This is a genomic window from Halomonas sp. 111 (assembly GCF_052379685.1).
GTDB lineage: Bacteria > Pseudomonadota > Gammaproteobacteria > Pseudomonadales > Halomonadaceae > Vreelandella > Vreelandella citrativorans.
In genome coordinates this window covers 1-103,614 of the sequence record NZ_JBQSYV010000017.1, presented here as the reverse complement: position 1 = coordinate 103,614, position 103,614 = coordinate 1, and the positions used below count along the sequence as shown (strand labels likewise).

At 53.5% G+C, this 103,614-nt stretch carries 99 protein-coding genes; 40 read left to right on the top strand and 59 right to left on the bottom strand.

Annotation, left to right across the window (positions count from 1 at the left end; genetic code table 11):
- The first annotated feature begins 92 nt into the window (after positions 1–92).
- The 10 genes from ACT3T7_RS13705 to ACT3T7_RS13660 all read left to right on the top strand — a co-directional run bounded on the left by ACT3T7_RS13705 (position 93) and on the right by ACT3T7_RS13660 (position 12,971).
- Positions 93–1,151 (top strand): efflux RND transporter periplasmic adaptor subunit, encoded by a 1,059-nt coding sequence (locus tag ACT3T7_RS13705; RefSeq protein WP_444631316.1) that lies wholly within the window; start codon positions 93–95, stop codon positions 1,149–1,151.
- Positions 1,152–1,162: 11 nt separating this feature from the next.
- Positions 1,163–4,240: an efflux RND transporter permease subunit gene (locus ACT3T7_RS13700; RefSeq protein ID WP_444631315.1), complete on the top strand. Its 3,078-nt coding sequence runs from the start codon at positions 1,163–1,165 to the stop codon at positions 4,238–4,240.
- A 251-nt stretch (positions 4,241–4,491) separates the two neighbouring features.
- Complete coding sequence (gene edd, locus ACT3T7_RS13695; RefSeq protein ID WP_441679281.1) at positions 4,492–6,384, top strand: phosphogluconate dehydratase; 1,893 nt, start codon at positions 4,492–4,494, stop codon at positions 6,382–6,384.
- On the top strand, positions 6,381–7,349 hold the full coding sequence (glk, locus tag ACT3T7_RS13690; protein ID WP_444628305.1) for a glucokinase: 969 nt from the start codon (positions 6,381–6,383) through the stop codon (positions 7,347–7,349). Before edd ends, glk begins: the two co-directional genes overlap by 4 nt.
- A 42-nt stretch (positions 7,350–7,391) precedes the next feature.
- Complete coding sequence (locus ACT3T7_RS13685) at positions 7,392–8,354, top strand: carbohydrate kinase family protein (protein ID WP_444631314.1); 963 nt, start codon at positions 7,392–7,394, stop codon at positions 8,352–8,354.
- 149 nt (positions 8,355–8,503) lie between these two features.
- Positions 8,504–9,220: a FadR/GntR family transcriptional regulator gene (locus ACT3T7_RS13680; RefSeq protein WP_444631313.1), complete on the top strand. Its 717-nt coding sequence runs from the start codon at positions 8,504–8,506 to the stop codon at positions 9,218–9,220.
- Positions 9,221–9,289: 69 nt separating this feature from the next.
- Positions 9,290–10,438 (top strand): galactonate dehydratase, encoded by a 1,149-nt coding sequence (dgoD, locus tag ACT3T7_RS13675; RefSeq protein ID WP_193055084.1) that lies wholly within the window; start codon positions 9,290–9,292, stop codon positions 10,436–10,438.
- Positions 10,439–10,489: 51 nt separating this feature from the next.
- Complete coding sequence (locus ACT3T7_RS13670) at positions 10,490–11,482, top strand: 2-dehydro-3-deoxygalactonokinase (protein WP_444631312.1); 993 nt, start codon at positions 10,490–10,492, stop codon at positions 11,480–11,482.
- Positions 11,479–12,087: a 2-dehydro-3-deoxy-6-phosphogalactonate aldolase gene (locus ACT3T7_RS13665; protein ID WP_444631311.1), complete on the top strand. Its 609-nt coding sequence runs from the start codon at positions 11,479–11,481 to the stop codon at positions 12,085–12,087. The genes ACT3T7_RS13670 and ACT3T7_RS13665 overlap by 4 nt, the downstream gene beginning before the upstream one ends.
- The gene (locus ACT3T7_RS13660; RefSeq protein ID WP_444631310.1) at positions 12,087–12,971 is read left to right on the top strand and encodes an SMP-30/gluconolactonase/LRE family protein; all 885 of its coding nucleotides are present in this window, start codon (positions 12,087–12,089) and stop codon (positions 12,969–12,971) included. The genes ACT3T7_RS13665 and ACT3T7_RS13660 overlap by 1 nt, the downstream gene beginning before the upstream one ends.
- A 124-nt stretch (positions 12,972–13,095) precedes the next feature.
- Here the strand turns inward: ACT3T7_RS13660 and ACT3T7_RS13655 are convergent, their stop codons facing one another.
- The 6 genes from ACT3T7_RS13655 to gap form a co-directional block, all read right to left on the bottom strand.
- Positions 13,096–14,691, bottom strand: coding sequence for a solute:sodium symporter family transporter (locus ACT3T7_RS13655; RefSeq protein ID WP_444631309.1), 1,596 nt, complete (start codon positions 14,689–14,691; stop codon positions 13,096–13,098).
- Positions 14,692–14,972: 281 nt separating this feature from the next.
- On the bottom strand, positions 14,973–15,635 hold the full coding sequence (locus ACT3T7_RS13650) for a bifunctional 4-hydroxy-2-oxoglutarate aldolase/2-dehydro-3-deoxy-phosphogluconate aldolase (RefSeq protein WP_444631308.1): 663 nt from the start codon (positions 15,633–15,635) through the stop codon (positions 14,973–14,975).
- Between the two features lie 34 nt (positions 15,636–15,669).
- Positions 15,670–16,335, bottom strand: coding sequence for a 6-phosphogluconolactonase (gene pgl, locus ACT3T7_RS13645; RefSeq protein ID WP_444631307.1), 666 nt, complete (start codon positions 16,333–16,335; stop codon positions 15,670–15,672).
- 1 nt (position 16,336) lies between these two features.
- Positions 16,337–17,842 carry a glucose-6-phosphate dehydrogenase gene (zwf, locus tag ACT3T7_RS13640; protein ID WP_172118283.1) on the bottom strand — a complete coding sequence of 502 codons (1,506 nt, stop codon included), beginning with the start codon at positions 17,840–17,842 and terminating at the stop codon, positions 16,337–16,339.
- A gap of 179 nt (positions 17,843–18,021) precedes the next feature.
- On the bottom strand, positions 18,022–18,192 hold the full coding sequence (locus ACT3T7_RS13635; RefSeq protein ID WP_172118284.1) for a hypothetical protein: 171 nt from the start codon (positions 18,190–18,192) through the stop codon (positions 18,022–18,024).
- A 178-nt stretch (positions 18,193–18,370) separates the two neighbouring features.
- Complete coding sequence (gene gap / locus ACT3T7_RS13630) at positions 18,371–19,375, bottom strand: type I glyceraldehyde-3-phosphate dehydrogenase (RefSeq protein ID WP_172118285.1); 1,005 nt, start codon at positions 19,373–19,375, stop codon at positions 18,371–18,373.
- Between the two features lie 253 nt (positions 19,376–19,628).
- Here gap and pyk point away from each other — a divergent pair, with 253 nt between their 5' ends.
- Both pyk and ACT3T7_RS13620 read left to right on the top strand, forming a co-directional pair.
- Positions 19,629–21,107, top strand: coding sequence for a pyruvate kinase (pyk, locus tag ACT3T7_RS13625; protein WP_172118286.1), 1,479 nt, complete (start codon positions 19,629–19,631; stop codon positions 21,105–21,107).
- A gap of 3 nt (positions 21,108–21,110) precedes the next feature.
- Positions 21,111–21,584, top strand: a complete 474-nt coding sequence (locus ACT3T7_RS13620) for a methylglyoxal synthase (protein ID WP_172118287.1) — start codon at positions 21,111–21,113, stop codon at positions 21,582–21,584.
- Between the two features lie 18 nt (positions 21,585–21,602).
- Here ACT3T7_RS13620 and cra read toward each other — a convergent pair whose 3' ends face one another.
- Positions 21,603–22,583, bottom strand: coding sequence for a catabolite repressor/activator (gene cra, locus ACT3T7_RS13615; RefSeq protein ID WP_172118288.1), 981 nt, complete (start codon positions 22,581–22,583; stop codon positions 21,603–21,605).
- A 208-nt stretch (positions 22,584–22,791) separates the two neighbouring features.
- Between cra and ptsP the strand changes: the two genes are divergently transcribed.
- The 4 genes from ptsP to pgi all read left to right on the top strand — a co-directional run bounded on the left by ptsP (position 22,792) and on the right by pgi (position 30,268).
- Positions 22,792–25,686 carry a phosphoenolpyruvate--protein phosphotransferase gene (gene ptsP, locus ACT3T7_RS13610; protein ID WP_444631306.1) on the top strand — a complete coding sequence of 965 codons (2,895 nt, stop codon included), beginning with the start codon at positions 22,792–22,794 and terminating at the stop codon, positions 25,684–25,686.
- Entirely contained in the window at positions 25,686–26,654 is a 969-nt protein-coding gene (gene pfkB, locus ACT3T7_RS13605; RefSeq protein WP_444631305.1) for a 1-phosphofructokinase, read from the top strand. The genes ptsP and pfkB overlap by 1 nt, the downstream gene beginning before the upstream one ends.
- Positions 26,651–28,390, top strand: coding sequence for a PTS fructose-like transporter subunit IIB (locus ACT3T7_RS13600; RefSeq protein WP_444631304.1), 1,740 nt, complete (start codon positions 26,651–26,653; stop codon positions 28,388–28,390). The genes pfkB and ACT3T7_RS13600 overlap by 4 nt, the downstream gene beginning before the upstream one ends.
- Before the next feature lie 213 nt (positions 28,391–28,603).
- A complete protein-coding gene (gene pgi, locus ACT3T7_RS13595; RefSeq protein ID WP_444631303.1) occupies positions 28,604–30,268 on the top strand; it encodes a glucose-6-phosphate isomerase in 1,665 nt (554 codons plus the stop codon).
- Positions 30,269–30,372: 104 nt separating this feature from the next.
- On the opposite strand, the gene ACT3T7_RS13590 is transcribed toward pgi, so the two are convergent.
- Together ACT3T7_RS13590 and ACT3T7_RS13585 are read right to left on the bottom strand one after the other, a co-directional pair.
- Positions 30,373–30,807: a GNAT family N-acetyltransferase gene (locus tag ACT3T7_RS13590; protein ID WP_444631302.1), complete on the bottom strand. Its 435-nt coding sequence runs from the start codon at positions 30,805–30,807 to the stop codon at positions 30,373–30,375.
- An 89-nt stretch (positions 30,808–30,896) separates the two neighbouring features.
- Positions 30,897–31,478, bottom strand: a complete 582-nt coding sequence (locus ACT3T7_RS13585) for a class I SAM-dependent methyltransferase (protein ID WP_444631301.1) — start codon at positions 31,476–31,478, stop codon at positions 30,897–30,899.
- A 124-nt stretch (positions 31,479–31,602) separates the two neighbouring features.
- Here ACT3T7_RS13585 and ACT3T7_RS13580 point away from each other — a divergent pair, with 124 nt between their 5' ends.
- Positions 31,603–31,839, top strand: a complete 237-nt coding sequence (locus ACT3T7_RS13580) for a hypothetical protein (RefSeq protein WP_444631300.1) — start codon at positions 31,603–31,605, stop codon at positions 31,837–31,839.
- 237 nt (positions 31,840–32,076) lie between these two features.
- Here the strand turns inward: ACT3T7_RS13580 and ACT3T7_RS13575 are convergent, their stop codons facing one another.
- A complete protein-coding gene (locus tag ACT3T7_RS13575; RefSeq protein WP_444631299.1) occupies positions 32,077–32,646 on the bottom strand; it encodes a putative glycolipid-binding domain-containing protein in 570 nt (189 codons plus the stop codon).
- Positions 32,647–32,769: 123 nt separating this feature from the next.
- On the opposite strand from ACT3T7_RS13575, the gene ACT3T7_RS13570 reads away from it, so the two are divergent.
- Positions 32,770–33,690, top strand: coding sequence for a hypothetical protein (locus ACT3T7_RS13570; RefSeq protein WP_444631298.1), 921 nt, complete (start codon positions 32,770–32,772; stop codon positions 33,688–33,690).
- 144 nt (positions 33,691–33,834) lie between these two features.
- Here the strand turns inward: ACT3T7_RS13570 and ACT3T7_RS13565 are convergent, their stop codons facing one another.
- From ACT3T7_RS13565 to ACT3T7_RS13515, 11 genes are all read right to left on the bottom strand, one after another.
- The gene (locus ACT3T7_RS13565) at positions 33,835–34,581 is read right to left on the bottom strand and encodes a GntR family transcriptional regulator (RefSeq protein WP_444631297.1); all 747 of its coding nucleotides are present in this window, start codon (positions 34,579–34,581) and stop codon (positions 33,835–33,837) included.
- Positions 34,582–34,740: 159 nt separating this feature from the next.
- A complete protein-coding gene (locus tag ACT3T7_RS13560) occupies positions 34,741–36,021 on the bottom strand; it encodes a TRAP transporter large permease (protein WP_193055101.1) in 1,281 nt (426 codons plus the stop codon).
- On the bottom strand, positions 36,018–36,518 hold the full coding sequence (locus ACT3T7_RS13555) for a TRAP transporter small permease (protein WP_444631296.1): 501 nt from the start codon (positions 36,516–36,518) through the stop codon (positions 36,018–36,020). Before ACT3T7_RS13555 ends, ACT3T7_RS13560 begins: the two co-directional genes overlap by 4 nt.
- A gap of 145 nt (positions 36,519–36,663) precedes the next feature.
- Complete coding sequence (locus ACT3T7_RS13550) at positions 36,664–37,650, bottom strand: DctP family TRAP transporter solute-binding subunit (protein ID WP_226912139.1); 987 nt, start codon at positions 37,648–37,650, stop codon at positions 36,664–36,666.
- 100 nt (positions 37,651–37,750) lie between these two features.
- On the bottom strand, positions 37,751–38,794 hold the full coding sequence (locus ACT3T7_RS13545) for an L-idonate 5-dehydrogenase (protein WP_444631295.1): 1,044 nt from the start codon (positions 38,792–38,794) through the stop codon (positions 37,751–37,753).
- 22 nt (positions 38,795–38,816) lie between these two features.
- Positions 38,817–39,584: an SDR family oxidoreductase gene (locus ACT3T7_RS13540; protein WP_193055104.1), complete on the bottom strand. Its 768-nt coding sequence runs from the start codon at positions 39,582–39,584 to the stop codon at positions 38,817–38,819.
- A 24-nt stretch (positions 39,585–39,608) separates the two neighbouring features.
- A complete protein-coding gene (locus tag ACT3T7_RS13535) occupies positions 39,609–40,808 on the bottom strand; it encodes a mandelate racemase/muconate lactonizing enzyme family protein (protein ID WP_193055105.1) in 1,200 nt (399 codons plus the stop codon).
- A gap of 606 nt (positions 40,809–41,414) precedes the next feature.
- Positions 41,415–41,987, bottom strand: coding sequence for a cysteine hydrolase family protein (locus ACT3T7_RS13530; RefSeq protein ID WP_444631294.1), 573 nt, complete (start codon positions 41,985–41,987; stop codon positions 41,415–41,417).
- Between the two features lie 92 nt (positions 41,988–42,079).
- Positions 42,080–42,517 carry a hypothetical protein gene (locus tag ACT3T7_RS13525; protein WP_444631293.1) on the bottom strand — a complete coding sequence of 146 codons (438 nt, stop codon included), beginning with the start codon at positions 42,515–42,517 and terminating at the stop codon, positions 42,080–42,082.
- 149 nt (positions 42,518–42,666) lie between these two features.
- Complete coding sequence (locus tag ACT3T7_RS13520; RefSeq protein WP_444631292.1) at positions 42,667–43,128, bottom strand: hypothetical protein; 462 nt, start codon at positions 43,126–43,128, stop codon at positions 42,667–42,669.
- 120 nt (positions 43,129–43,248) lie between these two features.
- Positions 43,249–44,688, bottom strand: coding sequence for an alkaline phosphatase (locus tag ACT3T7_RS13515; protein ID WP_444631291.1), 1,440 nt, complete (start codon positions 44,686–44,688; stop codon positions 43,249–43,251).
- 235 nt (positions 44,689–44,923) lie between these two features.
- Between ACT3T7_RS13515 and ACT3T7_RS13510 the strand changes: the two genes are divergently transcribed.
- Positions 44,924–46,009: a PA0069 family radical SAM protein gene (locus ACT3T7_RS13510; RefSeq protein ID WP_444631290.1), complete on the top strand. Its 1,086-nt coding sequence runs from the start codon at positions 44,924–44,926 to the stop codon at positions 46,007–46,009.
- A gap of 153 nt (positions 46,010–46,162) precedes the next feature.
- Here ACT3T7_RS13510 and gadC read toward each other — a convergent pair whose 3' ends face one another.
- The 6 genes from gadC to ACT3T7_RS13480 form a co-directional block, all read right to left on the bottom strand.
- Entirely contained in the window at positions 46,163–47,701 is a 1,539-nt protein-coding gene (gene gadC / locus ACT3T7_RS13505) for a glutamate:gamma-aminobutyrate antiporter (RefSeq protein ID WP_444631289.1), read from the bottom strand.
- Between the two features lie 98 nt (positions 47,702–47,799).
- Positions 47,800–49,197, bottom strand: a complete 1,398-nt coding sequence (locus ACT3T7_RS13500) for a glutamate decarboxylase (protein ID WP_193055110.1) — start codon at positions 49,195–49,197, stop codon at positions 47,800–47,802.
- A 479-nt stretch (positions 49,198–49,676) separates the two neighbouring features.
- Positions 49,677–49,907 carry a hypothetical protein gene (locus ACT3T7_RS13495; protein ID WP_444631288.1) on the bottom strand — a complete coding sequence of 77 codons (231 nt, stop codon included), beginning with the start codon at positions 49,905–49,907 and terminating at the stop codon, positions 49,677–49,679.
- Positions 49,908–49,917: 10 nt separating this feature from the next.
- On the bottom strand, positions 49,918–51,102 hold the full coding sequence (locus ACT3T7_RS13490) for a Na/Pi symporter (protein WP_444631287.1): 1,185 nt from the start codon (positions 51,100–51,102) through the stop codon (positions 49,918–49,920).
- A 199-nt stretch (positions 51,103–51,301) separates the two neighbouring features.
- Complete coding sequence (gene tyrS / locus ACT3T7_RS13485; RefSeq protein ID WP_172118349.1) at positions 51,302–52,564, bottom strand: tyrosine--tRNA ligase; 1,263 nt, start codon at positions 52,562–52,564, stop codon at positions 51,302–51,304.
- A gap of 86 nt (positions 52,565–52,650) precedes the next feature.
- On the bottom strand, positions 52,651–53,463 hold the full coding sequence (locus ACT3T7_RS13480) for a helix-turn-helix domain-containing protein (protein ID WP_253927049.1): 813 nt from the start codon (positions 53,461–53,463) through the stop codon (positions 52,651–52,653).
- An 84-nt stretch (positions 53,464–53,547) separates the two neighbouring features.
- Here ACT3T7_RS13480 and ACT3T7_RS13475 point away from each other — a divergent pair, with 84 nt between their 5' ends.
- On the top strand, positions 53,548–53,859 hold the full coding sequence (locus ACT3T7_RS13475) for a winged helix-turn-helix domain-containing protein (RefSeq protein WP_172118301.1): 312 nt from the start codon (positions 53,548–53,550) through the stop codon (positions 53,857–53,859).
- A 20-nt stretch (positions 53,860–53,879) separates the two neighbouring features.
- Here the strand turns inward: ACT3T7_RS13475 and ACT3T7_RS13470 are convergent, their stop codons facing one another.
- Genes ACT3T7_RS13470 through coxB form a run of 4 tightly spaced genes read right to left on the bottom strand, consistent with a single transcriptional unit; the run spans position 53,880 to position 60,030 of the window.
- Entirely contained in the window at positions 53,880–56,150 is a 2,271-nt protein-coding gene (locus ACT3T7_RS13470; protein ID WP_444631286.1) for a heavy metal translocating P-type ATPase, read from the bottom strand.
- Positions 56,075–56,431: a hypothetical protein gene (locus tag ACT3T7_RS13465; RefSeq protein WP_444631285.1), complete on the bottom strand. Its 357-nt coding sequence runs from the start codon at positions 56,429–56,431 to the stop codon at positions 56,075–56,077. The genes ACT3T7_RS13470 and ACT3T7_RS13465 overlap by 76 nt, the downstream gene beginning before the upstream one ends.
- Before the next feature lie 3 nt (positions 56,432–56,434).
- Positions 56,435–58,963, bottom strand: coding sequence for a cytochrome c oxidase subunit I (ctaD, locus tag ACT3T7_RS13460; protein WP_444631284.1), 2,529 nt, complete (start codon positions 58,961–58,963; stop codon positions 56,435–56,437).
- Complete coding sequence (coxB, locus tag ACT3T7_RS13455) at positions 58,960–60,030, bottom strand: cytochrome c oxidase subunit II (protein ID WP_444631283.1); 1,071 nt, start codon at positions 60,028–60,030, stop codon at positions 58,960–58,962. The genes ctaD and coxB overlap by 4 nt, the downstream gene beginning before the upstream one ends.
- A gap of 35 nt (positions 60,031–60,065) precedes the next feature.
- Here coxB and ACT3T7_RS13450 point away from each other — a divergent pair, with 35 nt between their 5' ends.
- On the top strand, positions 60,066–60,527 hold the full coding sequence (locus tag ACT3T7_RS13450) for a DUF2231 domain-containing protein (protein ID WP_087111585.1): 462 nt from the start codon (positions 60,066–60,068) through the stop codon (positions 60,525–60,527).
- A 21-nt stretch (positions 60,528–60,548) separates the two neighbouring features.
- Here the strand turns inward: ACT3T7_RS13450 and ACT3T7_RS13445 are convergent, their stop codons facing one another.
- The 8 genes from ACT3T7_RS13445 to ACT3T7_RS13410 all read right to left on the bottom strand — a co-directional run bounded on the left by ACT3T7_RS13445 (position 60,549) and on the right by ACT3T7_RS13410 (position 66,817).
- Entirely contained in the window at positions 60,549–60,974 is a 426-nt protein-coding gene (locus ACT3T7_RS13445; RefSeq protein WP_193055117.1) for a CopD family protein, read from the bottom strand.
- A gap of 83 nt (positions 60,975–61,057) precedes the next feature.
- On the bottom strand, positions 61,058–61,903 hold the full coding sequence (locus ACT3T7_RS13440) for a DUF2797 domain-containing protein (RefSeq protein ID WP_444631282.1): 846 nt from the start codon (positions 61,901–61,903) through the stop codon (positions 61,058–61,060).
- Positions 61,887–62,171, bottom strand: a complete 285-nt coding sequence (locus tag ACT3T7_RS13435; RefSeq protein WP_087111591.1) for a YeaC family protein — start codon at positions 62,169–62,171, stop codon at positions 61,887–61,889. Before ACT3T7_RS13435 ends, ACT3T7_RS13440 begins: the two co-directional genes overlap by 17 nt.
- 10 nt (positions 62,172–62,181) lie before the next feature.
- Positions 62,182–63,033, bottom strand: coding sequence for a rhomboid family intramembrane serine protease (locus tag ACT3T7_RS13430; protein WP_444631281.1), 852 nt, complete (start codon positions 63,031–63,033; stop codon positions 62,182–62,184).
- Between the two features lie 233 nt (positions 63,034–63,266).
- A complete protein-coding gene (locus ACT3T7_RS13425; protein ID WP_444631280.1) occupies positions 63,267–64,253 on the bottom strand; it encodes a metallophosphoesterase in 987 nt (328 codons plus the stop codon).
- Positions 64,254–64,255: 2 nt separating this feature from the next.
- A complete protein-coding gene (locus tag ACT3T7_RS13420; RefSeq protein WP_172118309.1) occupies positions 64,256–65,188 on the bottom strand; it encodes an NAD(+) kinase in 933 nt (310 codons plus the stop codon).
- 85 nt (positions 65,189–65,273) lie between these two features.
- Positions 65,274–66,143 carry a carboxylate/amino acid/amine transporter gene (locus ACT3T7_RS13415; protein ID WP_444622482.1) on the bottom strand — a complete coding sequence of 290 codons (870 nt, stop codon included), beginning with the start codon at positions 66,141–66,143 and terminating at the stop codon, positions 65,274–65,276.
- An 89-nt stretch (positions 66,144–66,232) separates the two neighbouring features.
- A complete protein-coding gene (locus tag ACT3T7_RS13410) occupies positions 66,233–66,817 on the bottom strand; it encodes a YqaE/Pmp3 family membrane protein (RefSeq protein ID WP_193055120.1) in 585 nt (194 codons plus the stop codon).
- 218 nt (positions 66,818–67,035) lie between these two features.
- Here ACT3T7_RS13410 and ACT3T7_RS13405 point away from each other — a divergent pair, with 218 nt between their 5' ends.
- The 5 genes from ACT3T7_RS13405 (at position 67,036) to putP (ending at position 74,050) form a co-directional block, all read left to right on the top strand.
- Positions 67,036–67,443 carry a CBS domain-containing protein gene (locus ACT3T7_RS13405; protein ID WP_441679222.1) on the top strand — a complete coding sequence of 136 codons (408 nt, stop codon included), beginning with the start codon at positions 67,036–67,038 and terminating at the stop codon, positions 67,441–67,443.
- A 241-nt stretch (positions 67,444–67,684) separates the two neighbouring features.
- Positions 67,685–68,044: a hypothetical protein gene (locus ACT3T7_RS13400; protein ID WP_192527717.1), complete on the top strand. Its 360-nt coding sequence runs from the start codon at positions 67,685–67,687 to the stop codon at positions 68,042–68,044.
- Positions 68,045–68,075: 31 nt separating this feature from the next.
- Entirely contained in the window at positions 68,076–68,909 is an 834-nt protein-coding gene (locus ACT3T7_RS13395; protein WP_193055121.1) for an AraC family transcriptional regulator, read from the top strand.
- 149 nt (positions 68,910–69,058) lie between these two features.
- Positions 69,059–72,250, top strand: coding sequence for a bifunctional proline dehydrogenase/L-glutamate gamma-semialdehyde dehydrogenase PutA (gene putA, locus ACT3T7_RS13390; RefSeq protein WP_444631279.1), 3,192 nt, complete (start codon positions 69,059–69,061; stop codon positions 72,248–72,250).
- A 309-nt stretch (positions 72,251–72,559) separates the two neighbouring features.
- The gene (gene putP / locus ACT3T7_RS13385) at positions 72,560–74,050 is read left to right on the top strand and encodes a sodium/proline symporter PutP (protein ID WP_193055123.1); all 1,491 of its coding nucleotides are present in this window, start codon (positions 72,560–72,562) and stop codon (positions 74,048–74,050) included.
- A gap of 165 nt (positions 74,051–74,215) precedes the next feature.
- Here the strand turns inward: putP and ACT3T7_RS13380 are convergent, their stop codons facing one another.
- The gene (locus ACT3T7_RS13380) at positions 74,216–74,548 is read right to left on the bottom strand and encodes a YqcC family protein (RefSeq protein WP_172118353.1); all 333 of its coding nucleotides are present in this window, start codon (positions 74,546–74,548) and stop codon (positions 74,216–74,218) included.
- A gap of 287 nt (positions 74,549–74,835) precedes the next feature.
- On the opposite strand from ACT3T7_RS13380, the gene ACT3T7_RS13375 reads away from it, so the two are divergent.
- The 4 genes from ACT3T7_RS13375 (at position 74,836) to ACT3T7_RS13360 (ending at position 77,835) form a co-directional block, all read left to right on the top strand.
- Positions 74,836–75,873, top strand: a complete 1,038-nt coding sequence (locus ACT3T7_RS13375) for a DUF3549 family protein (protein ID WP_444631278.1) — start codon at positions 74,836–74,838, stop codon at positions 75,871–75,873.
- 37 nt (positions 75,874–75,910) lie between these two features.
- Positions 75,911–76,351 (top strand): ATP-dependent zinc protease family protein, encoded by a 441-nt coding sequence (locus tag ACT3T7_RS13370; RefSeq protein WP_444631277.1) that lies wholly within the window; start codon positions 75,911–75,913, stop codon positions 76,349–76,351.
- 40 nt (positions 76,352–76,391) lie between these two features.
- Positions 76,392–77,300: a 30S ribosomal protein S6--L-glutamate ligase gene (gene rimK, locus ACT3T7_RS13365; RefSeq protein WP_087111618.1), complete on the top strand. Its 909-nt coding sequence runs from the start codon at positions 76,392–76,394 to the stop codon at positions 77,298–77,300.
- Between the two features lie 88 nt (positions 77,301–77,388).
- Positions 77,389–77,835 (top strand): hypothetical protein, encoded by a 447-nt coding sequence (locus tag ACT3T7_RS13360; RefSeq protein ID WP_172118319.1) that lies wholly within the window; start codon positions 77,389–77,391, stop codon positions 77,833–77,835.
- 3 nt (positions 77,836–77,838) lie between these two features.
- On the opposite strand, the gene ACT3T7_RS13355 is transcribed toward ACT3T7_RS13360, so the two are convergent.
- The 12 genes from ACT3T7_RS13355 to ACT3T7_RS13300 all read right to left on the bottom strand — a co-directional run bounded on the left by ACT3T7_RS13355 (position 77,839) and on the right by ACT3T7_RS13300 (position 87,097).
- The gene (locus tag ACT3T7_RS13355; protein ID WP_444631276.1) at positions 77,839–78,561 is read right to left on the bottom strand and encodes a SanA/YdcF family protein; all 723 of its coding nucleotides are present in this window, start codon (positions 78,559–78,561) and stop codon (positions 77,839–77,841) included.
- 18 nt (positions 78,562–78,579) lie between these two features.
- Positions 78,580–79,149: a putative Fe-S cluster assembly protein SufT gene (gene sufT / locus ACT3T7_RS13350; RefSeq protein ID WP_172118354.1), complete on the bottom strand. Its 570-nt coding sequence runs from the start codon at positions 79,147–79,149 to the stop codon at positions 78,580–78,582.
- Between the two features lie 26 nt (positions 79,150–79,175).
- A complete protein-coding gene (locus tag ACT3T7_RS13345) occupies positions 79,176–80,441 on the bottom strand; it encodes a SufS family cysteine desulfurase (RefSeq protein WP_441679219.1) in 1,266 nt (421 codons plus the stop codon).
- Between the two features lie 27 nt (positions 80,442–80,468).
- A complete protein-coding gene (gene sufD, locus ACT3T7_RS13340) occupies positions 80,469–81,812 on the bottom strand; it encodes a Fe-S cluster assembly protein SufD (protein WP_172118322.1) in 1,344 nt (447 codons plus the stop codon).
- Positions 81,809–82,558 carry a Fe-S cluster assembly ATPase SufC gene (gene sufC / locus ACT3T7_RS13335; protein ID WP_172118323.1) on the bottom strand — a complete coding sequence of 250 codons (750 nt, stop codon included), beginning with the start codon at positions 82,556–82,558 and terminating at the stop codon, positions 81,809–81,811. The genes sufD and sufC overlap by 4 nt, the downstream gene beginning before the upstream one ends.
- A gap of 79 nt (positions 82,559–82,637) precedes the next feature.
- Positions 82,638–84,080 carry a Fe-S cluster assembly protein SufB gene (sufB, locus tag ACT3T7_RS13330; RefSeq protein WP_172118324.1) on the bottom strand — a complete coding sequence of 481 codons (1,443 nt, stop codon included), beginning with the start codon at positions 84,078–84,080 and terminating at the stop codon, positions 82,638–82,640.
- Positions 84,081–84,192: 112 nt separating this feature from the next.
- The gene (locus ACT3T7_RS13325; protein WP_172118325.1) at positions 84,193–84,657 is read right to left on the bottom strand and encodes an SUF system Fe-S cluster assembly regulator; all 465 of its coding nucleotides are present in this window, start codon (positions 84,655–84,657) and stop codon (positions 84,193–84,195) included.
- 253 nt (positions 84,658–84,910) lie between these two features.
- Positions 84,911–85,252 (bottom strand): zinc ribbon domain-containing protein YjdM, encoded by a 342-nt coding sequence (locus ACT3T7_RS13320; RefSeq protein ID WP_172118326.1) that lies wholly within the window; start codon positions 85,250–85,252, stop codon positions 84,911–84,913.
- A 77-nt stretch (positions 85,253–85,329) separates the two neighbouring features.
- Positions 85,330–85,806 carry a YbhB/YbcL family Raf kinase inhibitor-like protein gene (locus ACT3T7_RS13315; protein WP_444622490.1) on the bottom strand — a complete coding sequence of 159 codons (477 nt, stop codon included), beginning with the start codon at positions 85,804–85,806 and terminating at the stop codon, positions 85,330–85,332.
- 66 nt (positions 85,807–85,872) lie between these two features.
- Positions 85,873–86,409 (bottom strand): hypothetical protein, encoded by a 537-nt coding sequence (locus ACT3T7_RS13310; protein ID WP_444631275.1) that lies wholly within the window; start codon positions 86,407–86,409, stop codon positions 85,873–85,875.
- A 40-nt stretch (positions 86,410–86,449) separates the two neighbouring features.
- Positions 86,450–86,821, bottom strand: a complete 372-nt coding sequence (locus ACT3T7_RS13305) for a thiol-disulfide oxidoreductase DCC family protein (protein WP_444631274.1) — start codon at positions 86,819–86,821, stop codon at positions 86,450–86,452.
- 60 nt (positions 86,822–86,881) lie between these two features.
- Positions 86,882–87,097, bottom strand: a complete 216-nt coding sequence (locus tag ACT3T7_RS13300) for a DUF2945 domain-containing protein (RefSeq protein WP_444631273.1) — start codon at positions 87,095–87,097, stop codon at positions 86,882–86,884.
- Between the two features lie 208 nt (positions 87,098–87,305).
- On the opposite strand from ACT3T7_RS13300, the gene ACT3T7_RS13295 reads away from it, so the two are divergent.
- On the top strand, positions 87,306–87,776 hold the full coding sequence (locus ACT3T7_RS13295) for a flavodoxin family protein (protein ID WP_172118330.1): 471 nt from the start codon (positions 87,306–87,308) through the stop codon (positions 87,774–87,776).
- A 53-nt stretch (positions 87,777–87,829) separates the two neighbouring features.
- Here ACT3T7_RS13295 and fadA read toward each other — a convergent pair whose 3' ends face one another.
- Positions 87,830–89,008, bottom strand: coding sequence for an acetyl-CoA C-acyltransferase FadA (fadA, locus tag ACT3T7_RS13290; protein ID WP_444631272.1), 1,179 nt, complete (start codon positions 89,006–89,008; stop codon positions 87,830–87,832).
- A 24-nt stretch (positions 89,009–89,032) separates the two neighbouring features.
- Positions 89,033–91,210, bottom strand: coding sequence for a fatty acid oxidation complex subunit alpha FadB (gene fadB, locus ACT3T7_RS13285; RefSeq protein ID WP_444631271.1), 2,178 nt, complete (start codon positions 91,208–91,210; stop codon positions 89,033–89,035).
- 299 nt (positions 91,211–91,509) lie between these two features.
- Here fadB and ACT3T7_RS13280 point away from each other — a divergent pair, with 299 nt between their 5' ends.
- Positions 91,510–92,664 (top strand): DUF5924 family protein, encoded by a 1,155-nt coding sequence (locus tag ACT3T7_RS13280; protein WP_172118355.1) that lies wholly within the window; start codon positions 91,510–91,512, stop codon positions 92,662–92,664.
- A 74-nt stretch (positions 92,665–92,738) separates the two neighbouring features.
- Complete coding sequence (gene slyA, locus ACT3T7_RS13275; RefSeq protein ID WP_172118333.1) at positions 92,739–93,191, top strand: transcriptional regulator SlyA; 453 nt, start codon at positions 92,739–92,741, stop codon at positions 93,189–93,191.
- 8 nt (positions 93,192–93,199) lie between these two features.
- On the opposite strand, the gene ACT3T7_RS13270 is transcribed toward slyA, so the two are convergent.
- A complete protein-coding gene (locus tag ACT3T7_RS13270; protein WP_172118334.1) occupies positions 93,200–93,739 on the bottom strand; it encodes a preprotein translocase subunit YajC in 540 nt (179 codons plus the stop codon).
- Positions 93,740–93,887: 148 nt separating this feature from the next.
- Here ACT3T7_RS13270 and ACT3T7_RS13265 point away from each other — a divergent pair, with 148 nt between their 5' ends.
- Positions 93,888–94,340 carry a universal stress protein gene (locus ACT3T7_RS13265; protein ID WP_172118335.1) on the top strand — a complete coding sequence of 151 codons (453 nt, stop codon included), beginning with the start codon at positions 93,888–93,890 and terminating at the stop codon, positions 94,338–94,340.
- Between the two features lie 114 nt (positions 94,341–94,454).
- On the opposite strand, the gene ACT3T7_RS13260 is transcribed toward ACT3T7_RS13265, so the two are convergent.
- A complete protein-coding gene (locus ACT3T7_RS13260; RefSeq protein ID WP_172118336.1) occupies positions 94,455–96,374 on the bottom strand; it encodes an ATP-binding cassette domain-containing protein in 1,920 nt (639 codons plus the stop codon).
- Between the two features lie 133 nt (positions 96,375–96,507).
- Between ACT3T7_RS13260 and ACT3T7_RS13255 the strand changes: the two genes are divergently transcribed.
- Complete coding sequence (locus ACT3T7_RS13255; RefSeq protein ID WP_444631270.1) at positions 96,508–97,359, top strand: TatD family hydrolase; 852 nt, start codon at positions 96,508–96,510, stop codon at positions 97,357–97,359.
- Between the two features lie 13 nt (positions 97,360–97,372).
- On the top strand, positions 97,373–97,852 hold the full coding sequence (locus ACT3T7_RS13250; RefSeq protein WP_172118338.1) for a hypothetical protein: 480 nt from the start codon (positions 97,373–97,375) through the stop codon (positions 97,850–97,852).
- On the opposite strand, the gene ACT3T7_RS13245 is transcribed toward ACT3T7_RS13250, so the two are convergent.
- Complete coding sequence (locus ACT3T7_RS13245; RefSeq protein ID WP_193055139.1) at positions 97,849–98,433, bottom strand: elongation factor P hydroxylase; 585 nt, start codon at positions 98,431–98,433, stop codon at positions 97,849–97,851. The two genes, ACT3T7_RS13250 and ACT3T7_RS13245, sit on opposite strands and share 4 nt — an antisense overlap.
- Positions 98,434–98,572: 139 nt before the next feature.
- Here ACT3T7_RS13245 and ACT3T7_RS13240 point away from each other — a divergent pair, with 139 nt between their 5' ends.
- The 3 genes from ACT3T7_RS13240 (at position 98,573) to ACT3T7_RS13230 (ending at position 101,792) form a co-directional block, all read left to right on the top strand.
- Positions 98,573–99,991: an MATE family efflux transporter gene (locus tag ACT3T7_RS13240; protein WP_444631269.1), complete on the top strand. Its 1,419-nt coding sequence runs from the start codon at positions 98,573–98,575 to the stop codon at positions 99,989–99,991.
- A gap of 3 nt (positions 99,992–99,994) precedes the next feature.
- A complete protein-coding gene (locus tag ACT3T7_RS13235) occupies positions 99,995–100,987 on the top strand; it encodes a DUF3080 family protein (RefSeq protein ID WP_444631268.1) in 993 nt (330 codons plus the stop codon).
- A gap of 109 nt (positions 100,988–101,096) precedes the next feature.
- Entirely contained in the window at positions 101,097–101,792 is a 696-nt protein-coding gene (locus tag ACT3T7_RS13230) for a hypothetical protein (protein WP_193056956.1), read from the top strand.
- Between the two features lie 89 nt (positions 101,793–101,881).
- Here the strand turns inward: ACT3T7_RS13230 and tusA are convergent, their stop codons facing one another.
- Positions 101,882–102,133 (bottom strand): sulfurtransferase TusA, encoded by a 252-nt coding sequence (gene tusA / locus ACT3T7_RS13225; RefSeq protein ID WP_087111670.1) that lies wholly within the window; start codon positions 102,131–102,133, stop codon positions 101,882–101,884.
- Positions 102,134–102,162: 29 nt separating this feature from the next.
- On the opposite strand from tusA, the gene ACT3T7_RS13220 reads away from it, so the two are divergent.
- Entirely contained in the window at positions 102,163–102,450 is a 288-nt protein-coding gene (locus tag ACT3T7_RS13220; RefSeq protein ID WP_087111672.1) for an antibiotic biosynthesis monooxygenase family protein, read from the top strand.
- Between the two features lie 4 nt (positions 102,451–102,454).
- Here ACT3T7_RS13220 and rlmM read toward each other — a convergent pair whose 3' ends face one another.
- Complete coding sequence (rlmM, locus tag ACT3T7_RS13215; RefSeq protein WP_444631267.1) at positions 102,455–103,525, bottom strand: 23S rRNA (cytidine(2498)-2'-O)-methyltransferase RlmM; 1,071 nt, start codon at positions 103,523–103,525, stop codon at positions 102,455–102,457.
- Between the last annotated feature and the right edge of the window lie 89 nt (positions 103,526–103,614).

Genomic DNA, 103,614 nt, shown 5'->3' with positions numbered 1-103,614 from the left:
GCTTGCATAACGACACCTTGGTTATAAAGATACCCTGGTGATAATAATACGTTAGTTAAAAATGGATTTGACCGCTTGCATGGAGGCAGCTAATGAGGCCGGGCTTTTTATGGATTTTGTTGGTGCTCACCCCCTTATTAACCGTGGGTTGTGGCAACGATGATGAAACGCAACCTAACCCGACCCAAGTTGTGAAGCTCTATGAAACAAGCCAGCAAGAGGTCTACCCAAGCCGCCGATTTGTAGGCCGCGTGGATGCACTGAGCACGGTGAACCTGGCCTTTCAGGTAGGCGGGCGCATTGAGGCGCTTCCCGCCGTTCAAGGTGCAACGATTCCACGCGGCGAGTTAATCGCCCGGCTCGACCAGACCGACTATGCCTTACAGGTTCGCAGCGCCGAAGCCGAGTACGAGCAAGCTCGCCGCCACCTGGTAAGACAGCGCAACCTGCGGGCCCATGACGCCGTTTCCCAATCCGCATTGGATAGCGCCCAAACGGAGGCCGAGCTTGCCGAAACCCAGCTTGAGAGCGCGCGTCAGGAACTTGCCTACACCACCCTTAATGCGCCGTTCGATGCGCTCGTATCCCGGCGTTTAGTCGAGAATCATACAACGGTCCCACCCAATACAGAGGTGGTGCGCATTCAGGATATCTCCGAGCTGCGGATACGCTTTAACGTGCCCCAAGCGTTAATGCAGCACCTTGAAAGAGGCCATCACTTTAAGGTCGAGGCCGAGATTGCCACCCTACCGGGGCAGCGCTTCCCGCTTGAGTATCGGGAACATGCCACCGAACCTGACGAAATCGCCCAGACCTATGAAGTAGAGTATGCCCCAACCCCGGACGTCCCGTTGATCGCCCTCCCCGGCACGACCGCCAGCGTTTTTATCGCGTTTAAAAACACCCTTGAGACACCGCTGATCATGGTGCCCAGCAGCGCCTTGGACAACGATGAACAGGGCGAATTTCAGGTGTGGATTTACGACGGCGATGAAGGCACGGTATCGCCGCAACGCGTTACCCCCGGCGACATCGTCGGTGACCAGGTGATTATTACAGCGGGCCTTGAAGACGGTGCGTCTATTGTTGCAGCGGGTGTTCATTTGCTACGTGATGGCATGCAGGTCAAACCGCTTGAAGCATCGCTATAAGGGGCGTGGTCATGAATATTGCGAAGCTTTCAATCGAGCGGCCCATCAACACCTGGCTGATTGTTGTACTTTGTCTGTTTGGGGGTATTTGGGGGTTTAATGCGGTGGGCAAGTTGGAGGATCCATCGTTCACCATTCCCTACGCGATCATCAACACTCCCTACCCTGGCGCCACTGCTGAAGAGGTTGAGGAAGAGGTTACCGAGCGCTTGGAACGCGCCATTCAGGAAATGCCGCAAATAGACGTGCTTGATTCCAAATCGGTGCCCAACCGCTCAGAAATCCAGGTAGAAGTACGCTCTACTTATGGTAGTGACGAACTGCCACAAATCTGGGATGAGTTGCGCCGCAAGGTTAATGATACCCAAGCCGACCTACCGCAAGGCGCCCAGCCTTCTCAGGTCAACGACGACTTCGGTGAAGTATATGGGCTGTTTTATGCCGTCACCGCCGACGGTTTTTCTACCCGTGAGATTCGCGATATTTCAACCTTTCTTCAGCGCGAACTACTGGCGGTACCGGGTGTTGCCCGCGTCACTAGCGCAGGCGAACGCGAAGAGACGATTTATCTCGATATTTCCAATGAGCGGCTAACCACGCTCGGCATTCCCATCGAGCAGGTGATCAATACCATTCAAACCGAAAACGCCGTCGAAGACGCCGGAGTACTGCGGGTGGGTGATCGACAGGTACGCCTTGTCGCGCGCTCGAACATCGACAGTACCGCGCTACTGGAATCGATCCGCATTGGTGCGCCAGGCACAACCGACCAGGTACCGCTGGCCGATATCGCAACGATTTATCGACAGCCCACTGAAATCCCCGACCAGGTCATCCGTTATAACGGTCAAACCGCGTTTACGCTGGGTATCTCGGGCATCGAAACCGAGAATATCATTGAGGTCGGTGACGCTGTTGAAGCGCGTATGGAGCAGCTGCAAAGCCGTATTCCGCTCGGTGTTGAACTTCACCCGCTTTATGAACAGCACGATGTCGTTAACGACGCCATCAATGACTTTCTGATTAATTTGCTGATGTCGGTGAGTATCGTTATCGGCGTACTGTGCCTGGTCATGGGCTGGCGGATTGGCGTGGTCGTCGGCAGCACGTTGCTGCTGACCGTACTCGGCACGCTGATGTTTATGGCCATTTTCAATATCGAGATGGAGCGCATTTCACTCGGCGCGCTGATTATCGCCATGGGCATGCTGGTGGATAACTCCATCGTGGTGGCAGAAGGCATGGTCACCAATATAAAGCGCGGCATGAAGGCCAAGGAGGCGGCCAGCGCATCCGCACAACGCACTCAGATACCGCTATTAGGTGCCACTATTATCGGCATTATGGCGTTTGCCGGGATTGGCCTTTCCGATGATGTAACCGGTGAGTTCATGTTCTCGCTGTTTATCGTCATTCTGGTGTCGTTAATGTTGAGCTGGCTGCTGGCCCTCACCGTTACCCCGCTGTTCGGCTTCTACCTGCTGCGCAAGAAAGGTGAAGAGGATGAAGAAGAGAATAATCAGGATGACGAAAAGGATTTATACGGCGGCCTGATGTATCGCAGCTACCACAAGGTGCTCTTGATGGCGCTTAAGCTGCGCATTATTACCATCGCGGCGCTGGTGGTGATTACTGGAGCCTGCATGTGGGCTTTTACGCTGGTGCCCCAATCCTTCTTCCCTGATTCGAATACACCTATATTCTTTATCAACTACGAGCTCCCTCAAGGCACCGACATTCGCGCCACGCTACGCGATGTCGAAGAGATAGAAGCTTACCTTCTCGAACAGGACGATGTGGTTTCGGTGGCAAGTTTTGTGGGCAGTGGGGCAACGCGCTTTATGCTGACCTACTCACCCGAGCAGCCCAATACCGCTTACGCACAATTCATCGTGCGTACGGCAGAGCTCGACGCTATTCCCGCGCTGGACCGACAGTTTTACCGCGATTTAAATGAACACTTCCCTAATGCCCAAATACGTACCCAGCGCCTGCAGTTTGGGCCCGGCGACGGCGCTGATATAGAGGCACGTTTTCAGGGCGCCTCCGCCAGCGTGCTGCGTGGGTTAGCCGCTGAAGCCGAAGCACGTATGGCGACCAATCCCTTTCTCATTGACGAGCGCACCGACTGGCGCCAACAGGAGCTGATCGTCGCACCAGTGATTAATGAGGAGCGCGCGCGTATTGCCGGCGTCACACGCGATGATATTACTCAGGCACTTCAGTTTGCCACGTCAGGCATTCAAGCGGGCACCTATCGTGAAGGCGAGCATTTGGTGCCTATTGTGGCTCGAGCTCCTCAAGCGGAGCGAGATGACGTGGCGCTGCTGCCTGATCGGCAGGTATGGAGTGAAGCGCAAGAGCAGTTCATCCCTATTACGCAGGTGGTGGATGCCTTTGAGACGCGCAGTGAAGAGGCCTTGATTCAGCGGCGTAACCGCGTGCGTACACTCACCGTGGGCGCCGAGCCAGGAGCTGGCTACACGGCGGCCCAGGCCTTCGAGGAGATCCGCGCTGAGATTGAAGCCATTCCGCTACCGCCCGGCTATACGTTGGAATGGGGCGGCGAGCACGAAGACTCCGGCGACGCTCAAGCATCACTGGCGCAGCAGCTGCCTATCAGTTTCTTAATCATGGTACTGACGACCATTCTGCTTTTCGGAAAACTCAGACAACCGTTAATTATCTGGCTGGTAGTCCCCATGTCGGTATGCGGTGTTGTTATAGGCCTGCTGGCGACCGGCTTGGCCTTCTCGTTTACTGCCCTGCTCGGCATGTTAAGCCTTTCTGGCATGCTGATGAAAAATGCCATTGTGTTGGTCGATGAAATTGATGAGCAGATTCGTCAGGGCACGGCACGTTTCCAGGCACTGCTTGAGGCCAGCATTAGCCGCCTGCGCCCGGTGCTCTTGGCGGCAGGCACCACCATTCTGGGCATGATCCCGCTGCTGACCGATGCGTTCTTCAACAGCATGGCGGTCACTATTATGGGCGGGCTAGCATTTGCTTCGCTTCTCACTCTGGTCGCGGTACCCACGCTTTATGCGCTGTTCTTCAGTATTAAACGGGACGAGGTTGAAAACGAGTAATTATCGAGCGCCCCATCCGCTACGACAGGCGACGTTCGGTACGGGCCAATTGAATTATACTAGGCTTGTGTCTATGAGCCTCTGAGCGGCTTTAGCGCTGCATGGAGGCAAGGAAACAAAAGACGCAAGACCTTGGATATAGTAATAAAACCAAATGAATAACCTGTTTTATTATTTATTTACTTTAAATAGTATAAAAATATGTAAAATAACTACACAAACCGTGCCGTTTCTATCATGCAGAGGTCATTATGCCGAGCCCAACACCTGCTACGTTAAATCCTACCGTTGCCAAGGTTACTCAACGTATCCGTGAACGTTCTCGGCAGCGGCGTGCGCTCTACGAAGCGCATATGGCGGACCAACATAAGCAAGGCGTTCATCGTGGCGAGCTTTCCTGCGGGAACCTGGCGCACGGCTTTGCCGGCTGCGATGTGCCTGTCGACAAGGGACGACTCAAGTTAACCAATAGCGCCAACGTGGGCATCGTATCGTCCTATAACGATATGCTTTCTGCTCACCGGCCTTTCGAAGACTACCCTGCGGTTATTAAAGAAGCCGCGCGGGGCATGGGTTCAACCGCACAGTTCGCAGGTGGCGTACCCGCCATGTGCGACGGCGTGACCCAGGGGCAGCCCGGCATGGAGCTGTCGCTGTTCTCCCGCGATGTGATTGCCATGGCGACGGCGGTCGCACTTTCTCACAACATGTTTGATGCAACGCTGTACCTGGGTATCTGCGATAAAATTGTGCCGGGGCTATTTATTGGCGCTGCACGCTTTGGCCATCTACCGGCCATGTTTGTGCCTGGTGGCCCCATGACCACCGGCCTCCCGAATGACGAAAAAGCCCGCGTTCGCCAGCTTTATGCTGAAGGCAAGGTTGGCCGAGACGAGCTGTTGGAATCCGAATCCCAGTCCTATCATAGCCCCGGCACCTGCACGTTTTACGGTACCGCCAATTCCAACCAGCTAATGATGGAAATGATGGGCCTCCATCTGCCCGGTGCCTCGTTTGTTAACCCTGGCACCCCACTGCGTGAAGCGCTCACCCGCTATGCCACGGAACAGGCCATTCGCAATACCGAACAAAGCGGAAACTACCGCCCGTTCTATAAGCAAATTGATGAGCGAGCGATTGTTAACGCAATTGTCGGCCTACTGGCCTCCGGCGGCTCAACCAACCACACGCTGCACCTGGTGGCCATGGCAGCCGCGGCGGGCATTACCATTAACTGGGATGATTTCACCGAGCTTTCCGCTGTGGTGCCCAGCATGACCCGCATTTACCCCAACGGCCAGGCGGATGTTAACCACTTCCAGGCGGCGGGCGGTATGAGCCTGCTGATTCGTGAATTACTCCAAGCGGGTCTTATGCATGGCGACATTCCTACCGTTTTTGGTACGGACATGACCGCCTACACGCAAGAGCCTTTCCTTGAAGATGGCAAGCTCACTTGGCGCGAAGGCCCTGAATCCAGCCTCGATTCAGAGGTACTCCGTCCGGTCAGCAATCCTTTCTCGCCAACTGGCGGACTTACCGTACTCGACGGCAACCTGGGCCGTGGCGTGATTAAAATTTCCGCAGTGAAGCAGGCACACCGCATCGTTGAGGCGCCTGTTCAGCTATTTGATGATCAAAACCAGGTAAAAGCGGCGTTTGAATCGGGTCGGTTGGACCGCGATGTCATCGTGGTGGTGCGCTTCCAGGGCCCTAAAGCCAATGGCATGCCCGAACTGCACAAGCTCACGCCGTTTTTAGGCGTGCTACAAGACCGTGGCTTTAAAGTGGCCCTGGTGACCGATGGCCGCATGTCGGGCGCTTCAGGCAAAGTGCCTGCCGCTATCCATGTCACGCCTGAAGCCATTGACCGTGGCCCTCTATCCAAACTGCAGGATGGTGACATTGTGCGCCTGGATGCCGAAACCGGCGAACTTAACGTACTGATGGATGCCGCCACGTTTGATGCCAGACCTTGCGCGCAGGCCAATCTTGAGCAGAACCACTTTGGCATGGGTCGCGAGCTATTTGGCGGCTTCCGCCATTTGGCCACTAAAGCCGAAGAAGGCGCAGGCGTGTTTGGCGGCTTTGAAGCTGACGTTCTTTCCCGAGAGCTGGAAAAAATCGAGCAGGAGGACCAATGAGCCGACCTGCTCTCATTGGCGACATCGGGGGAACCAACGCCCGCTTTGCGTTGGTCACCCCGGGGGAGAAAACGCCCCAACACATTCTCAACCTACCCTGCGCCGACTACCCGGGGGTGGTGGAAGCCGCCCAGGACTATTTGAGCCAAGTGGGCGCGACCGGCAGTAACGCGCCCACCGAGGCCTGCTTAGCGTTTGCCTGCCCGGTGCATGCCGAGCAGGTCAAAATGACCAACAACCACTGGCAGTTTTTAAAAAGCGAGGTTCAGCAGACGCTGAACCTTTCGCTGTTTAAAGTTATTAATGATTTCACCGCTCAGGCACTGGGCATCCCCCACGTGCCAGATCACGACCTGGTGGAAGTGAAGCCCGGCACGCCTCAAGCACATGCAGCGCGCCTGGTAATTGGCCCTGGCACGGGGCTGGGTGTGGCGGGCGTTTTCCCTGGCCTGCACGCATGGATTCCGCTGCCCACCGAAGGCGGCCATGTTACGTTTGCCCCCACCGATATTCGAGAGCGCGAACTGCTGGATGAGCTACACAAGCACTACCCGCGCGTCAGCGTAGAGCGCCTATTGTGTGGCCAGGGCATTGTTGACCTGTATACGGCTGACTGCGCCCTTGAAGGCATAGCGCCAGCGTTTACCACTGCTGCCGAGGTGACTCAGGCTGCGCAGCAGGGTGATGAAATAGCCAGCCGCACGCTGCTGCGGTTTCTAAAAATCCTGGGGGATGTGTGTGGCGATGCAACACTGACGATGGGCGCTCGTGGGGGCGTTTATCTATGTGGCGGTATTGTTCCGCGCCTGCTGGACTGGCTGCCCAACAGCGAGCTACATACGGCCTTTATCAATAAAGGGCGTATGCACACCTATAATGCGGATATTCCTATCTGGGTCGTCACTCACCCATGGACAGGCCTGCTAGGCGCTGCCGAAGCGCTACATAACGAAGAAGTGTTTTAACGCGCAGGGCGGCAGCAACCTCAAAAACAACAAGGACAACCCATGATTTCTGTTATTGCGTTTGGCGAAGCGCTGGTGGATATGCTTTCAAGCCACTTAGGCGATGCTAACGACCGCCAGGAAACCTTTACTCCTTACGCTGGCGGTGCGCCCGCGAATGTTGCCGTCGCTTGTGCTCGACTTGGGGTGCCTAGTCACTTTTTAGGTATGGTCGGCGATGACACATTCGGCCATTTTTTGATTCGGGAACTGAATAGCCACGGTGTTAATACCGATGGCGTTATGCGGACTAAAATGGCCCGTACGGCACTCGCGTTTGTCTCCCGAGATGCCCTCGGCGAACGCACCTTTGACTTCTACCGCCCACCGGCCGCTGACCTGCTCTATCGCATTCACCATTTGCCCCAAGGAGTATTTGAAACGCCAGCCATCGTGCATCTGTGCAGCAATAGCCTAACCGACCCTGACATTGCCGAAACCACCCTCGCCTTGGCAAACATGGCCAAGCAGTCTGGCTGTCTGGTGAGCGTTGACGCCAATCTGCGACATAATTTATGGGCAGATGCCGCCGCCGATATTGGCCTGGTGATGCAGCTTTTAGATACTGCCGAGCTGCTCAAGATATCGCTTGAGGAGCTGGATTACCTGCGCGGCGAGCAGTCTCAGGACACCTGGCTTAACCAGCGTTTGGCCGCAGGCGTCAACGTCATTTTGATTACTGACGGCCCTAACGATGTGGTGCTTAAAAGCGCTGCCATGGCACAGCACATTGCGCCGCCCAGTGTACAAGCGGTGGACACGACAGCGGGTGGCGATGCGTTTATTGGTGGCCTGCTGGCAGAGCTTTCTCGCCACGGCATTGCCCCAGGTTGGCACGAGGATAACGCCTTCTTAAGCGCTGCCGTGGAGACTGCCTGCCGCTGCGGGGCTCATGCCGTTACTCGGCCTGGCGCGTACGCCGCGCTACCCACTCAGGATGATATTGCCGCACTACGGGCGCGTTAAAAGCGATTTCCAAGACTCGTCCTTTTAAAACGGTACTTTACAAACAGTCCTTTTAAAAAAGGCCCCCCTAAAACCAACTTTCGTCTGGTTGTTAAAATGTCTGACATTTAATATGCTCACGCTATTACCGTCATTCATAGAGACATCCCATGACGCTGGATACCCTGCCCGCCCACCACGGTGGCGCTGAACACTTGGCACGCTTACTGGCCAGGGCGCTATTAACCGGCCACTGGCAGCCCGGTGACGTCTTTCCCAAGGAGCTGGATATCGGCAAACACTTTGCCGTCAGCCGCAATCAGGTACGCAACGCATTAGCAAGCCTAACGGCCGCCGGGCTTATAGAGCGCACGGCGGGCCGAGGCACGCTGGTTCGTGAAATGAGTGAATGGCACCTGCTTGACCCATTGATGAGCGAATGGATGACAGGGCTCGTCAACCTGGACCCTCAGCTCGTGCGCGCAATTTACGCTTTTCGATTCTCAGCAGAGCCCACGGTTGCGAGATTAGCGGCCCAAGCGGCCACCGGTGATGACATTACACGTCTGGAAGCGGCGTTTGAAGGTATGCGCTGTTCGGCAGGCAATCCTGACGCGCGCGCCCAGCACATTGAGTTCGATGTTGCCTTTCACGATGTGATCTACCAAGCGACGCATAACCTGTTGTGGCGGCAAATGGGCCATTTATTACGCCCTTCAATCATGGCGCTGGTATATCGCTCGCAACACGATATTAAAACACTCGATGACAGTTTAACCCGGCACCGCCACGTACTGGATGCGATTAAAGCCGGCGACGTTAACGCGGCTGACACCGCTGCGCGCGAGGTATTGCGGCGCACCGCTATCGACCTAGGCATCGTCTAGCTGGGCTAAAACAAACTTCTGCAGTAACGCTTGCCGTACCCACTCGGCTAACCGTGAGGATTATATCGTATGAAAATTACGCGTCTTAAAACATGGCAAGTCCCTCCCCGCTGGCTGTTTCTTAAAATCGAAACCGATGAAGGCTGTTATGGCTGGGGCGAGCCGGTCATCGAAGGCCGTGCCGCAACGGTAGAAGCGGCTGTTCATGAACTTTCCGACTACCTGATTGGCCAGGACCCTCATCGGATCGAACACCTTTGGAACACGCTCTATCGTGCCGGGTTTTATCGCGGCGGCCCCATTTTGATGAGCGCTATTGCGGGTATTGACCAGGCACTGTGGGACCTTAAAGGGCGTGATTTGGGTGTTCCCGTTCACCAACTCTTGGGGGGAGCAGTGCGCGATAAAATGCGCATGTATGCCTGGACCGGGGGCGACCGCCCAAGCGATGTGGGCGCCGGTGCCAAGGCGCTGGTCGAAAAAGGCTTTACCGCGTTCAAGATGAATGGCACGCCCGAAATGCAAATCGTCGACTCTCATCGCAAGGTCGATGAAGCCGTGGCCCGAGTGCGTGAGGCGCGCGAGGCCGTTGGGCCGGATGTGGGTATCGGTATCGACTTTCATGGCCGCGTCCATCGCCCCATGGCCAAAGCATTACTGCGTGAGCTTGAGCCTTACCATCCCATGTTTGTTGAAGAGCCCGTTGCACCGGAACACTTGCCTTGCTTGAAAGATATTGCGGGCGGGTTGAGCTACCCCTTGGCGACCGGCGAACGCTTACATACCCGCTTTCAGTTCCGCGATCTGCTGGCCGATGGCATGATCGACATTATCCAGCCGGATATTTCCCACTGTGGCGGCATTAGCGAAGGGCTGAAAATCGCCACCCTCGCCTCTGCCTACGATGTGGCGCTGGCGCCCCACTGCCCGCTTGGGCCGTTAACCCTGGCCGCTTCACTTCAACTGGATGCTGTCTGCCATAACGCCTTCATTCAAGAACAAAGCATGGGGATTCACTACAACCAGGGCAATGACGTGCTGGACTACCTGGTAGACAAAACAGCCCTAAGTATCACCGACGGTTTTTGCGCTATCCCCCAAGGCCCCGGCCTGGGTGTAGAAATTGATGAAGCCTATGTTGAAGAGCGCGCAAAAACAGGCCACCGCTGGCGCAACCCGGTATGGACGCACGACGACGGTTCTATCGCTGAGTGGTAAGCCCTGCTTTCTTAATCGTGGAGAACCTTATTCGTGGGGAGATATCGTCACATGCGTACCGATTCTGATGCGTTACCGCAAACGCTCGCCTGGATCGCGGTGGACTGGGGCTCCAGCAACCTGCGTGCCTGGGGGCTCGATAAGCAACACCAGGTGATCGCCAACGCCAGCAGCGATAAGGGCATGCTTTCGCTCACGCCGGATGAATACGAGGCTGAACTGTTGCGCCTGGTGGGCGATTGGCTACCTGCCAACGGCCACATAGCGGTAATGGTGTGCGGCATGGCAGGCGCTCGACAAGGCTGGCTGGAAGCCGCTTACCTGCCGGTGCCTATCTCGCTTGACCAGCTTAGCCATGGAGCGGTGATGCCTCGGCTGGTAGGTGGTCAGCTGCGTGTGCATCTGCTGCCCGGTCTGAGCCAAACCCACAGCGCGGCTCAGCATTTTGATGTCATGCGCGGAGAAGAGACCCAGCTTGCTGGCCTGGCGGCCGAAGCGCCCGATTTTTCAGGCCGGGTCTGCCTGCCGGGCACCCATTCCAAATGGGCGAGCATTGAGTCAGGCGCGGTAACACAGTTCACCACCTATCTAACAGGCGAGCTTTATCAGCTGCTGGCGAATCAGTCGGTCCTAAAGCACTCCATTGGCAGCGATGCGCTAAACGAGCCCGCCTGCCGCGATGCGTTCATCGCCGCCGTCAGCGAGATAAGAGCAGCCCCAGAGACATTTAGCAGCCGCCTGTTCGGCCTGCGGGCGCAGGATTTACTGGATAGCCGCCTGCCCATGGGTAACACCCGGGCAAGCGTGCTCTCGGCACGGCTTTCTGGCCTTGCGATTGGCCTTGAGCTAGCAGGCGCCTGCCAATCATTATCCACCGATGAAACGGTTACCTTGATTGGTAATCCAGCGCTTTGTCATCGTTACCATTTGGCCCTTAACGCGCTCGGCTTTCAGACCCATCACGTTGAGGGCGACACCGCCGTACTGGCAGGTCTTCGACTCGCCCACCAGGCGCTAACAAATAATGCAGAGAGAGCTCTATGACGTTACCCCTGATCGGAATTTTGCGAGGCGTAACGCCCGATGACGTTATCGACGTTGCTGATGCGGTGCTTAATGCAGGCATCACCCAGATTGAAGTGCCGCTTAACTCGCCGGAGCCGCTAGAGAGCATTCGCCGCTTAGTCAACGCCTTTGGTGAGCAGGCGGTCGTTGGCGCGGGCACCGTGCTTACCCCCGCGCAAGTGCGAGACGTTCATGCCGCTGGTGGGCGTTTAATTGTCTCGCCTAATTGTCGTCCCAGGGTGATTGAAGAAACACATCGTCTTGAGATGGCGAGCTGGCCAGGCATTGTTACCCCTTCCGAAGCATTCGATGCACTTGACGCTGGCGCGACAGGGCTTAAGCTTTTTCCTGCCGTCCAGGTCGGGCTGGAAGGTGTGAAAGCCGTACGCGCCGTACTGCCTGAAGGCACTCGTTTGTACGCCGTAGGCGGTGTTGGCATCGATAATTTCGCCGCTTGGCGAGCAGCCGGTGTAGATGGTGCTGGCCTGGGCAGCGCACTTTATAAACCCGGGCAAAGCGCCAAGGCGGTTGCCCAACAGGCGATTGCGTTAGTTAACGCCTGGAAAAAAGCCGGAGAAGAATAATGTCATTACCCACATGGCAGGCAACTGTCGCAGTAGATAGTGGCTGCCTGCTTGGAGAAGGCCCGCAGTGGCAAGCCAGCAGCGGACGGCTTTACTGGTGCGATATTATTGGCAAGCGCTTGCACTGGCTCTCTCACACCAGCCAGCAGCATGATCATGTAGCGCTAGACGATATGGTTTCTCTGGCCGCGCCGCTTGAGGATGGCCGCCTGCTATTAGTGGGTGAGCGCTCATTGAGCTACTTCGCCCCTGAAAGCGGCAACATTACCCACTTTGCCGATGCTGAAGCCGATAACCCTGTTACGCGCAGCAATGACGCACGTGTGGACAGGCATGGCAGCCTGTGGTTTTCAAGCATGGGAAAACAGGCTGAGCACCAAGCGGGCAGCCTCTACCGACTGCATCGCGGCAAGCTAAGCCAGCTGCGTACCGGGCTTAGCATTCCTAATGCGCTGTGCTTTTCACCCGATGGCACCACCGCTTACTTTACGGATACACCAACCGGCGTTGTGATGCGCTGGGCGCTGGATGACCAAGGCTGGCCGCTCGGAGAACCCGAGCCTTTTGCGGATTTTTCCGGTCATATTGGCAGCCCCGACGGCGCCGTGATGGATAGCCAAGGCTGCCTATGGCTAGCGCTTTGGGGTGCTGGCGAGGTTGTGCGCTTAAACGCTGACGGTGAGACTATTGGCCGAGTGCACCTATCAGCCAGCCAACCCTCTTGCCCGGTGTTTGCAGGCCCAGAGCTTAAAACGCTGTATATCACGACGGCTCAAGAGGGTTTCACTTCAGAGCAGCTTGCCAAAGAGCCGAACGCTGGCGCGCTATTTTCCGTGCAAATCGACATAGCCGGGCTCGCCGAACCGCCGCTACGGCTTGCATAAATTCAACAACAGCCGCTAAAACGATAAGGCCCCGCTAGTTGATACTAACGGGGCCTTTCTGTTACTGGGCTATTGATGACAGCGCTATTGCTAACAGGGCTAGCTTTCAGCGCCTAATCGACAATTATCCAGCAAAGCTTATATAAATAATGATCACTAAAATGATCAGCGCGACACCTGAGGGTAGTGCACCTTTCCAGGGCGTTAGATCAACACCGCCGACATGCTCCTGTACCCAGTCCGTTTCGCGCGGGCGTAGCTTGCCAACCACCAGCATCATCACCACTAACAAGGCAAACACCAATGCGACGAAGTGGAACTCATTCATAATCTCAGGCAAGAGATTAAATGGCGGCACAAAGTAACCAGCAGCGATCAATAAACAGCCACCCACCAGCGCTATTTTGGCGGCCATGGGAGGTACCCGTTTGGTCAGTAGACCCACCAACACAACAGCCAGAATAGGAATAAAGTAAATGGCGTTCATCTTCTGCAGGTAGCCGAATAGACTATCCTGCCCGGCCAGAAGTGGCGCGATAATCATGGTAATAATCGCCATGATCCAACCAAAGATCTTGCCCGATTTAACAACCTCCTGCTCAGTAGCGTCTTTATTCAGCACGCCTTTATAAATACCCAAGCTGAAAATGGTGGTGGTACTGTTAAGCGCGGAGTTAAACGAGGACAGAATCGCCCCGACCATAACCGCCGCAAAGAAACCCGTTAAATAAGGCGGTAGAACGTTAAACACCAAGTGCCCATAGGCTTCATCAGCCTGCACACCCTGATCAGCATACAGGTTATAGGCAATAATACCTGGTAGCACGAGATACAGCGGGCCAAGCAGTTTAAAAAGCCCTGTCAGCAGCACGCCCTTTTGGCCTTCGGCCAGGTTTTTGGCGGCAAGCGTTCGCTGGATAATCTGCTGATTCGTGCTCCAATAAAACAAGTTAATCAGAAAGACCCCGGTAAACAGCGTGAAGAACGGCACCTGCTGCTCTGAGCCACCAATCGAGTTGAGCTTATCCGGGTCGCTCTGCTTAAGAATGCTCCAGCCTTCCATGATGCCCGTACCGCCACTCACCGCTTGAAGGCCAAAATAGACGACCACAAAACCGCCCACTAACAGCCCAATACCGTTCAGCGTGTCGGAAACGGCAACCGTACGTAGCCCGCCAAACAGGGCATAGATCGCACCAATAATGCCCACGATCCATACGGTTAGCCAAAGCAGTGTGCTTGATGACTGAATACCGGTTAGTCCTTGCAGGTCCAGCATCCCCTGCAAGCCAATCGCACCAGAATAGAGAATGATCGGCAGCAAAATAACGGCATAGGCAATAAGGAAAATAACGTTGGTGATCAGCTGGGTGCCTTTATCAAAGCGGATTTCCAGCAATTGCGGCAGTGTAGTAATACCGCTTTTTAAAAAGCGCGGCAGGAAAAACAGCGCCAGCGCGACCAACGCGATAACTGCAACGACTTCCCATGCCATAACGCTTAGCCCATCGGCAAACGCAGCCCCGTTTAGGCCTACCATCTGCTCAGTGGAGAGGTTGGTCATTAGCAACGAACCCGCAATCAGCGGGAAGGTCAGCGAGCGCCCTGCCAGGAAATAACCAGTGGTACTGGAGTGATCATCCCGGCGTGTGATACGCCACGTAATAAAAGCGACCAGCCCTGTAAAAAACAGGAAAGACGCCAGGGTCAGCATATGCATGTTGGCTTGCTCCATTATTTAGTCATCGTGTTGTACATGCGCAGTGCGAATAAATGTCTGACATATCTCCGCAGAGATTCTAACGGAGCGGTGGATTAACGTTTATCCCCCTTTGGTCTTACCTAACGTGTTATTTTGCATAAAAAAACCGGGCAACATGACGTTGCCCGGTGATAGAACAGGAAGACCTTTAGAAATCGCCTAGACCTGTGGATAGCCCTTGAAATAGTCTTTGCAATAGCCCTTGAAATAGCTTTGGGCGTACCAATCCAGGCGCTCCATTAATGATGAAAACGTTCGGCGGCTTCCTGAGCTAATTTGCGAATGCCTTCCCAATCTTCGACTTCAACCAACCTGGCGGGCGTGAGCCAGGAGCCACCTACGCACATGACGTTGGGCAGTGACAGGTAGGATGCCGCATTCTCGACCGTGATGCCGCCCGTGGGGCAAAATTTCGCGCCAGGGATCGGAGCACCAAAGGCCTTGAGTGCTTTAACGCCACCGCTGGACTCCGCCGGGAAGAACTTGAAGCGGCGATAACCGAACTGCCAGCCGGTCATCAGCTCTGATATGGTCGAAACACCCGGCAGCATGGGTACTGAGCTTTCGATACCGTAACGATAAAGTGCCTCGGTCGTGCCCGGCGTTACGACAAAATCAGCACCTACTTCTTCGGCCTGGCGATATTGAGCAGGGGTGAGTACGGTACCCACACCAATGCTTGCTCCGGGTAACGCTTCACGCATGCGCTTAATGGCTTCCAACGCACAGTCGGTACGCAGGGTGACTTCGAGAACTGTTAAACCACCCTCTACCAGGGCCTTTCCAAGCGGCACGGCATCTTCAAGGCGATCAATGGTGATCACCGGAATCACTTCCGCTTTAAGGCAAATGCTGTCAAGTTCAGCGGTGCGCGTTGAAGGTAACTGTTTATCTATCGACATCGTAAGTCTCCGGAAATCTATTATTAATTGGTTATTAAGGTGCCCAGTAAATAGCCAAGGGGCATGACAAAAAGGCACGTATTGGCAGTTGCCGCACATCATCACCGTTCAAGGCATTGGCCAGTACGGCACGCTTATCGTCACCGGTAATATGTAAAATATGCCGATGTGCCTGGTGTAGCCGGGACGCTGAAAAGGTGATCCGCGGCTGTGGCTGGCTGGGGGTTCTTACCGCCACCAACGGCTCATCAGTAGAAAGCGCTAACCCCAGTTCCTGGCTATCCGGAAACAGCGAGGCTGTATGGCCATCCCCCCCCATACCAAGTATCACCACGCTGGCTGGCCAGCTAAGCGATGCGGTCTGTTCGGCTACCGCCGCGACGCCCTCTTCCGGCGTTGAAGCTTCTGCGGTTAGCGGCACAAAACGCGCCGCGGCGGCATTGCCTTGCAGCAGGTTTTCACGCACCAGCCTGGCGTTGCTGTCGCTGCTTTTTTCATCCACCCAGCGCTCATCCGCCAAGGTGATATCGATACGCGACCAGGCTAGCGGCTTGGCGGCCAAGGCTTTAAAAAAAGGTACCGGGGTCGAGCCACCGGACACGACCAGAAGCACGCGCTCCTGACGGTCTAGATCTTCACTCAAGGCCTGCGCGACCGCTTCGGCTAGCTGTTCCGCCAGCTTTTGACGTTGTTGGCTCATGTTAATAATCCTCGTACCAGCTGCGGCCATCCTGAGTAATCATCGCAATGGAGGCAACCGGCCCCCAAGAGCCCGCCGGATAACGCCTCGGTGGGGTTTCACGACTCTGCCAACCAGCAATTAACTGATCGCACCAGCGCCAAGCGTGTTCCACCTCATCACGGCGTACAAACAGATACTGCTGGCCTTTCATAACTTCAAGCAAGAGGCGCTCATAAGCATCGGGAATACGTGATTTAGGGAAGGCACTATTAAAATCAAGATGTAAGGGCCCTGGGCGCAAACGCATGCCTTTATCCAGGCCACTGTCTTTGGTAAGTACTTGTAGGGCAATTCCCTCTTCCGGCTGAAGGCGAATAATTAACTTGTTGGAAGCAATATCGCGCTGGTCCGGATCAAAGATATAGTGCGGCTGCTGGCGGAAATGGATCACAATTTGCGAAAGCTTTTCGGGCATCCGTTTACCGGTGCGAAGATAAAAAGGCACGCCTGCCCAACGCCAGTTAGACACCTCGGTTTTCATCGCAACAAAGGTTTCCGTCTGGCTCTGGGTATTAGCGCCCTCTTCCTCCAGGTAACCAGGCACCGCTTGGCCATCGCTGGTGCCGGCAATATATTGCCCGCGTACCACATCGCGCCCTAGCGCCTCCCCTGTAAAAGGTTTCAGCGCTTTCAACACTTTTACCTTTTCATCACGAATGGCATCCGCATCCAGGTTAGAGGGCGGGTCCATGGCGATCAGACATAACAGCTGCAGCAGGTGGTTCTGCACCATGTCACGCAGTTGGCCTGCATCATCAAAATAGCCCCAGCGCCCCTCAATACCGACCTTTTCGGCCACGGTAATCTCAACGTGGGAAATATGATTCTGGTTCCACTGAGTGCCGAAGAGCGGATTGGCAAAGCGCAGCGCAATCAGGTTCTGAACCGTTTCTTTACCCAAGTAGTGGTCAATGCGGTATACCCGTGACTCAGGAAATACGGCACCAATGGCATTGTTGATCTGTTCAGATGATGCCAGATCGTAGCCAATCGGTTTTTCAACAACAACGCGGGAGTCTTCGTCCAGACTTCCACTGGCTTGAAGATGGTGGCAAATATCGCCATAAATACGCGCGGCAACAGAAAGGTACACCACCATCGGTTGTTTTGAGCCTTCTCGCCATTCGCGAATGGCTTCAAAGCCCTCTGCTGTTGAAAAGTCGAGCTGACGATAATCCAGACGATTTAGAAAGCGCTCAAAGCTTGAGTCCTCTAGTTCGCTGCTTTTGAGCCGTTTACGCAATGCGCCGCCAACCAGTTGCCTGAACGACGCCACATCATGTTCCTGACGCGCCAGCCCCATAATGCGGGTGCTTTCGGGCATCAGACCTTCACGGTCAAGATGATATAAAGCAGGAAACAGCTTGCGCATGGCGAGGTCACCCAACGCCCCGAAAAGCGCTAGATCAATGGCATGGTCACGTTCACCTAATGGGGCGCCTGGGGAGGCATATGACTGGCTCATCTCTGCTCCTATTTATTATCCACGACCATCTACGTGGTTAGATTACCTAAAATCTATCTAAAAAAAGGCATCATGCGCAATATTTAATGTAATTTTACTACAATAAAATATTTTTGGAGCGGTTCGACGCGCTTTTATTTCGCTATAAACACACTCTACGTGCTTGATAGCACCTGCCGCTACCACTGGATACCCCCACTGATGCCGCCACCATAGGAAGAATGACCTCCATAGCTGGGGCACTTATGCGCTGGCTCGCTTGCCAGCCATAGGCCTCTTAGTGCGGCATGACTGAAGGATGCAATCAGCGCTGCGCCTAGTGCGGTACGCGTGAAATGATGAGTGGTCATTTTCAGTCTCCTTGAGGATTATTATCAACCGCCGTAAATAGTGGCTGTATAGGGGATACACGCGAGGAGACGTTTTGAATGCAGTCCTGTTAAAAAAAGATTCTTTTTATTAAAAATAAAGGCCGAAAATAAATTTTCGGCCTTTAAATCAAACATTAACAGCGCACTTCAAAAATAACTATTTTGCGGTTGCCTGCATCGCAATGGCGGTATCCAGCATACGGTTGGAGAAACCCCACTCGTTGTCGTACCACGCCATTACTTTCACCAAACGGCCATTCACACGAGTGTGATTGGCATCAAACGTTGATGAATGCGCGTCATGGTTAAAGTCAATGGATACCAGCGGTTGAGCATTGACAGCCAGTACGCTCGAATTGGCAGCGGCCTTTTCGAGGATCTGGTTGATCTCTTCCTTGCTGGTATCGCGCCCTGCGTTAAAGGTTAGATCCACCAACGACACGTTAATCACCGGTACGCGCACGGCCAGCCCATCCAGCTTACCTTCCAGCTCAGGCAGCACCAAACCCACCGCAGCGGCGGCTCCGGTTTTGGTCGGGATCATGGAGTGAGTGGCGCTGCGTGCGCGGTACGGGTCGGTATGATAAACATCCGAAAGATTCTGGTCATTGGTATAAGCGTGAACGGTCGTCATCAGGCCGTTTTCGATACCTATGGTGTCGTTCAGCGCTTTGGCGACAGGTGCCAGGCAGTTAGTCGTGCAAGATGCATTAGAGACAACCTTATGCTCAGCAGTCAGCACGTCATCATTAACACCGAAAACAATCGTTGCATCCGCATCCGGGCTGGGTGCCGAAATCAGTACTCGTTTAGCGCCCGCTTCCAAATGCTTGGCAGCAGCTTCTCGCTTGGTAAATAGCCCCGTGCACTCCATGACCAAATCGATATTCATGGATGCCCAAGGGAGGCTGGCAGGATCGCGCTCGGAAGAGATCGCAATGCGGTCGCCGTCAACGCTGATACTTTCTGCGTCGTGCTCTACAGTGAAGGGGAAATGCCCATGCACCGTATCGTGGCGTAGTAAATGCGAATTTAGCGAAGGATCGCCAAGGTCATTAATCGCCACTACCTGAATTTTGTCACGGTAATCGTTTTCATACAGGGCGCGTAAGACGTTACGGCCGATCCGTCCAAACCCATTAATAGCAACTCTGATCGTCATGCTGACACCTCATGCTCGGTGGTGGATGGCTTCATTCAAGTAAAAAAATTACCAAAAAGACACGTAAAAGCGTTTTAAAAAGAACAAAATCGCTTACAACGCTGCTTTGCTGGCTATCGAATAACCTATTTGTAGTAAAATTACTATATTATCACTATGGTCGTCTACACTTCACGCCGACAATTAAGCAGTCACCTTGCAGTCTGACAACACTGGTTTTTTGCTTTTTTTAATATTTAAGGAGAGCCTGCTCATGAGCCTATCGAATTCACCTTTGCCGCTTCGCCGTACCAAAATTGTTGCCACACTAGGCCCTGCCAGCGACCAGCCAGGTATTCTTGAGGCGATGATCACGGCAGGCGTCGATGTCGTTCGACTTAACTTCTCCCACGGTTCTGCCGATGATCATCGCCGACGCCTACAGGATGTTCGCGATATCGCCCAGCGCTTAGGTAAATGTGTTGCTGCACTAGGCGATTTACAAGGTCCTAAAATTCGCATCGCGCGTTTTGCTGAAGGCCCTATTCATTTATCAGTAGGCGAAGCGTTTATTCTAGACATGGCGCTGGATACCAATGCGGGCAACAGTGAACGCGTTGGTTGTGACTACCCATCACTTATTGATGATGTAGCCCCCGGCGACCGGCTGCTGCTGGATGACGGCCGCGTTGTCCTGGATGTGACCTCCATTGCGGGCCAGGAAATACACACGAGTGTTCATGTGGGTGGCAAGCTCTCCAACAACAAGGGCATCAACAAACAGGGCGGTGGCCTTTCTGCTCCCGCCTTAACCGACAAAGACAAGGCCGATTTAAAAACGGCAGTGGAAATCGGCGTGGATTATCTGGCGGTCTCCTTTCCGCGTTCAGCAGACGATATGCGGGAAGCACGCGCACTGCTGGGCGAAGAAGGCAAAGAGATTGGCCTAGTCGCCAAGCTGGAGCGTGCCGAGGCAGTGGCAGATGATGAAACGCTGGACGGCATCATTATTGCCTCTGAAGCCGTTATGGTGGCGCGTGGCGACCTGGGTGTAGAAATTGGCGATGAAGCACTCATAGGCACCCAAAAGCGCATCATCAAACATGCCCGCTCGCTTAACCGCGCCGTGATTACCGCCACCCAAATGATGGAGTCGATGATCGAATCCCCGCTGCCCACACGCGCTGAGGTGTTCGACGTGGCCAATGCGGTGCTGGATGCGACCGACGCCGTTATGCTTTCAGCAGAAACGGCAGCCGGTGAATTTCCGGTAGAAACCGTTGAAGCCATGGACCGCGTTTGCTTAGGTGCCGAGCGCGAGCGGCTGGCACAGTCGTCTGGCCACCGCATGCATGAAGGCTTTGAGCGCATGGATGAAACCATCGCCCTTTCGGCCATGTACGCCGCGAACCATTTAACCGGCGTTAGCGCGATTGCCTGCATGACATCGACCGGTTACACACCGCTGATTGCCTCGCGCATTCGTTCTGGCCTGCCAATTGTTGGCTTGGCGCATAGTCCCGTTGCCCAGCGCCGCATGGCACTTTACCGTGGCGTGGTATCGCTCCCCTTCAACACCACCGAAATGGAGCCCACTGAAGTAAACCAGCAGGCGCTGAAATTGCTTAAAGCCTATGGTCTGGCACGCCCGGGTGGGCATATTATTCTGACTCGCGGCGATCATATGAACGCTCATGGCGGCACCAACACCATGAAGATTATCGCTATTGAGCAGGAAACATCAGGAGAATAAACAATGAACGATGCCCGACCACCTCGCCAAGCGCTACGTACCTTACCCGCTCAAAAGCGTATTGCGCTTATCGCCCACGATGGCAAAAAGAGTGAACTACTGGAGTGGGCGGAACGCTGGCAGGAGACGCTGCGCCAGCATCACTTAATGGGTACGGGCACCACCGCAGGCCGGTTAACTCAGCAACTGGGCTTGAGCGTTGAAGGGTTAATGAGCGGGCCGCTAGGCGGCGACCAGCAGATAGGCGCACGCATCGCCGAGCAAAAGCTCGATATATTGGTGTTCTTCTGGGACCCGTTTGCTCCACAGCCCCACGACCCCGATGTTAAAGCACTGCTACGCCTTGCCACGCTGTGGAATGTACCTGTCGCCAACAACGCAGCCAGCGCGGACTTCCTGCTCTCATCGCCCTATCTAAGTGAGCGCTACGATATGTCGATACCCGATGCTAACGCCTGGGCCAGCGCCAGGGTTTAACTTAAGGATTTAGCGCCCTTACCCACGCTGAAAAAGATGCCGCTTAACGACCTGCTGCCCGACGCCCCCCTGGCCTCGGGCAGCTTTTAGCGCACTGTTAAGCGTCAATTCTGCTATCCGATCATAATCCTGGTGCACCGAATTAATCGGCTGAGGCAAAAAATCCAGCAGGCGGTGATCACCAAAAGTGGCAAGCCGGATATGCCTGGAAAGCCCTCCACGTTCTAAAAACGCATCTAAAACGCCCTCCATCAAGGTATACGATGCGGTCACCAGTGCATCCAGCCCCTTGGGCTCGCTAAGCAGCTGTTGGGCAAGTTCCATCGCCTCACTACGCTCGTAGCGCTCAGCGCTCAAATACACTTCCTCGATATCGCGATCTTTTAACGCGGCCTCAAAACCGGCCCGGCGCTCACGACTAATAGACAACTCAGGCATGGCATCAAGCCAGGCAACTCGCCGCGTATCCTGGTTAAGTACCGAGAGCGTTAAACGCTCAGCGGCATCGTGATCATCACTAACAACACTGGAAAAGTAGTGGCTATCCAGCCCTCGGTCCATGCCCACCACGGCCCAGCCGTCGTTAACCAATTCCCTATAAAATGGGTCAACGTCGGCCAGGCAGCTGGCAGTAATCAGTACTTCACAGCGCTGAGCACGCAGGGCAAGCGCCAGGGCGCGCTCACTTTCGGCACAGTCATCCGAGCTTACAATCAGCAGCCGATATCCTTGCTCGCGCGCACCACGCTCCAAGCGCTTCGCCAAGCGTGCATAGCTGATATTTTCAAGGTCAGGCACGATTAAACCAATCAGCCGACTGGCACCTCGGCGCAGCGCCGCCGCCTGTGGATCAATCTGATATTGATGCTCACGAACAACGCTCATGACCTTTTCAATCGTGGCGGTACTGATACGACGCTGTTCAGCCTGTCCATTAATGACATAACTGGCCGTGGTGCGTGAAACACCTGCAAGCCGCGCAATATCGGCTAATGTCATGTTTTTTCTCCTTATAAGCCTGCAAAGTGTAACAGCGCCTTGACGAGACCCCCACCAAAGTCTAAAAACACATCCCTTGCGCCTTTAGCTGAATCGTTTCAGCATTATCATCATAGACGGTAGGCATCGATCAATACCGTTACTCGGCATTTGTGTCCTTTACGTCGCCGTCGAGCCGTTACCGGACTCGTCCTTACAGGAGAATTGCATGCTCACACTCGGTCCTAATGACATCTTGCTTGACCGCCACGCCAACAATTGGCAAGCGGCGCTGGATGAGGCCGCCCGGGTACTGGCTGACGCGGGGCTGGTTGATCCTGCCTATCGCGAGGGCCTGCATGCCCGTGAGGCGCAGTCATCTACCTATCTGGGTAATGCTATCGCCATTCCCCACGGCACGCCCGAAAGCCGCCAGCATGTTAAGCGGACTGGCGTTCGAGTACTGCAATTTCCAGAAGGCATCGAATGGCACGATGGCAACCGCGTCTATGTACTGGTGACGATTGCCGCACAAAATGATGAACATTTGGATATTTTGCGCGCCCTAACGCACGTACTGGACCGTGACGGCGTTGCTGAAGCGCTTGCCGCAGCCCGCTCCACCGAGGACGTCGCTCGCCTGCTGTCTAAATCTGCACCCGCGCCCAGACTGGATAGCGACACGCTTTGCCTGCAGTTTCCCGCACAAAGTGTTCAGGAACTGGCCCTGGCAGCGGCCGCCCGCTTACGCCAAAGTGGCTGCGTAGATAACCACTTTATTGCCGATATTGCGGCGAAACCGCCGGTTTGGCTGGGCGACGGTTTTTGGCTTGCCAGCAGCGCCAGCGGCGTCCAACAGCCTGCGCTGGGCGTGGCGACACCGGTCGAAGCACACATGGAAGAGAACGGCCATGCTGTTCACGGCCTGTTTTGCCTGGCAGCACAGGGAAGCGCGCACACCTCCCTGTTGGAGCAACTTCAGAAGGTGCTCGAAAACACCCCAAGCCGCGCGTTACTAAAGGCAGATGCCGCCCAAGTGCTGGCTCAGCTTGCAGGTGAAACAGCCAATACGCATACCCAGCGCGTGCGGGTATTAAATCCCCACGGCCTGCACGCCCGTCCGGCTAAACAGTTGGTGCAGGTAGCTCGAGCACAGGCCGTTGCGATTAACGTTCGCCTGGAAGAAGGCAGCCCCGCCAGCGTTTCCGCAGCGAGCCTGACCAAAGTCATCGGCTTAGGCGCACGCCGTGGCCAGTGGCTGGTACTTTCTGGCGAAGGCAATGAAGCGCCACAGGCACTGGCCAACGTCGCGGATGCAATTGAAGGCGGCTTGGGTGAAAAGGTAGCGCCTTTTGACAGCGGCCGAGAGCAGCTGGCGACCCACCCTGCTCACGAGGAAACCGTTACGCCTTTGACAGCCGATACACCGCATACGGCGATTGCGGCCTCCCCCGGGCTTGCGATTGCGCCGGTGTTTGTTATTCGCCCTCAGCACTTTGATTACCCGGAACAGGCTGACAATCCCGACCGCGAACTGACCCGGCTGCACAATGCCATCCAGGAGGGCATTGCCCAGCTGGAAGCCCTGGTGCGCAATGCGCCGGGTGGCGAAGTGGCCGATATCCTCTCCATGCATGAAGAGATGCTGGATGACCCCGAGCTGCACCGCGCCGCCGAAGATGCCATTCGTGAAGGCCGTTCAGCAGAGGCGGCCTGGTGGGAAGCGATTGAAACCGCCGCCCACGCGCAAGAAATGCTTGCCGACCGCCTGCTTGCTGAGCGTGCCGCCGACCTGCGTGATGTGGGTCGCCGCGTACTGAGCGTTTTGTGCGATACCCAACTTCCCGAGCCACCCAACCACCCCTACATTCTGGTAATGGACGATATCGGTCCTTCCGACGTAGCGCGCCTGGATACCTCCCGCGTGCGCGGTCTTTTGACCGAACGTGGCGGCGCCACCGCCCACAGCGCTATTTTGGCCCGTGCGCTGGGCATACCCGCGGTGGTGGGCGCGGGCAAAGCGGTAATGGCCTTAGCCAATGCCAGTATGATGATTCTGGACGGCGAGCGAGGCCGCGTCACTCCTGCGCCTTCCGAGCAGCGCTTACGCCGCGCCGAGCAGCAGTTGCTTGATTTACAGGCCCGCGAAGCCGATGCCTGGGAGCGGCGTTATGAACGCGCCCAAACCCGCGACGGCCACTGCGTGGAGGTGGCTGCTAACCTGGGCAACACCGCTCATGCAGAAGATGCGGTTGAACGTGGTGCTGAGGGCGTTGGCCTGCTGCGCACTGAGTTCCTGTTTATGGCCCACTCAAGCGCACCCGACCTTGCCACGCAAACCGCCGAGTATCGGCAGGCCATCGTCGCCCTGAATGGCCGCCCATTAGTGGCACGTACCCTGGATGTGGGTGGCGACAAGCCCCTGCCCTACTGGCCAGTCCCCCAGGAAGACAACCCGTTTTTGGGTCTGCGTGGCATTCGCCTAGCGTTAACCGAGCCCGACGTACTCGAAACCCAACTGCGCGCGCTTCTAATGGCAGCCGCCCCGGTAGCGGGTTCAGAAGAGACGCCCAGGCCGCTGCGGATTATGCTGCCAATGGTCAAGGACGTGGCTGAATTTCGCGCCGCCAAAGCCATTTTTGACCGTTTGCTTGCGGAAATTCCCGCGGATGAGCGCGCAAGCGACGTGCAGCTAGGCGTGATGATCGAGATCCCTTCCAGCGCATTGCTGGCGCCAACGCTTGCCGCCGAGGTGGACTTCTTCTCGGTTGGCACCAACGATTTAACCCAGTACACACTGGCGATTGACCGCGGTCATCCCGAGCTCTCTGCCCAGGCGGATGGCCTGCACCCGGCGGTTCTGCGTTTGATCCAGATGACCGTTGACGCCGCTCATGCCCAAGGTAAATGGGTCGGCGTTTGCGGTGAGCTGGCCTCGGATACGGCGGCTATTCCCGTGTTAGTGGGGTTAGGCGTTGATGAGCTTTCAGTTAGCGCCCGGCAAATTCCGCTGGTGAAAGCTCGCCTGCGTGAGTTCGATCTGGCCGATGCCCAAGCCAGTGCGCAACTGGCCCTAATCCAGGCGACCAGCGCCGCTGTGCGCGACGCGCTGGAGGCACACTAATGGCCCGGATTATTACCGTTACGCTCAACCCAGCGCTGGATTTGGCGTTTGACCTTGAAGAGTTAACGCTGGGCGCGGTTAACCGCCCCTGGAACGCACAGCTGGAAGCCGCGGGCAAAGGCGTTAACGTTGCACGAGTGCTGGCCTCGCTGGGCCATCACGTGGTGGTGAGCGGATTTCTCGGGCGCGATAACAATGGCCCCTTCCAACGGGCGTTTACGCAGTTGGGCGTTACGGATGCCTTTGTCCGCGTGCCAGGGGAAACCCGTATTAATGCCAAGCTGGCGGAAAAAAGCGGCCGGGTGACCGACATTAACGGCCCCGGTATCGGCGTAGACGCCACGCAAGTCGCCGCGCTTCTGAACAGCATTAAACAGCAGCTAAACGCTGAGCCTGTCGATGCCATTCTTGTGGCAGGTAGCCTGCCCCCTGGCTTAAGCCTGACAAGCTTTGCCACGTTGCTGACTGAACTAAAAGCTACCGGCGTGCCGTTATGGGTGGATACCAGTGGCGAAGCCCTGCTGTGCGCGATTGAGGTAGCCCCCGAAGCCGTTAAACCCAATGAATTGGAACTTGCCCACTGGGCCGGTGAGGCACTGGATGATCACACCAAGCGAGTAAGCGCCACCTGCCGCCTTTATCAGGCAGGTATTGGCCAAGCGCTACTTTCTGCCGGGGCCGACGGCGTTATTTGGGTAAACGCCAAGGGCATCTGGCAGTCAACGCCACCCCGCGTTCAGGCAGCCAATACCGTGGGTGCCGGCGATACCTTTGTGGCTGGCATGCTTCACGGCGTGCTCAGCCAGCAAAGTGACGAAGAAACACTGCGTTTTGCCACGGCACTTTCCGCCGAATCTGTTCGCCATGTTGGCGTGGGCCATGCCCACGCGGACGACTTTGCCGTACTCCTACAACATACTCAGGTCCAGCGTCTGCACGCCAGCCGCACCGAGGGAACGTCACAATGAATATTATTCTAATTACCGCCTGCCCCAGCGGCATGGCAACGACTTTTTTGGCCGCCCGACGCCTTGAACAAGCCGCTCAGCGCTTGGGTTGGAAAGTGCATGTAGAAATGCACGGAGAACTGGCACCGGTCGAGGCCGCCACTGCCGAACAAATTGCCCATGCCGATTTAATTGTCGTGGCCGCCGAGCACGTACCCGCACCGGAGCGATTTGAAGGCAAACGCCTTTACCAGGCACCGATTGCTCAAGCGCTGCCTGACCCGGACGCGTTTTTAACCACCGCTAAACGCGAAGCGCCATTATATAGCGCCCCGGTTGCTACCCCTCAAACAAAAGCGCCAGCCGCTGCAGGCGGCCAAACCATTGTGGCCGTTACCGCCTGCCCCACCGGTGTTGCTCACACCTTTATGGCCGCAGAAGCGCTGGCTGAGGCGGGCAACGCCATGGGCCACTCAATTCGAGTGGAAACCCAAGGCTCAGTCGGCGCCCAGGACAAGCTAACGGAAGACGAAATCGCCGCCGCCGACGTTGTCATTCTGGCCTGCGATATTGAAGTTGATCCAACGCGTTTTTCCGGTAAACGCGTGTACCGCACCTCGACCGGTACGGCGCTTAAAAAACCTCAGGCAACGATCGAAAACGCCTTGGCCCAAGCCTGCGTGGAAAGCGCAGGCACGGCTAGTACGGCTTCAAATGAAAGCAAAAGCCTGAAAGAGAAAGGTGTGTATAAACACCTGCTCACCGGCGTGTCGTTTATGCTGCCCATGGTGGTGGCGGGCGGGCTACTAATCGCCCTGTCGTTTATGTTCGGCATTGAGGCATTCGAGCAGGAAGGCACCCTGGCCGCTGCGCTGATGCAGATTGGCGGCGGCACTGCCTTTGCGTTGATGATTCCGGTATTAGCAGGCTATATCGCTTACTCAATTGCCGACCGCCCAGGTATTGCGCCGGGTATGATTGGCGGCATGCTGGCGGCGGACATTGGCTCGGGGTTTATTGGCGGTATTCTGGCAGGCTTTCTAGCCGGTTACGTAGCCCTTGCAGTCACTCGCCATGTGAAGCTGCCTTCGAGCATCGAGTCACTTAAGCCCATCCTGATTATTCCGCTGATCGCGAGCCTTGTGACAGGCCTGGTCATGATTTACATCGTAGGCGAACCGGTTGCCGCGCTGCTTAACGCGTTAACCAACTTCCTGGCGTCGATGGACTCCACCAATGCCATATTGCTGGGTATTTTGCTGGGCACCATGATGTGCTTTGACTTGGGCGGCCCGGTTAACAAGGCGGCCTACACCTTTGGTGTGGGCCTCTTGGCCTCAGGCACCTACGGCCCCATGGCCGCGATTATGGCGGCAGGCATGGTACCGGCCATCGGCATGGGTATCGCAAGCTTCGTGGCACGCAACAAATTCTCCGAGCCGGAACGTGAAGCCGGCAAGGCTTCGTTCGTACTGGGGTTGTGCTTTATTAGTGAAGGCGCGATTCCGTTCGCGGCCAAAGATCCGCTGCGGGTTATTCCCGCTTGTATCGCTGGGGGCGCCGTTACGGGTGCGCTTTCGATGCTGGTGGGTGCCCAATTAATGGCCCCGCACGGGGGTATTTTCGTCCTGCTGATTCCTAATGCAATCACCCCGCCACTGCTCTACCTGGGCGCCATTGTGGCAGGCTCACTCATCACTGGCCTGAGCTACGCCTTTATTAAACGCGGCGCCGCTCAAGTGGCCGTCGCCAGCTAAGTGTTAGCTCAACACGAGCAGGCGCAATGCCTGCTCGTGGTTAGCCCTGTATAAAAGCTGCTGACGTCATTGCTGTTTTATTACCTGTTTTATCGCCACGCTCAACGGATAGTTGCCCTTATCGCTTTTTTATGTAGTATTTTTACATAATCGATATCACCGCCATTTACCCCAGTTAATATTTGCCACTCAACAACAACGGATACGCGCTCTATGTTTCAACTCACCCGTAGCGTTACGTGGCAGGCGCTTGAACGCCTGCGCGACAACACCCATAACGACCGCATCCGGGACTACTTCACTAACGACCCAAAGCGTTTTGAGAAGATGAACCTCAAGGTAGGCGGTCTGTTTCTGGACTATTCAAAGCACCATGTTTCCGACGCAGTGCTCGCCAAACTGATAGAGCTTGCTGACCACTCCGCGCTGGTGCAGCGCCGGGCACAAATGTTTTCTGGCGATATTATCAACGTTACCGAAAACCGCCCGGTACTGCATACCGCGCTGCGTAACCTGAGTGACGAACCGGTGTATGTCGACGGCGAAGACGTCATGCCGGAAATTACCCGCACCCGCGAACAGATCAAACAGTTTTCTGAAACGGTACGCAGCGGAGAATGGAAAGGTTACAGCGACCAGTCGATCAAGGATGTCGTTAATATCGGGATTGGCGGCTCGGACCTTGGTCCCAACATGGCGGTGCGCGCGCTACTTAAATATCGTCATCCGGAGATGCACTTTCACTTTGTATCCAACGTGGACGGCACACATATCCAGAAGGTGCTTTCGCGCTTGGACCCGGCCACCACGCTGTTTATCGTCTCGACCAAGACATTTTCCACCCAGGAAACGCTGCTCAATGCAAAAACAGCGCGGCGCTGGTTCCTGGAGAACGCCGGAAGCGACGCGGATGTAGGTGCCCACTTTGTCGCCGCTTCTACCAACCGCAAAGCGGCTATGGAATTCGGCATTCGTGAAGAGAACGTGTTCGAGTTCTGGGCGTGGGTGGGTGGGCGCTACTCCATGTGGTCCTCAATCGGCTTACCGATTGCGTTATCTATCGGTTTTGAAGGGTTTATTGAGCTGCTGGAAGGTGCCCACGAAATGGACCGCCACTTTATTGAGGCGCCTTTTTCCGAGAACATGCCGGTACTCATGGCACTTATCGGCATCTGGTATATCAATTTTATTGGCGCAGAAACCCAAGCCATCGTGCCTTACGACCAGGCGCTTAACCAGCTGCCCTCCTTCCTGCAACAGCTGGATATGGAGTCCAACGGCAAATCGGTGGATATTTTCGGCCACCCGGTCAACTATAAAACCGGCCCGATTGTATGGGGGCAAACCGGCTCCAATGGTCAACACGCCTTCTTCCAACTGCTGCACCAGGGCACGCGCTACGTACCTATCGACTTTATCGCCTCGCTCAAACCCGAATCAGGCATGGAAGACCACCACTTTGCGCTATTAACCAACATGCTAGCCCAGGCCAACGCTTTTATGGAAGGTAGCCAAGGCGACGGTAAAGAGTTAAGCCAGCACGACCCCTACAGCTGCCCCGGCAACCGGCCATCCAGCACATTACTGTTGGATGAACTCACTCCCCGCAATCTCGGCGCGCTAATCGCACTCTACGAGCACAAGGTCTTTGTTCAAGGCGTGATCTGGAACATCAACTCGTTCGATCAATGGGGTGTTCAGCTAGGCAAACGTATCGCCGGTGAAATCAGCGAACGCATCGACACTAACGCAGCCGACTTTGATGCCTCGACCCAAGGGTTGTTAGAGTTGGTGCGGGCGCATTTTCCGGGTGACGGCGCCAGCACCAACAGTCAACAAGCTGAAAACGCCAAAAAAGCGACCAGGAAAAAGAGTTAGCGGATTTTAGACATAGAGAAAAGCGTTTATTCAAAGCCCTTGCGTAATAGCCGGGGCTTTATATACGTAATCTGTATTGATGCTGTATCGACGAAAACAGCGTGTTAGTTCGCTTCCATCCAGTACTGCGTTGATGTCTCACCGCATATTGTAAAACCCAACCGCTCGTACAAGGCGATGGCTTGGCTCTGCTTTAAAACACGAAGCCGTAAAGGCACGCCCAGCACTCTGGCCTTTTCAAGCTCCTGGCGCACAATGTGTGCACCAACTCCCCGCCCTTGATATTCCGCTAAAAGAAACAGATCCCGAAGCTGAAGAAATTCCCCTTCATTTGTAACCCATACTGCACCGACAGACTTGCCGTTTAACACTAGGACTTCAAAACCACCCTTACGCCATTTTTCATCAAAGGCTGGCATTTGAAGCTCGACCTCCCAAGTGTCGAATTGACGCTCGACAACATTCTGGTAGGCGCTTTCATAAGCACGCCAAATAAAATCACGATCACTCTGTGCTGCTATTAACCTGGCAATATGCATTGCTTTATACCGCCCAAACCGATTAATGGAAGTTTACTGACATACAAAGCTGATTATCGTATCAAGTACCTTAGTGGGGCAGATACTCACTATGTGCCCTCTTTCTCCAATACGACTTCCCATAGCGCCTTCGACTTAACATATTTGCCGGTAAAATAGTGTTCCATTGAAATCCTTTTCCAGCCATCAGCGAACAGTGATTCAATAGAAGTTTCGTCAAAAAAGCGCTTGGGCGCACCATCCACAAGAAAGAAGTTTGATTCGAGTTGCGGATGACCGCTGGCTCCAAAGTTGCGATCCTGAGTGGAATTAAGACGGCAAAGCAGAATGCCACCTGGGCGTAACGTAGATCGTATTTTTCGGATAAGCGCTTGCGTTTCATCCCAAGCGAAGTAGTGCAGCGATAAGCTCGCCACCACAACACCTGGCTCGCAACACTGCTCAGGGAAAGGATCACGTACATCTCTACATTCCACTATGGCCTTGGGCACTCTGATTTTGGCGAGCCCTGCCGCCGTACGAGACAAATCGAAAGCGTAAACGCTCAAGCCGGCATTTGAGAGGACGGCCGTGTCATCGCCGTGGCCACACCCAATTTCAAGAACAATATCTTTACCTGCGCGCTTGCGCACCAACGGTAACCATCGATTAAGCCAAGGATCTGTAAGCATAGTATTTGAAACCCTCCTGTGAGTGACAACGGCGCTTGTTATGTAGAGTGCGAAGTCGAGATACCGCACCATGCTCCCCAGGCTGGATGTTAGTGGCCGGCACAGAGCGCGTGTATGCGCTATTGTGCTGGGCGATGATCCCAGCGTTTTACCTACCCAGATCCAGGAGCGCTTTCCTAGCGCGCATCCCAAAAATGCGGGCGTGGATTTCTCTGCCATCATTGAACAAGTGATTACGCTCATTGAAGTATCTGAAAATAAAATTAAACTGCCTCAGGATACTCAAAGTGCTGTCTTTCAGGAACGCGTTTGGAAAGCGCTTAGCCCAATCTCTACCGATAAATACTGTAAGCAAAGATAGGGCCAGCTCTTTGCTAACCCTATTAACTCATTGTTTTAATTTAACAAGATAACGCCCTCGAAATGCTATTTTCACTTTACAAGCACAACGTATTCACGCAAGCCACGTCCTGAAATATCAACCCTTTTAACACATGGAACAAATAACCCGGCAAGCGCATTACCGTTGAAGTTAGCGAGCGTATCGACACTATTACTATCAACTTCACTTATATCGAGTGGTAACGACAACAAATGGTTATTCAACACGCTCTTCTCGCCACAACAGCGGATAGTTAGATACAAAACCTGATGACGTTACCGTTAACTCCGTTTCGAAATCACCGCCGCTCGATACGTAGTGAAATATTGACTCTGATTGCCGGGTGTAACGTTGAGGGAGCTTTTCCAACGTCAGCTCTGGAAATGTTAACCAAGCAGCGACTGCCTGCTCGGAGTCTCCTATAGCCATATTACATCGTCTGATAGGCAGCAAATTCGTCGCTGGTGAAAAGGCGAGATCAACGTCAATACACCCTTCAACCTGAGGTTGCTCAACCCCGTTCAACGTCCACACATTGCCTGGCTCGACCATAAGTACCACATTAATCGGCTCATCATTAATGTTACCGACCACATGCACTTCTTGCGTTTTCCAAGCCGCATCGCACACGACTCTGTAGGAGAGCAAGCACTTGTGTCCCTTGGCTACGAAGATGGAAGATCCTGTCAGCAGGTGGCCTTTTTCACCGCTGCTCACGCTACATAACTCATGTCCTGGCAGGTCCAACCGCTGCCAGACAATCGTATCGTTGGTTGGCATCGTCATAAATTCCGAACCTTACTCCTATCAATCATCCTAAGCGGCGGTATCCCTCAAGCCAGTTCAACCTTACTAAAGTTAGCTTATAAATGGCCGATAACGTCTATTAATAACAACGAAGGATCGACCATGAAGATCGGATTTTCCAATTTTATGTTGATAGGTACCCGTCACGAATCGTCTTCCGCTTTGAAGGTGTCTCGGGTCGCGAGCCAAAAGAGCCCGATGGTGGCAGCATCGGATGCTGACGATGCACTGACTAAACGCCTTAAAAAGCAGAAAGAGGCGTTTGAGCAACTGGCGGCCCTGCCCAGCCCGAAAGAGTCAGCGATGCAAAATGCTTCGCAGAAAGTCGGCTTTTTAAAGCAGCGGCTGGAAACGCTTAAAGCGATGATGCGCTTTGCATCACCAGAACAGCTCAAATCCATGGCTAAAGAGCTTAAAAGCATCGCCCGCGAGCTAGGTGTGGCAGCGCGGCAATTAAATGATAGCGGCGGTGGTAGCGCTGGCCCTTCTGTCACGCCTACGGTAACGAGCGCCCAGCCAACAAGTGTCACCCCTACCGCTTCTCCTGACAGTGCTGAAAACGGCAGCGCCGATGCACAAGCTGACGCTCAAGCCGCCAACGCGACGCTCGCCAGTGCGGAGGCGGCCATGGCGAACCAGGAGGATGAGCAGAGCGAGCATGCCCAAGATGCAGCCACCACGACCAATAACGCGCCAAACGAGCCGGCCGTAATCATCACTTCGCAACCGCAGGATGATCGCCGTTCTCAAGGAATTAGTGCCAGCGAACACGCTCTACGCAGTATTTTGATCGACACAAAAAAAGAGCTTCAGGAAGCGATGAACGAGCTAAAGATTCGCCTACGTCAAGAGGATAAAGAAGCCCGCCGAGAACTAAAAAAGGCGGAAGAAGATATGAGCAAACTTGACCGTACACTGGCCCAGTCAACCTCCAATGCTCTCTACTCTTCGCTAGGCCAAATGCTACCTACTACCGTAAACAGTGCCAGCGTAGTCACTGGCAGTATTAGTGTGGAAGTTTAATATCATACTTGCGCTGCACTCGTTGGTTGGTACGTCCGCTGTCGGTCGATGGACGGATAAAGGTTTACTTGAATATTGTCGACCCGTAGGCTCTCCTAATTCACTATTCGCTGGCGCTTTCTAGCTGCTTACTCACATACTGCATCAAAGCTTCTCACTTGGTATCAAGGTTTTTTTCTGAATATCGAACGTGCTGGGCGTAAGCGAGGTCGTGAGCACAGAAAACATTTTTTCGACAAAATCCATGAGATGATCAGAAGCTTTCTCGGCGGCGGCGGCATCAGCATTGACCACCGCGTTCAACACGTCCAGATGCCCGTCGATAGTGCTATTCAGTGGGGCGCCTTCCGGCGTAAGCGAGTGATATAGCCAACCAATGCGGCGGAAAATGGTATGAAGCGGCCGTAATGTCGATTCGAGAAAAGGCTCACCGCAGGCCTGTAAAATGATCGCGTCGATTTCCCGATCGATGGTATTGAATTCAGAAATCGATATGACCGAACGCCTCGTATTCAATACCTCCACCAGATACGTCATATGCTGGCGGTCGTTGTTGCTTGAGCGCTGGCTCGCCAGCGCCACGACGAACCGCTCGATATCCCGGCGTAGTTTGAGAAGTGTTTGTGCTCGGTGCAGATCGATCGGCGATACCTGAATGCCCTGCCTTGGCTGAATGGTCAGCAAGGTATCCGTCGAAAGGCGAGTCACCGCCTGATAAACGGGCATTCTGTTGAATCCGGTCAGTTCCTGTAAATCCTGAATGCGCATGAAAGTACCCGGCTTTAGCTCGCAGGTGACGATCAGCTCCTCGATACTTTGATAGGCGAGTTCGAGCAGATTTTTCCCGCTTCGACCGTGATGCGAAGCCCCGTGGCTATTTTCTTTAGTCATGAAAGCCCATTCTTGTTCATTTATATGCCTGCCTCACCAAGTGATAAGGCTGAATGATTTCTTGACGTCAACCAAACTTGCAGCGGTATAAAGCCTGATACCTTGGCACCCAACACTTGGACTCGGATAGCTCGCCCCTTATGGGGCGGCTTTCATAATCTAGTTGAAAAGAGATATGGGCAGCAGTGAAAGCGATGGTACGAACGTAATGATGATCAAGGCAAGGATCATGATGATAACGAAGGGTAAAACGCCGTGAATCACCGTGCCCAGCGAGGTGCTGCCGATTCGTGCGGCGACGAATAGATTGATACCGAGCGGCGGCGTAATGAAGCCGATAGCAAGACTGACGACCATGATGACCCCGAAATGGATCGGATCTATCCCCACGGCCGTGACGACCGGATAGAGAATAGGTGCCAGTACCAGAATGGCTGGGGTAGTATCCATGACACAGCCTACCAACAGCAGTAGCACCAAAATGAGCAGCAAAAGCGCCACGGGTTCCAAGGATAACTGTAACATCAAATCTGCGATCGTCGAAGGAATGCGCTCGATAGTGAGGATGCGTGCGAAAGTGGAGGCGCAGCCCAGAATCACCATGACGGTCCCAGTTGTCGCGCAGGAACGGGCGATTGTCTTGAAGATATCGCGTGCCTTGAGTTCCCGGTGGATGACGACACCGCAAATGAACGCATACACAGCCGCCACCGCCGCTGCCTCTGTCGGCGTGAAGACACCGGCATAAATGCCCCCCAGAATGATGACCGGATTGAGCAGCGCCCACTTTGCTTCCCACATTAGTATTAGTGTTTTGCGCCCATCGAATTTGGCTGCATTGCCCTTCCAACCCATTTTTCGAGAATAAACATAGGCGTAGATGATCAACATGAAACCGATCAGCAGACCCGGTAGAATACCGCCCAAAAACATATTCGTGATGGAAGTGCCCGTGGTTACCCCGTACAGCACCATGGGAATGGACGGGGGAATGATGACCCCGATACTACCCGCCGCCGCGACTAGCCCCAAAATGAACGATTTGGAGTAACCCGCCTGAAGCATGGCGGGAATGACCATCGACCCCACCGCCGCTACTGTGGCCGGCCCAGAGCCAGAAACCGCGGCGAAAAACATGCATACGATTACCGTTACGATGGCCAAACCGCCGGTGATACGGCCAAAAAAAGCATTAGCGACCTCTAGAATCCGCCGCGACACACCTCCGGCCCCCATCAAATCCCCCGCCAAAATAAATAAAGGAATCGCCATAATGGGAAAGCTATCCGTGGCTGTAACCAAGGTTTGCGCGACATAAAGATCAGACAACATCCCAAAGGATAGAATCGTGACCACGCACGCCAAACCGATGGCGATACCCACCGGTACGTTGAGAATTAAAAGCACCACGAGACTTAGAAAAAGGACGCTGGCCGTCATGTGATATCTCCCCCACTCTGTGCCACGCTGGGGTGCTTAAGACGCCAGATAATAGTCTGAATTTGGCGTACCCCAGTAATGGCAAACCCCACAAATGGGGCGGCATAAACGATCCACATCGGAAGGCCGACCGCGGGAGAAGTTTGACCCAGCATCATCTGACGCTCAATCACTGACCAGCTGGTCCATACGATGTAAAGAGCAAATGCCAGAAACAGAAGATCGCCCAGAATCACGATGGCCGGGCGTATTCGGCGAGGAAACAGATCAAGCGCGGCATCGATTTTGATATGACGCATTTCTCGCGCGCCATAGCTGATCCCCAAGTAGATAAGCCAGATAAACAGATACCGGGCAATCTCCTCGGACCAGGACAGAGAGGCACCCATAACATACCGCATGAATACCTGCACTGCGAGTAGTACGGTCATGGTAGACATCAATACGACGCAGACGGATATTTCCGCGTACTCATCAAACCATTTCATGACTTTCATTGGCTCTCTCCGGCTTAAAGACAGGCCGAAATAACGTGTAAAACCGGGTAACCTAAAACCGATTTCGCCTTGGGGCAGACCGAGCTACCGTAACAACGCACCAAAATGACATGGCGCCATTACGGTCGTAATGGCGCCATGTCGATCAATCGTTCAGCAACTGTTCGAGGTATTCCGGATGATCCATCATGGAACCAACCAGCGAATAGATATCGGCATCAATCATCGTCTGCTGCCATAGCGCTTTTTGCTCTGGCGTAAGCTCAGTAACGGTCACGCCGGACTGCTCAGAAAAACGTTCAACGACCTCGGCTTCCAGCGCCTGTGAACGCTCACGCTGAAACACTGTGGCCTCTTCAATAGCTTCGTCGATTGCTTGCCGCTGAGCCTCGTCCAAGGCGTTGTAGCGCTCCAGGTTCATGAAAACGACAAACGGAGTGTAAACGTGCTGAGTCAGCGAAACGTAGTCCTGCACCTCCAAAAACCGATTACTGTCGATCACCGAAAGTGGATTCTCTTGGGCATCGACTGTGCCCTGCTGCAAGGCAGTGAAAAGTTCGGAAAACGCCATAGGCGTGGGGTTAGCGCCCAACGCTCGCCAAGCGGCCAGATGCACCTGATTTTCCATGGTGCGTACTTTCATGCCGGCAAGATCCGAGGGCTCGGTCACTTCATGATTGTTGCCGGTGTAGTTACGAAAGCCGTTTTCCCAAAATGCCAGCCCTTTTAATCCTTTTCCTTCAAGGGAGTCGAGGATCTGCTGACCAACCTCTCCATCCAAGGTCGAATAGGCTTCTTCGGAAGAGAGGAACAAAAAGGGCGCATCGAACAGATAAAAATCAGGCACCAAATTGGCCAGAGGACTGGTAGAGGCAATGCCAATATCGATATCTCCAAAGATCGTGCTTTCGAGCACTACGCGATCGTCGCCTAACTGGTTATCGGGAAAGAGGCTAATCTCCAGTTCGTCACCAGTTTTCTCCTCGACCATACGTTTGAACTCGATGCCAGCTTCTTTTGCGGATTCGGCCACGACGTTAGCAAGACGCAAAGTATCGGCCTGGGCCAATGCAGGAGTGGTCAGCAGTGCCGCAGCCGCGAGGATATTTTTGAGTTTGGCGCGCTTAATCATACTTGTTTTCCTTATTTATGATGCTTGGCTGATGCAAAGCGCCCGTAAGGGTGCCTTGTTCTGACGTTCACGACTAAACCTTCACAGTTGGCCAGCGTGTTCATGCGTTTTCGAAATCGATTTGAACCTTCATGGCGCGATCACGCCGAGCGGCCAATTCAAATGCTTGCTCTGCATTGGCCATGGGAAGCACAGACGTGATCAACGGGGCGACATTAATACGCTTGCTGCCTATGAGCTCTACCGCCTGTTTGAATTCCTTGTCGAAGCGGAAAGTCCCTTTTATGTTTATCTCTTTCGCCACAACAAGATTCATTTCGAGATTCACTGCGCCGCCAAGCCCCACCGTCACGATAGTGCCCCGCGGGCGTACCACTTCTAACGCAGCACCCAGCGCTTGCGGGCTGCCCGAACACTCAATAATAACGTCCAGCGCCCCTTTTCCCTTCGCCAACGACTGAAGCTCTTCCGGCGACGAGCTGACGTTAATGGTGCGCATCGCCCCCATCTGCCGAGCAATTTTCAAGGGTGCTTCGTGCATATCGGTCACGATCACTTCTTTCGCGCCGGCGTGGGCGGCCAACATGGCCGTCAAACAGCCGATGGGCCCGCATCCGGAAATCAGCACGCGCTTGCCCTCGAGCGCACCCGCCTGGCCCACGGCATGTAGGCAAACGGCTAAGGGCTCGGCACATGCGGCGTGGGTCAAGTCGATATCGCCGGGCAGTGCGACGAGCTGTTGACGATCAATCGTGATCGTTTGACGAAACAGCCCCTGCTGATGCGGAAAGCGCATGGCGCTTCCAAAAAACCGCATGTCGTCACACTGATTGAAAAGCCCCTGATGGCAATAAGTGCATTTTTCGCACGGTATGGAAGGGTTGATAGCCACCTTGTCATCAACGCGAAGATCCGTCACGCCATCGCCGACCGCGCTTACCATGCCGGACACCTCGTGACCCAACGTCATCGGCTCGCGCAACCTGACTTGGCCGAAACCACCCTGGTGGTAATAGTGCAGGTCGGAGCCACAAATGCCGCCCCTACTGATCGTGACCGTCACTTCATGCTGCCCTGGAGGCGTGGCATCAGGCTCCTCTTCGACTCGAAGATCATGGGCCTTGTGTATTTTAATCGTCAGCATCACTTACCCCACTCGATGAGTGTTACAGCACGGAAATCATGCCGCCATCGACATAAACGATGTGGCCGTTGACGTAGTTGGAGGCGGCCGAGGCGAGATAGATCGCCGTGCCTGCCAGCTCGTCTGGTCGGCCCCAGCGCCCTGCCGGCGTGCGCCCTTTAACCCAGCTGTCGAACTCAGGATTGCTCGTCAGGGCTTCGTTCATATCGGTCAGCATATAGCCCGGGCCGATAGCGTTGGCCTGGATACCGTACTGCCCCCACTCCGCCGCCATCGATTTGGTCAGCATCTTGATGCCGCCCTTAGCCACCGTATAAGGAGTGACGGTCGCTCGGGCCAGGTCGCTGGTCAAAGAGCCGATATTGATGATCTTGCCTGCCCCTTTCTCTACCATCCGTTTGGCTACTTCACGGCTCACGATGAAAGCCGAGGTCAGGTTGGTATCGATTACTCGCTGCCAATCGCGAGTATCCAGTTCAAGCATCGGCTTTCTAAACTGAATCCCCGCGTTATTGACCAGTATGTCGATTTCGATACCGCCCTGGTCCAATTGCGCCAGGGCCTGACAGACCGCAGTTTCATCGGTAACGTCGAAGGCCGAGACGTTAACCTCGTAGCCTTCGCCCTGCATCCTTGCGGCGCTGGCTTCAAGACGCTCGGTGTTCATACCGTTGAGTATGATCCGGGCTCCGGCCGCGGCCATGCCTTCGGCAATGGCCAGCCCAAGTCCGCGCGATGAGCCCGTTATCAGCGCGGTCTTTCCGGTTAAATCAAACAGCTTGATGGACATGACGTCTCCTTCGCGTGATCTCGTTTATACCGTCGACGTACGTACGGATAAATCCGGCCTTTCGAAAACGCTGGGCAGTAATTCGACCCCTAGGCCTGGCCCCTCCATGGGGTAGACATAGCCATTTTCGATTTTGGGCACCTGGGTGACAAGCTCGTTGTACCACCCTTTATAAAATGCTCGGACGCTTTCCTGAATAAGCGTATTGGGCTGGCTGAACGACATGTGTATCGCTGCTGCAAAGCCGACCGGCCCGATGCAATCGTGGGGTGCAAACGGGCGGTGCCAAGTTTCCGCCAGCGCCGCGATCTTGCGCCCTTCCGTCAATCCGCCGGTCCAGCAAAGATCCACCATGACCACGTGCGCGGCGTCCCGGTCCAGCATATCCTTGTAGGGCCAGCGCGAACCCAGCGTTTCACTGGCGCATGTCCACACGCTGGTCGACGCTGCGAATTCGGCAAGCGCTTGGGGCGAGTTCATGCGAATAGGGTCTTCATACCAGGTGGGCGCGAACTGCTCGAGCTCGCGGGCGATGTTCTTGGCGGTCGGCAGGTTCCACTGCGAGTGGAATTCGACCATGATCTCCATTTGATCGCCTACCGCCTTACGGATCTCTTCGAAGGGCTTGACCGCCTGCTTCATCTGAGCAGCCGTAATATACTGGCCCCGTGTTTCGGCCGCGGCAGGATCAAACGGCCAGATTTTCATGGCCGTGATACCCGATTCGAGCAGGTTTTCCGCCAGCTGTGCAGGGCGTCTCATAAAACCTTCAAGATCCTCGTATGGACCTTCCGGCTTATCCAGATTCCAGTTAGAAACCGGCTTGATTTCATTAGTTCTAACGTACTTATAACCGGCGCATGTGTTATAGATGCGAATCTTGTCCCAGCACAGCCCGCCCAGCATTTGATGTACAGGCAAGTCGCACACCTTGCCAAAGATATCCCAAAGCGCGATATCGATGGCCGAGGCGGCTCGATATTCAGCCCCTGTAGAAGACTGCGCCATGGGCAGCGATACCATCTCCTTATGCAGTGCCTCAATATGCAGGGGGTTTTTACCCAACAAGCGGCCTGCCAGCGTGTCATGAATGTGCGCCTCAACGGCCCCCGCTCCATAGAACGTCTCGCCCAAGCCCACGATGCCGCTATCCGTTTCAACATGCACCCAGAGAACGTTAGCGAACTCCTTAAGCCTAAAGGTTTTAATTGAGGTGATTTTCATTATTTCATGCACTCCTACTGCCCATCCGGGTATTGGAATCAGCCATTACTTGCATCGGGGTTTTATTGGTAGCGCGAGACGCCGTATCGGATTATTGAAGCAGTGAGTACCGCTTTCTTTAAATAAGTATCGAACTCGAACGACATCTCTTTAAAGCGTTAGGTTCTGTTCAAAGTGCGTATCAACCCAGTACAATCCAGACTGCCTCCCACTCGTGATATATCACGAAATATTAATAACACACGCTCGTATAACCGGCAATTAGCCCACTATGAGAGGACAAAAAAATCGTCGTAAGAAGTGAAATAAACATATGATTAAAAAAAGAAAAAAATAATAAAATACTTTAGAATATTAACCCAAAGTATAGGATCTCAAGAGACTTACCAAACGACGTGTTGTGTTTTTAAGATAAATGGCAATGAACACTCGTGCCTTTGGAGAAGCCGAGGAAGCACGCCGTTATAAATGCCGTTTTGTTAAGCCCGCTGAAGTCAAGGCAACAAAAGTCAGAGGAACTTACGCATGTGATACAACGCCAAGACGCTAAAAAAGCGCTTGAAAAGACTGTCTGAAGGTTCAGCCATTGCAACGCCCCCCCATAGGCTACTGGATTGAAATCAACGCCTCCAATATGTCTGCCGCCTGCGTAATAGCCGCATACTCCCCTTCCAGATTCGCCAGTGACATAGCATGCACTTCATCCGCCGTGCGATAAGTGCCTGCGTAATCCTGCTTGGCAAAGGTAAAAGTGGCATCGGCGACGACGTGGGTATCAAAGCCAAGATTACCGGCCGTGCGAGCGGTGGCTTCAACCGAATTGCTGGTACTTACACCGACGATAACCAGCCGCTTGATCTCGCGAGCGTGAAGCCAGCGCTCTAAGCCGGAGTGGGTAAACGCACAGGGTATGTTCTTTTCCACTACGTGCTCTTTAGGTTGCGGGACTAGTGCGGGCTGGAACTCTGCGCCTGACTGTCCCGGCCAGAACGGCGAGCCGGGGGCCCGAGAGATATGCCGTACATGCACCACCGGCCAGCATGTACTACGCCACTTTGTAAGCAGGCGCTGGATATTTTCTTCCGCATTAGGGTTATTGCGCTCGCCTGCGGCAGGATCGCTCATACCCCGCTGCATATCGATGATCATCAGGGCGACAGGTTGATTACTCGTTACCAATCCAACATCCTCTTTTATAGGCTTCTTGGATCAGGCGTAAATCCAAGCACTTACGTGAAAGCTATGCGTTACTAGCCAGCCCCTTCCCAAAATTACTCGAAATACTTTAACCGCCTATACAGCTTGGCTAGAAAGCGAGCGCCAACTATTAGGCCAATGCTGAGCACCACCGCTGCTAGCGAGCCGTAGGCCACTATGCCTCCCCACGCCCATTGGCCAATCGCTGTGCTCAAATGCTGAACGAAAAGATACACACCGATCAAGAAGCTGCCTGCGCGTACCAGGCCCTCCTCGGCAATCGTTAAAGCAGGCTCTTCTCCAAAAAATTTATTGGCCAGCGTTACCGCAGAAAACCACAGTACGATACCCGCGATGATAGGAATAACAGCAGTGGCTGCGAGCCATGGCAGCCACTGGGCTAGCTCCGCATCGTAGCCGGGGCTAAACAGCAGCGGCGATACGCTTAGCAAAGGCGTAATGGCGAGGTAAATAGCGAGTAATCGAATCAAAAGAATGGAGAAAGGTTTCATAGGCTTACCTTACATTTAAACCTCCAGCATAAGCCAAATTTGGCCCAAAAACCTGGTACCCGATACAACATTGCCTTGGTAATTTCTTACCAAGGCAATGAAGCAGTACGGCTACACTCTGTATAACGGACGAATGTAGAACCGGTTGTTTAACGATCCCGAATGACAATCGGACCAATGGGCGCAACATTAGGCATGAACAGCATGACTTCGTTAACGTCGTGCATGGGGGCGACAAAATCGGCTTTCCAGGTACCTACGCGTGGGTTCTTGTCTGGTTCGTCGTTAAAGCTCAGGCGCAAGTTGTCTGGCGCGACCACACCTCCATCCTCACGCAGCAGCGAGAACGACTGGTCGCCGAACTCGGCGTAGATCTGCCCGTCAATTCGATCTAGCGGGATATCGTCATAAATGATCTCGCCAGAGTAACCTGGGTAGTCCGTCACGAAACGTACTTCAATATGTAAAACGCCCTCTTTGCGAACGGCTTTATAAGGCTCAGCGTAGGCGTGACCACTGGCGGTGGGCGCGCGTTCAGCATTAAGTGCAAATGCTGGCGTGCTGGCTAGTGTTGTCATTAATAGCAGTGAAAGCGTGTTACGAAGCTTCATATCTGACTCTTTTCGGGGTAGTGAGTGGAGTGGTCGTTGGCGAAGTGATATCAGTCAGTGATTACCAACGGAACAGAGCCGCCCGAAGGCGGCTCTGTTGTACTTGCTATACTTGTCTATTTAATCAGCTTCGATACCGAAAGCGTTTAGGCCCGCGCGGAATACGTCGGTGTTGTCGATCCAGTAGTGGCTGTCTTCGTCTACTTCATAGCGGGCAAGACCGTCTTCTGCCTGAGCGATGTCAAAGAAGAACTCAGCGCCCGCGCCGTGGGCATACAACGGTACCAGCTCACGCGTGTGGGTATCGGAATGCCAACGTACCAAGGGTAGCGCGCCAGCACCCTGATTAACGATTGGGCTATAGGCATTCACATCAGAGTCAGGACCTTGAAGCAAACCGTTACCGTGATCAGTCGTTACAATGATCAAGGTATCGTCCCAGGAACTGTTGTTTTCTACCCACTCAACGGCCGCCTCCACAGCTTCGTTGAAGTCGATTTGCTCTTCGATAATACGCGGCAGGTTGTTAGCGTGAGCAGCCCAATCCACAGCGCCACCTTCAACCATCAGGAAAAAGCCATTTTCGTTGCCGTTTTCACTGGCGTTGAGCACGTTCAAAGCGCCGCCCGTCAGTGTAGCAAGGCTTGGTGACGTATCCAGCAGATTACCGCCGGTTACGCCGGGGCGGCTGTATTGCAGCGTCTGAATGTTCTGCACCAGGCCCAGTACTTTGTCCTTGGGAAGATCCAACTCACCAGCAGCCAGAGCTTCAAAATCGTCCTTGCTTTCGATAAAGGCGTAATCCGTTTCGCCGCCTACCAAGCGCTGGTAGGTCTCTTCGCCACCGATAAAGCGGAAATCGCTCTCATCGGGGTTATCGACATGCTCGCCGGCTGCATCGTAATAGGGGTGCCCGGTACCGATGGCGACAGTGGCAAGGCCAGAATCGACAATTTCGCGGCCAATGGCTCTATAGTCGTTGCGGCTTACGTTATGGGCCATGAAACCGGCAGGCGTCGCGTGGGAGACCTGCACCGATGAGACAACACCCAGAGCGCGGCCGCTATCAACAGTGTATTCGCCAATATGCTTAAGCGGCTCATCATCGTTGGACCAGTTGATGGCGCTGTTATAGGACTTATGGCCTGAAGCCAGCGCCGTTGCCGCTGCAGCGCTGTCGGTGTAATCAGCCCGGGCGTAGTCGTAACCGGCAAAGTAGCCCTTGTAGTTACCCAGGCTACCTTCGTAAACGGTATCTACCGCCTCGTCGTTCCAGAGCTCGGCTGGTTCAAACGTAACCGTACCGTCGTCACTCTTGGTGGGTGTGGTAGAGGTGTTTAACGGATGCGTTGCCATGAAAAGCTGTGTGTCAAACTCATCATAAACTTCATGGCCCAGCGCGCCATGACGGAAGTAACTTGCCGCACGGAACGTCTCGATACCGGTTCCGTCGGTGATCATCAAAATAACGTTCTTAGCTGTATTTTCCTGCGCTAATACCGGCGTAACCATGACCGATGCCAGTGCCAACGTGAGTGCGTTGCGCGTAAAGTTCTTCATTTTCATCCCTAAAATAAATTTAGCTAATTTGATATCCAACAAATCGTAGCGCCTAAAAATGTCATTTTCATGACTGCTAATGAAGGTAAGTCAATTATTTCTAATAAACATGAATCGCACTCAGTAGCCGATCCGTAAAACTGTTCATTGTGGGTTTCGCCTGAGTAACACTTGCACGCTTGGTCACAACGCATATACTGTATATAAATACACCAATATAGGCAGAGGCAGGCGTATGGCGTCTCTCGGCAAATCACCAATACAGCCCCCCGTGCACAAAGGCCGCGGGGCAACCTATGACCCGCACAACCGCTTTGCCCCAACCCATAGCGTGGCAGAAGACGACGGATGGTGGCGCGAAGAGACTTCCCCCACACGGGCAACTGAAGTACGCGAAGAAACCAGTAAGAGTGCGCTTTCCTGGAACCGGTCGCCAGACTTGCCTTTTGATCGCTCATTGAACCCTTACCGAGGTTGCGAACATGGCTGTGTTTACTGCTATGCCCGCCCTTCTCATGCCTATTGGGATCTGTCCCCGGGGCTTGATTTTGAAACCAGGCTGATTGCCAAAAATGGCCTGGTGGAGCAATTAAGTGAGGAGTTTTGCAAGCCTGGATACGTCTGCCGACCAATCAATCTCTCTGGTAATACCGATTGTTACCAGCCACTAGAAGCCAAGCGCCACTTAACGCACCAGTTGCTTGAGCTATTATTGGCTTGCCGCCATCCAGTCACTATTGTGACCAAAAGCACGTTAGTATTACGGGATATGGATCTGCTGGCTGAGATGGCCGAACACCGCCTGGTGCGCGTATTTATTAGCCTGACCAGCCTGGACGCCAATATGAAACGCACGCTGGAACCTCGTGCGGCCTCTCCTCAAGCGCGTTTAAAAGTTATCCGTGAGCTGAATACTGTAGGCATTCCCGTCGGGACGCTTGTTTCTCCGGTCATCCCCGGATTAACGGATCATGAAATAGAGCGGATTCTTGAGGCCGCCAGCCGTGCTGGCGCACGAACGGCGTCCTGGATGCTGCTGCGCTTGCCCCATGAAGTCGCTCCTCTTTTTGAAGCCTGGCTGGAAGCCCATTACCCAGAGCGTGCGGCCAAGGTAATGAGCCTGATTCGCCAATGTCGGGGCGGCAAGGCCTATGACGCTCAGTTCGGTAAGCGCTTTCGCGGCGAAGGTATTTTTGCCGATATGATTGCACAACGCTTTAATCGCGCCAGCCGCCAGTGGAACTTTCAATCTCGTACCGAGCAAGGGCTGAATACCCGAGACTTTCGCCCGCCCAACGCTCAGGGCGAGCTTTTTTATTAAAGCCCATGAAAAAGGCATTTGCCTGACATACTCTCAGCTTACTGAAAGTGCCAAACAAATGCCTGAGTGATTACTACTTCTGTTTTTCGCTATTCGTCATAGCTCTGCTTAAAATCTAATGGACGACCTTTCTAAACATCCTCCCATGGTTCATCAATGCAGCTTTTCTCCATCAACAGTGATGTGATGCGTACTGCGGGCTTTGGGATGAATAAAGTAGTGACCTTCGGGCGCGGTATGGGGCTTGATATGGTGTAGCTTAAGGTTTTTTGGCGCAGCGCTTTTATTATGCACTCCATAAATAATAAACGGAATCGATAGCACTACAAGGAAACAGCCGATCAGCAAACCGGTATACACTTCGTTAGACTCTTTTCCTGGCAACCCCGTGGGAGGGAAGAAGGAGACGACAAAAGCAACTAAAGAAGTAAGTAACCCCACTACTGCAACGGCAATTTTTATTTTGTTACCGCCAGGGATATTGAAGGTACGTTGATTTTCAGGCTGTTTTCGAACAAGGGTAATGTAAGCCAGGAATAGCATAAAGTAGCTGCACAGATAGATAACGACGGTTAGCGCTAGTGCAATCAGGAAGGACATATTATTTCCTCCCCCCGTATTCGTCAGAATAATCAATGCGATAGTTGTAATGGTTAGCTGAGAAATAACCAACGCCACCGGCACGCCGTTCTTGTTTACTTTAGCAAAACGCGCCGGCAATATACCCTGCTGCGCGGTTACCAACATGCCGCGTGATGGTCCAACAATCCATGCGGCTATTTCAGCCAGCACGCCCAGCAATAGCAGCGCAGCAATAATCCGAATAGCCCATTCAAAATGGCTGCCAAAGTGGTTAATCAACACACTGAACGTTTGCATCACGCCCGCAGATAAGTTGATTTGCTCGTGAGGAATAACAGATGCAATCGTCAACCCACCGAGAGAACTTAAGAGAATGGCAGAAACCATAAGAAATAACATGGCGAGAGGATAGTCACGACCAGGGTTTTTCATCTCATTGACATGAGTCGCCGACGCTTCAACCCCCATATAACTCAGTATAAAAGCGACAAACACTACCAAGGTACTCATACTACCAAAGGTGGGGAAAAACGTCTGTGCACTCATTTCAATAGCGACCGGCGCACCTGAGCGAAGATACAAAACTGCAAGCCCAATTAAGATAAAAGCGGGCAGTAGAATACCTGCAAAAAAGCCTAGCTTTGCAATCCGCGCCGTATTCTTGGTACCGCCAAACTGAGTTAACGCTAATCCCCACAATATAATCAACGCCGCAATCGTTTTGACTATCGGGTCGCTATTCAGTGCAGGCCAATTAAGAATATAAGAGAGTGCGCCTAGCACGAAGTAAAGCATAGGAATAAAGCCGACAGCAATTTGCAAATAGCCAAAGGAGATTGCCGCAAATCCCCATCGTTCACCTAGCGTTTTGGATACCCACGTAAAAACCCCGCCCTCTTCCCAGCCTTTAACCGTCGCCATTTCTGCCGCGCAAAGCCCTACCGGAATAAACCACAGAACCCCACCAAGAATAAGAAAGAAGACCAACGAGAAACCCGATGTTGCAAAGGTAGGATATTCATATACCGCCATTACCATTGAAGCCGTTATCGCGAAGAAACCCAATAACGAAAGCTGCTTTGGCGCGGCTGTCGATTGTGTATTATCCATATTTATTCCCCGAAGAAACGAATTATTAATCCGTCATTCTTTTATTCGCTAATTAGAGCGGCGATGTCTAGCCGCCCTAACAACCAAAGAGTCTCAAATCAGGAATGATTAAAGCCGCTGGCTTCATCTTCTGATAGTGGATTAACCACGGGATGATCTTCAAAATGCTGAAGTGCTCGCTTCATATCTTCAATTAACAAGCAGCCTAGATCGTAGCTCACCCCATGACGAACAAGGATACGCTGGATAACCAAGTCTTCACGGTGAGCTGGCATAGAATAAGCAGGGACTTGCCAGCCGCGCGAGCGTAATTTGTCGGCCAGGTCATAGAGCGTATAACCGCCAATATTTGCTCCCTCTTTCAGCTTCCATGCCAACGCAGGAATACCTTCATTGCTGTTCCCATCAAAGAGGATTTCGAAGGGGCCTAGTTTACTAATCTCATCTGCAATATGCTGCGCGGTAGCGTAACAGGCATTATGGATTTTGGCGTAACCTTCACGGCCAAGTCGCAGGAAGTTGTAGTACTGCGCAATGATTTGCCCGCCGGGGCGCGAAAAATTGAGCGCGAATGTCGGCATATCACCGCCGAGATAGTTAACGTTAAAAATGAGCTCTTCGGGCAAGTCTATTGCTTCACGCCAGACCACCCAGCCAGCTCCCAAAGGTGCAAGCCCAAATTTGTGGCCAGACGTGTTAATGGACTTTACTCTCGGGAGTTGGAAGTCCCACACTAGATCTGGCGCGCAGAACGGAGCCAAGAAGCCCCCACTGGCACCGTCAACGTGCATAGGAATATCCAGGCCGGTTTCTTGTTGCAATTGATCCAGCGCATCGCTGACAGCTTTTACTGGCTCGTATTGGCAAGTAAAGGTAACGCCCAGCGTTGGTATGACGCCAATCGTATTTTCATCAACGCGTTTGATAACTTCCTCTGGGCTCATAATCAAGCGATCGCCTTCCAGCGGAATTTCACGCAGTTCAACATCAAAATAACGGGCAAATTTGTGCCAGCAAATTTGTACTGGCCCACAAATCATATTTGGTTTATCAGTGGGCAACCCTTCTGCCGCACGTTTTTTCCGCCATTGCCACTTAAGCGCTAGCCCGCCAAGCATTGCGGCTTCTGAAGAGCCAATCGTCGAGCATCCCATGGTTGTTTCTGGCGAGGGTGAGTTCCAGAGATCTGCTAACATCCTAACGCAGCGTGCTTCGATCTCCGCAGTTTGTGGATATTCATCTTTATCGATCATGTTTTTATCGATTGAAAGATCCATCAAATTACGAATTTCATCATCAACCCACGTTTGGCAAAATGTTGCCAGGTTCTGGCGGGAATTTCCATCAAGCATTAATTCGTCACGAATGGCGCTAAATACATTGTGAGGATTCCGTTCCTCATCGGGAAACCCGGATTTCGGCAACGATGTCGCCAAGTCAATTGATGCATATACATCGTCATTATCATTACGTGCATTTAACCCTTTGACATCCATCGTACTACCCCCAGTTTTTTTATATGGATCACGTTTACTGCTCAAAGATCAGCTAAAACCACCCTACCAAACCATCAACATTTACTATACCTACATAGATGGTGCTTTTAGTCTATGACAAAATCTTAAAAATGAAAAATCGTAAGTATGATTTAAAAAATTATTTCGCCAAAAAACGCCTATCCACTTGAAACTGCTAAAAATATTACCAACCAAGGCGTGTCATTTCTTTCTCGTAGCACCCAACGGGTAGAAAAGTGATTTAACAACCAATGTAAAAAGAAATATCCAACAAGCAACCATTCGTGCCAATGAATAAACAACAACGCTTTGATGGAAACAAGTTAAGACAAGAGATTTACAGCATGGCATGGCCTAAAAGATTTGAAAAAAGCATTTGCTGACATACTCTCAGCTTACTGAAAGTGTCAAACAAATGCCTAAATGAGTAATCCTGTTGTTTTCGCTATTCGTAACGCTTATTTAGGCCGGTGGCGTAGCTCATTGAGCACTAACGTAAAGAAACTACGAATTTCGTTCATTTTGGGTCGTGCTTCTTTAATCAGCGTGTCGAAAGGTTCCAGTTCGCGCTCTTGCGCTTCTCTTTGTGCAATCTCTTCTCTTATTTCTTCAATGAGTTCGGAAGAGTCATCCAGCATGGCCTTGAGTTCAGCGGTCGATGTTGACGCTAGCTCGTGTTGATGGGTCATGGACGTTTCCTCAAAACAGCGTGGTGAGCGCAATCAGGATGGCTGGCACGGCGATAAATACGCCTAATACCCAAGCAGCGGCGAGTGCTTTTCTTTCTGAGGCGACACGGCCTAGCCACTCGGCACCCTTAACAGGCAGTGGTCTTAAAAACGGTAGGCCAAAAATCACCACAACCGCAAATAAATTAAAGAAGAGGTGAACCAGTGCGATTTCCAGCGCCAGTATGGCAGTTGCCCCAGTGATTGCGGTGGCCGCAAGTAGCGCGGTAAACGTCGTGCCAATATTGGTGCCCAATGTAAAAGGGTAAATCTGACGTAAAGAGAATGCGCCTGACCCAGCTAACGGCACCATTAAGCTTGTGGTGGTAGAGGAAGACTGGACTAAAAACGTCACCACAGCACCAGAAGCAATACCGGCGACGGGGCCACGTCCAATGGCGTTATGCATAATGTTTTTTGCCTGCCCTACCATCAATACTCTCAGCAGTGCGCCGATATAACGAATCGCTAAAAAAATCACGGCAATACCAAAAATAATCATGGCAACGCCACCGGCAATCGTGGGCAGGTTCATGGCGACACTTTCAACCGAAGAGGTAATCGGCTTTGTTGCCATCCCGACAATATTAATACTGCCCATGGAAAGGTCAGCATCACCGTAAAACAGAAACGCCGTAGCGTTCGACAGCTTTTCAAGCGGATGAAAAATAAGCTCAATGGGCAGAAAAATCGCCACGGCCAGCAAGTTAAAAAAGTCATGCACCGTTGCGGCAGAGAACGCCCGCCTAAACTCGGCTTTATCACGTACGTGGCCAAGGCTTACCAATGTATTGGTGACAGTAGTACCAATATTGGCCCCCATGATCATGGGTACCGCCATAGCGACAGGCAGGCCGCCCGCCACAAACGCCACGATAACGGAAGTAACGGTTGAAGATGACTGTATCAGGGCCGTCGCGACAATCCCAATCATCAAACCAACAAAGGGGTTGGTGGCAAATTCAAACAACTGAGCGGCATGGCCGCCCGCGGCAATCTTAAAGCCATTACCTATGATGGATACGGCACAGATCAGGAAATACACCAGCAATGCAAGCGTGAGCCACTGCCTTAGCGTGCCCTTGCGCCGGACTTTTATTCTGCGACCCTGGCTTGGTAAGACCTCTTGCACAGCACTATTGATATTTTCGGCCATTGCCACATCCTCTTGGAAGGAAGAACGCACGTATAACCCACCCACTCCTGCAAAGAGTGGCGTCTATAAGTGACATAGGCGTGACAACGGCGTGGCACTATCGTGTTAGAGTGAACGGTGTTGGATCGAAGAGAGGTTGTTCACAGTGGGCAACATCAAGCGAATGCTGCTACTTCCTGGAAGCGGCATCCCATGTAAGTTACCCACGCTTGAACAATCGAAAGTGCTTTTTACCTTTTTGTACGATCCAGTATTGGTCAAAAAGCGCGAATGCTTGACTTAACTGGCCTTGCTCAGCGCGCTCGCCGTTGATACGTACAGCGTTCTGGTCAATCAATTCACGGGCCTGCCGCCTGGATGAGGCGAGTTCGCTTGCCACCATAGCCTCTTCCAGCGTCTGTCCAAACGCTACGTCTTGGCAGCGTAGCCCATCAAGTTCAAGCTGCTGTAGCTCACTACATGAGAGCGCAGCTACTTCACCACTGAACAGCGCCAGGGAAATACGCTGAGCAGCAGCCAGCCCCTCCTCGCCATGCACAAAGCGGGTAATGGTTTCAGCAAGTACACGCTGCGCTTGGGGCTTGCCAGCGGCCTGTTTGTCTTCTGCTTCGATTGCGTCGATTTGATCGCAATCCATGAACGTGTAATAGCGTAAAAAACGGTAAACGTCAGCATCATCCGTATTCAACCAGAACTGGTAAAACTGGTAAGGCGAGGTCTGTTCCGGGTCGAGCCATACCGTACCGCTTTCCGTTTTACCGAATTTGGTACCGTCGGATTTGGTGATCAACGGCAGCGTCATACCGAACACCTGCTCGCCGTTCAGGCGGCGTGTGAGGTCGATACCACTGACGATATTGCCCCACTGGTCGTTGCCACCCACTTGTAACCGGCAGCCCAACGTCTTGTTGAGGTGGGCAAAGTCATAGGATTGCAGCAGCGCATAGCTGAATTCAGTAAACGACATGCCCTGGTCAGGCCGTTCAAGACGCTGACGAACGGATTCACGGTTAATCATCGCATTCATCGAGAAGTGTTTGCCCACATCGCGAAAGAAGTCGATCACGCTAATCTGGCCAATCCACTCTGCATTATTAACCGCTTTCAGGGGCGCTTCGAGGTGCGGGGCCATCAACCAATAAATCTGTTCGCTTAAGGCGTTAACCCAACCCTCAACCGTTTCGGGAGAGTTAAGCGAACGCTCCGCCGCCTTGAAGCTGGGATCACCAATCAAGCCGGTGGCACCCCCGACCAACGCCACACCTTGGTGGCCGGCATCCTGAAAGCGTTTGAGCATCAATAAGGGCACCAAGTGACCGATATGCAGGCTGCCCGCCGTGGGGTCAAAACCGCAGTAAACGGTCTGCGGTGATTCGAGCAGAGCCTGAAGCTCATCCAGGTGAGTTGTCTGCGCAATTAAACCACGCCGTTCAAGGTCGTGAAGCAATGCCTGTACAGTCATCATGCTCGCCTTTTTAGCCATTAGAGAAGATGATCATAGACTAAAAGTTGGCGGCGCAATCCGCGATATCCCTAAAGAGCTAGAAATCAGGATTGGGTGACGGGCGGTTCGGTAATAGCGTGATTAATAAACAAACCAAAAAGCTCGCTTAACGATGCCACCCCCAACTGAGCGTAAATACGTTTGCGGTGATTCTTGACCGTACCTTGGGTGATCTGCAGGCGCTCGGCAATCTCGTCGGAATCCAGGCCCTGCACCATCAAGGCAGCCACCTGCTGTTCACGGTGGGTTAAATGCGCCTGCCCAAAGCTGCCAATGGCCTGGTGAATGTGCTGGCTAATCGGCTGATCGGGCTGCAAAGGCTCAGAAAGATACAGCGGATTATTGCCCCACTGTTTGCGGCACAGCGCGGCCAGCAGCTCAATATACAGCTCAAGGTAGTGGGCATCGGAGGAAGAAAACCCGCCACTCTCCGCCAACAATCCCAGGTAGATAACTATCCAGCGGGCATCATCCAGACGAATGGCGAGGCAAAGTTCATCCTGCCAGCCGGTTCGCTGATAGAAGTTGCTGGCATACTCGTTATACCCGGCAGGCGGTACCACATCGGCCATACGCAGCACACCTTGGCGCGGTGCCTGGTCGAGCGCCACCAGAAAAGGGTCCTGCTGGTAATCCTGTAGCAAGTAGCGCTGAAAAAGCAGCTCACGGCGCTCGGGAATGGAATCGAACAGGTAGATAGGGTGTTTGTCAGGCCGGTACCCAATGATCACCGCACAGTCAAAGTGGATAATGGTTTTGATAAGCGCCGTCAGCTGTGAGGTAAAGCTCACCGTGTGCAGCGCATCAATCGTCTGCGTTAACGCATGCGACATGGCGTCTTTAAAGAGAGTAGGCATACGTATTAAACGGTGGCTGTGGCAGAGGACGTTCAGTATGCTTTAGTCCGCGCTCATTTATAAGACATTCACACAGTAGATTTTATGACCGACTCTCTCAGCAAGACAAAATCCAGCTTTTATCGACGTCTTTACGTGGCTTACCTGATCGACCAGGGCGTCGCTAGCGTACCTGCGCTCGTGAGCGCCTGTGGCATGCCGCGTCGTACGGCTCAGGATACGATTGCGTCACTTGCCGAACTGGACATTGAATGCCAGTTTCAACCAACCCAAGGCGAGCGCCATAACAGTGGTGAATACCGGGTTATCAGTTGGGGGCCAATTGACCCTTCCTGGGTCAAAAATCAGGCAAAACGGCTGGCCGAGGCACTGGATTATCCCTCGCTCTCGTTTTGATTGCCTGCTGGTTCAGATGCTCAATCACGCCAGGCAAGCCGGGCGGCATTCAGTGTAACGCTTAATGAACTGGCGACCATGGCCAGTACCGCCACCAGCGGGGGAATGGCCATCACGATCACCAAGCCCAGTGCTAGCGTATTATAGACGGCCGACAGGGTTAAATTCTGCAACATGACACGCCGAGTTGCCTGAGCAGTGGCAAGCCCCTCAACCAGGCTAGAAACACCCGGTTTCAGTAAATGCGCAGCTGCACCTTCACGGGCGGCATCACTGGCGTTGAAAGGGGCTGCCCCAATATCGGCGGCCGCCAGGCTTAAGGTGTCATTAACCCCATCGCCCACAAACAGCGTAGGCCCTGGCAGCCCCTGAACCAAGCGGGCTTTCGCCTCCGGCGAACGCTCTGCAAAACATGCATTCGGCGCCAGCCCAAGGCGCTCAGCCACCGCCTCAACGGCGCCTGGCCTATCTCCACTCAGCATGACCACCCAGTAATCGGCTTGCAGTGATTGAATACTCAACGCGGCATCCTCATACGGCGTATCTTCAAGATAGAAGCTGCCTAGCCAGCCCAGGGCGTCCGCAAGTACCACTTCAGAGGCGGCAAGTAAGGTATCCGTTTCATGTTCAGGTAGCTCAATACCCTGGCGAGTTAAAAAGCGCTGGCTGCCCAGCCAAATATCGCCATGTTCTGGCAAGTGAAGATGACCCCCCTGCCCAGGCACCTCTTCTATCACTTGGGCTTGCCGCGGCACGTATGTCGGGTCAGAATCCGCCCAACGCGTGAGCGCTTGGGCCAAGGGATGCTGGCTGTTGGCTGCCACTTGATACAACGTGGCTTTAACCGCTGGCTCGGTCACCCCTTCACGGCCTACCCAGTTTACTAGCACCGGTTCACCCTGCGTTAACGTGCCGGTTTTATCCAGCGCAATGGTTTTTACTCTCGCCAGCGTTTCAAGCGCTGCCGGGTCGCGCAAGGCGATCCCCTGGCTTAACAGTCGGCCGCTCCCCGCCAGGCTTGCCAATGGCACGGCCAAACCTACGGCGCAGGGGCATGCAACTACCAGAACTGAAAGCGCACGAACGGCGGCATCTTCAAGGCCAAGCCCCAACAATAGCCCTACCGGCAGAGTAGCTACCCCCAGTATCAACGCCACGGGGCTTAGCCAGGCAGCAAAGCGGTCGGCGAGTTTTTGCAGCTCGCCCTTTTGCGTCTGATAGTGGCGCATTTGGTCGCGAAGACGATCCAGACGCCGATCGCCCAAGGCATGAGTGACCGTCATACTGACATCATCGCTGCCTAGTAACCGACAGCCGGCATAAATTGGCTCGCCTTTAGGAAAGTGGCGAGGCGTGCTCTCCCCCGTCAGCGATGCGGTATCCACCCACGCGGCCTCTTCTAAAATGCCGTCCAGCGCAATAAGCTCACCCGGCGTGAGCATTACCCTGGCACTCGGCTGAATCTCCGCCAAGGGTTTCACCTGCCACTTGGCGCCCTCCCACACCAGCACCTCACCCTTTGGTTGGGGTAGGACATCAAGGGCTTTTAACCCGCGATGACGGCACAGCGTTTCCACTAGCCGCCCTCCTAGCAAAAGCACAATGAGCATGACGGCCGTATCGAAATACACCTCGGCAGAGCCGCGCCACAAAAGTCCGAACGACACCACGACCGCAGACCAAACGCCGAGGGTAACCAGCACGTCCATGCCCGGACGTTTGGCACGCAGCGTGCGCAGGCCCGCCCGATAAAACGGCCACCCGGCAAAGGTCACAACGGGGATCGAAAACGCCCCCGAGACCCAAGCGACGACCCACTCAATCGTTGGGTTGGGCAACGCCCCTGCGTAAATCAACAGGGATGCCAGCATGGTCCACATGCCAAACACGGACCCCACCAGCAGGCGTAAACTCAAATAGCGGCTTTCCTGCTCAAGGCGCGCATGCGCGTCCGCACCAACTTCCAGCTCGGTTAATCGGTAGCCCAGGCGCTTTACTCCAGGGGCCAACGTGTCGAGCGAGATAGCCTCAGCAGCTCCTTTTACCCATAGCGTGGCGGTTGGGTAGTGAACGCTGATGCTCTCAATCCCCTTTCGGTGGCTAAGCACGCCCTCCACGGCGAGCGCACAACTGGTGCACCACATGCCGTTTAGCGTGTACAGCGCTTCTTTGGCGCTTGGCTCCCCCTGCGCCTGCATCGGTGGCACTTTACCGCTTACAGGCAAGGCGGTAAGCCAACCATCGGCCCGGCGACAAACACCACGCCCAAGGCAGAAAACACGTATAGCCATGCGGACACAAAGGCATTAAAGTGCTGCCGCCCTTTATGCTGTTTAGCTTCCTGAAAACACCCCCAGGCAAGCCCGGCCAATAGCACGGCGGTTACCAGGCTCAGCAACAGCAGAGTGATATTGACATGGTTAAATGCACCTTGGTCAGGCTCAGGCGGCACCACGGCGCAGGCAACCGATAGCCCGCCGTAAATGGCGACAAACCAGATGCTCCAAAGCGTCAACCCACCTACAAAATGGCCCGGATGAGTAAGATTTAATCGCTGCACGATTGCTTTCATCGCTTAGCCTCCAATCACGCGCGGTAACACGGCCAGCGCAACAACCAATATCCAGAACACCACCACGTTATAGCGCCAGAAATAAGCGACGACTACCGGTTCAAACGGCGCATGCAGTCCCACATAGCGGTAACCAACACGTAAGCCCTGGAGCAGGGAAAGTACCGCCCCCAAGGCGCTATGCAGCAGCGCGTAGTAGAGGCCTACCATCAGAATTGCATCATGCGACGTTTCAGTAACCGCCAGATTAGCGCGCACCATTACCCATAAAATCAGCGCAAACTGAATGCCGCCCAATAGCGCGGCGCCGTAAAAGTTAAATGCCAAGCCACGCTCTTGTTGCTTACGCAGTCCTCGTACGCTCTTCTCCATTAACGCCGCACCACCCAGTAATGCGCCACCCGCGATGACAAGCGCTATTAAGGAAAGCGGCGATGTCTCGGGCATCCGCCATTCAGGCGATATCGTCCATAGATAGAACCAGCCAAATAGATAAGATAGGAAAAAAGATCCATTGGCGATCATTGCGGTTGTCATGGCCCAAACGCCGGGGCCATCCATGGTTCGGGAGTGTAGCGGTGGGTCGCCAGGCGTAACATTAGCGTTAGGCGCCGCTTTAGGATGGGCCCCGTTCTCCCACGACCAGCGCAGCAGGAAAACGACCGCCACCGCTGCCCCCAAACCGGCCAACGGGTACCAGCGCAATAACAGGCTGATACACACTATCGCAAGCGCCATAGCAGCAAAAAGCGGCCACCAGGAGTTACTGGGCACATGAATAACTTCACGCACTTTGCCGGTTAGCGGGTCGGTCCCCCACATCTCGCGGCGGCCGTGGTCTGCTGAGGCCAGGCCGTGTTTGCCTTCTTCCATCTCCTGCGGCAACTCAGGGTGCTCCCAAAGCGGGTGACGTGTTTCAATAGGAGGCAAGCTGACAAAGTTATAGGGAGTCGGTGGCAGCTTATTGGCCCACTCCAGTGTATCCGCATTCCATGGATTGGTTTTGGCGGGTTTGCCATAGCGAAAGTGCAGCGCGATATCAATCAGCACCATGGCGAACCCTGCCGACATCACAAACCCGCCGATGGAAGAAAACAAGTTAAAAATATCCCAGCCCAATCCCGTGTCATAGGTATAAACCCGCCGGGGCATTCCCAAAAGACCTGTCCAGTGCATAATCAAAAAGGTGGCATTGAAGCCAATAAACACCAGCCAGAAGCCCCATTTGCCAATCGTTTCAGAGGGCATCCGCCCTGAAAAGAGCGGCAACCAGTAGTAAAGCCCGGCCATTAACGGGAAAAGCATGCCGCCTACCAGTACATAGTGCATATGCGCCACGACAAAGTGCGTGTCATGCACCTGCCAGTTAAAGGGCACTAGCGCCAACATAACGCCGGTTAAACCACCGCACACAAAAATGACCAAAAATCCGACGATCCATAGCATCGGGAGTTTCATTCTGGGTTTACCAAGCCACAGTGTGGCCAACCAGGCAAAGATTTGAATACCGGTAGGTATCGCCACCAGCATACTGGCAGCTGAGAAAAATGCCTGAGCCAGTTGGGGGATCCCCACCGTAAACATGTGGTGGACCCATAGCCCAAAGCTAATAAATCCCATCACGGTAATGGCGAATACAACCCAGCCGTAGCCTACGATAGGCCGACCGGCGAAGACGGGGATCAGCGTCGAGACAATACCAGCAGCCGGCAGAAAAATGATGTAAACCTCTGGATGGCCAAATAGCCAGAACAGGTGCTGCCAGAGTACCGGGTCGCCGCCGCCTGCGATGTCGAAAAATGGCATGCCTACTGCACGCTCAAGCTCCAACAAGATACTGCCCAGAATAAGGGGTGGAAAACCCACCACAATCATCAGCGCCATGGCCAAAATGTACCACGCAAACAGCGGCATCTTGTGCAGCGCCATCCCTTGAGTACGGGTTCGTAGAATGGAAACCACCAACTCTACCCCGGCTGAAAGCGCCGAAATCTCAACGAAGGTGATCCCCAACAGCCAGAAATCGGAGCCGAGGCCTGGCGAATACTCGCTACTGCTAAGCGGCGTGTACATAAACCAGCCGCTGTCCGGCGCCATTTCCAGCACCATGCTGAAAGAAAGAATGATGCCGCCAAACAGATAACACCAGTAGCCCAGCGCGGTTAACCGCGGGCACACCAGGTCACGCGCGCCAATCATCTTGGGGATCATATAGATCGCCAAGCCTTCCAAAATGGGGATGGCGAACAAAAACATCATCACCGTGCCGTGCATGGTGGTGACTTGACTATAGATTTCGGGCGTTAAAAAGCCTTGATCGGGTGTCGCAATCTGCGTGCGAATCAGCATCGCCAAAATGCCACCAAACAGAAAGAAGGCCATCCCGGTGACCATAAATCGAAGGCCAAGCGTGGTGTGGTTAACTATGGTTAACGCTTTTAAGCCAGGAGGATTTGCCCATACCTCTGCAAGGTCATTGTGTAACTTTTGAAGGTCTTCAGGGCCAGTTGCGTCGCGATCAATCGTTGTCATGGGGTCAAGGTCTCCAGCCAAGCACCCAGGGACTCCAAGGTGGCAGTATCCATATAGTTATGAGATGGCATTTTGTTACTCGGCTTAAGCGTTTGGTGATTTTCCAACCAGTAGTGAATAGCGCCCTCCTCCATGGGGAGCGTGCCCGCGCCCAAGGTATAGCGCGCACCAATATCAGAAAGATCAGGCCCAATAGTCGAGGCAGAGAGTCCAGCAACGCCATGGCAGCTGGCACAGGTAGATGCAAACTCATCCCGCGCTTGGGCAAAGTCATCATTTGCAAGTGCCAGTTCGGCCAATCGCTCTTCCTGCCGTTCAGCGAGCCACGCGTCATACGCTTCGCGCTCTACGGCTTCAACGTAAAACTCCATATTCGCATGCTGAGCACCGCAAAACTCCGCGCACTGACCACCAAAGACGCCCGGCGCATCGGCCTCAAGACGAATAACATTGGTGCGCCCGGGTAGCATATCGATCTTGCCACCTAGCCTGGGTATCCAAAAGGAGTGAATAACATCGGCGGAGGTAACGTGAAAATCTACAGGTTCCCCCGCAGGCATGATGAGCTGGTTCGCGGTGACGACTTCTCCGCCTTCTGCTCCCGGGTAGCGAACTTCCCACCACCATTGATGGCCGATCACCTCAATCACTTCAGGGGGCTGGCCCAACGGTAGCGGCAACATTCGCTTGCCAGTCGGCACCCCAAAAATAAGTAACGCTGTAACGCTCAAAACAGGCAGTAAAATGCCCCCACCAATAATCCAGCGGCGAGCAATTTTGCGCTCCTCTTGAGGCGTACGTTCCTGGTATTTATGTTTGAAGGTATAAAGCCATAACGCCACCACGCCAATCAGCACCACTGTGGCAAATGTCAGCATTATCCACCAGATTAGGACCACATCGCGTGCAGCTTGCCCAGCGGGGTCTAGAATAGACATATCACCCGCGCAGCCTGTAAGACCTAACGTCAGAGAGCCCAGCAGGGTGAGCATGCACCGGTTGACCCGCTGCGGCACAGCACGTTGAATACACAGCAAGGCGACGTGATACAAGTAGCGTTCCCTCATTGTTTATTCCTTTTTTCTGCCCACAGGAAGTGATAATGGCAAACTCCAATAGGCGTAATATCAAAAGTCGCGCTTCTATTTCTGGCCACCCGCTGCATCCGCTGATGGTTCACTTTCCCGTGGCTGCACTGATGGCCCTGGTAGCCTGCGATTTGGGATACTGGTATACCGACGATCCTTTCTGGCTGCGCGTAGGTTTGTGGCTGGCGGGTATAGGGGCACTTGGGGGCTGGCTGGCGAGTATCGCAGGCACCATTGACCTGGTGAGCGTAGGCCAAATTCGCCGTCTCATTACCGGCTGGAGCCACGCTATTGTCGCTGTTGTCATGCTCTCGCTTGCTTCGCTTAACTGGCTGATCCGGTTTAGCGAACCGGAGTTGGTGCTGCCCTGGGGCATTGCAGTTTCTGTGGTAACCGCCGGACTGGTAGCGCTGGCTGGCTGGCTGGGCGGCCAACTCGTGTATGAACACGCCGTCGGTGTCGAAGTTGAAGAGTGATGCGATAGTAGTCATGGCGGGCTAGCTCCAATCCAGCGGCTTGGCTAATACCAGCCCAAGCACGCAAAGAATGCCCGCCAGGGCCACCAAAAACGCGAGTATTAAAGCCGTTTTTACGCCTTTATAAATCCCCATTTCCAGACGTAAAATTAGCCAACCATAGGCGCCGTGGGCAGCCACCATGGCAACGACAGCGCCCAACTTGAGCACCAGCCAGCCGCCCACCAAACCATGCAAGATAAAGAGAAGCGTGCCGGAAAATATGGCAATTAGCGCTGCCGGTGTTGCCACAGAAATATAAAAAAACCGTGGCATGGGAGGAGAGCCCTGCGCAAAGCCTGCGTCTTTACGAAGTTGCAGCGTATAGCTGAGTAACGCAGGCAGATACAGCAGCGAGCCGCACCAGATAACAAGCGAGGCTATATGAAGAAGTTTTAGCCAAGGCATTGAGGCTTCCTTGCATTGCGTTAGGCTTAGTGAAAGAACACTCCACTAACCTTAGTCAACGCTCGCCACTCTGGCTAGCCGATTTACCTTAGGGTGATTTCGTAACCCGTGAATTTACGAAGATTAATCACTCCACTATCAAGAATGAGATACTGTCCTTTAATGCCTTGTAACACGCCTTCGACCAAGGGTTGTTTGTCAAAATTATGGGAAATCACTTTGCGTGGAAACGTCTCCACCGGGTAATCAAACGTGTAGGGCGTTTCATCCAGCTCACGAATTGCGTCATTGCCATGCTGGTCGCGCAGCTGATTCAAACCGCCATCAAGCGTTTCCAACAGGCGATCACGTTCGGCAATTAAATCAAGCGCCTCCACCTCCCCTTTCAGCATAGCCCGCCAATTGGTTCGGTCGCTTACCTGCTCTTTGAAAAGCATCTCGACGAAACCTGACTGCTGACGCGTGTCGACCTCAAGTATGGGAAGCGCCTGGACAGCGCCCTGGTCCATCCAACGAGTCGGCATCTGTGTTTTACGGGTGATGCCAACTTTTAAACCCGATGAGTTCGCCAAATAAACGATATGCGGTTGGAAACAATGCGTTTCGCCCCACTCAGGCTCGCGGCAAGTGCCTTGAAAAAAGTGGCACGTCTCAGGCTTCATGATGCAGGTATCGCACTGCGCCAAGCGCTTGAAGCACGGATAACAATGCCCTTGGGCAAAGCTTTTTTTAGTCGCTCGACCGCAGTGAGTACAAGCAATGGCGCCGCTCCAATGAAGCGATATCGGCTTGCCTACGCGCGAATTGAGGGGGATGTGCTGATCCCCAGCACGCAAATGGTAACTCACCTGGTCGCCTGGCCGGTCAGGCAATACGACCGACATCTTACGTAAACACCCTTGCACTGCCTGTTCAACCACGCGTTGCATCCCGTCCCAAACCAGCCATTTCTGGCGTAACGCCTGCGCCAGAAGACGCCGCTCCACAGGTACGCTGCTCCAGATAACCCACGCGTTTCTCTTCAGGCACGTTATTTTCAGCCTCAAAGCGCATCACCGCTTCCAGACACAGCTCTGTTTGCTCAGCGGTAAGAAAGCGACCGTCGGGCCACTTACGCAGAGACACCGCTTGCTTAAGGCTTTCATAAATCGCAGGTGTCATTTGGTTGATCATTTTATCGAACGTCATATCGCTCATTACGGATCTCTTAATCTGTTTTCAAACGGCGAGACGAATAATACACGCCAGTAATAAGCCCGACGAGGAGCCCACCTAAATGTGCTTCGTTAGCGACATTGCCAAAACCTACCCAACTGGCCATATCGGTCATGGTGAACACCATCCACCCCAACATGAACACAACCAGCATTTGAGGAACGAAAAAACCACGTTGTGGCGCACGTCGCGACATCACCCAAACATGCCCTAGCAGGGCATAAACCACGCCCGACATACCGCCAAACAGCACGGCTCCGGTAAAATATTGCGCAAGATTAGCGCCGATACCCGCAACTAAAAGCAGAAGCAGCATGGTACGGCTGCCTTGTAGCACCTCCACTTGGCGCCCAAAGTACCATAACCACATAAGGTTGAAGATCAAGTGCATCCAGCCAAAGTGCAGGAATGCCGGTGAAAGCAGCCGCCATACCTGCCCGTTTATTAGCCCATCGGTTAAGCTGCGATATACAAACTGATTGCCCGAAATTTCTATCGGTACGATGGTTAACGCCATCACGACGCTATCACCCAACACCCCCGTTAACGCAAATATCACAAGACTAATAGCCATCGCGATAGCGGTAACAGGAACATGGCGCAAGGTGGTTAGTATATTGCCGGATGCGTAGCGGCGATTGGCGGGCTGATCAACAATAAGTGCTTCGCCACGCTCCCAGCGCGCTACCAGGCTTTTAAGCTCTGCGTGCTGACGTGGGTCGGCTATCCAAAGCAGAGGGCCCTCGGCTTCTTCTGTAATGCGATGCCCAATTCGATAGTGCCAAAGTGCTTTACGCAGTTCCTGCGTATCAGCATCACTTGGTAAGTGCATTACGGGGTGCATAAACTCTCCCTATTGAGGCCCTCGCCTTTGAAAACCAACCCCTTCATCGACTATTGCTGCATGAAGACAAATACCATAAGCAAAAAATCATGGCCAAAAAAAACCGGCGGAGGGGGCCGCCGGATAAAGCAAGGGATCATTCAAGGGAACACCTACTCTGATGGCCGACCGCACAGTTAGTTCAGCAGTTTTATAAAAAAAATGTAAAGCCTTGTATATTAAGACAACATAGGTTAATAAAAATCGTTTCCATATAAATTGGCTTGGGAACGCTCTTCTTTAATCACTTCTACCCAAACGAAATTATCTGCATTCAGCGGTGTTTCGCCGTCCCATCGATAGGCGACCAAACGACCATACTTGACAGCACTATAATCCAAACACGCAATATTGGGAGCAGGTAACGCAGGAATACCTTCACACCAGTAATGGCCGATAAACAGAGGCGGCTGCTCCGGCCCATAGTAACTCAAACGCTGGCGCTCGTTTTCGGTTAATAGGCGTGTTTCCAGGTCGCCAGGCAAGTGGTCGGGTTGAAAAACCACATCCCCCCAATGGGTTGGATTAGCGGCCCAAAAATGCGCTCGAAAGCTTTGCCGTGTATAGCCATCGCCTGAATGAATCGCGATACCGCCAGGCAAGGGAATGTTGGCCCCACGGGTTAAGCGGTCAATGATGCGATAGGCTTGCGTGCCAGGATCAGTAGATTCGATCAAAAATCGCGTATCCATACGGCCATCAGGCAGGCGCTGTTTTAACTGCTCGATCAACCTATCGTCCCAACAGGCATGTACCACGCGAATACCATCGATTTCTAAAAAAAGCGGCAGTGTTTTAAACCAGGCGAGCGTGTCATCCCACTCATTGGTGTAATCCTGATACTGCGCCAACGTGTCTTCCATGATGCGATTATGGCGCGGCGTATGCTCACGCAGCCAACGCTTATGGCTACCGGGTGGCGCCGGGTGCATATAGGCGAGTGCATTATGTTCGTGATTGCCCATCACAATATAGGCTTCGCCCTCCTCGACCATGCGTCGCGCAACGGTGACGGCGAGGCGAATACGTGGGCCACGGTCAATCAGGTCACCCAAAAAGATAACTTTACGCTGCGGATGGCGATAAACGCCACGCTGTTCGCGGTAACCCAGCATTTCTAACAAGGTGACTAGCGTGGCACCGCAGCCGTGAACATCACCAATCAGGTCGTAGCCTGTCATGCTTAATCCCCTAACCGGTGGCTCCAACCCAATTTACTGCGCAGCACATCATAGAAGTTATGTCCGATAGGGTGCACAAGCTGCACACGTTCGGCTTTGCGCTTTATCACCAGTACATCATCCGGCTTAGCAACCGCTCGGGTTTGTCCATCGCAGCTAATGTGCGGGTAGGTCTGGTTGGTTTCACCAATATGAATTCGAATCTCACTGGCGGCATCAATCACAATCGGTCGGCTGGAAAGCGTATGCGGAAACATGGGCACCAGCGTCACGACATCAAGCTTGGGATGCATGATGGGGCCACCGCCGGAAAGTGCATACGCGGTAGAGCCGGTAGGCGTTGCGATAATCAAGCCATCGCTGCGCTGGCTGTAAACAAACTGACCATCAATAAACAGTTCAAATTCAATCATGCGGACGGCTTTACCCGGATGCACGACGACTTCATTTAATGCATCACCATTGCCGACCGCAACGCCATTACGATAAAGCACCGCTTCCAGCAAAAAACGCTGCTCAATTTCAAATTCGCCCGCCAATACTTCGCCCACTCGGCTTTCCAGCTCGTCAGGCGAGATATCGGTAAGAAACCCTAAGCGGCCACGGTTAACGCCTAACATCAGTGTCCCGCTGCGGCACAATGTGCGGGCGGCGCCTAACAGGCTACCGTCCCCGCCGATCACAATAACAAGGTCGCAAAGCTCGCCCAGCATACGGCGGCTGGCTTCCGGCTGCCCGTGCTGGGGAAGCGCCGTTGCCGTACGGTCTTCAATCAAAACGCTGTAATCATGCTCGACCAGGTAGCTAATGAGCCGCTGCAACGAGTCGATGACTTTCTCGCTGCCCAAGCGCCCAATTAAGCCAATCGTTTTAAAGGGCCGTGAGCTTCCTTGGCCGGTTAGCGGCGCTGAAGTGGGTGGTGACGTGTTAGGCATGGGCGGCTCTCGCTAGCATCAGCCTGACATTATGGGGATACCGGGAGTATCGGGCAAATACGCCTAACCAAATCAAGAGAAACCCTTAGGCTGTCGCTACCTTACGTCGCTGGAGTAACCAGTGATTCAACCAGAGCGAGGCCGCCATGATCAGTGCGCCCAGCAGTAGTCGAACGATATCGGCCTCACGGCTCCAGATGACAAGATTAACCAATAACCCGGCCGGGATGAGTGCATTATTCATGATCGCCAAAGTACCGGCATCGACGCGGGTAGCGCCTTGGTTCCAGGCAAAATACCCCACACCAGAGGCGGCCAGACCAAGCCAGGCAAGCACTCCCCACTGCAGCGGTGTGCTGGGTAACGCCGCACTATTGCCGAACAGTAAATAAGCCGGTAGTGCAACGACCATGGCGCCAATGAAAAACCATCCAAAAACGTTATGCCACGCAAGGTCAGCCGGCAAGTCTGCGGCCAAGCGGCGATACCCAACCTGGCCTAGCGCAAAGCAGAGATTGGCCCCCTGGACCACAAAAAAACCGAGCCAGAAGCCGCTGTCGATCCCGTCATAGCGAATGACAGCAGCCCCCACAACGGCCAATAGCGCGGTAAGTAAGTAGATAGGCGTGAAACGGCCAAACAACAGATCATCCAGTAAAGCGATATACACCGGCGTAAAGATGGTGAAGAGCAGCACTTCTGGCACTGAAAGCAGTAGAAACGACTGATAAAGAAAGGTGTACATCACCCCAAGTTGAATGGCGCCAAGCGCCATCAGCGTAATACGCTGTTTGCCGCGTAGCAGGCTGGGGCGCAAAAAGGGTAAAAAAACCAGCATCGCCAAGGTTACCCGCACAAGCACCGCGAAATAACTATCGACCTGCCCCGCTAGATAAACCCCGATTAAAGAAAAGGAAAACGCCCAAAGCGCTGTCACGCTAATTAGATAGCCCACCGTAAACCTCGTTTCTTAGAAATAGTTTACGCAAATTATACGGATTTCTTAGGGCCTGCCAACAGGTAAACCAACAACCAAGCAATAAGTTAACGACGCTGGAGCCACACAAGTGCATAGATAACCCCAGGCAGCCAACCCAGCAGCGTTAACACAATGCCAATAAGCAGGCGCGTGCCTCCCGCGCCGGTGAGCCCCAGTGCTAACGGCGGGAGCAAAACAGCCAGGGCGAGATAGGCTGCCTTGAGTGCGCCTGGCTCGCTATCCGCACGCCTGGCCGAAGGTTGATCAGCACTTGAGTGAGGCTCGCTAAGCGTGATGTCAGGCCTTACAACTTGCGCATCGGGGTTGGCGACATGCGGATGGGGCGCCGACGATGGTTTAGGAGGCGTAAAGTGCTCTACCGCCACGTGCGCCTGCTCGGCAGGCGTTGCCTCAAGTGTCTCTTTTCGATGTGCCTGCTTATCAATTTTTTGCTCTAGTTCGCTGGCATCTTTCGCCAGCTCGTCGTGATAGCGCTCCCAATCCTCCCAATCATGAGGGGTACCCGACTTGGGCCGCTGCTCCCCTGCCCCGCGGGCTCGCTCCCAGGATTTTTCCTCAAGGGTATTGGGGCGGTCAGATTCCCGCTCGACACCGACGCCTTTGCGGTTCAGGTATTCGCGTGCATCCATGTAAAGCTCCTTTGAGTCACGTTCAGCAAAGCGTTGAATAGGCGTGGCGTCCACCTACATCAACTACGCCTAAATCATCTACAGTGAGTAAATACGTTTAAGACGTTACTCACCCTATTATCGAATAACATCATAAACGTTGCACTTAGCCACGATGCCTTCGCCAAATGCTGCACACACAAGTAAGGTAAATGAAAGTGTGCGTAAGGAGTGCCAAGATGAAACATCCAAGCCCGCATATTGTCCGCGATATCATGTCCAAGGATTGTTACCGCGTCACGCCATCTACCTCAATTACCACGCTGTCACAGGGGCTGGCACTTCATCGCCTGCCTGGTGTGCCGGTAGTCGATATGGCAGATCGATTAATCGGCTATATTTCTGAGAAAGATGTACTAGGCCGTGTGCTTGACTGCTTATACCATGACCATGAGTCGCCACTGGTGGGTGAGCTAATGCGCGAAGAGGTGCTTACCACCACACCTAACAAAAGCATCACAGACCTTGCCCAGGAAATGCTCGGAGACAAACCCAAGGTTTACCCGGTGGTTGAACAACAGCGACTCGTCGGCATCGTGACCCGGCGCGATATTCTTATGGCCTTGTTAACCATTCGCCGCCATTGATAACGATGTACGTAGGAAAAAACAGTGGCGCATAAAAAAACCGCTGCCCAAAAGGCAGCGGAAGCAAGGGATCGAGAAACAATAGCTAGGACAACACTATTAGCGACTGCTATCGCTACGTTGTCGTACTACTTCAGACACCTTGCGTCGAAAAAGTTCGCCATCGTTTAAAATTTTTGTCTTCAAGAGGTCGCGCGTATACTTAAACATTCAATTCATGAAAGAGCACAGGAGTGGATGCATGGCACTGTACCTACTGGTACTCGGCGTCTGCCTGCTGGTGATAGGTGCTGTTTTATTAGCCCTGATGACGGTAGGTACGCCGCGCTACCGTACCGAGCCAAAGGATTTGCTGGCACTGTTTGACAAGGCCCTGAATAGCCAAGTGAGCGAAGCCGAGTGGGATACGATTATCGGCTATCCAATACGTCATAATGACTATCTGGACGGCATTCGACGCAGAGCGTCGCGTTTAATGGAGCTGCATGGGCGACGCTGGCAAATCGCCCAAGGCAAACCGCTGTTAAATCAGGAAGGGCAAGCGGAGCTACAAGTATTACGAGATCATCTGGCGGCTCATACCGCCTTGCGTCAAACGTAGATGCGGTTGAAAGCGCCGAGGAGACAACCTGATGCCCAGTACTATTCGCAAAATACCGCTGGCGAGCGCAACCCATCATCACGCACATGACTTTCACCAAATTGTGATTACGTTGTGTGGTTCCTCGGAGTTTGAAATTGAGGGGCTCGGCGGACGTGTAAATGCGTTCTCAGGCTGTATCGTGCCTGCCAATCACGAGCACTACTACTCAGGCCATGGGCATAACCGGCAGTTGATTATTGATCTGCCAGAAAATGCGCCCGCCCTAACAGGTGAACACCGCGAGTTGGTCGCCCTGTTTGATGTCCCACGTTTTTTTGCGTTAGATAACCCTTTACGCCACTACCTGGCGTTTATGGAAAGCGAGCTTGCCCAAGGATTCGATACCTCTCCTGTCTCGTTTCAGCAAGACCGTTTGGCCGCCACACTACTGGGCTCGCTCAAAGCGCGCCTTGGGCATACCCCATCGGCTTCTCTGCGCAGAATTGATGTCTCTCTTATCGACCGCTTTATTAACCGTCACTTGGCCGATGAGCTGCGCGTTGCTGACTTGGCCAGGCTTGCCTGCCTAAGTGAAGCCCACTTTTCAGAGTGCTTCCGTAATCAGACAGGACTTTCGCCTTGGCAATACGTTAAGCGCCGACGACTTCACGCGGCTCGTCAGCTGATTTTGCAAAGTCGGTTGCCGTTAACCGACATTGCCATTCAAACAGGATTTTCCAACCAGAGCGCACTCTCTCATGCGTTTCGGCGCAGCTACGGCATATCGCCCCGTGCTCTACGCCAAGAGGCACCGGTTTCGCTAACGACAGCATCCTCCACTATGCTCAAAAAACCATTGGCAGCATCAAGCACACACTACTAAGGTCGCAAAGTAGCCTTGCTTGCCGCGAAATTGACACGTTTTACCGAGAAAACGACATACACCGAAACACAGACCACTCTACATTCGAGCGCAGCTTGGGCGAAATGCCCTACCACCTACTCGTTTTATGTAAATTTACGGGGGCCTCAATGCTCAACGCTAAAAACATGCGTGACTCTGCCACCTGGCAAACGGACCTTGATACGCTGATGGCTCAGGTGAGCGACCACTACCTTGTGGACGAAGAAACCTACGTCAGCGAATTAATCACGTGGCTGGATGCGGATCGCGACGACTTTTCCCGCATTGAAGCCAACACCGCAGCGCTCATCCACGATGTTCGTGCAATGGACACGGCGGTAGATACCATTGATGAGCTCCTACAGCAGTACAGCCTGGATACCCACGAAGGGCTAATGCTGATGTGTCTGGCTGAAGCGATGCTGCGTATTCCCGACAAAGCCACCGCTGATGCGCTAATTGAAGATAAGCTTGGCCCCGCTGACTGGCAATCTTATGCCGGCAAAAGTGAGTCGTGGATGGTGAACGCCTCCACATGGGGCCTGTTAATGACCGGCCGTGTCTTGAAGCTTGATCATCCTAAAGATGGCCAACCTGCGACGTTTATTAACCGCATGGTTAATCGTATGGGTGAGCCTGTGATTCGTCGCGCGATGGTTGAAGCGATGAAAATCATGGGCAAACAGTTCGTATTGGGCCGTGATATTAAAGAAGCGTTAAAACGTTCCAAGCCGCTATTCAATAAAGGTTACACCTACTCCTACGACATGCTGGGTGAAGCCGCACGCACCCGCGATGATGCCAAACGCTACTTTGACGACTACGCCCGCGCCATAGAGCAGGTGGGTAAAACGTCCCAGCACTTAAGTGATAAAACGCCCAAGCCTTCGGTATCGATCAAACTCTCAGCGCTGCATCCCCGCTATGAGTTTGGTCGCCGCGAACAGGTGCTGGCAGAGCTGGTTGATACACTTATCAAGCTGGTATCCAAAGCTCGCGAGCTGGATGTGGCGGTCACCATTGATGCCGAAGAAGTTGACCGTCTGGAGCTTTCGTTGGAAGTTTTCCGCGACGTTTACTCAAGCGATGCGGTTAAAGGCTGGGGACACTTTGGACTGGTCGTGCAGGCGTACTCCAAGCGCGCCCTGCCGGTACTGCACTACATTAATCGCTTAGCGGATGAGCAAGGTGATGAAATTCCGCTGCGTTTAGTGAAAGGCGCTTACTGGGATAGCGAAATCAAGGAGTCTCAACAGCTGGGTGTCGACGGCTATCCCGTCTATACCCGCAAGGCGTGCACGGATGTTGCCTACCTGGCCTGTGCTCAGTTCCTGCTGTCAAACGATACCCTCGGGCGCATTTTCCCCCAGTTTGCGACCCATAACGCGCATACGGTTACGACTATTCTTGAATTAGCCAATCACGATAGTCGTCCGTTTGAGTTCCAGCGTTTGCACGGCATGGGCGAAGCCCTTTATGAAGCTGCCTTGAAGCGCGCTCCCCAAGGTACGTACTGCCGCATTTACGCGCCAGTCGGCGCGCACAAAGACCTGCTACCCTATCTGGTTCGCCGCTTGCTGGAAAACGGCGCGAATTCGTCGTTTGTTCACCAATTGGTCGACCCCGAAGTACCGGTGGAATGGCTTTGCCAGCACCCCATAGAGGCTCTGCGTAAGCAGGCATCCTTAGCCAATACGCAGATTCCGCTACCCAAGGATATTTACGGATCCAAGCGGCGCAACTCGCGAGGCGTCAACCTGAATATCCGCAGCCACTTCTATCCGTTAATGGATAAGATGGCCGTCTTTATGGATAAGCAGTACCCGGTCAAACCGCTGCTGGCGTTCGATGTGGCGGACGATGCTGCCAATACCCACAACGTGACCTGCCCCTTTGATCGCCGTCAAAGCGTAGGCAGCGTTCAGTGGACAACTAAAGAACAGGCCACCAAGGCGCTTGACGCTGCCTGGAATGCCTTCCCGCGCTGGGAAACCACGCCGGTTACCGAACGCGCTGCCGTACTGCGCCGTTTGGCTGACCTGTTGGAAGAGCACATGCCGGAGCTTATGACCCTTTGCTCACGCGAAGGCGGCAAGCTCTTAACGGACGGTGTGGACGAGATCAAAGAAGCCGTCGATTTCTGCCGCTATTACGCCATGCGCGCGGAAGACTCCTTCGGCGAGCCGATTGAGCTGCCTGGTCCGACCGGTGAATCCAACCAGCTAATCATGGGCGGTAAAGGCGTGTTTGCCGCGATCAGTCCGTGGAACTTCCCGGTAGCGATTTTCTGCGGGCAGATTGTTGCGGCGGCGGTTGCGGGCAATACCGTGCTGGCCAAGCCTGCCGAGCAAACGTCAATTGTCGCCCACCGGGTGATCGAGCTGCTTTATGAAGCGGGCTTGCCACGCGATGTGGTTCAGTTGCTGCCAGGCGATGGCCCGACCGTGGGCAGCGTGCTGACCTCTGACCCGCGCATTACTGGCGTGGTCTTTACCGGCGGCACCGACACGGCGCAGATCATCAACCGTGCCTTGGCTGCGCGTGAAAATGCGCCGCTGCCCACGCTGATTGCTGAAACCGGCGGCATGAACGCCATGATCGTCGACTCCACCGCGCTTCCCGAGCAGGTCGTGGTGGATGTTATCCAGTCTGCGTTCCAAAGCGCTGGTCAACGCTGCTCGGCATTGCGAGTTCTTTACCTGCAAGACGACGTTGCCGACCGCGTCATCACGATTTTAAAAGGCGCAATGAACGAGCTGCGTATCGGTGATCCGCGCGATTTGGGTACTGATGTTGGCCCGGTGATCGACGAGGAGGCGCGCAAGGGCCTGCTTGAGCATATCGAAAAACTTAAAGGGGAAGATCGCCTGGTCGCCGAAACGCCCATGTCAGCCGAGCACACCGAAAACGGTACCTTCGTGGCCCCCGTGGCCTTTACTATCGACAGTATCAATGCGTTAACCCGCGAACAATTCGGCCCTATACTGCACATTGTGCGCTATAAGGCCAGCGAGCTTGACCAGGTGATCAGCGATATCAATAGCCGGGGTTACGGGCTAACGTTTGGTGTCCATAGCCGTAATGAATCCTTTGCTGCGGGCATTGCACAGAAAATTCGTGCGGGCAATGTGTACATTAATCGTAATATCATTGGGGCCGTAGTAGGCGTTCAACCCTTTGGTGGACAAGGGCTTTCAGGTACAGGCCCTAAAGCAGGCGGGCCGAATTACCTGCAGCGTTTTATCACTGAAAAGACGATTACTAACAATACGGCCGCTTTAGGCGGGAATGCGTCCTTGCTGGCGCTAGGCGATGAGTAAATAGCTCATCTAAATGGAAAACCTGAACTCCTCAAAAAGGATCTCTCATGGTTGAAAATAAAAGCGTAACGGCCTTTACATGCCCCCTCCACAGAAGGGGGGCATTAGGCACAGGGAATATGGCAAATAAACGCTTGAAACCTCTTTTTGACGGTACCTTCGCCAAATGTTTGCAGGTCACAGCGTGAACAAGAGGCTGGGTTAACAAGAAATAGGGTTAACAACAATAAGTCTGTGCTATTACCAAGCATGGCTCGGTAAGCGCACTCACCGGTCGGTGCTATCCGACTTGATAAACGGGAGAATTTCATGGCTATTGGCGTTTGGATCAGCCTTTTTGCTTACTTTGCGCTGATGATCGGCATCGGGCTTTATGCGATGCGCACATCGACATCCACCTCTGAAGATTACGTGCTAGGCGGTCGTACCTTAAGTCCTAAAGTAGCCGCTCTTTCAGCGGGTGCCTCAGACATGAGTGGCTGGCTGCTGCTGGGTTTACCTGGCGCGATGTTTGTATCGGGCCTGGGCTCTGCCTGGATCGGCATCGGTCTGTTCGTCGGGGCCTTCTTCAACTGGCTTCTGGTTGCACCCCGCCTGCGTGAACAGACCGTTCACTATGGCAATGCAATCACCATCCCGGCCTTTTTGGCTAACCGATTCCCGACCCGGGCAATGTCGCTGAAAACGGTCTCGGCGATTGTCATCGTCATCTTCTTCGCGGTCTACACCGCGTCAGGCCTGGTGGCTGGCGGTAAGCTATTCGAAAGTGCGTTTTCTGGCTTGGTGAATGTTGGTGGCCTAAGCGATTATGCAACCGGCATCATCATCACGCTGGGCGTGGTACTTGTCTATACCGTAGTGGGCGGCTTTTTGGCCGTAAGCCTGACGGACTTTGTACAAGGCTGCATTATGATGCTGGCGCTAATTATCATGCCCGCAGTGGTGCTGTTCGGCGAAGGCGGTGGGGGCTTCAGCCAAGCAACCCAGACCCTTAATGAAGTCGATCCAACGCTACTGTCGTGGACAGAGGGCTTGACCTTTATTGGCTGGCTCTCGGCGGTGACCTGGGGGCTGGGTTATTTCGGTCAGCCGCATATTATCGTGCGCTTTATGGCTATCCGGCATCTGAAAGATGTGCCTACCGCCCGTAATATTGGTATGGGTTGGATGGCTATTTCCCTGATTGGCGCCATCTCGCTCGGTATTTTTGGCCGGGCTTACGCTATTCGTAATGGCCTGGAAATTCAGGATCCCGAAACTATCTTTATTATCCTGGCAGAGCTTTTATTCCATCCGCTGGTGACCGGCTTCCTTTTTGCGGCCCTTCTGGCGGCAGTGATGAGTACTATTTCCAGCCAGCTTCTGGTGGCGTCTTCATCACTGACAGAGGATATCTACCGCCTGTTCCTGAACAAACAAGCATCGGAAAAGCAGACCGTTACCGTTGGCCGGATTTGTGTCGTGCTGGTAGGCCTGATAGCCGCCATTATCGCCTCTGATCCAGAGTCACAGGTACTCGGCCTGGTGAGTAACGCTTGGGCAGGTTTTGGTGCCGCTTTCGGTCCCTTAATCATTCTGTCACTAATGTGGCCACGCACCAACGGAGCGGGCGCCATTGCAGGCATGGTAGTAGGTGCTCTCACCGTTATTATCTGGATCGCACTGGGTTGGAACGGCGAGTTTATGGGTGGCCCCGGCATCTATGAAATCATCCCCGGCTTCATCGCTTCTTTCATCGCCATTATGGTGGTAAGTAGCATGACCGCTGATGCCGGTGAATATCAGCGTATTGAGTCCTAACGCAGTAGATAAATAGAGCGTTACCAGGGCCACCGCGAGGTGGCCTTTTCGTATTGCACAACGGTACTAACAAACGCGCAACTGATCGGTCACCCGTCGGTCATCGCTTTTGGATGCGTCACCAACGAATTCTGACGCAACGCATACAAGGCGACGTACTACCGATTAATTCTCGGTAACCAGCTGGTCGACTTTCTCAAAAGCACGCACGACCAGCCATTGGTCGCTGGGGCGTACTTTTTCCTGAATAAGATAGGCGGCCATTGCCGGGGCTACCTCGCATTTCGCAGGCATTGGCGCTTTCGCTTCGGCGAGCGCATTCAGCCGTGCCACGAATACAAAACGCACCCATTGGGGCAGCGACATCGTATCAATACAGAAGGGTTCCTGGCTTGCGAACGCCGTTACATCCGGCGTGGGGACGCGCCATAAATTGGCGGCCTTCATGGCGGCTTCAAGCTCAAGAAGCGCGGTTTGAAGCTGTTGATGGACGCTCATATACACCTTGTATCAAATCAGTTTGGTTAATGCCCATTATCCCAACTCTGTCCACGAGTTACCACTTTATCCCCCGCCAACTTGGGTTATTCACCGATTCACAGAAAACCTGCAAGAGGCTGTGGATAAACTATGGAAAGGTCTCGCTAACGCTACTCTCAAGAGGCTTGCAGGAAGTTGTTCATTTTTTGATCATCCGTATAAAAAAGCACCAATTTATCGACCGTTACGGCTGACACTGTGCAGCGGTCAAGGTAGAGTGCAGACTTGCAAAGCGGAAGGACATCATGCAACCGATTCAGACCATTGATGATTTTTTTACACGTAGTGGCGCCGAGGTTTCGCTCTATTATATGGGCCGACGCGTGAGTTCCTGCTCGCGTGACACACTGAGTCGCTTTGAGCGTGGCCAATGTGCCTGGCCCGAGCCCTGGCAAGGTCAGGCACGCTTCGCGGCCATATTTCGGCTAGGCGACATGCCCGAACCGGCGATATGGTTTTTATCGCTTCCTCTTGACGAGCAGGGGCTGCTCTCCCCCGCTCAGCGCGATGGATTTTTAAATCGCCTGATGGAAACCCTGGGGAAAAATGTTGCATACGTAGGCCAGAACGCTAAAGACGTGGATCATTTAATGACGGATAATCCGCTCGCCTTTACGCCTAACGTAACCTTCCAGGCAGTGCTCAACGCCTTCGCAACGCAAGAGCGTGAACTGCCCGCCAGCCAACATTTCGAGCCTGTTGAAGCCTACCTGACCGGCCAGCAAACCATTGACTGGCAAGCACTAGGGCTTCAAGGAATCGCCGATTTCACGGCACGCATGGATGATTCCCAGGCCAACACCCTGGCCCCCCGGCTCGCCACCCTACCCACTAGCGTTGTGCACTCACTCTGCTACTGTTTAGAGCATCAGCCTCTAGCAGTGGCGTCGATAGTGTTGGCGCTGCGTGAGATAGGTGAAAAAGCGGCGAGTGAAGGCGATGTTGAAACGCTCTGCGCCTGTATTCGTGCGGTGGGTAGCACGTGCCAACCAAGCGTAGGCGACTGGTATACAAGCTTGCTGGAAGACGCTCATGCGTGTGGACCCGATGTACTGGCTGCGATGGCTGGTCGCGGTTGGCTCTTACTGGAAGACGCGCATCGTTTACCGCTTTTCCTGAGCCGCTTGGCGGAGGATGAACGGACCAACTTTTCTGCGGTCGTGCGCGACCTTGCTTTAATACCGCGTTTACGGCTACCAATAATGGTAGCGTTACGAGATGCCCCTAACGGTTCGGCCATACAGCGACGTATGGCGGCCATGACATCAGCGGCTAGCCGTTAAATGGGCAGCGCTATTAACGAATTTCAAGGAGTCAGCCGTGAAGGAACTACCCTACCAGGCTAAAGCGGTTATTGGCCGTCGCGAGATGGTGACGTTGCCTGAGCTGGGGCTTCACCTATGCTGTAAGGCAGATACCGGGGCACGTACATCAGCACTACATGCCGAGGAAATTGAAACACATGAAGATGAGCATGGGCAGCTATGGATTAGCTTTATCACCCATAGCGGTGGGCCAGAAACGCCCGCTCATCGCCTAAAAATGCATCTGCATGATAGACGCCGGGTGACCAGCTCAAATGGGCATAGCGAATGGCGATATGTTGTTCGTACGATGATGGAAATGGGCCAGATGAGCTTTCCTGTTGAATTGACATTGACAGATCGCAGCAATATGCGTCACGCCATGCTATTAGGGCGCCGCGCCATGCGCCGCCTGCTAGTGGCCCCGGGCGCTGCATTTTTACATGGCGAGCCTTAAATTAATGACGATTAGCCCTTTATTTGGCCCGGAGTCCTGAATGCATATCGCACTACTGTCACGTAATCGCAATTTGTACTCGACACGTCGCCTCATCGAGGCTGCTGAGCAGCGTGGGCACTCGGCCCGTGTTGTTGATACGTTGCGCTGCTACATGAGTATTGCATCTCACCACCCTTCTATTCACTACAAGGGGCAGGAAATTGAGCCGTTCGATGCTGTAATCCCGCGCATTGGCGCCTCAGTAACGTTCTATGGCTGTGCGGTACTGCGTCAGTTTGAAATGATGGGCACCTACGTTATTAATGACTCCGTTGCCATTACTCGCTCCCGTGACAAGCTGCGCTCGCTCCAGCTGCTTTCGCGCAAGGGACTTGGGCTGCCGATTACCGGCTTTGCCCATTCGCCGGATGATATTCCGGACCTGATTACCATGGTTAAAGGCGCCCCACTGGTCATCAAACTGCTGGAAGGCACGCAAGGCATCGGCGTTGTATTGGCTGAAACCAACCAGGCTGCGGAATCGGTGATTCAAGCGTTCATGGGCATGAAGGCCAACATCATGGTTCAGGAGTACATCAAGGAAGCTCGCGGCGCGGATATACGCTGCTTTGTTATTGGTGATAAAGTCGTCGCTTCCATGAAGCGTCAGGCAGCAGAAGGCGAGTTCCGTTCTAATTTACACCGGGGCGGCACGGCCAGTGTTATTCGGATTACGCCGGAAGAGCGCTCAACGGCCATTCGGGCAGCCAAAGCCATGGGCCTACGCGTTGCGGGGGTCGATCTTTTACGCTCTAACCACGGGCCGGTCATTATGGAAGTCAATTCCTCACCAGGCCTTCAGGGTATTGAGAACTCAACCGGTAAAGATATTGCAGGCTTGATCATTGAACATATTGAAAAAAATGCCTCTCCAAATCGTAAAGCGCCGCCCAAGCCTAAAGGTTAAGGGAAAAAACCAAAAATAATCCGTATGAGGGGTGGCAAATATTTGCTGCCCCCCCCACAATCTGCGTCACCGAAGGAGGTAGACGCTCATGTTTCTCGACAATCGCCAAGTGGCGATGGACAGTGTGTTAGAAGCGCTGGCCGACAGCATTGATTATTTCCAGGACAATATCGAACGCCTGCGCCCCTCGCTGCGTGATGCGCTGAAGCCGCACTATACAGCGCGCTTAAAGCAGATGCGCTCTCTCCAGGAACTTGCACGGGCACATTTAAAGATGCTGCCGCGAGATGCTGACGTTGAACGCGATGATTTTTTATGGCTATGGAGCCGTCTAAAAAGCTTTGTGGGCAACGATAGCCAGGTATTAATCAACGAGCTGTTAGAGCAAGAGCGAGTTTTGATGCAGGCACTATCTACCCTGTTTACCCACCCGCTACCCGACCCCATTGAGCCGGTGGTGGATGAGTGCATGCAGGGGTGCCGTAAGCTTATTCGCGAGCTTTATACGCTGCAAAAACGTAAAGCAAAGCGCTAAGCTCTATAAAACTTGTTCTGGTTCCAGCCTATCAAGCGTCGGCGCAGTGAATGGCACGACGTTTTGAAGCTCAATGGGTTCGGGTGGGCCCAGAAAGTAAGGCTGCCGATTCCATATATAGATATCGCCCAGCGTCGCAACTCGCGCCAACCATTCGCGCGCTCTCAAACGCCACTCATCGGCTGCAGGGTTCTCTTCTGCAACGCATCCCGTTACATCCAACCCAAGTGCGCGACCAATAAATATCGCGCGCGGCAAATGCCAGCTTTGGGTCACCAAAAGCGCCTGCTCAAGCTGAAAAACGTCGCGGGCTCGCGCCAGCGTATCGTAGGTGCTAAACCCCGCAAAATCCATGGTGAGCTGCTCGGCAGGTACGCCTCGTCGATGCAAATCACGCCACATGGCACGCGGCTCGTTATATGCTTGGGTACGATTATCCCCCGACAGCAACAAATGAGACACGCGCTGCTGGTTGGCAAGCAGGGCTGACGTACGCATGCGGGCATGAAAATGCGGGTTACGTAGACCACTGCGAGTCCAGTGGGAGGTGCCAAATACAATCCCTACATCCGCAGGGCGACACTCAAGCACTTGGCTTTCGATGTAGCGTGCCGTGCTACCTACTACCCATAAATTACCGCCTACAAATAGCAATGCCGCCAGCAGCAATAAAGCTCCTAGCGACATTAGCAGGCGTTTGATCCACCTTAGCAAGACGCTGTGCATCCGGCTATCCTGAGGCGCTTAGAACATGCCAAGCTCAAGTTTCGCCTCGTCGCTCATCATGTCACGGTTCCAGGAAGGGCTGAACACAATCTCGGTATGGACCTTGCTAATCTGGGGCGCTCCGAGAATTTTATTACGTGCATCTGCCGCAATGACATCCCCCATCCCACAGCCAGGAGCGGTCAGCGTCATACGGATCGTCACGACCTGCTCGCCCGTAATCAGTCGCTCAATACGGCACCCATACACTAGCCCGAGATCCACGATATTCACCGGAATTTCTGGATCAAAGCAGGTGCGTAGCTGGTCCCATACAAACTGCTCTATTTCTTCCTCGCTGGCATTTTCGTGCAGGGTCGGGCGCGGTAACGCCTCAAGCCCCAAGGCATCTAAATTGCGCCCCTCTATGAGATAGAGGCGCCCTTCAAAGCCAACACTGACCGAGCTGCCCTTGGCTTGCATCACGCTAACAACGCTATCTTCCGCCAGGATATCCGTTTTCCCAAAGGGAATCGCAATAGCTTCCACGTCACGCTGAAGTGGCAATTTCTGGCCCCGCTCAAGGCTCGCGATTTGCTCGATGTCCATAGCTTTCTCGTTACTCATAGATTGCCTTAACGCACCATGCCAATAACGCGATTGAGAGCGGCAATAAACACCTCCACTTCTTCGAGGGTATTATACGCCGCAAACGATGCTCGGCACGTAGCATCCACGCCAAAGTGTTGAAGCAGCGGCTGCGCACAGTGATTACCGGTACGAATGGCGACGCCTAACTGATCGATCAACAGACCAATATCCTGGGAGTGTGCACCGTCAACAACAAACGATAGCACCCCGGCTTTGTGCGGCGCGGTTCCCACAATCCGCAATCCATCAATGCGCTTTACGCCTTGAGTAGCATGTTCAAGCAACACCCCTTCCCACTCTCCAATCGCCGCGACGCCAACACCTTCGATCCACTCAAGTGCGCGGCCCAAGGCAATGACTTCAGCAATGGCGGGGGTGCCTGCCTCAAACTTATGCGGAATATCCGCAAAGGTAGTGCCAACGTCAAAGGAGACCGTCTTGATCATCTCACCACCGCCTTGCCAGGGCGGCATGGATTCAAGCAGTGCCTGCTTACCGTAAAGTACGCCGACGCCTGTTGGCCCGTAAACCTTGTGGCCAGAGAAGGCGTAAAAATCGGCATCAATCGCTTGTACATCCACTTCCTGATGAGGTGCCGCCTGCGCGCCGTCAATTAGAATGACCGCACCATGCTGGTGGGCAAGTGCCGCCATCTCTTTTACCGGATTAATGGTTCCCAGTGCGTTAGACACATGGTTCACGGCGACCAATTTAGTGCGCTCGCTTAACAGCGCACGGTAAGCCGCCATATCCAGTGCCCCCGTTTCATCCACCGGAATCACTTTAATGGTAAAACCACGCTCAGCCGCCAATAGCTGCCACGGTACAATATTGGAGTGATGCTCAAGCAGTGAGATCAATACTTCATCACCTGCTGCCAGGTGGGTACGACCCCATGATTGAGCCACCAGATTAATGGCTTCCGACGTGCCACGCGTGAAGATAATCTGGCGCGCCTCTTCAGCATTGAGAAACGCTTTAACACGCTGGCGTGTGTTTTCATACGCCACCGTCGCCTCATCGGCCAGCGTATGCAGGCCACGGTGAATATTCGCGTTATAGCGCGAGTAGTAATCGCTAAACACGTCTATTACCTGCTGAGGCGTCTGGCTGGTAGCAGCGTTATCCAAATAGACCAGCGGCTTACCATGCACTTCCCGACGAAGGATCGGGAAGTCATTGCGTAGTGCCAGAACGTCAAAAGGTGCCTGGCCATTCGCTGTCGCTTTCTCAAGTACCGTAGACGACATTCATCACTCCTTAGTAGGCCGTAGAACTTAGTCGTTGAGCGCGACGGCCGTTTCTACCAGGCCAGCCAGGTTAAAGCGTTCCGGCAATTTACCGGCAACCGCAAGCTCTACGCGCTCAGCGACTTCATCCAGCGTCACTTTATCCAGCACTTCACCGGCAAAGGCCAGGGTCAACAGCCCCCGCGCCGTCGCCTCATCGATACCACGCGTACGCAGCGCGTAAATAGCCTCTTCATCCAGCTGACCGGTCGTGGTGCCGTGAGAGCACTTCACATCGTCGGCATAAATTTCAAGTTCAGGCTTGGCATCAATCTGGGCGCGGTCAGACAGCAGCAGGTTCTGGTTGCTCTGAAAGCCTTCAATCTTCTGGCTATCGCGCTTAACGTACACCTTGCCATTAAACACGCCATGCGCACGGTCATCCAGGATGCCTTTGTAGTTCTCATTGGAGAACGTCAAGGGCGCGTTATGATTGACCTTGGTGTGGTTGTCCACGTGTTGACGACCCTGACCGAAGAACAAACCAAAGAAGTTGGTTTCGGCCCCCTGACCATTAAGGTCACTGATCAGGTCGTTACGCACCAGCGCACCACCCAGATTCAGGTTATACGAGGTGTAACGGCTATCGCGCCCCTGCTCAACATGCATGCTGGCAATATGCATGTCGTTAAGCGGTGCTTCCTGAAGCTTGTAGTGGTTCAGGATAGCGCCGCGGTCCAACATAAATTCGCCCACAATGTTGGTGAAGTTGGCTGCGTCCTGGTCACCACAATAGTGCTCAATCAACGTGGCTTCACTGCGACCACCCGCCTCAACCAGAATACGTGGATGGCTCATCACCGGCGCACTGCTCGCCTTGGAGAGAAACTGCAGCACGATAGGCTTATCGACCACTGTACCCGGCGCGATACGCACCACAGCGCCCTCTTCCATAAACGCGGTGTTCAAGGCTGCGAAGGGAGAGAAATCCACGCCAGTTAAGCGGCCAAGTGGGCCACCCACCGCTTCGTGATTTTCAGCAAGCGCTTTTGACAGTGGCATAACATGAACGCTCTGGGGCAGTGCGTCGATATCCGACAGCGCTGGGGCGTAAACACCATCAACAAACGTTAACCGATAAGCCGCGACAGGTAGCGTTAATGCTGCTGCCTGAGCGGGTGAGTAGTCGCCATTATCGGCCAGTGTAAAGTTACCCTGAGCGATGGTGCGAACATCGGTATATTTCCACTCTTCATCACGGCGCGTGGGAAAGCCCAGCGCTTCAAAGCGAGCAGCACCCGCTTGGCGACGCGCAGCAATCCACGACGGCTCCGTTTCGCGCTGCTGGCTACGCGCTTTTAGCGTGTCCAGAAAGGTTTGCGTATCGCTCATGCCACAGACTCCTCAATACCTTCGTATCCGTTAGCCTCTAGCTCTTTGGCAAGCTCGGCATCACCGGTTTTAACAATACGGCCGTCAACCAGGACGTGGACTTTATCAGGAACGATATAGTCAAGCAGGCGCTGATAGTGGGTTACCAACAGAATCGCGCGCTCTTCGGCACGCAGGCTGTTAACACCGTCGGCGACCACTTTCATGGCGTCGATATCAAGGCCGGAGTCGATCTCATCCAGCATGGCGAGTTTAGGCTGAAGCACCAGCATTTGGAGAATTTCGTTGCGCTTTTTCTCGCCGCCAGAGAAGCCTTCGTTAACCGCGCGCTGCAGGAAGCTGGCGTCCATTTTCATAGAGCCAAGCTTCTCTTTCACCAGCTTCATAAACTCAGGCGCCGGCATATCTTCTTCACCGCGCGCCTTGCGCTGGGCGTTCAGCGCTGACTTCAACAGGTAAATATTCTTTACCCCCGGGATCTCAACCGGGTACTGGAAACCCAACAGCAAGCCTGCCTGGGCGCGCTCTTCAATTTCCATCTCAAGTACGTCTTTACCTTCAAAGGTGATGCTGCCCTGGGTGACCTCGTAGCCATCTTTACCTGCAATCACCGCTGACAGGGTTGATTTACCCGCGCCGTTAGGCCCCATGATGGCGTGTACTTCACCGGCGTTGATGGTCAAGGTAAGCCCTTTAAGGATCTGCTTGTCTTCAACGGTGACGTGTAAATCAGTTACTTGCAACATAGTCATAAACCTTCTAATTCTGGCGAGTCGCTGGCGCGACGCGTATCAAAGTAATGTGTACGGCAATCCGGCTAAACGATTAGCCTACCGCGCCTTCCAATGTCACGTTCAAGAGCGCTTCAGCCTCTACCGCGAACTCCATCGGTAGCTCCTGGAAAACATCTTTACAGAAACCGTTAACAATCATACTGACCGCATCTTCCTCGGAAATACCCCGGCTCCGGCAGTAGAACAGCTGATCTTCACCAATTTTTGAGGTGGTGGCTTCATGCTCAATCGTTGCCGTGCTGTTACCGATTTCCTGATACGGGAAGGTGTGAGCGCCACACTTGTCGCCAATCAGCAGCGAATCACACTGCGTGAAGTTACGCGCGCCTTTGGCACGCGGGCCAATTTTCACCAGGCCGCGATAGGACTGGTCGCTCTTACCTGCCGAAATACCTTTGGCCACGATATAGGAACGCGTGCCTTCACCAATGTGAATCATCTTGGTACCGGTATCGGCCTGCTGGCGCCCGTTAGTAACGGCAACGGAGTAGAACTCACCAATGCTGTCTTTACCGCGCAGCACGCAGGAAGGATATTTCCAGGTAATGGCCGAGCCGGTTTCAACTTGGGTCCAGCTAATGCGTGAACGCGCGCCACGGCAGTCGCCACGTTTGGTCACGAAGTTATAGATGCCGCCCTTGCCGTTCTCATCACCGGGGTACCAGTTCTGGACGGTAGAGTATTTGATGTAGGCATCATCTAATGCGACAAGCTCAACAACGGCCGCGTGCAGCTGGTTCTCATCGCGCATCGGCGCGGTGCAACCTTCCAGGTAAGAAACCTGAGCACGGTTTTCGCAAATGATCAGCGTACGCTCAAACTGGCCGGTATTGGCCGCATTGATACGGAAGTACGTCGATAGTTCCATCGGGCAGGTAACGCCTTCAGGAACAAATACGAACGAGCCGTCGGTAAACACGGCTGAGTTAAGCGCGGCAAAGTAGTTATCGGCCACCGGCACGACGGTACCCAAATACTGCTTGATCAGCTCGGGATAATCGCGGATTGCCTCAGAAATGGAGCAGAAGATAACACCGGCTTCTGCCAGTTCCTTTTTAAAGGTCGTCGTTACGGATACTGAATCGAATACCGCATCAACTGCAACGCCGGCAAGCGCCGCCCGCTCGTGTAGTGGAATACCCAGTTTTTCGTAGGTTTCCAGCAGCTTGGGATCTACTTCGTCGAGGCTTTGCGGGCCATCTTCGGGGCGCTTGGGCGCACTGAAGTAGGAAATCGCCTGGTAGTCGATAGGCGGATAATCAAGATGCGCCCAGGAAGGCTCTTTCATGGCCAACCACTGGCGGTAAGCGTCAAGACGCCACTCAAGCATCCACTCCGGCTCACCCTTCTTCTTGGAGATAAACGCGATGGTATTTTCGTCTAGACCGGGTGGAAGCGTGTCGCTTTCAATATCGGTTACAAAGCCATCTTTGTATTCGCGACGAACCAACTGTTCCATTTCTTCGGTTGCCATGGTGTTACCCTCCGGGCAGTTGGTGGCGAGCACCGCTCGCCGTCAATTATAAATAAATGCGTATCAACGCTTATCGGGATTTGCGTATGTTCAGAACCCTGTATATCCAGAGCTACGCAGATACCGCCGATAGGTTGATACTTTGAATTGGTAATTGTACGGGTAGCTTGAGAGGCGATGATGCCGCCAAATGGGCTAACGTTACGCTTTCAAGCAGGGTACGAATCGCGAGCGATACACGCTGCCAATTGTCGGCCACACCACACGTTGCGACCAACTCGCACTCTCCCTGGGCATGGCTGCACTCGGTCATCGCGACAGGGCCTTCAATCGCCGCAATAATATCCGCTGCGGTAATTTGTGACGCGGGTCTGGCAAGCCGATAACCGCCTTGCGCCCCTCGCTGTGACGCTAAAAGCCCCGCTCGGACCAACATCTTAAGCGTTTTGCTTACCGTTGGGTGCGGTAGCTGTACGTCTTCCGCCAAGTCAGCTGCCGTATGCGATGCCTCTGGGTGACGCGCAATTTGTGCCATCACAACAGCGGCGTAATCTGTCAGCCGAGAAAGCTTGAGCATAGCGACTCCCGTTAGCCAGCAAATCATCAGGCTGGCTTGCGTGTTAATTGGGTACCATTTTAGTCCTGTATAAAATCGATGTGAAGCCCTATTGCCCAATTCTTGGCAAATTGCGTCAAGTTCTGGCACGTTCGCCGCCGTTACCATCAAAAACAACAATCATTATCATTTAAGAATTTTATTGGCTATCCCACAAAAAAGCCTATCCACCAGGGATAGGCTTGTTATGGCTCAGCACCTGATTAACTGAGCATCAGGCTTTTTTAACGAATTCAGATTTAAGCTTCATGGGGCCAATGCCATCAACTTTACAGTCGATATCATGATCACCTTCAACAATACGAATACTCTTAACCTTCGTGCCGACCTTAACAACCAACGAGCTGCCTTTGACCTTTAAATCTTTAATGACGGTCACACTATCGCCGTCAAAAAGGGGGTTGCCGTTCGCATCGCGTACGCTGGGAATATCGTCAGGGGCATCGGCATCCGCCGTTTTCGACCACTCATTACCACATTCCGGGCAGACGTACTGCAAGCCGTCATCGTAAGTGAACGTTGAGGCGCAGGCAGGACAATTAGGTAATTCGTTCATCAATGGCTCCATCACAAAAACCAGCAAAGCGATGGAGCCTACACCGGTTAGGCAAAATGCTCCAGTCCAAGGGGGCATTAGCCCCGCTGGTAGGTGCCTACAAGCCGGTCAATTCCTAATACGTGCGGCTCTACCTTCTCAAATAGCGCCGCGACACTTAGACCTTTTGGCAGATCCATTGGCTGATCCAAAGCAAGCACTAAAAAGTAGTAAAGGTGCTTACCATGCCCTTCTGGGGGCATAGGACCGCCGTAGCCCTGCTTGTCGAAGTCGTTATTGCCACAAGTGCCCAGCTGAGTGTTTTCATCCAGCCCGGCAATATCGCCGGGCAGGTTATAAAGGGTCCAGTGAACAAACCCGTAGCGGCCATCTTTTACCAGCGGCGCATCGGGGTCGTGGCAAATAACCGCAAACCCTTTTGTACCTTCAGGTACGTTATGCCACTCAAGAGGAGGCGATAGATCATCGCCCTCCCCGGTATAGCGGGCAGGAATCGCCTGATGCTGCTCAAAAGCGGTGCTGGTGACTTCCATTGATGACAGAGCAAATGCCATAAGTTTCTCCCTGGTTAGCCAATCACTATGTCTACAGAGTGGTAGTAAATATCCAAGGCATCAACGTTAATTCAGATAACCCGCGTTGCGTTGCCACCACTGCTGCGCAATTACCACATTTTCTGCGTTGCTCTCGGGGCTTAGCACGGAGGGTAGCTGCACATAATTCCCACCGGTTTTAGACGTTAACAGCGGATCTTGTGTTGCCAGTTGAAGCGCGTAAAGCACCAGCATTTGTTCGTACTCATCCTGGGTATTCAAGCGCGCATACAAAAGTGGCACTGCGGGTAAGCCAATATCACCTAACCGCTCAGCGGCAATATAAAAGGTCCGGCGGTTATCCTGGTCGCCGTAATAGGAAACGAAGCGGCGATCAGAAAGCCGGCTCACATAGTAAGCGGCCTCTTCTTCAGGGCTCATGTACAGCGGCGGCACCCAGTCAGTCGCCGATACACTGCTGGCACTTGCAACGGGTACTGCCTGAACAGGCTCATCATTCGTTTGAGGTGCGGTCGATGTCGTCCTGTGTTGCTTGCCTGCACACCCTGCCAATAGCACACTCCCAAGTAGCAGGACACATAACATGTTTTGCTTTATTTTCATGTTTCCTATGGGCTCCCCATGCAAATTACCACCATCATTTTTAAGACCAGCGACCCTGCTGCTTTAAGCGTCGTTTTACCCAGCCATCATAGAGCTTCCTTAACCCTGGTTTAATCACCGGCAGACCGATCAACCACGCAACCGGGCGTAAAAAGACAACCCGAGCCATTAACAGACGATAGGCATCAATGCCTTCTACTATATCCCCATCAGCCCGCTCAACATGCAGCGACTTTAACGCAGTGTCAGGTTCTATACCCTTCTCTTGCAGTGTATGCCGGTGCTCACTGACATCACACCAACGAATATCGCTTGCCCCCTCGCCTGCCCAACGCTCATAACGCTGCCTGTCTTTGCGGCAGCGGGGACAAACCGCATCGTAGTAGACCTTAATTGTGTTGTCAGTGGGCATATAATACTCGGAGCGGACATTGAGGGGGTAAGTGTGGCACGTCGACGGCTCGACGCAACGCTAGTGATCCATCAGAGTAAGCGCAGCGTCTTTATGCATCGCAACATGATCGGTTTTGTCGCTTTTGATTTCATACTGCGGCTCCTCCTCACTGGCATAACGGTGATGACCTTTGTAGGTCGTATCCTGCGTATGTACGCGAGTGATATGCCCGCCTACATAGCCAGCCTCTGAGTTCCATTTTACGTGATCGCCCACCTTGAAGCGCTTAGCCATTCTTCACTCCTATTGTTTTCCACCTCTATCGTTCTCCCCCCCCTATCACTCCCCATCCCTATCACTCTGTACTCACTCATAGCGCTAAGTATTCACCTGTGACGACACATAAGAGCCAGGTTGCTACTCTAGCATCCGGTAAACGCGCCACTTTAAAGAATGGCTGCTTGCCTTTGCGTGTCCTTACTTCATTAGACAAGAGGCTGCCATGGCGGAATGCAAAAAACTGCTGATCATTGCACATGCACCTTCCGAGAACACACAAAAGATGCTGGAGGCTGTGGTGCACGGCGCGTCCCACCCTGACGTGGAAAAGGTGGTGGTAACATCGCTCACCCCGCTTGAAACACAACCGGACGATATTCTTTCAGCCGATGCGATTATTCTCGGCACCACTGAAAACCTGGGCTATATGGCAGGGTTAGTGAAGGACGTATTTGATCGATGCTACTACGCCTGCCTTGATAAAACCGAAGGTTTACCGTTCGCGTTTTATATTCGGGCAGGCCACGATGGCACCGGCACTCAGCGTGGCATTGAGAGCATTACCACCGGGCTGCGCTGGCGACTCATACAAGAGCCACTTATTTGCCGAGGCGACTTTCAGGCAGGTTTTATCGAGCAATGCGAGGAGCTGGGGCTATCCGTGGCTGCCAGCCTGGAGGCTGGGATTATTTAAGGCGAAAAAAAACGACACCTTGATAGGTGCCGTTTATCAGTGCATAAGGCTGGTTACTTCAAGCGCTCAAATACCGTCGCAACCCCTTGCCCCATACCAATACACATGGTGGCCAGGCCCAACGTGGTGTCGCGCTGTTGCATAACGTTGAGCAGCGTGGTGCTGATGCGTGAACCGGAACAACCTAGTGGGTGGCCCAAGGCAATCGCACCACCGTTTAAGTTAACCTTTTCGTCCATGGCCTCCAAAAAGCCCAGGTCTTTTAATACCGGCAGACTTTGCGCTGCAAAGGCTTCGTTAAGCTCGACAGTCTGGATATCATCCGACGAAAGGCCTGCGGCTTTCAGCGCCTTTTTAGAAGCTGGCACCGGGCCATAGCCCATAATCGATGCATCGCACCCAGCTACACCTGTGGAGAGCACTTTAGCGATAGGCTCAAGCCCCAACGCTTGGGCGCGCTCGTAGCTCATGATCGCCATGGCGGAAGCACCCACGGAAAGCGCGGACGACGTGCCTGCCGAGACGGTGCCGCTACGCGGATCAAACACCGGCTTAAGCTGGGCCATGGACTCAAAGCTTGCATCAGAGCGGATCACTTCATCGCTCTTGAACAGCACTTTAAAGCCGCGCTGGTCATGGCCTTCAACACCGACAATCTCGTTATCGAAGTAGCCTTTCTCCATTGCTGCCTGAGCACGCTGGTGCGAACGCACGCCAAACCGGTCCTGATCTTCCCGCGTAATACCGTGCATCTTACCTAGTAGCTCGGCGGTCAGCCCCATCATCATGGAGGCTTTAGCGGCGTATTTACTAATCGCAGGGTTTACATCAACCCCATGCGCCATGGGCACATGTTCCATGTGCTCTACACCACCAATGATGTAGAAATCGCCCATGCCCGCTTTGATATTCGCCGCCGCAATATGCAGCGCAGTCATGGAGGAGCCACACAGACGGTTAACGGTTTGCGCCGGTACCGAGCGTGGAATGCCGGTCATGATCGCCGCATTGCGAGCAATGTTCATGGCTTGTTCAAGGGTCTGGTTAACGCAGCCCCAAATCACATCATCTACTTCTGAAGGGTCTAGATTGGGATTACGGGTAAACAACGCCTGCATGACAGCAGCGGACAGGTTTTCCGCTCGAACGTTACGAAATGCGCCATGTTTGGCTTTTGCCATGGCGGTACGCACACCGTCGACCACCACGATATCTCTGGGATTCAAACTCATCTTATTTCTCCTGTTCGCGGTGACTTAGGCCTGACCGGGGGCGGGATAAAACTGCTCATTGTTCTTCGCCATTTGGCGCAGCTTTTCAGTCGGCGCGTACAGCGGGCCGAGCTCTTCAGCCAATCCTTCCGCCAGTTTGACGAACTCCGCCACGCCCATGGCGTCGATATAGCGCAGCGCGCCACCGCGGAAAGGCGGGAAACCAATACCGTAAATCAGCGCCATATCCGCTTCGGCAGGCGTATCAACAATATTGTCTTCCAGACAACGAACCGTCTCCATGCAGAGCGGCACCATCATGCGGGCAATAATATCCTCGTCGGAGAACTCTTTTTTGTCGCTAACCACTTCCTCGATTAACGCGTAGGCCTGCTCATCCGTTACTTTTTTGGGCTTGCCTTTTTTATCCTCTTCATAGGCATAAAAACCCTTGGCGTTTTTCTGGCCCAGGCGCTCGTTTTCGTACATCACCTGGATTGCCGTTTTGCCTTCACGCGCCATGCGGTCCGGGAAGCCTTCCGCCATGACGTCATTAGCGTGAACCGCCGTATCCATACCGACCACATCCAGCAGGTAAGCAGGCCCCATCGGCCAGCCAAACTTCTCCATGACCTTATCAACACGCTGGAAGTCGGCACCCTGCTCGACCAGGAAGCTGAAGCCGCCGAAATAGGGGAACAGCACACGGTTTACTAAAAAGCCGGGGCAGTCATTCACCACAATGGGCGTTTTCCCCATGGCGCGAGCGTAAGCCACCGTCGCCGCAACGGCTGCGTCAGAGGTTTTTTCACCGCGAATAACTTCAACCAACGGCATGCGATGCACAGGGTTAAAAAAGTGCATGCCACAGAAATTTTCAGGGCGCTTCAGATTCTGAGCCAAGCGGTTAATCGAAATGGTCGATGTGTTGGAGGTCAGGATTGTATTCTCTCCTACCTTCTCTTCGACTTCGCTGAGCACCGCACCTTTTACCTTGGGATTTTCAACAACCGCTTCAACCACCAAATCAACATTGCCGAAGTCGCCGTAGGAGAGCGTGGGGCGAATATTGGTCAGCTTTTCTGCCATTTGCTCACTGGTGAGTTTTTTACGCTCAACCTGCTTGGCGAATAGTTTACGGGACTCTTTCAAGCCCAGTTCAATGGCTTCATCCTTGATGTCTTTCATCAAGATAGGCGTGCCTTTAGAGGCGCTTTGGTAAGCAATACCACCGCCCATTATACCGGCACCCAACACGGCCGTTTGCTTAACAGGCTGTGCCTGCTTTTCATACTTGCTGGCTTTCTTTTTGACGACCTGGTCGTTCATAAACAGACCGACCAGGTTAAACGCCACGCTGCTTAACGCAAGCTTGGCAAAGGCTTTCGCCTCAATGGCCTGGGCGCGACTGCGCTCTTCACCCGCACCTTTTTGAATAACCTTGATAGCTTCAATAGGCGCTGGATAGTGAGGGCCCGCTTTGCCGGCGACATACCCTTTGGCCGTCTCAAACGCCATCATTTGTTCGATAGCATTGAGCTTTAAGGGGCCTTTTTTCTCTGCCCGGCGCGCCTGGTAATCAAGCTCGCCAGCGTTAGCGCGGTCGAGTATGTCTAGCGCCGCCTCCTCTAGCTGCTCGGGCGTGACCACGGCATCGACAGCGCCGACTTTTAGCGCCGCATCGGCGCGGTTTTCAGTGCCACCGGCAATCCATTCAATCGCATTGTCAGCGCCAATCAAGCGTGGCAAGCGTACACAACCACCCCAGCCCGGCAAAATGCCCAGTTTGGTTTCCGGAAGTCCAATTTTAGCTTTTTCGCTCATCACGCGAAAATCAGTGGTGAGCAGCACTTCGCACCCGCCACCCAAGGCAAGGCCATTAATAGCGGCAACGGTTGGAAAAGGGAGATCTTCAATCGCATTAAATATCTCGTGCACCTTGAGGTTCATCTCCTCAAGGTACGCTTCACCTTTAGTGAACAGGCTGTGAAACTCGGTGATATCCGCCCCGACAATGAACGCGTCTTTGCCGCTGCCAATCACCAGGCCCTGCAAGTTATCTGCCGCCTGAAGAGCGCTAACAGCCTCTCCCAGTTCGGTAACAACAGCGCTGGAAAGCTTATTAACGGACTCATCTTTTAAATCAAAAATAAGCCGCGCGATGTGATGGCCACTCAGGGTGTCACGACGCTCCACCGTGATGGCATTGCCTTGATAGATCATCCGTGCTCTCTCCACAGGTTTGAACTGGCGCTCCTGTCAGCAGACTCTTGCAGCAAGTTTTAGCGACAAGTCCCTGGCTGGTTCGCCAGCATTTCATACGGTCGTTTGATAGCGTTAGCTTGGTTGAGTTATCCAACAACGTCAAGCCCTGACTTTTGGCTAATCCCTGCCAAGAAGTACACTTTCTCATCACCTAAATATTCCGTTATTAAGGACACATTAAGACGATTACCTACTGGGCATCGACTTTTTTCAGAAACCCATGGATCATGATTTTTTTCACTATGGGTCATATATTCATGGGCGCCCTATTAACACCGACGCGCATAAAAGCCATTCAGCACTTTACCGAACGCTTAGTGGAGCGCATTAAACCCTGGAGCTGGCTATGGCCGCCCATGGCATTTTCGGCGGGAGTAGGCAGTTTTTTTCTGGTCGACCGTCAGCAGTGGCTAGGTGCGGCGCTAGCGCTGGGGCTGCTATTTACCTGGACGTTGCTGCTTTCTGAAAGTTTAATTGGCCGCTGGCTGGCCAAGCGCGGCCACCCTACCCTGCACCGTGGCGCCACTACGTTTATTGCCCAAATGATTCACCAGGAGACGCTGTTTTTTACCCTTCCGTTCATTTTAATTACGACGGTATGGAACAGCGGACAAACGCTATTTGCTCTCCTGGTCATTGGCATGGCGCTGTTATCAATTATCGACCCGCTTTATTACAAGGTAGCTGGCCGCTGGCGCAGTCTCTATTTTATTTTCCATGCGCTGTGCGTTTTTTTGGTGATGCTGGTAACGCTACCGATCATGCTCCATCTCACGACCGGACAAAGCCTTTTATTAGCAATGTCCTTGATGGTACTGGTAGCGCTTCCCAGCTTTTGGCATTTACTCAAGCAGCGCTCGTTAAAACGCTGGTGCCTATTTCTAGGGCTAACGCTTGCACTTGCGTATGCTGCCTGGATAGGCCGTATTTGGGTGCCGCCCGCAAGCCTTTGGTTGACCAGCAGTGCGCTCTCCCCTTCGCTTGATATTCAGCAGCGAGAACCGCAGGGTTCCATTGCGCTGACGCCGGATGCTATTCGTGAAAACGGCCTTTATGTGTATACCGCGATCCGTGCCCCACGAGGATTAAGCGAAACTATTTACCACGCCTGGCGTCATAACGGTGAACCGTTAGATACCGTCCGGCTGGACATTAGTGGTGGGCGTGAACAGGGTTATCGGGCATGGAGTCATAAGCTTAACTTTCCTGCTGACCCATCAGGTGACTGGCGAATAGATATCATGACGGATAGTGGTCAACGCGTGGGGCTGATTCGTTTTACGGTATCGGAAGACTTACAAAAGGCCTCTAAAGCCGATAGCGCTATTCGCGCCAGCGGTTTAAGCAGACTTGATTTGCGTCGTTTTGTGCCAGGAAGCAGTGAACGTTCTGACACGCCGACAAGCGACTAAGTCCGCCTATGGCTTGCAATCCAAGCCATAGCTAATGACAATCTATCCTCCCACTTTTTGGTAGCGAGTTGCCCATGGCTTCATCGATTGGTTTTCGTCTTGCACGCCTGCCGCATTTGTGGCGCTCAATTTTGGATCGTAGGCTCGCTCCTTTGGGGCTTACCCAAACGCGCTGGGTCACGCTTTATCATATCTGGCGCTTGGGTGAGGGACATCCCCAGTGCGACCTGGCGCGAGTGATTGGTGTTGAGGCCCCTTCACTTGTTCGTACACTGGGCCAACTTGAGGAGCAGGGTCTGGTTGAGCGACGCGCTTGTGATAGTGACCGGCGCAGCAAGCGTATTTACCTTACGCCAGCAGCAATGCCGCTTTTAGAAAAAATTGATGCGGTGGCTACCCAAGTCCGTGAAGAGTTCTTTGTCGGGCTTGGTGAGCGTGAGCTTGAACAGCTCAATGAATGGCTGTCAATAATTGAATCAAACGGGCTAGCCATTCAAGCGCGCGAGCAAGACCCCCCTACTGCTTAGATGCTCACCTAGCGGTGATGCGCACCGTCTCGATTATCCAACGGCTTGCCTAGCGGCTGGTCCGACAAACCGCTTAGCGCGCCCTTTAATTGCTTTACGTCTGCAAGATAAGTGGAGAAACGCTCGGCGGTTTGCGACTCCCACCACCAAAGCGTTAGCGCATAAGGCGTCGATTCAATCACTAGTGCATCCTGAGGCAACCGCTCCAAGAGTGCTTTTAACGGCGCACTGGCACTTTCAGGTAAATCGCGCAACGGTGCAATACGCCAACGCCAGCCAGCATAATAGGGCTCTAGTGCGGCACTGGCATTGCTGTCCCGTAGCAGCACAAAGTCCGGGCCTGGCGCATCCTGAGGATAGTGCCAACGATAAGCGGGCATGGTGCCCCTAAAATGGTGCAGCGGGGGTTTTTCCATTTTAACACTGACCCCTTGTTGCTTAGCACCGTTACGTAACGCCATTTGCCTTACCTGACGCGGGCTTGGCTTGAGCCACATGACCGGCGCCATCACAAATAACAATACAAAAATGATAATTAACCATACCATCACTGCTTCCACCCTATTTCAGTCGTACGCTGTTAACACGTTTAAAAAACCATGACGCAGATCGTTGTTAAGATTGTCCATGCAGCTTAAAGTAAAGGTTATCTAACAAAGTTTGCTTCTTTGTTAATTATCGCCAAGGAGATAAGCCATGAGCTATCACCATATTCTGGTTGCCGTTGACCTAACAAAAGATTCTCACAAGGTACTAGAGCGCGCGATCGTTATCGCTGAGCGCAACAATGGTGCCAAAATCTCCATTATGCATACCCTTGAGCCTTTGGGTTTCGCCTATGGAGGTGATATCCCGATGGACCTTACCAGCATTCAAGACCAATTGGATGATCATGCCAAGCAGCGCCTGGCTGAAATTGCGACCCCTCATATCGACAAGGCCGACCAGCACGTAGTGGTGGGCATGCCCGACACGGAAATTCATCGCTTCGCGGATGAACATAACGTTGATTTGATTGTGGTTGGCTCCCACGGAAGACACGGCTTTGCCCTGCTACTGGGTTCAACGTCAACAGGCGTGCTGCACGGCGCGCAGTGTGATGTGCTCGCCGTACGGGTTGGCAAAAAGGGCGAGAGCAGCGACGAATAAATATACGCGCTTATTCTCGGCGCCTGACTTGCATATCGAACGCTTCTGTTCAAAAAGCTACTATCCCCAAAGGCACCGACCAGGCGCCTTTGGGAACATACACTTGAGTTTCCGCTATTCGCCGTTGGCCATGGCTTCAAGCTCCATCCAGCGTTCCATGGCGGCTTCAAGCGCCTGCTGAGCATGCTCTAGCTCTTGTAGTTTCGCTGTTACCGCGCTGGCCTCCTGCTGATAAAACGCGGGATCGCCTACCACTTGCTCCAGCGCTTCGACATTGGCTTCAAGCCGCTCGATGTCGGCAGGCAATGCATCCAGTTCGCGCTGAAACTTATAGGAGAGCTTGACGGTTTTTTTAGCGGGTTCTTCAGGTGCCTTCTCAGGTGCTTTTTCTACCGCCGCGCTGGTGGGCTCGGTTTGTTGACGCGCCGCGCCTTCCCAAGGGGCAGGCGGTAGCTTACCGCCCTGACGTATCCAGTCGGTGTAACCGCCCACGTATTCACGGACAACGCCTTCGCCTTCAAAAGCCAGCATGCTGGTCACCACGTTGTCCATAAAGGTTCGGTCGTGGGAAACCAGTAACAGCGTACCGTCAAAGTCCAGCAACAGCTCTTCAAGCAGCTCCAGGGTTTCCATATCCAGGTCGTTGGTCGGCTCATCAAGCACCAACACATTGGCAGGCTGGGTAAACAGCTTGGCCAAGAGCAGACGATTAGACTCCCCGCCCGACAGTGCTTTTACAGGCTGACGCACGCGGTCAGGCGTAAACAGGAAATCCTGCAGGTAGCTCATGACATGGCGATCCTTGCCACCGACGCTGACTCGGTCACTGCCTTGAGCCACGTTGTCATAAACCGTTTTTTCCAGTTCAAGTCCTGCGCGCAGCTGGTCAAAATAGGCCACTTTAAGGTTCGTGCCTAGCTGTACACTGCCTTCGGTCGGTGCTAGCTCACCCAACAGAATTTTAAGTAGTGTTGTTTTGCCCGCGCCATTGCGCCCGAGAAAACCGATACGGTCGCCGCGCACGACTTCCAGGTTCACATTACGCAGAATAACGTCGTTACCAAAGCGCTGAGTCACCCCTTTAAGCTCGACTACCCGCTTACCGGTACGTTCACCACTATCAACGGTCAGGTTAGCAGTGCCTTGGCGTTCACGGCGCTGGCTGCGCTCGTCGCGCATGGCTTCAAGAGCACGTACCCGCCCCTCATTACGGGTACGGCGCGCTTTAACCCCTTGGCGTATCCAGGTCTCTTCCTGCGCCAGCTTTTTGTCGAACTCGGCATTTTCCCGCGCCTCAACTTCAAGCTCGTGCTGCTTGCGCGCCTGAAACTCTTCGTATTTGCCCGGGTAGCGGCCCAGCTTGCCACGATCAAGCTCAAGAATATTAGTCGCCAGCCTGGAAAGAAACGCCCGGTCATGGGTAATCAACAGCACCGCACCATTAAAAGCCAGAAGCTGCTCTTCAAGCCATGCAATGGTGTCCAGGTCCAAATGGTTGGTCGGTTCATCAAGCAGAAGTAAATCAGGCTCAGACACCAGCGCTCGCGCTAACGCGACCCGGCGACGCCAGCCGCCTGAAAGAGAACTCATCTCAGTTTCAGGAGGAAGTCCCAGCCGCGTTAGCACAACATCAATACGCTGATGGAACGACCAGCCATCAATCGCTTCGATGCGGGTTTGCAACGTCGCCATGCGATTCATGTCCGGGTCGGGATCGTTGATCAAGTGCTGATATTCAGACAGCAGCTCGCCCGCTTCAGGCAGACCCTGTGCGACCATGTCGAAAATAGTCATGCCCGATGACTCAGGTAACTCCTGAGCCAACACTCCAATTTTCAAGCCAGGCGCTCGCCAAACCGAGCCGTCATCAGCCTGAATATCACCCGCCACTAATTTTAAAAGCGTAGATTTACCGGTGCCGTTGCGCCCGACCAGCGCCAGCCGCTCGCCTTTTTCGACCGTAAGGTCAGCGCGGTTCAACAGTACTTGGGTGCCGTAGGCAAGTTGCAGCTGTTCGAGTCGTAACAAGGTCACGCAGTATCCTCCATCGTCGTGAGGCGCACAGTGTAACGCATGGACAGCAGTAGAGGGGAAGCTTCGCGCATTAGTCGATACGTGTGCTTAGCGTTACAATACTGGTTTGCTATTTTCGACGAAGGAGTAACGCTTGGCTTCATCGGCAGTCGATAACGTTTTACCTGAAGCGCTTCAATTTCGCCCTACGTCTCCGTTGGTCGATATTGGCGCTAATTTGACGCACGAAAGCTTTGATCGTGATCTTGATGACGTCATCGCGCGGGCTCATGCTGCTCATGTTAATACAATGATTGTCACGGGCACGGACCTGGCGCACGCCGAGCAGGCGATAGCCCTTTCCGGGCAATATCCCGGCCTTTTCGCAACGGCGGGCATTCACCCGCATGATGCCAGTTGCTGGAATGCAGACCTAGCCAACAAGATGAAAGCCTTGCACGCACATCCGAAGGTAGTCGCCGTTGGCGAATGCGGGCTGGATTTCAATCGCAATTTTTCGACGCCTGCCGAGCAAGAGCATGCGTTTGAAGCGCAGTTGGCACTAGCTGCTGAAAGCGGCCTGCCGCTTTTTCTACATGAGCGCGATGCAGGCGTACGAATGCGTGAAATATTGGCCGCTTGGCGCGATGATATCAGCGACGCGGTTGTGCACTGCTTTACCGCTGACCGCGATACGCTGCACGGCTATCTAGACCTGGATATACATATTGGCCTGACCGGCTGGATTTGCGATGAGCGTCGCGGCCATCACTTGCGCCCGCTGGTTAACGATATTCCGCTGGAGCGCTTGATGGTGGAGACCGACTGCCCTTACCTGCTGCCCCGCAATCTACCCGCTAAACTCAAAGGGCGCCGCCATGAGCCAGCGCTTCTGCCGTGGATCGTAAAAGAAATTGCCCAGTGGCGCGGCATCAGCGAAGCTGAACTAGGTAGCGCCACGACGCAAACTGCACAGCGCTTTTTCCGCCTGCCTACAGAATCTTGAAAGGAGTACGAGCGTGGCCGATTACCCAGGATTTATTGCCATTGAAACGGGCGAAGAAGATGGCCTCCCCCTTGCCATAGCCTGGTCATTGCCCGATGGACGCGTTAAGGAAACCTTGATCCAACCAGACGATAGCTGGATCAAGGAAGATACCAATGCCATGGGCGCTTACAGCATCGAGGAACTTGAGAGCCTGGGCGTTAGCCCCCTTGAGGTGATTCGCGAGCTGGAAAACGATTACTTCTCCGCCACTCTCTATACCAGCGACAATGGTGAGGATGAGGCGGCGCTGGCGCGTCTATTTGATACGTATGGGTTGGACCCTTTTGTAGAACTGGCGCCGGCATCGGTGCTCTACCCGTCTATCACACCGGGTGAATGGCACCGCCAGCGACGTGAGACATTCAGCGAGCTGGGCCTGGAGCCCATGCGCCCCGAACATGAGCTTGAGGTCATGCTGTCCTTGCACCAGCGCTTAACCGAAACGGATTAAGCATTAGCAGCCACAGGCGCTTGACCCAAGACCGCTTGGCCTTGGGTAATCGCAGCGGCTAGTGGCTCTTTGCGCTGATAAAACGACGTCAACGCCACATAAAGGGCGTTGGCGCGCGTGGGCAGGCCTTCTTGTAAATAGCGCTGCTTTCGGGCGTTTACCTTCTCCGCAAATGCGTCACGATCGACGTCAACATCGCCCCCCAGGTTGTCCACGCTGACATGAAAGATGCGTCCACACGCGTCAGCAAACAGTGACTCCAACGCCTGAGGGGCAATTTCGGCTTGCTCAAAAGCGCTCTGCTCCTGGGCATTACGCCCATCGGGCAAATACCAGTAGCCATAGTCTTCCAACTGACGGCGCTTGGCACCAGCAATACACCAGTGGCTAATTTCATGCAGGGCGCTGGCATAAAACCCACGGGCAAAGATAATCTGATGATAAGGCGCTTCCTTGCTTGCCGGTCGATAAAGCGGCTCATCTTCACCCCGCACTAATCGGGTTTGATAGCGCGGCATAAAAATGCCGTCAAAGAGTGCAGTAATATCCTCAAGTAACCATTTGTCATCTGCGTGAACCACAATATCCTCGTTATTTAAGGCCTTTTTGCCTAGTATAACGGCCCTCGTTAGGTAGGCTGAAGTCTAAACGGCAAAAACCAGCGACTCCTGCTAATCTAGCGGCGTTTTATAGATTACTTTACTAACGGAGAGCCTTTCCTTGGCCCGCTTTGCTGACGATATCAAAACCACCTATTGGCCAGAAACCCGTGCCTTAATTTTATTGGCGCTGCCTATTTGTGGCGCGCAGCTTGCCCAGGCAGGCATGGGGGTAGTCGATGTCATGATGACGGGACGCTTTAACGCTACGTCGCTGGCAGCGGTCTCAGTAGGTACCAGTTTATGGGCGCCCTTGATGCTCTTTATGACGGGCACGCTCATGGGGCTTACCCCTATTGTCGCTTATCACCTCGGCGGACAGCGAAGCAATGCCATTCGCCCTGCGGTTCATCAAGGATTATGGGTGGCCTTGGTTCTAGGCATTATCGCCGCGATTCTGCTTAGAACCAGCGTCATGCCCATTTTCGAATTAATGGATGTACCGGCTCAAGTCGCTCAAGAATCAGCTGCTTATCTTTCAGCGGTGGCGTTCGGTATGCCCGGTATTGCCCTCTTTCAAGCATTACGCGCGTTTTCGGATGGCATGAACCATACGCGGCCATCATTGTGGATCAGTGTCATCGGTTTGCTCGTGAATATTCCGGCCAACTACCTGCTGATCTACGGCGGCGACGGGCTGGTCAATTTGTTGGGTAGCGGCGTTCCCGATATTCTGCAACAAATTCCGGCCATGGGTGCCTTTGGCTGTGGGATCGCGACGGCTATCTCCATGTGGACCATGATGTTAATCATGCTGCTGTACACTCGCCGAGGGCGTGCTTACCAAAACGTGTCGCTATGGCACCGTTTTACGCCTCCACAGCTGGCGGGTATTAAAGAGCTGATTTTTGTAGGCATGCCGATTGGCGTGGCTATTTTTGTTGAGGTGACCCTGTTCACCTTGATCGCCCTGTTTGTTGCCAGCCTGGGCGAGATAACCGTAGGTGCTCACCAAATCGCGCTCAGCTTTACCTCTATTCTGTTTATGCTGCCGCTTTCATTGAGCATGGCATTAACGGTACGCGTGGGTAATACCCTCGGCCAACATCGCCTGACACTGGCTCGCCAGGTTGCATGGAATGGTGTGGTGGTGAGCATACTGATTGCGGCGTTTAATAGCCTCTTTTTGTGGCTAACTGCCAAGCCGGTGATTGCCTTGTATACCTCGAACCCTGAGATACAGGCGCTGACCCTTACCCTCATTGCCCTTGCGGTCATCTTCCAGCTCTCTGATTCGCTTCAGGTGAACCTGGCAGGCGCGCTACGAGGGTATAAGGACACCCGCATCGTCATGGTCATTACAGTGCTGTCCTACTGGCTTGTAGGCCTTGGAGGCGGTTACTGGTTAGGTGTGCATGGTGCAAGCGGTTTAACCGAGCCTTTAGGTGTTCATGGGTACTGGATAGGCTTGATTGCAGGGCTTAGCACCGCCGCACTGTTGTTGGCCTGGCGTTTAAAATGGATTAGCCGACAGGGGTGAAAAGTGACAAACCTGTGGCTTCTCTTCGTTATGTTCACGGCAATGTCGGTTTTGACAGGTTGCAGCGATCATGAGGCAGAGCAGCCATGGGTCGCCTATCATCATCAGTTGGCCGAAGACCTGTCCTCGCCTCCGCTCGAGCGCACAGAAGTATCCAACATAGGGGCATTTCCAGAACGCCAAGAAAGGCTGATTGAGGTATCTGAAACCCGCGATGGCATACTCAATATTTACGCGTTGCGCGAGTGTCACATCACATCGCTGATTGCAGCCCGCAACAATCAGCTTGGCCGGGTTGCGCCGCCCAGCCAGCACTGGCTTTACGAGCGTGAGTTATGGCAACGCTTGGCGGCATGCCAGGAAAGCGATGTCCCAGACCGGTTAAGCGAGCGCGATAAAGAGCGCCTTGAACAGCTTACTGCTCTGAAAACAGCACAACTACCCGCTGTTAGCTGGAATGCTATTTTCGATTCTGATGAGTGGGTAAAAAGCTTCTCTCGGGCAAGCCAACCGCTAGCGATGAGTGATTTTCCAGCGATTGCGCAGCAGCTTGCCGCTGTCGATTATTTGCAACAAATGGTAGATAGCCAGTTTAGCCAAGCATGGCAGCAAGACTCCTCTCAGCTTGAAAACCACCTCAAGCACCTTCAAGAACGCCCCTTAACCGCCGAGATACTCCGCACACTGCTACTTTCCGAACAACGTTTGCAAGACGCCAGCGAGTACTTAAGCCAGCATGATCCTCACCATGAAGCGTGTTTAACAGCGTGGGACACTGAAGCACTGAACCTCCTTGAAGCTAACGCGCAACAGTGGCTACTCGCTATCAACAAGCTGATAAACAGCCAAAGCGTTGCCTTGCCAGAAGCGGTACGTGTTTACCAAACCCAATGGCTCTCGCTTGATAACGCACAAGCGCCTTGGCAGCAGTATCAGCAGGCCAAAACGCACCACTTATCGCTTAGAGAAATGCACTCAGTCTGTTTAAGCGATTAAATATTCGCCTCCCTCTTAACCTTATGGGCAACCTGTGCTATTGGTGAAGGATGCGGTAAGCATTTCTTGCTTACCAATGTCGTGGCCACGCAGCATTAGGAGGGACATCATGGGCGTATCCCAGTCACCCCGCTCTGCCCAGGTCATCGACCTGGATACCGTGCGCCTGCGTCAGCAGGCGCAAAAAAGTTTGGTTCGTTTAGCGCCCGAGTTAGACGGGTTGGAAATGGTATACCAGCTCGCTGCGAGCCCCGATTCCTATTTTGGCATGCCCATTCTGGCCTGGGGCTTAAGAGCCGATGGCCATGTTGTTGGGTTGGTGCCCTGGATGGAAACACTAACCGCCTGCCAAGAGGTGGATAGCCAGGAAAACGGCTATTTTGTTGGCTATCGCGATCCAGAAACAGAAGAGATCTTTGAGTCACCGCCCGACCACAAATATTACGAGCTGACGGCTGCCGCTGACTATTTTGAGTATGAAGCGTCGGGAGACGTTACGCTCATCCAGCAAATTCCCGATACCCTGGGCACTCATGCATTGTGCATGAATCACCCCAATGCACCGTGGCATATGAAACCCGTTTACGGATGGCGCTTGTACAGCGATGGCTCTATTGATGCCTTACTTGCTGATGAAGAAAAGGCCACAATGACACCCATTCTGTTGGGTGATAAGTGCCTCTACAGTGCACGCTCCTGCCACCCGAGCGTTTATTACTTTCAGCGCCATATCGCTAACCGTATTCTTGAGGAAGATCCCGCTACCCTTGAGACATTAGCCATGATGGTCGTGCCAGGCGATTAACGTACGAGGCGGTACACCTGTTTAATTATGCGCACCGTGCGAGGCTATTCACCATTAGTCGATTTTTTGCCGCGCACGGCTGCACATCTTTACGCTAAGCGTATAAAGTAAACGTAGCTTTCTGCTGATTCACTGCGGTCGACAAGCTCATGACCCAAAAATTGACAAAATTTAGGTACATCACGCGTGGTAGCAGGATCTGTTGCCACAACTTTAAGCACTTGACCTGAACTCATATCACGCACTTTGTTGTGCATCAGCATGATAGGTTCAGGACAATAAAGCCCTGTGGTGTCCAGAACGGTGTCGTAGTGGGGTGAGGCATCAGTCGTGTCAGCCATTCATATCCTCGGTTTAGGAACTAGATAGCATGATTAAAGTTATCATCGAACGGCGTATTATGCCTGGCCTTGAAGATGAGTATGAACAGGCCGCACGCGAAGTCATGCGTGTTTCGCTCGGTGTCAGAGGCTTTGTCAGCGGTGAAACGCTGGCACAACAAGGCCATACAGATCGACGCTTGATGATTACCAAATGGCGCGATTTACGCGCCTGGAAAGAGTGGCACGCCAGCGATGCGCGTGCCACTGCGATGCAACGTATTTTACCGCTATTAACAGAAGACGAGACGATCCGCATCTATGAAGCGGGCTATTAACACCTTAGTGGGTTAGTCTTACGTGCACAGTCACTTCTTCCCGGTCATGATAAAGGTGCCTACAGTTTATGTGGGCACCAACACCCGCGTTTTTAAGCGCTTCTTCCAATATTTCCAAACAGCGCGTTACTTCATCCCAACGTTTCTTCATAGGTAGTTTGAGGTTAAAAATAGCCTCTCTACACCATTTACGCGTTAGCCAACGCTCAACCATCGCCAGCACCCGTACGGGCTTATCCACGATGTCACATACCAGCCAATCCAAACGCTGAGGCGGCTCCCAGGTAAAGCCATCTTCTTTAAGATGATCAATTTGCCCAGTGGCCATTAGCTGCTTATCCATTGGCCCATTATCAATGGCATAAACGTACATGCCCCGCTGCACCAACTGCCATGTCCATCCACCGGGCGCGGCTCCTAGATCTGCTGCCTGCATATGCGCACTCAAGCGCTCCTCCCACTCTTCGCGTGGGATAAACTCATGCCATGCTTCTTCCAGTTTAAGCGTAGAGCGGCTTGGTGCACGCGAAGGGAAGCGCAACCGACGAATACCGTTAAGCAGCTCGCTACGATTACCGGGAAAACTTATGCCTAGCTGGGCGCGATCACCATCGGTCCAAAAAATATGTAACCGACGCCCACCTGCCTTGCCGCGTAGTGCACCGCGTTTTTTTAACATGCTTTGCAACGGCTTGGTAAGGGCTTTGATCAGGCCAACCAGCGCCTTGCCATCATTAGTATCGGGCGTTTCATGCCAGATTTCTTCAAAACTCCAGCCGCTAGCTTTAACCTGCTCTAAAATAGCGGTTAATCGATCATCTCGTGACAGGGCGAGTCCTGGTAAGGCCGCCAGGCTCTGGCGAGCAAAAATAAGCCTTTTAAAAGCCGCCCGCCGGTGCAAGTCATTAACGGGTTCATCGTCTGTTCGCGTTAGGCTGGCCCACCCTTCCCCATAAGCAGGTTCACAGGGTACCCCTTGGTGCTTTGCATGGTGCTGCATTTCTGACAGCGCATCATGTTCAAAACCAGGGCGGCAGTAAACTAACCACGATGTCGGTACCGTTTCACTCACCACTTCACCTCAAATTGCGTCTATCACCCAAAGTGACAGCCGGTTGATATAGTCGCTGGGGACGCATCATAGCATTAACACGTGCACTTTAT

Excerpts from the sequence above, each read along its gene's own strand:
- ACT3T7_RS13560 (WP_193055101.1), bottom strand. The coding sequence starts at position 36,021 with ATGACGGCCAGCGTCCTTTTTCTAAGTCTCGTGGTGCTTTTAATTCTC.
- ACT3T7_RS13585 (WP_444631301.1), bottom strand. The coding sequence starts at position 31,478 with ATGCTTACAGATCCTTGGCTTAATCGATGGTTACCGTTGGTGCGCAAG.
- ACT3T7_RS13470 (WP_444631286.1), bottom strand. The coding sequence starts at position 56,150 with ATGGCTATACGTGTTTTCTGCCTTGGGCGTGGTGTTTGTCGCCGGGCC.
- ACT3T7_RS13650 (WP_444631308.1), bottom strand. The coding sequence starts at position 15,635 with ATGTCGATAGATAAACAGTTACCTTCAACGCGCACCGCTGAACTTGAC.
- fadB (WP_444631271.1), bottom strand. The coding sequence starts at position 91,210 with ATGATCTATCAAGGCAATGCCATCACGGTGGAGCGTCGTGACACCCTG.
- pfkB (WP_444631305.1), top strand. The coding sequence starts at position 25,686 with ATGGCCCGGATTATTACCGTTACGCTCAACCCAGCGCTGGATTTGGCG.
- sufT (WP_172118354.1), bottom strand. The coding sequence starts at position 79,149 with ATGGACATCGAGCAAATCGCGAGCCTTGAGCGGGGCCAGAAATTGCCA.
- ACT3T7_RS13600 (WP_444631304.1), top strand. The coding sequence starts at position 26,651 with ATGAATATTATTCTAATTACCGCCTGCCCCAGCGGCATGGCAACGACT.
- pgi (WP_444631303.1), top strand. The coding sequence starts at position 28,604 with ATGTTTCAACTCACCCGTAGCGTTACGTGGCAGGCGCTTGAACGCCTG.
- ACT3T7_RS13520 (WP_444631292.1), bottom strand. The coding sequence starts at position 43,128 with ATGAAGCTTCGTAACACGCTTTCACTGCTATTAATGACAACACTAGCC.
- cra (WP_172118288.1), bottom strand. The coding sequence starts at position 22,583 with ATGACATTAGCCGATATTGCGCGGCTTGCAGGTGTTTCACGCACCACG.
- sufC (WP_172118323.1), bottom strand. The coding sequence starts at position 82,558 with ATGTTGCAAGTAACTGATTTACACGTCACCGTTGAAGACAAGCAGATC.
- ACT3T7_RS13220 (WP_087111672.1), top strand. The coding sequence starts at position 102,163 with ATGATTAAAGTTATCATCGAACGGCGTATTATGCCTGGCCTTGAAGAT.
- ACT3T7_RS13545 (WP_444631295.1), bottom strand. The coding sequence starts at position 38,794 with ATGCTGACGATTAAAATACACAAGGCCCATGATCTTCGAGTCGAAGAG.
- glk (WP_444628305.1), top strand. The coding sequence starts at position 6,381 with ATGAGCCGACCTGCTCTCATTGGCGACATCGGGGGAACCAACGCCCGC.
- ACT3T7_RS13535 (WP_193055105.1), bottom strand. The coding sequence starts at position 40,808 with ATGAAAATCACCTCAATTAAAACCTTTAGGCTTAAGGAGTTCGCTAAC.
- ACT3T7_RS13230 (WP_193056956.1), top strand. The coding sequence starts at position 101,097 with ATGGGCGTATCCCAGTCACCCCGCTCTGCCCAGGTCATCGACCTGGAT.
- ACT3T7_RS13395 (WP_193055121.1), top strand. The coding sequence starts at position 68,076 with ATGCCCAGTACTATTCGCAAAATACCGCTGGCGAGCGCAACCCATCAT.
- ACT3T7_RS13490 (WP_444631287.1), bottom strand. The coding sequence starts at position 51,102 with ATGGCCGAAAATATCAATAGTGCTGTGCAAGAGGTCTTACCAAGCCAG.
- pyk (WP_172118286.1), top strand. The coding sequence starts at position 19,629 with ATGAGCCTATCGAATTCACCTTTGCCGCTTCGCCGTACCAAAATTGTT.
- ACT3T7_RS13420 (WP_172118309.1), bottom strand. The coding sequence starts at position 65,188 with ATGCCTAACACGTCACCACCCACTTCAGCGCCGCTAACCGGCCAAGGA.
- ACT3T7_RS13525 (WP_444631293.1), bottom strand. The coding sequence starts at position 42,517 with ATGAAACCTTTCTCCATTCTTTTGATTCGATTACTCGCTATTTACCTC.
- edd (WP_441679281.1), top strand. The coding sequence starts at position 4,492 with ATGCCGAGCCCAACACCTGCTACGTTAAATCCTACCGTTGCCAAGGTT.
- ACT3T7_RS13410 (WP_193055120.1), bottom strand. The coding sequence starts at position 66,817 with ATGGATGCACGCGAATACCTGAACCGCAAAGGCGTCGGTGTCGAGCGG.
- ACT3T7_RS13540 (WP_193055104.1), bottom strand. The coding sequence starts at position 39,584 with ATGTCCATCAAGCTGTTTGATTTAACCGGAAAGACCGCGCTGATAACG.
- dgoD (WP_193055084.1), top strand. The coding sequence starts at position 9,290 with ATGAAAATTACGCGTCTTAAAACATGGCAAGTCCCTCCCCGCTGGCTG.
- ACT3T7_RS13425 (WP_444631280.1), bottom strand. The coding sequence starts at position 64,253 with ATGACAGGCTACGACCTGATTGGTGATGTTCACGGCTGCGGTGCCACG.
- ACT3T7_RS13305 (WP_444631274.1), bottom strand. The coding sequence starts at position 86,821 with ATGCCCACTGACAACACAATTAAGGTCTACTACGATGCGGTTTGTCCC.
- ACT3T7_RS13345 (WP_441679219.1), bottom strand. The coding sequence starts at position 80,441 with ATGTCGTCTACGGTACTTGAGAAAGCGACAGCGAATGGCCAGGCACCT.
- sufD (WP_172118322.1), bottom strand. The coding sequence starts at position 81,812 with ATGAGCGATACGCAAACCTTTCTGGACACGCTAAAAGCGCGTAGCCAG.
- ACT3T7_RS13300 (WP_444631273.1), bottom strand. The coding sequence starts at position 87,097 with ATGGCTAAGCGCTTCAAGGTGGGCGATCACGTAAAATGGAACTCAGAG.
- ACT3T7_RS13500 (WP_193055110.1), bottom strand. The coding sequence starts at position 49,197 with ATGGATGTCAAAGGGTTAAATGCACGTAATGATAATGACGATGTATAT.
- ACT3T7_RS13620 (WP_172118287.1), top strand. The coding sequence starts at position 21,111 with ATGAACGATGCCCGACCACCTCGCCAAGCGCTACGTACCTTACCCGCT.
- ACT3T7_RS13355 (WP_444631276.1), bottom strand. The coding sequence starts at position 78,561 with ATGCACAGCGTCTTGCTAAGGTGGATCAAACGCCTGCTAATGTCGCTA.
- ctaD (WP_444631284.1), bottom strand. The coding sequence starts at position 58,963 with ATGACAACGATTGATCGCGACGCAACTGGCCCTGAAGACCTTCAAAAG.
- ACT3T7_RS13440 (WP_444631282.1), bottom strand. The coding sequence starts at position 61,903 with ATGCAACGCGTGGTTGAACAGGCAGTGCAAGGGTGTTTACGTAAGATG.
- ACT3T7_RS13495 (WP_444631288.1), bottom strand. The coding sequence starts at position 49,907 with ATGACCCATCAACACGAGCTAGCGTCAACATCGACCGCTGAACTCAAG.
- ACT3T7_RS13315 (WP_444622490.1), bottom strand. The coding sequence starts at position 85,806 with ATGGCATTTGCTCTGTCATCAATGGAAGTCACCAGCACCGCTTTTGAG.
- ACT3T7_RS13635 (WP_172118284.1), bottom strand. The coding sequence starts at position 18,192 with ATGACCACTCATCATTTCACGCGTACCGCACTAGGCGCAGCGCTGATT.
- rimK (WP_087111618.1), top strand. The coding sequence starts at position 76,392 with ATGCATATCGCACTACTGTCACGTAATCGCAATTTGTACTCGACACGT.
- tusA (WP_087111670.1), bottom strand. The coding sequence starts at position 102,133 with ATGGCTGACACGACTGATGCCTCACCCCACTACGACACCGTTCTGGAC.
- ACT3T7_RS13680 (WP_444631313.1), top strand. The coding sequence starts at position 8,504 with ATGACGCTGGATACCCTGCCCGCCCACCACGGTGGCGCTGAACACTTG.
- ACT3T7_RS13685 (WP_444631314.1), top strand. The coding sequence starts at position 7,392 with ATGATTTCTGTTATTGCGTTTGGCGAAGCGCTGGTGGATATGCTTTCA.
- ACT3T7_RS13475 (WP_172118301.1), top strand. The coding sequence starts at position 53,548 with ATGACCGACTCTCTCAGCAAGACAAAATCCAGCTTTTATCGACGTCTT.
- ACT3T7_RS13450 (WP_087111585.1), top strand. The coding sequence starts at position 60,066 with ATGGCAAACTCCAATAGGCGTAATATCAAAAGTCGCGCTTCTATTTCT.
- ACT3T7_RS13405 (WP_441679222.1), top strand. The coding sequence starts at position 67,036 with ATGAAACATCCAAGCCCGCATATTGTCCGCGATATCATGTCCAAGGAT.
- gap (WP_172118285.1), bottom strand. The coding sequence starts at position 19,375 with ATGACGATCAGAGTTGCTATTAATGGGTTTGGACGGATCGGCCGTAAC.
- ACT3T7_RS13280 (WP_172118355.1), top strand. The coding sequence starts at position 91,510 with ATGGGCGCCCTATTAACACCGACGCGCATAAAAGCCATTCAGCACTTT.
- ACT3T7_RS13325 (WP_172118325.1), bottom strand. The coding sequence starts at position 84,657 with ATGCTCAAGCTTTCTCGGCTGACAGATTACGCCGCTGTTGTGATGGCA.
- ACT3T7_RS13510 (WP_444631290.1), top strand. The coding sequence starts at position 44,924 with ATGGCGTCTCTCGGCAAATCACCAATACAGCCCCCCGTGCACAAAGGC.
- zwf (WP_172118283.1), bottom strand. The coding sequence starts at position 17,842 with ATGAGCCAGTCATATGCCTCCCCAGGCGCCCCATTAGGTGAACGTGAC.
- coxB (WP_444631283.1), bottom strand. The coding sequence starts at position 60,030 with ATGAGGGAACGCTACTTGTATCACGTCGCCTTGCTGTGTATTCAACGT.
- ACT3T7_RS13480 (WP_253927049.1), bottom strand. The coding sequence starts at position 53,463 with ATGCCTACTCTCTTTAAAGACGCCATGTCGCATGCGTTAACGCAGACG.
- ACT3T7_RS13265 (WP_172118335.1), top strand. The coding sequence starts at position 93,888 with ATGAGCTATCACCATATTCTGGTTGCCGTTGACCTAACAAAAGATTCT.
- ACT3T7_RS13295 (WP_172118330.1), top strand. The coding sequence starts at position 87,306 with ATGGCGGAATGCAAAAAACTGCTGATCATTGCACATGCACCTTCCGAG.
- ACT3T7_RS13310 (WP_444631275.1), bottom strand. The coding sequence starts at position 86,409 with ATGAAAATAAAGCAAAACATGTTATGTGTCCTGCTACTTGGGAGTGTG.
- ACT3T7_RS13435 (WP_087111591.1), bottom strand. The coding sequence starts at position 62,171 with ATGAGCGATATGACGTTCGATAAAATGATCAACCAAATGACACCTGCG.
- ACT3T7_RS13360 (WP_172118319.1), top strand. The coding sequence starts at position 77,389 with ATGTTTCTCGACAATCGCCAAGTGGCGATGGACAGTGTGTTAGAAGCG.
- ACT3T7_RS13320 (WP_172118326.1), bottom strand. The coding sequence starts at position 85,252 with ATGAACGAATTACCTAATTGTCCTGCCTGCGCCTCAACGTTCACTTAC.
- ACT3T7_RS13700 (WP_444631315.1), top strand. The coding sequence starts at position 1,163 with ATGAATATTGCGAAGCTTTCAATCGAGCGGCCCATCAACACCTGGCTG.
- ACT3T7_RS13665 (WP_444631311.1), top strand. The coding sequence starts at position 11,479 with ATGACGTTACCCCTGATCGGAATTTTGCGAGGCGTAACGCCCGATGAC.
- ACT3T7_RS13590 (WP_444631302.1), bottom strand. The coding sequence starts at position 30,807 with ATGCATATTGCCAGGTTAATAGCAGCACAGAGTGATCGTGATTTTATT.
- ACT3T7_RS13465 (WP_444631285.1), bottom strand. The coding sequence starts at position 56,431 with ATGAAAGCAATCGTGCAGCGATTAAATCTTACTCATCCGGGCCATTTT.
- ACT3T7_RS13430 (WP_444631281.1), bottom strand. The coding sequence starts at position 63,033 with ATGCACCCCGTAATGCACTTACCAAGTGATGCTGATACGCAGGAACTG.
- sufB (WP_172118324.1), bottom strand. The coding sequence starts at position 84,080 with ATGGCAACCGAAGAAATGGAACAGTTGGTTCGTCGCGAATACAAAGAT.
- ACT3T7_RS13655 (WP_444631309.1), bottom strand. The coding sequence starts at position 14,691 with ATGCATATGCTGACCCTGGCGTCTTTCCTGTTTTTTACAGGGCTGGTC.
- putA (WP_444631279.1), top strand. The coding sequence starts at position 69,059 with ATGCTCAACGCTAAAAACATGCGTGACTCTGCCACCTGGCAAACGGAC.
- tyrS (WP_172118349.1), bottom strand. The coding sequence starts at position 52,564 with ATGACTGTACAGGCATTGCTTCACGACCTTGAACGGCGTGGTTTAATT.
- ptsP (WP_444631306.1), top strand. The coding sequence starts at position 22,792 with ATGCTCACACTCGGTCCTAATGACATCTTGCTTGACCGCCACGCCAAC.
- ACT3T7_RS13555 (WP_444631296.1), bottom strand. The coding sequence starts at position 36,518 with ATGAAAGTCATGAAATGGTTTGATGAGTACGCGGAAATATCCGTCTGC.
- ACT3T7_RS13515 (WP_444631291.1), bottom strand. The coding sequence starts at position 44,688 with ATGAAGAACTTTACGCGCAACGCACTCACGTTGGCACTGGCATCGGTC.
- ACT3T7_RS13445 (WP_193055117.1), bottom strand. The coding sequence starts at position 60,974 with ATGCCTTGGCTAAAACTTCTTCATATAGCCTCGCTTGTTATCTGGTGC.
- ACT3T7_RS13550 (WP_226912139.1), bottom strand. The coding sequence starts at position 37,650 with ATGATTAAGCGCGCCAAACTCAAAAATATCCTCGCGGCTGCGGCACTG.
- pgl (WP_444631307.1), bottom strand. The coding sequence starts at position 16,335 with ATGAGCCAACAACGTCAAAAGCTGGCGGAACAGCTAGCCGAAGCGGTC.
- ACT3T7_RS13570 (WP_444631298.1), top strand. The coding sequence starts at position 32,770 with ATGAAGATCGGATTTTCCAATTTTATGTTGATAGGTACCCGTCACGAA.
- ACT3T7_RS13575 (WP_444631299.1), bottom strand. The coding sequence starts at position 32,646 with ATGACGATGCCAACCAACGATACGATTGTCTGGCAGCGGTTGGACCTG.
- slyA (WP_172118333.1), top strand. The coding sequence starts at position 92,739 with ATGGCTTCATCGATTGGTTTTCGTCTTGCACGCCTGCCGCATTTGTGG.
- ACT3T7_RS13375 (WP_444631278.1), top strand. The coding sequence starts at position 74,836 with ATGCAACCGATTCAGACCATTGATGATTTTTTTACACGTAGTGGCGCC.
- ACT3T7_RS13660 (WP_444631310.1), top strand. The coding sequence starts at position 12,087 with ATGTCATTACCCACATGGCAGGCAACTGTCGCAGTAGATAGTGGCTGC.
- ACT3T7_RS13705 (WP_444631316.1), top strand. The coding sequence starts at position 93 with ATGAGGCCGGGCTTTTTATGGATTTTGTTGGTGCTCACCCCCTTATTA.
- ACT3T7_RS13565 (WP_444631297.1), bottom strand. The coding sequence starts at position 34,581 with ATGACTAAAGAAAATAGCCACGGGGCTTCGCATCACGGTCGAAGCGGG.
- gadC (WP_444631289.1), bottom strand. The coding sequence starts at position 47,701 with ATGGATAATACACAATCGACAGCCGCGCCAAAGCAGCTTTCGTTATTG.
- ACT3T7_RS13400 (WP_192527717.1), top strand. The coding sequence starts at position 67,685 with ATGGCACTGTACCTACTGGTACTCGGCGTCTGCCTGCTGGTGATAGGT.
- putP (WP_193055123.1), top strand. The coding sequence starts at position 72,560 with ATGGCTATTGGCGTTTGGATCAGCCTTTTTGCTTACTTTGCGCTGATG.
- ACT3T7_RS13270 (WP_172118334.1), bottom strand. The coding sequence starts at position 93,739 with ATGGTATGGTTAATTATCATTTTTGTATTGTTATTTGTGATGGCGCCG.
- fadA (WP_444631272.1), bottom strand. The coding sequence starts at position 89,008 with ATGAGTTTGAATCCCAGAGATATCGTGGTGGTCGACGGTGTGCGTACC.
- ACT3T7_RS13670 (WP_444631312.1), top strand. The coding sequence starts at position 10,490 with ATGCGTACCGATTCTGATGCGTTACCGCAAACGCTCGCCTGGATCGCG.
- ACT3T7_RS13380 (WP_172118353.1), bottom strand. The coding sequence starts at position 74,548 with ATGAGCGTCCATCAACAGCTTCAAACCGCGCTTCTTGAGCTTGAAGCC.